The sequence below is a fragment of the Parahaliea maris genome (assembly GCF_008064665.1).
Classification (GTDB): Bacteria; Pseudomonadota; Gammaproteobacteria; order Pseudomonadales; family Halieaceae; genus Parahaliea; species Parahaliea maris.
Window position 1 is genome coordinate 748,072 of sequence record NZ_VRZA01000002.1, and the last position, 115,343, is coordinate 863,414.

Sequence of the window (115,343 nt, forward strand, 5' to 3'; positions counted from 1 at the left end):
TTGGCGGTGCTGTCGGGCTATTTGTACCGCGGGGGGCAAAGCGGCCTGTTTTGTCAATCAGCTGGCAGTCATTGCGGGAGCTCGGCGGGACGGGAAAGGGCAATTGCGGGACCCCGAGCAAACGGGTACATTACCGCGCTCTATTGCCTGCCTCACACCCTGAACGGAGGGGCAGCGAACTGTAAGGAAACCTGTTATGAGCTTGTTTATTGCCAGCGCCCACGCCCAATCCGGCGCGGCTCCCGCCCCTGCCGGGGGCGAAATGTTCCAGATCGTGTTCCTGATCGGACTGTTCGCACTGTTCTACTTCATCGCCATCCGCCCCCAGCGCAAGCGCCAGAAGGAACATGCCGCGATGGTCTCGGCCCTGTCCAAGGGCGATGAAGTCGTCACTTCATCGGGCATCCTCGGCCGTATCTCCGCGCTGGACGACAACTACATCGTGCTCACCGTTGCCGACAAGGTCGACATGAAGTTCCAGCGTGTCCACGTCCACGCGGTGTTGCCCAAGGGCACCCTGAAATCCATTGGTTGAGTGTGCTGGTAGCAGCGTGAGCGTACACCGGTGAGTGCGACCAGCCTCGGGCATCGGTGAAGCGATGACCCTGACTTACCCGAGACGGGTCCAGCTGGCACAAACGCCTACGCCGCTGCAATTCCTGTCGCGGGCGAGCGCGGCCTGGGGTGGAGAACACCGCCTCTGGGTGAAGCGCGATGACCTCACCGGCTCGGTCCTCAGTGGCAACAAGGTACGCAAGCTCGAATTCATCCTCGCCCACGCCCAGGACGAGGGTTATGACACCCTGGTGACCTGTGGCGGCCTGCAGAGCAATCACTGTCGCGCCACCGCCTTTGTCGGGGCCCAGGCGGGCCTGAATGTGCACCTGATCCTGCGCGGCGAAGCCCCGGAGGAAGCCGACGGTAACTACTTTCTCGACCTGCTGGCTGGTGCCAGGGTGGATATCCATCCCCCCAGGCGCTACTTCCGGGAATTGCCGGATCTGTTTGCCAGGGTGCAGGCCGACTACGCGGACGGCGGACACCGGGCGCTCGCCATACCCACTGGCGGCAGCGACGGCATCGGCGCCTGGGGTTATATTGCGGGCGCCGAGGAACTGGGCGCTGACCTGGCTGCCGCGGGTATCGACACCGCCCACGTGGTGTGCGCCTCCGGCTCCGGTGGCACCCAGGCCGGCCTGACCCTGGGGGCCGTTCTGCATCAACTTCCCATGACTGTTTGGGGTGTGAACGTCTGCGATGACGAGCAGTATTTCATCGACAAGGTGCACGAGGACGTCAGCGACTGGCAGCAGCGTGACCCGGCCCTGCCCGTCGTCGAGGTCGAACCCCGTGTGCTCGACGGCTACGTCGGTAGTGGCTATGGAAAGGCGGGCCCGGAGATCTTCGACCTGATCCGCGAGCTTGCCCGGATGGAAGGGTTGGTGCTGGATCCGGTCTACACCGGCAAGGCCTTCTACGGGATGTTGCGTGAAATCGAGGCGGGCCGTTTTGCCGGCTGCCGGGATATCGTGTTCGTCCACACCGGCGGCATCTTCGGCCTTATGGCCCAGCGCCAGGGTTGTTGTTAAGCAGGCGCTTCCCCCTCCTGCCGCCCGCGGCACTCTGTTAGACTTTCCCCATTAGAAATCAGGGGGACCTTATGACCGAAATCATTCAGGCCGTGAACGCGTTTGCGTGGGGGCCGGTCATGCTCGTGCTGTTGCTGGGCACGGGTATTTTTCTCAGCGCGGGTTTGCGCTTTGCCACGGTGCGCAAGATACCGGTCGCCGTCGGGCTGTTGCTCGGCGGGCGCAAGGGCACGGGCGACGGCGATATCTCCCCCTTTGCCGCCCTCATGACCTCCCTTTCCGCCACCATCGGTACCGGCAACATTGCCGGCGTGGCCACCGCCATCGCCCTCGGTGGCCCCGGTGCGCTACTGTGGATGTGGATTACCGCCCTGGTGGGCATGGCCACCAAGTATGCCGAAGCCGTCTGCGCGGTGAAGTTCCGGGAAACGGATTCCGATGGCAACTACAGTGGCGGCCCCATGTACTACATCCGCAACGGTCTCCACCGTCGCTGGCACTGGCTTGGCTATGCCTTTGCCATTTTTGGCAGCCTGGCCGGTTTCGGTATCGCCAACACGGTGCAGTCGAATTCCGTATCCCAGGTGCTGAGCGATTCCTTCGCGGTACCTCCCCTGGCCACCGGGCTGGTGCTCATGGCCCTGGTCGGTGCGGTGGTACTGGGGGGGATTCGCCGGATATCCACCGTGGCCAGCTGGCTGGTGCCTTTTATGGCGCTTAGCTACATCATCATGAGCCTGGTGGTCCTGGTCACGCACATCGACCACATTCCCCACGCCGTTGGCGTCATTGTCGACAGCGCCTTCAACGGCAGCGCGGCGGCCGGCGGGTTCGCCGGGGCCACAGTGATGGCGGCACTGCGTTTCGGGGTGGCCCGGGGTATCTTCTCCAACGAGGCGGGCCTGGGCAGCGCGCCCATCGCCCACGCCGCGGCGCGAACCAACGAGCCGGTAGAGCAGGGCATGATCGCCATGCTGGGAACGTTTATCGACACCCTGATCGTGTGCACCATGACCGGCCTGGTCATCGTGATCATGGAGGTGCTGCCCAGCGGCGAAAGCGGCGCGGTGCTGACGTCCATGGCCTTCGAGGAGGCGTTCCCGGGAGGCGCCTATATTGTCACGATCGGGCTGTGCCTGTTTGCGTTTACCACCATGATTGGCTGGTCGTTCTACGGCGAGCGCTGTGTGGTCTATCTTTTTGGAACCCGCGGAATCCTGCCGTTCCGGCTGGCGTGGGTGGTAGCGATTCCGGTGGGGACCATTATCCAGCTGGACCTCGTATGGCTGATTGCCGATACGCTGAACGCCTTCATGGCGATCCCCAACCTGGTAGCGCTGCTGTTACTGTCGCCGCTGGTGTTCCGGCTCAGCAAGGAATACTTCAGCCGCGAACACAAATGAGCACAGCGTGCTAGCATTCCCCTAACGCAAACGCCATGGAGGGCAGGGGTGTCTCAGAGAGGTAGCGCTACAGGCGTCATCGATTCTGTAGAGGATTGTGTTGATCGCACCCTGGAGAGGGTGGGGCGTAAGGTGGTCATTGCCGCACCGCTGGGCCTCGGCAAGCCGGTGCAGTTGATCAACGCCTTTTACCGACGCGCCGTTGCCGACCCCTCCATCTCCCTGCACATTCTCACAGCGCTGTCGCTCGAGCGCCCGGCGGTTCCCGAGGGGCTGGCGGGGCGCCTCGCCGGCCCTATCGTGGAGAGAATCTACGGCGATTATGAAGAGCTCGCCTACATGGCGCCCCTGCGTGCGCGCCAGTTACCCGGCAATATCCGGGTGAGCGAATTCTACTTTCGCGCCGGGGCCATGAAACGGGTCGTCGACGCCCAGCGACACTATATCTCCAGTAATTACACTCATGTGGCACGCGACCTGGTGGGCCACGGTGTCAACGTGGTTGCGCAGATGGTGGCCCGCCGCGGTGACGCGGTGAGCCTGTCCTGCAATCCCGATCTCACCCGCCATATGGCGGAAATGCTCTCCAGGGCTGGCCGCCCGGTGATCTATCTCGGCCAGGTGCACCCCGAGCTGCCCTTTATGGAGGGTGATGCGTTGGTGGCCCCGGACTTTTTCGACCTGCTGGTCGTCGGCCCCGACTGCAACCGCCGCCTGTTCAGTGCACCCAATACCGCCATTCCCCTGGCGGATTACGCGGCGGCACTCCACGCCAGCAGTCTGGTCGTCGATGGCGGCACCCTGCAGATTGGAATCGGTTCCCTGGGCGATGCCGTTGCCCAGGCCTGCATCCTGCGCCACCGCGAAGGCGAGGTGTACCGGCGGATGCTGGCGGACCTCGACGTTCCGCCAGGCGAGGTCGAGCAGCACCGGGGGCCATTCTCGAAAGGACTGTACGCATCCACCGAGATGTTTGTCAGCGGTATGCTGGCGATGATCGACGCGGGCATTGTCAAACGTCGTGTCTACGACGATCTCCTGTTGCAGGAGGGCATGAACCGTGGGCACATTTCCGAGATCGTGGATGACTCGCTGCTCCAGTGGCTCTACGCAGAGCAGGCCCTGCCACGGGTGCTGGACCAGGCTTCGCTGGACTGGCTGCAGCACTGGGGCATTGTCGGCACCTCGACCCGCCTGCGCGATGGCCAGCTGGTGGGCGCCCACGGTACGCTGGTAAATGACCTGGAGGACACATCGACCCGCCACTCACTGCTGCTGGAAACCCGCGGCCAGCCCCTGCAGCACGGCCACATCGTCCACGCCGGCTTTTTTCTCGGACCGCGCGATTTTTACCGCCGCCTGCGGGAACTGGACGCCGATCAACGTCGCACGCTGTGCATGACCTGGGTGGAGCGGACCAACCAACTGCTGGAGGATGTGCCCCTGTACACCGCCCAGCGTCGCCACGCCCGTTTTATCAATACCGGGATGATGGTCACCCTGTCCGGCGCCGTGGTCTCCGACGCGCTCGAGGATGGCACTGTCATCAGCGGGGTAGGGGGCCAATACAACTTCGTGGCCATGGCCCACGACCTGCCCGATGCGCGCTCGATACTCTGCGTCCGCAGCACCCGGACTGAAGGCGGCGAACCGCGCTCCAATATTGTCCACTTCTATGGCCACACCACCATTCCCCGTCACCTGCGCGATATTGTGGTCACCGAGTACGGGATTGCCGACCTGCGCGGCCAGGACGACCAGGAGGTGATCAAGCGCCTGATCAACGTGGCCGACTCACGCTTCCAGCCCGCGCTGGTAGCGGCGGGGGTGGCCTGCGGCAAACTCGAGCCCGGTTACCAGGTACCCGCCGTCTACCAGCGCAATACCCCCGACCGGCTCGCGCAATGCCTCGAGGGGCACCGGAGCGGGGGTTATCTGCCTGACTATCCTTTTGGCACCGACCTGACAGCTGTCGAGCAGGCGCTCTCCGACAGCTTACAGGCGCTCGACCAGTTGCGCCGGCGGCCGCGCCAACTCATGGCCCTGGCCTGGCGATCCCTGCGCAACCCGCTGCCCGCAGCGGCGGGGCCATTTCTGGCGCGGATGGAGCTCGATCCCGCCGTCGGCTTCAGGGACAACCTTGTGGCGCGACTGCTGGGACAATTGCTCGATGAACGTGGCTGGCTGGCCGATGGGGGTTGAGCTGGTGCGCCCTGGACACTGGGGGTATGCTTGTGGCCATGAATAGACGGGTCGAAAACAAGCTGGTCGTAGCCATTTCATCCCGGGCGCTGTTTGATCTGGCGGCCAGCCACCAGGTCTACGAACAGGAAGGGCTGCAAGCTTACTCCGACTACCAGATAGCCCACGAGGACGAGCCGCTGGAGCCTGGTGAGGCCTTCCCGCTGGTGGAAAAAATGCTGCGTCTCAATGCCATTCTCGGCGGTGAGGCCCAGGTGGAAGTGGTCCTGCTCTCACGTAACAGCGCCGATACCGGGCTGCGGGTGTTCAACTCTATCGAACACTACGGGCTGTCCATCACCCGGGCCGCCTTCTGCGGTGGCGAGAGCCCCTGGCGCTATATCCGCGCCTTTGGCTGCCAACTGTTCCTGTCCAACGAGGCAGAAGACGTACGTCACGCCCTGGACTGCGGTGTTGCCGCGGCCACCCTGGTGTCCTCCCGCGGCGGTGTATCCGACAGCGAGCAGCTGCGCTTCGCTTTCGACGGCGACGCGGTGCTGTTTTCCGACGAGGCCGAGCGGGTGTACAAGAGCGAGGGCCTCGAGGCGTTTACCGCCAGCGAGCAGGCCGCTGCCCACACCCCCCTTGGGGGCGGCCCCTTCAAGCCCTTCCTGGCGGCCTTGCACCAGTTGCAACAGGCGTTCCCGGCCAGTGAGGCGCCCATCCGCACAGCGCTGGTCACCGCGCGCTCGGCCCCGGCCCACGCCCGGGTCATTCGCACCCTGCGGGCCTGGAATATCCGTATCGATGAGTCCATCTTCCTCGGCGGCCTCAACAAGACCGAATTTCTCCGGGCCTACCAGGCGGATGTGTTCTTCGATGACCAGCAGACCCACTGCGTCTCCGCCAGTCCCCACGTGGCCACCGGCCATGTTCCCCATGGGGTAGCCAATGTCTGACGCGGGCGTCTTATGCCAGAACTGCTAGCATCGCGCCCGATTAACTACTATTGTGCATATAGCCCCACGGAATCTTCGCGAGGGCACAGGCAGGTGTTGCGGGTCTTGGGGAGGCGGTCATGAAGTTGCAGCAGCTTCGTTATATCTGGGAGGTCGCCCACCACGACCTCAACGTCTCGGCGACCGCCCAGAGCCTGTATACCTCCCAGCCCGGCATCAGCAAACAGATACGCCTGCTCGAGGATGAGCTCGGGGTCGAGGTGTTTGCTCGCAGCGGCAAACACCTGACGCATGTCACACCTGCCGGCGAGGCCATTCTCAAAGCGGCCGGGGAAGTGCTGCGCAAGGTAGAGAGCATCAAGCAGGTCGCCCAGGAGTACTCCAACGAGAAGAAGGGCAGCCTGTCGATTGCTACTACCCATACCCAGGCCCGCTACGCCCTGCCGGCGACAATCCGCTCATTTATCGAGCGCTACCCGGAGGTGTCCCTGCACATGCACCAGGGCACCCCGATGCAGATTTCCGAAATGGCCGCCGACGGTACGGTCGACTTCGCCATAGCCACTGAGGCCATGGAATTGTTTTCCGACCTGGTGATGATGCCCTGTTATCGCTGGAACCGCTGTGTGCTGGTGCCCCGGGACCACCCCCTGACCCAGGTGTCGGAGCTGGCGCTGGAGGACGTGGCGGCGCATCCCATTGTGACCTATGTGTTCGGTTTCACCGGCCGCTCGAAACTGGATGAGGCCTTTATGGCCAAGGGCCTGGTGCCCAAGGTGGTATTCACCGCCGCCGACGCCGATGTCATCAAAACCTACGTGCGGCTGGGCCTGGGTATCGGGATTGTCGCCCACATGGCCTTTGACGAGAGCGTGGACACCGATCTCGTTGCGCTGGACGCCAGCAAACTCTTCGCCAGCAGCGTGACCCGCATCGGTTGCCGGCGGGGCACCTTCCTGCGCGGCTACATGTACGATTTCATCGAGGACTTCGCCCCCCACCTGACCCGGGAAGTGGTAACCGAGGCATTTTCCCGACACAGCAAGACCGAACTGGAAGAGCTTTTCTCCCACCTCGACCTGCCCGTGTACTGAACCAGATTCTCCCCAGCGAATGCCGGGCCTTGCGCCGGCGCCTCCCAGCCGCTAGTGTCGTGAGTCATAAATTCGCATGTTTCAGAGCACCCAGGCGGCGTTGGCGCAAGGCGCGTTCCGCCGCCAATATCGTCTATATTGGCAAGGGGCGCAACGCGGTGCCAGCGTCGCCTGGGAGCTCCCTTCGGGCGAACCATGCCGGGCCGGTGGCTGCGTTCCAGTTCTTGGCAAGGGCTACGGCCATTGCCTGCGAACTGCGCCTTGCCACCGGCCCGGCATGGCTCGCTGAAATCGTGCGAATTTATGACTCACGACACTAGATTGACGCGTTTTGTTTGCCTGCCCGGAGTGAAACATGGAACTGGCCTGCCTTGACCTGGAAGGGGTGCTTGTCCCCGAAATCTGGATTGCCTTCGCCGAGAAAACCGGCATCGATGAACTGCGAGCCACCACTCGCGACATTCCCGATTACAACGTCTTGATGCGCCAGCGCCTCGGCCTGCTGGACCAGCACGGGCTGAAAATCGACGACATCCAGCAGGTGATCGCCACCCTGGAACCCCTGCCTGGTGCAGTGGAGTTCGTCGACTGGCTGCGCGAGCGCTTCCAGGTCATCATCCTGTCCGACACCTTCTACGAATTCTCCCAGCCGCTGATGCGCCAGCTGGGTTGGCCCACGCTGTTCTGTCATCGCCTGATTACCGACGACAGCGGCCGGGTGGTGGATTACAAGTTGCGCCAGGAGGATCCCAAGCGGATGTCCGTCAAGGCGCTGCACGGCCTGCAGTACCGCGTGATTGCCGCGGGTGACTCCTACAATGACACCACGATGCTGGCGGAGGCCGACGCCGGGATCCTGTTTCACGCCCCCGATAACGTGATCGCGGAGTTCCCCCAGTTCCCTGCGGTGCACACCTACGACGACCTCAAGCAGGCCTTTATTACTGCCAGCGAGCGCGCCCTCAGTCTTTGATGACGGCTACTGCCCCCGGGCCGGGTCCGGGGGCAGAAAATCCCGTTCCAGGCAGCCGAGGAAGCGACCGATCTTGTCCAGGGTTTCCTGGTACTCGGCGTCGCAGACAGAGTCGGCGACAATGCCGCCACCGCCCCAGCAACGAATCTCACCCTCGGCACAGAGCAGGCTGCGAATGGCGATGTTGCTGTCCATTCTGCCGTCGGCGCTGACGTAGAGCAGCGACCCGCAGTAGGCCTGGCGCGCGGTGTTTTCCAGTTCGGCGATGATCTGCATGGCGCGACGCTTCGGGGCACCGGTAATGGAGCCCCCCGGGAACGCGTCCCGTAACAACTCCATGGCGCTTCGTTGCGGTGACAGTTCTCCGCTGATGGCGCTGACCAGGTGGTGAACGGTGGGGTAGCTCTCCACTTCGAACAGGGCGTCCACGCAGACGCTGCCCGGCACGCAATTCTGGCCGAGGTCATTGCGCAGCAGATCCACGATCATCAGGTTTTCAGCCCGATCCTTGGCACTGTTGCGCAGCTCCCGCGCCAGGTCGGCGTCCTCCGCCGGTGTCTGTCCCCGGGGCCTGGTGCCCTTGATCGGGCGGGTTTCCACGTGCCGACCGCGCAGAGAGAGGAAGCGTTCGGGCGACAGGCTGAGCAGGGCGCCGCCATCAAATTCCAGGTAGCCGGAAAAAGGGGCCCCGGCGATTTGTCGCAGTTGACGGTAGGCGGAGAAGGGATCGCCGGTAAAGGGTGCGGCAAAACACTGTGCCAGATTGACCTGGTAGCAGTCACCCGCAGTGATGTAGTCCTGGATGCATTGGAAAGCCTTGTTGTAGTCCTCCCGGGTCATTACCGTCGCAAAGGGCGCCTCCAGGGTGAACGCACCTGCACTTCTCCTTGCACCCGAGCGAATCCGGGCCAGCAAGTCCTGGCGGGTAGTGGCCGGCACCCAGGGCAGGCTGACCAGTGTGCTGCGCTGTAGAAGATGATCCTGTATCACGCACCAGTCGTAAGCGCGCAGTGCGACCAGCGGGGCGGCGGGGGCCTCGCCGTTCCGCGTTGGCGCGATACCGTGGAGCAGATTCCCCGCGTCGTAACTGATGTAGCCCAGCAAACCGCCGCAGAAGGGCAGGTCTCCGTCGGGGGCGCCGATACCCCGGTAGCGTTCCCGGTGAAACCGGATCAGGTCGTCGAAGCAACTTTTTATGGCGGCCTCGGAGGCGATGTTGGCGGGCATACAGGCCGGGCCGTCTGCCGCCGGGTCAGCCACCAGGATGTCGAAGCGGCCACCCTGGGGGGCGCCGTGGCTGCTGTCCAGGAAGGCCGCCCCGGGCAGCTCGCGCAGACTCGCGAACAACTCGCAGGCGTCCCCATAATAAGGGATTTCATCCAGCTTCAGGGCATGTTCAGGCACTGCTTCAACTCCGCCGCGCTGAGGGTGTGCCCCGGCACAATGTTGTCACTGAATATATTCGTCATGGCTCTGTTTGCGGCATAGGTAAAGCGTATTAACTGACCAGTTTAAGCACTTGAATTGCGTCTAAAATGTCAATTTTCCTGTCATCTCGGGAAATTGACTCACCCATACCGCTGAACTACTGTGTTGCACCAACATAGCGGGTGGGCCTGCATCCTATGCCTGCCTATCGCTACGCGCAAATCCCCCACGTCTCGAGGAGCACACAGGCACTCTCCAAGCGGGTGCCGGAACGGCAGCCTCACAGCCTGAAAAGAAGGATTATGACAGCACACGACGATCAAGCACTTATCGCCTCCCTGGAGAACCCCTTTGCCGAACAGAGCGAGGTAGAGTTCAAGGTTCCCGGACAGATTGCCAGCGAACCCGGTCTGTATGAAACAGCCCTGAAGGCTGGCTGGGAATTGCAGCAGCGCCCCTACCAGGCGGCTGGGGTAAAGAGCATCCAGCGCCAGCACCAGAAAAACCGGATGACCGTCTGGGAGCGTATCGAGTTCCTCGCCGATGAAGCGCCCACCGTGCTTTACCAGAACTGGGGCCCCAACCTCGACGGCGCTTCGCTGGTCACTGCACTGATCAAGGTGGGTGGACGCGATATCGCTATCTACGGTCACGACTTTACCGTGCGCGCCGGTTCCATGGACGCCACCAACGGCAAGAAGCTGGCCCGCCTGTTCGAACTGGCCGCCAAGCGCAAGATTCCGCTGGTGGGCCTCAACGATTCGGCCGGCGCCTACATACCCGCCGGGGTCGGCGGACTTGACGGTTACGCGGACGCGTTTACCGCCCTGCGCAAGATTTCCGGCGTGGTGCCGTCCATCATGTGCATGTTCGGCTTCAACGCCGGCGGCGGTTCCTACCTGCCGCGGCAGGGTAGCTTCCTGATCCAGCCCAACGAGACCTTCTTCGGGCTGACTGGCCCCGGCGTGGTGAAATCGGTACTGGGTGAGGACGTCACCCCCGATGAACTCGGCGGCCCGGGCGTACACAGCCAGAGCGGCGTGACCGACTTTGTCGTGCCTGACGAAGTGGCGGCACTGCGCAAGGTGCGCGCGCTGCTGAACTACCTGCCGAGCAACAACAACTCCCTGGCCCCGCACCAGGCGTCCTCGGACCCGGTAACCCGCAAGACCTGGGATATCGACATCCTGCTGAAGAAAGCCTTCAACTCGCCCACCGGGTTTAATACGCCCATCGATATCAGCATCCTGATACAACAGTTGTGCGACCACGGTGACTTCCTGGAGATCCAGCCCGAGCGGGCGCGCAACACGGTCACCGCCCTCGGCCGCATGGGCGGCAACGTGGTGGGTTTTGTGGCCAACAACTCTTCCGTGGCGTCCGGCCAGATCGATATCGCCGCCGCCTACAAGAACGCCCGCTTTATCCGCTTCTGTAACCTGTACAACATCCCCATCATTTTCCTCGAGGACACCACCGGCTTCCTGCCGGGGCGCGAGCAGGAAGCGGGGGGTATCGTGCAGGCCGGGCGCGCCATGCTGGACGCCATTGTCGATCTGCGTACACCGCGCTTCCTCGTGCTGGTGCGCAATGCTTTCGGTGGCGCCTACGCGTCCTATAACAACTACCCGACCGGAGCCGACTTTGTCGTGGCGTTGCCGACCACCCGGGTTGCCGTAATGGGCCCCGCGGGTGTGGAGTATGTTTACAAGGACGAATTGAAGAAAATCCGGGGCTCCGTGGCCGCCAAGGTGGCAGCGGAAACCGAAGCCCAGATACAGGCCGGACTGTCCGCCGACGACGCTCGCGCCACCGCCGAGCAACTGGTGGGCAACTGGGTGAAATCAGAAGAGCAACTGCTCGCCCAGCGCTATGAGCGCGAACTGATGAACCCCAACGAGGCCCTGAGCCTGGGTTCTATTTCCCAGATCGTCATGCCCTCGGACCTGCGCCAGGTATTGGCAGAGCATATGGATTTCTGCCTGCGCCACTACACGCCGGAACCGCTGACATCCGTCCAGCGCGAATTCCATTAAGAGCAACGGCAGGCCAGCCTCCGCAACGAATTAGAACAGAGGAAACACCGTGTCCAACGAGCACTATCTGAGTAACCCCCTGATTCACCGCGACCGGCGCCTGGGGCGCCGTCACATTGCCTGGGTCAATCAGTTCGACTGTACTCACCTGCGGCCGCTGATCATTTGTCGTGGCCCCATACGCAAGGAGGCGATGGACGTCTTCGGTGAAATGGGCATCACCGACTTCGGCATTCTGTTGTCCGAAAAGGATTCCATCGTTTACCAGAACGCGCTGGCGCCGGAATTGCGCAGCATGCCGAATCCGGATCATATCCACCGCGTGCCCGACTACACCGGGGCCAACAAGGAAGAGCGCGACCAGCGCATCGCCCAGATCATCAGCATCGCCAAGGACAATGGCTACAACGCCATTTTTGCCGGTTACGGGTTCATGGCGGAAGACGAGACCATGGTGGCGGCCATGGAGCGCGCCGGGCTGAACTTCATCGGCCCCTGTTCGCGCACCGTGCACGACGCCGGCCTGAAGGACGAGGCAAAGCGTACTGCACTGAAATCCGGCGTATCCGTTACCCCTGGTATTGATAACGGCACCGCCCTGACCCTGCTGAAAAAATACCCGACCATCGCCGACCTGAAAGCGCTCTGCGCAGAGCAGGGCCTGGCGGTCGAAGAGGGCAAGCTGGACAACCCCGAGATCAGCCTCGAAGACAAAGCCGACCTGGTCCTGGCGGCATCCTACGACAAGGGCATCGACCTCTACACCGTGGACGAACTCAGTGCCACGCTCACCGAGGCCGTGGAGAAGATGGCCGCCGACTACCCGGAAAACCGGGTGCGCCTGAAGGCCATCAGCGGCGGTGGCGGTAAAGGCCAGCGTATCCTCGGCATCGGTGAAGCGGCGCGGACCCCGGAAATGGTGCGCGAGATCCTCAACGAGGTGAAGACCACCGGTGTTGGCGACAACAAGAACGTACTGGTGGAACTGAACATCGAGACCACCCGGCACCAGGAAATCCAGGTGATCGGCAACGGCGAGTGGTGCATGACCATGGGCGGCCGCGATTGCTCCCTGCAGATGCACGAACAGAAGCTGCTGGAAGTCTCGGTCACGGTTGAATCCCTGCAGGCCGCCATCAACCAGGCCCAGAAGAGCGGCAACGAAACCGAGTTGCGTGTGCTGAGCCAGGACCTGGTGACCCTGGAGGCGATGGAAAATGAAGCGGCCCGCTTCGGCGCGGCCGTGGGCCTGGACTCGGTATCGACCTTCGAATGTATTGTCGATCGCGACAAGCACTTCTTCATGGAAATGAACACCCGGATCCAGGTGGAGCACCGGGTCACCGAGCTGTGCTACGCGCTCAAGTTCAGCAACCCGGAGAACCCCGACGAATCTTTCGTGGTGGAGTCGCTGGTGGAGGCCATGGTTTTGCTGGCGGCCCACGGCCCGAAACTGCCGCGCCCGGAACGCATCCTGCGCCACAACGACAGCGTGGAGGCCCGCCTCAATGCCACCAACCAGGCCCTGCAACCCAGCGCCGGAGGGGTGATCGAGGCCTGGTCCGACGCCGTCGAAGGTGAAATCCGCGACGACCAGGGCATCAGCCTGCACAACCCGGACACCGACGTGTTCATGAAGTACACCCTGGCGGGTGCCTATGATTCCAACATCGCCCTGCTGCTGACGGTCGGTGAGACGCGCCTGGACACCTACGAGCGTATGGCGGAAGTGATTCGCCAGACCAACATGCGCGGCAAGGACCTGGCCACCAACCTGGAATTCCACTACGGCCTGGTGAACTGGTTTATCGGCCAGAACATCAACGCCCGCCCGACCACCCGCTTTATCGTGCCGTACCTCACCGCGGTTGGTGAATTGAAAGAGCAGGCTAACGGGGTGGAACTCGACTACGCCTGGCGTGAGGTCTGCCGGGCTGCGGTGGCCAGCCATGACGGCGATGCCGCCAAGGCGCTTGCCCAGACCCTCGAGCGCAAGCAGACCCTGCTATTGAGACCCATCCAGTTGCTGCTGGAAGAGCCCCATGTCCTGTCCGGCTGGCTCAGCATCAACCGCGACTGTTACACCATGATCGACGGCCGGATCAGCTGGAACGAAAACCCGGTGGAACTGCTGGCCGATACCTATCATTACCTGAACATGGATTACGTGGCCGGGGCACCTGCGGCCAGCATGATCTGGGATCACGATAATGACGTCCTGCAACAGGCCGTGGATTTCTACGCCGAACTGAACAACCGGGTAGAGGCCGACGACTGGATTGCGCTGCAAACACTGCTCGAAGAGGGCGACGCGCCCAGTGGCTTCACCGACGCCGCATGGCAGGAAGTGCGGGCCGCCCACAAGGGTTTCCAGGCCGGCGCCGAAATCATGGCCCTGCTGCCGGCCATGGCCGAGGCTACCGGTTACTACGAACTCTCCGTCAATTCCGACCTCACTATCCACATCCCCGAGCGCCTGACCGACAGCGAGCTGCAGGAGAAAATGGCGAAGGTGCTGGTGCCGCCGCCGGTGGCGAAGTCGGATGAGATCCTGGCGGAAAGCGGTGGTATGTTCTACGGTCGCGAAACGCCCCAGCATGAGGTCTACGTGAGCGAGGGCGATCACTTCAATGCCGGCGATCCGCTGTACATTGTCGAGGTGATGAAAATGTTCAACAAGGTCTACGCACCCTTTGCCGGAACCATCGAAAAGGTGCTGGTAGAAGACGACGGTGTGATCATCAGCAAGGGCCAGCCCCTGTTCAAGATTACCCCGGATGAGAAAATCGTGGTGCAGACCCCCGAAGAAATTGCCGCTCGCCGCCGCAAGATTACCAGCGGCTTCCTCGAGCAGATTGTGTGAGGCCCATACTATGATTACCGGATTAGACCATATCGCCGTCGCCGTTCCCGACCTGGAAAAGGCCGTGAAACGCTTCCTCGAAGACTTTGGCCTCACCTATGAGGGGACCGAAGACGTGGAGTCAGCGAAAACCTCCACGGCCTTCTTCCCGCTGCCGCCCACCAGCATCGAACTGGTGCACCCGCTGAACGGGGAAGGACCGATCGCCAAGTACCTGGAGAAAAAGGGCGGTGGCCTGCATCACCTGTGCTTCCGCACCGATGATATCCACGCCGATGTGGCGCGCCTCAAGGAGAAGGGCTACCAGTTCCTGGCCGATGCACCGAGCCCGGGCGCCCACGACTGCCTGGTGATCTTCATCCATCCCAAGAGCTGCGACGGCGTGCTGATCGAGCTGAGTCAGCCCCCCGCCGGGCACTGACAAATCCAGTGGCTAGCCCGGCCCTGCTACGGCGGGGCCAGTAACCGGTACCTGGCAACAAGAATTGCTTGCGCTGACCCCGGTGGCAGCGCCTCTCCCGCGAGGACTCGAACATGAGTGACAAAATCTACGACAAAAGCGCCGCATCCCCCGATGCCTGGCGCGATCTTGCCAGCAAGCAGATGCGCGGCAAGTCCCTGGACGACCTGGTCTGGCAGACCCCGGAAGACATTCCGGTAAAACCGCTCTACACGGCCGCTGACACCGAGCAGCTTCAGTACACCGACACCATGCCCGGCCTCTCGCCCTACATTCGCGGCCCCCAGGCCACCATGTACGCCGGGCGCCCCTGGACCATTCGCCAGTACGCCGGGTTCTCCACCGCGGAGGAATCCAACGCCTTTTACCGCAAGGCCCTCGCCGCCGGCGGCCAGGGCGTGTCGGTGGCCTTCGACCTGGCCACCCACCGCGGCTATGACTCAGATCACCCGCGGGTGACTGGCGACGTGGGCAAGGCCGGTGTGGCCATCGACTCCGTCGAGGACATGAAAATCCTGTTCAACGGTATCCCGCTGGACCAGGTGTCGGTCTCCATGACCATGAACGGCGCCGTACTGCCGGTGCTGGCTGGTTACATCGTTGCTGCAGAAGAGCAGGGCGTCAGCCAGGATCAACTCGCAGGTACCATCCAGAACGACATCCTGAAAGAGTTCATGGTCCGCAACACCTACATCTACCCGCCCGCACCGAGCATGAAGATCATCGGCGACATCATCGCTTACTGCTCCGAGCACATGCCGCGTTTCAATACCATCTCTATTTCCGGTTACCACATCCAGGAAGCCGGGGCCAACGCAGCGCTGGAGCTGGCCTATACCCTGGCCGACGGAAAAGAGTACATCCGTACCGCGCTGGCCGCAGGCCTGGACATCGACCAGTTTGCACCGCGACTGTCCTTCTTCTGGGGCATCGGCATGAACTTCTACATGGAGATCGCCAAGATGCGCGCCGCGCGTCTGCTGTGGGCGAAAATCGTCTCCGAGTTCAATCCGCAGAATCCCAAGAGCTCCATGCTGCGGACCCACAGCCAGACCTCCGGCTGGTCCCTCACCGAGCAGGATCCCTACAACAACGTTGTCCGCACCACCATCGAGGCGATGGCCGCGGTGTTCGGCGGCACCCAGTCCCTGCATACCAATGCCCTGGACGAGGCCATTGCCCTGCCCACGGAATTCTCGGCCCGCATCGCCCGTAACACCCAGCTCATCATCCAGGAAGAGAGCGGCATTACCAAGGTGGTTGACCCCTGGGGCGGTTCCTACATGATGGAATCCCTTACCCAGGACATCGCCGACAAGGCCTGGGAGCTGATCGAGGAAGTGGAGCAGGCCGGCGGTATGGCCAAGGCCATTGAAACCGGCATGCCGAAGCTGCGCATCGAAGAGGCCGCCGCCCGCAAGCAGGCCCGTATCGACCGTGGCGACGATGTCATCGTCGGCGTCAACAAGTACAAGCTGGCCGAGGAAGAAGAGGTCGACGTCCTGCAGATCGACAACGAGGCGGTGCGCAAGTCGCAGCTCGATCGCCTGGCGGCCCTGCGTGGTTCGCGGGATGAAGCCGCTGTCGAAGCTATACTGGAGGATATTTACCAGTGCGCGGTGAATGGCGACGGCAACCTGCTGGCCCTGGCAGTGGAAGCTACCCGCCGCCGCGCCACGGTCGGGGAGATATCCTTCGCCATGGAACGTGAGTTCGGTCGCTTCAATGCCCAGGCCCAGACAGTTTCCGGCGTCTACGGCTCCGCCTTCCAGGATGATGAGAACTGGCAGGGTATCAGCCAGGACATCGATGGCTTCGTGGAAAAACACGGCCGCCGTCCGCGTATGCTGGTGTGCAAGATGGGGCAGGACGGCCACGACCGCGGCGCCAAGGTCATTGCCACGGCCTTCGCCGATGTCGGTTTCGATATCGACCTGTCTCCGATGTTCTCCACTCCGGAGGAGGTCGCCCGCCAGGCCATCGAGAATGATGTGCACGTGGTCGGCGCTTCGTCTCTGGCTGCCGGTCACAAGACGCTGGTACCGCAGCTGGTGGAGGAACTGCGCAAGCAGGGGGCCGATGACATCGTGGTCATCGCCGGTGGGGTGATTCCGCGTCAGGACTACGACCACCTTTACCAGGCTGGGGTGAAGTGCATCTTTGGTCCGGGTACCCCGATTCCCCAGTGTGCGCGTGAGGTGCTGGATGCGGTGAATGAGGTGTCGGGCTGAGATCTTCTCGGTTTCTTTGTTGAGGATTCGAGTGTACTACCCGCGCTCCGCTGCCCGGTAAGGGTTTGCCGCGACCGCCAAAAAGCGTACACCGGAGCGCCGGACCGCCATGTGCAGGCTCGACGGCGGACGTCCTGTCCGCCGACGCCGCTGCAAACCCTTACCGGACATCGAAGCGCTGCTTTCGGTGTTCTTTCCGTGATGTGAAGGGCGTAGTGTGGTGTCAAGGCGGTTGACAGCAAGCAGTCCTTGCGCCGCTTTGCTGAGCCCCTGCTCAAACTTTCAGGGAAGCCACTCCCAAGCAGCGCCGTGTGGGCCGTTATCGCCCTCACCGGGCGTCAGCCGCCAGGACGGCGGCTGTCGAGCCTGCACATGGACGTGCGCTTTTTGGCGGTCCGGTGAGGGTGATAACGGCCTGCGCGGTGCGGGTTTAGAGCACAAAAGCCGTCTGGCGTTCCTTGCTGTGCGGCGGCCATGTGCTAACTGCAGGCATCCTAAAACGGCGACAGAACAACAATGCAAAAAGGTATACTCCCCACCCAATGAGCAATATCGAACTGGACAAACTGCTACAGGGCAATCGTCGGGCCCTCGCCAAGGCCATCACCCTGGTCGAGAGCAAGCTCGACCGGCACCGGGAGCAGGCCCAGGACATCCTCGAGCAGCTGTTGCCCCACAGCGGCAACAGCGTTCGCATTGGCATCACCGGTGTACCCGGCGTCGGTAAATCGACCTTCATCGAAGCCTTTGGCCTCTACCTGATTGCCCAGGGCAAACGCGTCGCCGTGCTGGCCGTGGACCCCAGTTCACCCGTGGCCGGCGGTTCCATACTCGGTGACAAAACCCGCATGGAGGAGCTGTCGCGCCAGGAGAATGCCTTCATCCGCCCCTCGCCCTCAGAGGGCGCGCTGGGTGGCGTGGCGCAGAAGACCCGCGAAACCATGCTGCTCTGCGAGGCGGCGGGTTATGACGTGATCCTGGTGGAAACCGTCGGCGTGGGCCAGTCGGAATACCAGGTGGCCGGTATGGTGGACTTCTTCATGGTGCTGATGCTGCCCGGCGGTGGCGACGAATTGCAGGGCATCAAAAAGGGTATCGTCGAACTGGCCGATGCCCTGGTGATCAACAAGGCCGACGGCGAGAGCGAGGTGCTGGCCGGTAAAACCCGCCAGCACTACAATAACGCCATGAATCTCCTGCGCCACACCAGCTTCTGGACGCCCCGGGTCATGACCTGTTCCGCCCTGCAGAACAACAACATCGACTCGGTGTGGGGCATGATCGTGGATTACTACTTCCAGGCGCTGGAAAACGACGCCTTCGCCACCAAGCGCGCGCGCCAGAACCGCCAGTGGATGCACCAGCTGGTCGATGAAATGCTGCACATTGGCCTGGCCCGTCACCCGCGGGTGAGGGAGATCCTGCCGGCCCTGGAGCGCGACGTCGCTGAGGGCAGGGCCACGGCCTACGGTGCGGCCCGGCGCATCATGGACGCTTTCCAGGGCTGATGGAGGGCCGTGCGGATGCGCTTTTTCCCGCTGGAAAAACTGATCAACCTGCACGATCACTATACCCGCCAGTTCAAGATCGACAATCTCCAGCTATTGCTGATCCAGCGAGGTGGGGAGCGCTATCTCATCGAGGCCCGGTGCCCTCACCGGGACCATCCGCTGGAAGTGGCGACCATTGCCAATGGCATCATCCAGTGCGCCCTGCACCAGTATCAGTTCGCGATAGCCGACGGCCGGCTGTTACATGCCACCGAAGAGCCCTGTCGCGGACTGCGTACTTTTGAGCTGGTCTACGAGGGCAACGAGGTGGGCGTCATGGTCGATGACGGGCGCTAGCCGGGATCATCTGCGCAATCTGTTCGCCTTTCGCCGTCGGGGTCAGTAGACTTTCCTCCGTCACGCTATTTCACCTGCGAGAGGAACGCTCATGGCACCCGCTACTGTACATCCCAAAATCGGCAACATGGCCCCGGCATTCAGCCTGCCTGACCAGGATGGCAACAAGGTCAGTCTGAAAGACTTCAAGGGCAAGCAGCCGGTGGTGCTGTTCTTCTACCCCAAGGCGATGACGCCCGGCTGTACCGTGCAGGCCTGCGGTATCCGCGATATCCGCAAAGAGCTGGACAAGCGGGGCGTGGCTGTCTTCGGTGTCAGCCCGGACCCGGTCGTGCGCCTGCCGAAATTCATTGAGAAGCAGAGCCTGAACTTCCCCCTGCTGTCCGACGAGGATCACGCCGTAGCGGAAAAATACGGTTGCTGGGGCATGAAGAAATTCATGGGCAAGGAGTTCATGGGCCTGATCCGCACCAGTTTCATCATCGGCAAGGACGGGCGCCTGCTCAAGGTGATGGACAAGTTCAAGACCAAGACCCACCACGAAGACCTGCTCGCGGAGCTGGATGCCCTCGGCCTGTAGCGACGTCCTGCTGACGCCGTGATTCAGCGGCGTCGGGATCTCCGCGTTCCCCCCTTGGGTGCTGGCCCCCGGCCATTCCCCTGCCTGCTGTTCGCCGGCCCCTGGCCTGGACCTCCCTGCTTCCGGCGCCGGGCGGAGGAGGGGGCCGGCGGTGCGTCCACCTCGACAACCCGGTGCTCACCGGGCGCGAGCTTTTCCAGCGACCAGTCTCCCACCCGGGTTCGTATCAGGCGCAGGGTGGGATAGCCGACAGCGGCCGTCATGCGCCGTACCTGTCGGTTGCGCCCTTCACGGATGGACAGTTCCAGCCAGCTGTCCGCGACCGATTTGCGCTCCCGGATGGGCGGCTGGCGCGGCCACAGCCACTCCGGGGCAGCGATGCGGCGGGCTTTCGCGGGCAGGGTGGGGCCGTCCCTGAGTTCCAGACCCTGCGCCAGGCGCTGTAACGCCCCGTCGTCAACTGTGCCCTCCACCTGTACCACGTAGGTCTTCCAGCGCTTGTGGCGCGGGTTGGCGATGGTCTGCTGCAGGGCGCCGTTGTCGGTGAGCAGCAACAGGCCCTCTGAATCGTAATCGAGGCGCCCGGCGGCGCGGAAACCGGGGGCGCGGAGAAAATCGGCCAGAGTGGGGCGGGGTGCGCCGCCATCGCCATCGTCGGTGAACTGGCTCAGCACCTGGAAGGGTTTGTTGAACAGGATCAGTTGTGGCATACGCTGTGGCGACAGTGGAAGCGGCTGTACAATCGGGAGAACGGGCGGTAAACCTGCTACAATACGCGCCGCTCAGACAAGGGGCTACAAACCGCAAGGATAACCTGTCCCGCTTCTCAATGAACCCTCATCTGCTATGGAGTAAGACCTATGGGCTATAAACATATCCAGGTGCCGGCTACTGGCGAAAAGATCACCGTCAACGACGACAACAGCCTGAACGTCCCCAACAACCCTGTCATCCCCTACATCGAAGGTGACGGTATCGGCGTGGACATCAGCCCGGTCATGATCGATGTGGTCAACGCCGCGATTGAGAAAGCCTACGGCGGTGACAGGAAAATCTCCTGGATGGAAATCTACACCGGTGAAAAGGCCGCCGAACTGTACGACGGCGACTGGTTCCCGGAAGAGACCCTGGAAGCCATCAAGGAATACTCCGTCGCCATCAAGGGCCCGCTGACCACGCCCGTAGGCGGTGGTTTCCGCTCCCTGAACGTGGCCCTGCGGCAGGAGCTGGACCTCTACACCTGCCAGCGCCCGGTACGCTGGTTCGAGGGCGTGCCCTCACCGGTGAAAGACCCGGGCGCCTGTAATATGGTGATCTTCCGCGAGAACTCCGAGGACATCTACGCCGGTATCGAGTACAAGGCCGGCACCGAGGAAGCGCAAAAGGTCGTCGATTTCATCATCAACGAGATGGGCGCCACCAAGATCCGTTTCCCCACCAACGTCGGGATCGGCATCAAGCCGGTGTCGGAAGAGGGCACCAAACGCCTGGTGCGCAAGGCCATCCAGTACGCCATCGACCAGGACCTGGATTCCGTGACCCTGGTGCACAAGGGCAACATCATGAAGTTCACCGAGGGCGCCTTCCGCGACTGGGGCTATGAGCTGGCCCGGGAAGAGTTTGGCGGCCAGCTGCTGGACGGCGGCCCCTGGGTAGCCATCAGCAACCCGAACAACGGCAAGCAGATCGTGATCAAGGATGTTATCGCCGACGCCATGCTGCAGCAGGTACTGACCCGTCCCAAAGAATACAGTGTGGTCGCCACCCTGAACCTCAACGGCGACTACCTGTCCGACGCCCTGGCGGCCCAGGTTGGCGGTATCGGCATCGCGCCCGGCGCCAACCTGTCGGACCAGGTGGCCCTGTTCGAAGCGACCCACGGCACGGCACCCAAGTACGCCGGTCAGGACAAGGTGAACCCGGGTTCCCTGATCCTCTCGGCGGAAATGATGCTGCGGCACATGGGCTGGAACGAGGCGGCGGACCTGATTATCAAGGGGATGAACGGTGCGATCCAGCAGGGTACTGTGACCTACGATTTCGAGCGCCTGATGGACGGTGCGACGCTGGTGAGCTGTTCAGAATTTGGTCAGAAGATGGTCGATAACATGTAAGCCAGCTGCGCCGATTTCACGACGGCGTGACACGGTAGTGCGAAAACCCCGGCTTTGTCCGGGGTTTTTTATTGCCTTGATTTGGCGGATGAAGTCGAGGTTTCGCAACGGGTTTACTTCGTAGACCGGGCGCGACCTGGCGGTGCGTCTCCCCGGACACGCTAGAAGCATGACATGCCCATAAACAGGGGCAGGCTCTCCATGTCGCGCTCCTCAGTCCGGATGCGGCCCAGACCATCCATGGCCGCTGAAGGTCCGGGGAGACGCACCGCCAGTTCACACCCTGCTTGTGAGCGTGGTCGTAGTATGAAAAACAGAGTGTAGCGCTTGCTTATGCGCTTGAGGGAGTGCGTGGGGTGCCCGGAGTCTTTCCGGGACCTTCAGCGGCAAGGATGCCGCTGAGGAGCCCCCATGGACGGGTTCACGGCGTGTCCCGGAAAGACTCCGGGCGCCGCATGCACGGGTTCAGTGCGCCTGCGTAAATGCCCGAGATTTGCAAGATTGCAGGATCATCCGGCGGTTCCGTCCAGATGATCTGAACAAGGTTAACGGGTCCGCTCATCAAGTCGCAAGACGAGCACCCCCCTTGAAATGCAGTATACTGCTCTCAATATCCAGTATTCGGGGTGGCGTTGGTCGCCCGTTGGCAACGGAGAATTACTTGAGAGTGGTAGCGTGATCCACAGTCAGTCATACAGCCAGTGGCGCCTCGCCAAAGAGGGCGAAAAACACGATGGTAGCCTGGCATTGCAGGAGGCCAAGCCGGAACTCAAGCGGCCGCCGCTGTTCAAAGTAGTGTTAATCAACGACGACTACACCCCCATGGAGTTTGTGGTTGAAGTGCTGGAAACCTTTTTCCGCATGAACCGTGAGCAGGCGACCCACGTCATGCTCACCGTCCACACCAAGGGCAAGGGCGTGTGCGGCATCTATACTCGGGATATCGCCGAGACCAAAGCCGCACAGGTCAATCAGTACGCGCGCGAAAACGAACACCCGTTGTTGTGCGAGATCGAGGCATCAGAGGGCTGAGGCCCCGAGGCATCAGAGGGTTTACGCCCGAGGAGTAAGTATGCTGAGCAAGGATCTGGAACAGACGCTGAATGAGGCATTCCGCGGAGCCCGGGCCAAGCGCCACGAGTTCATGACCGTGGAACACCTGCTATTGGCGCTACTGGACAACAACGACGCGATCCGTGTGCTCAAGGCCTGCGGCGCCGATATCGGCGGCCTGCGGGGTGACCTGGTCGAATTTGTCGACGCCACTACCCCCCTTATTCCCGAGGACGAGGAAGAGCGGGACACCCAGCCCACGCTGGGTTTTCAGCGGGTGCTGCAGCGGGCCGTATTCCATGTGCAGTCCTCGGGCAAGAGCGAAGTCACCGGTGCCAACGTGCTGGTGGCCATTTTCTCCGAGCAGGAGAGCCAGGCGGTGTATTTCCTGAAAACCCAGAGCATCGCCCGCCTGGACGTTGTGAATTTCATCACTCACGGAATCTCCAAGGTCGGCAACGACGACGAGGGCGAGGGTATCGAGCCCGGCCAGTCCGCCAGCGAGGAGGGCGCTGATGACGGTGAATCCAGCCCGCTGGACAGCTTTACCACCAATCTCAATGAGGAGGCCGCTGCGGGGCGCATCGACCCGCTGATCGGGCGTATTCCGGAAGTGGAGCGGGTGGCCCAGATTCTCGCCCGCCGGCGCAAGAACAACCCATTGCTGGTCGGTGAGTCCGGTGTCGGCAAGACCGCCATCGCCGAGGGCCTGGCCAAGATGATCGTGGACGGCGACGTGCCGGAAATGCTGCTCAACAGCGTGGTCTACTCCCTCGATCTCGGCTCCCTGCTGGCCGGGACCAAGTACCGGGGCGACTTCGAGAAGCGTTTCAAGGGCCTGCTGGCGGAGTTGAAAAAGCGCGAGGGCGCGATTCTGTTCATCGACGAGATTCACACCATTATCGGTGCCGGCGCGGCTTCGGGCGGGGTCATGGACGCCTCCAACCTGCTCAAGCCCCTGCTGACATCGGGCAAGATGCGCTGCATTGGCTCCACCACCTTCCAGGAATACCGGGGCATCTTCGACAAGGACCGGGCCCTGAGCCGCCGCTTCCAGAAAATCGATGTGCTCGAGCCCAGCGTGGAAGACGCCTACAAGATCCTCAAGGGGCTCAAGACCCGCTTCGAGGAGCACCACGGCCTGCGCTATACCGACAAGGCCCTGCGCACGGCCACCGAGCTGGCTTCACGTTACATCACCGACCGCTTCCTGCCGGACAAGGCCATCGACGTGATCGACGAGGCGGGGGCCTACCAGCAGCTACAGGCGCCCTCCAAGCGCAAGAAAGTCATCGGTGTCGGTGACATCGAGGCCGTGGTGGCCAAGATTGCCCGGATTCCCCCGAAAACCGTCAGCACCGACGACAAGGAAGTTCTGCAGAAGCTCGAGAAAAACCTGCAGATGGTCGTTTTCGGCCAGGACGGGGCTATTTCCAGCCTCGCTACCGCGATCAAGCTGGCCCGGGCGGGGCTGCGCTCCGGTGAAAAACCCATCGGTTCCTTCCTGCTGGCCGGGCCTACGGGCGTGGGCAAGACCGAGGTGACCCGGCAGCTGGCCAAGCAACTGGGCCTGGAGCTGATCCGCTTCGACATGTCCGAGTACATGGAGCGGCACACGGTATCGCGCCTGATCGGTGCGCCCCCGGGCTATGTCGGCTTCGACCAGGGTGGCCTGCTGACCGACGCGGTGACCAAGCACCCCCACGCGGTGGTGCTGCTGGACGAGATCGAGAAGGCCCACCCGGAAGTGTTCAACCTGCTGCTGCAGGTGATGGATCACGGCACCCTGACCGACAACAACGGGCGCAAGGCGGACTTCCGCAACGTGATCCTGGTGATGACCACCAACGCCGGTGCCGAAAGTATCAGCCGCCGCACCATTGGCTTTACCTCACAGGACCACAGCACCGACGGCATGGAAGCGATCAACCGGATGTTTACCCCGGAGTTCCGCAACCGTCTGGACGCGGTGGTGCAGTTCGAACCCCTCGGCGAAGACGTCATTCTCACCGTGGTGGACAAGTTCCTGACGGAACTGCAGGGCCAGTTGGACGAGAAACGTGTCACCCTCAACGTGGATGAAGACGCCCGCCTGTGGCTGGTGGAGAAAGGCTACGACCGCAACATGGGCGCCCGCCCGATGGAGCGGGTGATCCAGGAGCACATCAAGAAGCCGCTGGCGGAACTGGTGTTGTTCGGCGCACTGGCCGGCAACGGCGGTACCGCGCTGGTCAGCCTGGACCGCGCAGCCGACGAGCTGCGGGTGACCGTAGAAGAAGAGGAAGCCGCGCTGGCGGATTCCTGAGGGGGTAGGGGCGGGTAGGGAGCTCCTAGCGCTCCCTGTAGGTGATGCGACCCTTGCTGAGGTCGTAAGGCGTCAGCTCTACGCGCACCTTGTCACCGGTCAGGATACGAATGTAATTCTTGCGCATCTTGCCGGAAATATGAGCGGTCACCACGTGGCCGTTCTCCAGCTGTACGCGGAATGTGGTGTTGGGCAGGGTGTCGATCACCTCGCCTTCCATTTCGATCTGGTCTTCTTTTGCCATGCCCGTGGCGGGTCCTCGAGAAAAAACAGGGGCGCATTTTGCCCTAAACGCAAGGGATGTGCCAGATGATTCTTTGGTGATTTGGGCAGGTTGGCTGCGCTAGAGGCCGCCGGCGGGCTCCATGCGTTGCCAGCGGTTTTCCACGAGCAATTCCAGCGGCTGGTACTCGGCCTTGTAGGCCATTTTCTTGCAGGCCTGAATCCAGTAGCCGAGGTAGAGATACTGCAGCCCCATCTCCCGGGCCTGCTCGATCTGCCACAGGATGGCGTAGCTCCCCAGGCCGCGATGCTGCTCGTCGGGGTCGAAAAAAGTGTAGATGGCCGAGAGGCCGTCGGTCATGACATCGACCACGGCCACACCCAGTAACTTTCGATGCTCATAGAAGCGGTAGTAGCGGGTGCAGTCCCAGGCGTTGTTCAGGAAAGACTCGTACTGCTCGCGGTCCGGCGGGTACATGTCGCCATCGGCATGGCGCTGTTCGATATAGTGCCGATACAGGTTGTAGGCCTGGTCGTCGCGGATATCGAGGGTGCGCTCCACGATCAGGTCCCGGTTGCGACGCAGGCTGCGGCGCTGGCTCCTGCGGGGCTGGAAGTCCTGCACCGGAATCCGCGCGGGTATACAGGCCTTGCAGTGGCTGCAGTGGGGGCGATAGACGTGGTTGCCGCTGCGGCGGAAGCCGAGGGTGGACAGGCTGCTGTACAGGTGCTGGTCGACCTCCTGCCGGGGGTCGATGAACAGGGTGGTGGCCTCCTGCTCGCGCAGGTAGCTACAACTGTGGGGATAGGTGGTATAGACCTTGAGATCCCGCAGAGAAGATGTCACAGCAAATCTCCACAACGACCCGGCAACTGCCAGATGATGGTGCCGGGGTCCATATGCACAGTTTGGGCAAGCTCTCGCTCGAAGTCCAGCCGCGAGATATTGCGTGCTCCCAGGGAGTTCAGATGTTCGCTCTCCACCTGGCAGTCGATCAGGCGGCAGCCGGAGCGGAGCATGATGGCGGTCAGCGCCACAAGGGCAATTTTGGAGGCGTCGGGCACCCGGCTGAACATGGATTCTCCGAAAAAGGCGCCACCCATACTGACCCCATAGAGCCCGCCCACCAAAGCGCCTTCCCGATACACCTCGACCGAGTGGGCGTGGCCGAGGGCGTTGAGTTCGCAGTAGGCCTCGACCATGGAGCCGCCAATCCAGGTGCCACCGTCATCCCGGCGCGGGCCGGCACAGGCCTGCATCACCGCCGCAAAATGGCGGTCGGCAGCGAGTTCAAAGGCGTTTTTGCGCAGGGTCTTGCGCAGGCTGCGGCTGAGGTGCAGTTCGTCGGCAAACAGCACCGAGCGCGGGTCGGGGGTCCACCACAGGACAGGCTCAGGTTCCTGGAACCAGGGGAAGATGCCACGCCGGTAAGCGGCCAGCAGCCGCTCCGGAGTGAGCTCTCCGCCCGCAGCGAGCAGGCCGTTGGGGTAGTCCAGCGCCTCGGAGGTGGGCGGGAAGTCCTCACCCGGGGCGAGGCACTGGAGCCTGGCCACCTCAGTCGTTCAGGTGGTCCAGGTACTTCTCGGCGTCCAGCGCCGCCATGCAACCGAAGCCGGCAGAGGTGACGGCCTGGCGGTAGATGTGGTCGCCCACGTCACCGGCTGCGAACACACCGTCGACACTGGTGGCCGTGGCATTGCCCTCGAGACCGCTGCGGATCTGGATGTAGCCGTCTTTCATGTCCAGCTGCCCGGCAAAGATATCGGTGTTGGGCTTGTGGCCGATGGCGATAAACACACCCGCCAGGTCGAGGTCGGTGGCGCTGTCGTCTTCGGTGGAGCGGATGCGCATGCCGGTCACGCCGCTGTCATCCCCCAGTACTTCGTCCAGGGTGTGGTTCCACATGATCTTGACCTTGCCTTCCTTCTCCCGGGCAAACAGTCGGTCCTGCAGGACCTTCTCGGCGCGCAGGGCGTCGCGACGGTGTACCAGCACGACTTCCGAGGCAATATTGGCCAGGTAGAGGGCTTCCTCCACGGCGGTATTGCCGCCGCCGACCACGGCGACCTTCTGATTGCGGTAGAAAAAACCGTCACAGGTGGCGCAGGCGCTGACGCCCTTGCCCATGAAGGCCTCCTCGCTGGGCAGGCCCAGGTACTGGGCGGAAGCGCCGGTGGCGATGATCAGGGCGTCGCAGGAGTAATTGCTGGTGCCGGTAAGGCGGAAGGGGCGGCTCGACAGGTCCACTTCCTCGATGTGGTCAAACACGACCTGAGTTTCGAAACGCTCAGCGTGTTCCTGCATCTGCTGCATCAGCTGGGGACCCTGCAGGTCGGCGGGGCCGCCGGGCCAGTTTTCCACTTCGGTGGTGGTCGTGAGCTGGCCGCCCTGCTGCATGCCGGTGATCACCACCGGGTTGAGGTTGGCGCGCGCGGCGTAGACCGCGGCTGTGTAACCGGCCGGGCCGGAACCCAGGATAATCAGGGAGTGGTGCTGAACGTCGCTCATTTCGGTCAATTCCTGCGCTCGGGGTTGGTAATTGGGAGGGCGCTGGTTGCGGCGCCTGCTCCGAATATGGGGATGGAGTATGTTAATTTAAAGGGTAGCCGCCGGGGAAGGCGAGGGCGATTCTAAAAATAGAACATAAGCTTCTGAAAAATCTAAGAAAGTGGCAGAATAACGGCAACCTGTCAGGCACCCGGCCTGCGCAGGCCTGTAGGCACTGGTGAACGCGGCGCGTTCCGGCCCACAGCGGTGGAATCTCGACAGCAACGGCGGACGACGTGACAGATACATCCGACACACACAGCTTCCTCGGCCCGCGCCTCCGCGAGGGAGCCTTTATCGGCGTGAGCGCGGTATGCCTCTACCTGCTGCTTGCCCTGGTCACCTACAGCCCCCGGGACCCGGGCTGGTCGGCGACCGGCACCGGCGGCAAGATCGCCAACGCCGGTGGGCCTACCGGGGCCTGGCTCGCCGACGTCGCCTTTTCCCTGGTGGGTTACGCCGCCTACCTGTTTCCCTTGCTGTTGGCCTATCGCGCGGTGATCATTTTGCTGGAACGCCACGATGGGCGCCCCTTCGACTGGGTGACTTTCGGGATACGTGCGCTCGGCCTGGTACTGGTGATGATGGCGGGCACCGCCCTGGCGGCGATGAACGATATCGGCGCTGCGGGTTTGCCCCAGGGCGCCGGGGGCATTCTCGGCCAGGCCATTGGCGATGCTTTTACCGCTGCCTTCAGCGCAATCGGCAGCCGCCTGATCCTGCTGGCGGTGTTTCTGTTCGGGATGACCATCTTCACCGACCTGAGCTGGCTGCGCCTGATGGACAGCCTGGGGGGCTGGACTCTGCGCCTGTGTCGCGGCACGGCGCAGAAAGTGACCGGCTTTATCGATAACGCCCGCGACCGGCGTGCCCGGGAAAAGGCCCTCGAGGCGCGCAAGGTGCAGATCGAAGAGCACGTCAGCGAGTCGAAGAAACGCAAGCCGCCCAAGATCAAACCCCTCAAGGCCAAACCTGAAACATCCGAGCGGGTGGAAAAGGAGAAGCAACAACCGCTGTTCGACGCGCCGGTGACCGGCGAACTGCCGCACCTGGACCTGCTGGATGCCCATGAGCACGACCCCAGTAAGGGTTACTCCAAGGAGGCCCTGGAAGGGCTGTCCAAACTGCTGGAGCTGAAGCTGGCGGATTTTGGCATCAAGGCCGAGGTGGTGGCGGTCTATCCGGGACCGGTGATTACCCGTTTCGAGATCCAGCCGGCGCCGGGCACCAAGGTGTCGCGCATCTCCAACCTGGCCAAGGATCTGGCGCGTTCGCTGGCGGTGATCAGCGTGCGGGTGGTGGAAGTGATCCCCGGCAAGTCGGTGGTGGGTATCGAGATACCCAACGAGGACCGGGAGATTGTCAATTTCCGCGAGGTGCTGTCCTCCAAGGCCTTCGACCAGAGCCGCTCGCCACTCACCCTGGCACTGGGACACGATATTTCCGGCGAGCCCGTGGTCGCCGACCTGGCGAAAATGCCCCACCTGCTGGTGGCCGGTACCACCGGTTCCGGTAAGTCGGTGGGCGTCAACGCCATGCTGATCAGCCTGCTGTACAAGTCCACACCGGCCGAGGTCAGGTTGATCATGGTCGACCCGAAGATGCTGGAACTCTCTGTTTACGATGGCATTCCGCACCTGCTCACGCCGGTGATCACCGACATGAAAGATGCAGCCAACGGCCTGCGCTGGTGTGTGGCGGAAATGGAGCGGCGTTACAAGCTGATGGCGGCGCTCGGAGTGCGCAACCTCGCAGGCTACAACCGCAAGGTGGCGGATGCCATCAAGGCGGGGGCGCCGATTCCCGATCCCCTGTGGAAGCCGGACCCGATCTTCGCCGAAACCGACGAGGAACAAACACCGCCGGGGTTGGAGAAATTGCCTGCGATCGTGGTGGTGATCGACGAGTTCGCCGACATGATGATGATTGTCGGCAAGAAGGTGGAGGAACTGATCGCCCGTATCGCCCAGAAGGCGAGGGCGGCCGGTATCCACCTGATCCTGGCGACCCAGCGCCCCTCGGTGGACGTCATCACCGGCCTGATCAAGGCCAACGTACCCACCCGCATCGCGTTCCAGGTGTCCTCCAAAATCGACTCCCGGACGATCCTCGATCAGGGTGGAGCGGAGCAGTTGCTCGGCCATGGCGATATGCTGTACCTGCCGCCCGGTTCCGGCCTGCCCAACCGGGTTCACGGCGCTTTCGTCTCCGATGAAGAGGTGCACCGGGTAGTGGGGGACTGGAAGAAGCGGGGTGAGCCGGCCTACATTGATGGCCTGCTGGACGAGGGCGGAAGCACACCCGTCACCGCCTCCGAACTCCAGCAAGCGGGGTCTGCGGAAGAGGGCGAGGAAGACGATTCGCTCTACGATGAGGCGGTGCACTATGTAACCCAGAGCCGGCGGGCGTCGATCTCCTCGGTGCAGCGCAAGTTGCGTATCGGCTACAACCGCGCCGCGCGATTGATCGAAGCCATGGAAATGGCCGGTGTCGTTTCGGAGATGGGCAGTAATGGCCAGCGCGAAGTGCTGGCGCCGCCTCCACCGGAGTGAGGGGGCATTTTTTCGCCATGGCGGGAACCTGGCCCGTTCCAGTTCATCCAAGCTCCTGCACGTCGATACTTTCGAAACCTTCAACACGTGCAACGCGTTCACCAATTTCAACACAAGCGACCCGGGAAGCGACCCATGCCCAGAAAATTACTGCCGACGATGGCACTGCTCCTGTTCAGCACTTCCCTGCCTGCGCTGGCCGACGCCACCGATGATTTGCTGCAGCACCTGAACGGACTGGTGTCCCTCACCGGCGAGTTCTCCCAGCAACAGTATCCCGAGGGCAGTACCCAGCCGATCAGTTCGGAAGGTCAATTCAAGCTGTTGCGCCCGGACTATTTTTCCTGGGAGATCACGGCCCCTGACAGCCAGTTGATTATCGCCACGCCCGAGTACATCTGGCAGCACGACCGGGACCTGGAAACTGTCACCCGGCGGCCGGTTGCCGGCAGCGAGAAAAGCAGCCCCCTGCAGGTGCTGGCCGGGGAGGAGGCCGCCCTGCGAGCGGGTTATACGGTTGAGCAGGCCGGCCCGGGGCGATTCCGCCTCACGCCGACAGCCTCGGGAGCCGACTTTCGCCAGTTGGAAGTGGAGTTTGCCGGCAATACCCTGACCGGCATGGAGATACTGGATAACCTCGGCCAGCGGGTGGACGTGGAGTTCAGCCACCTGGTGCGGGACGCGCCCCTGGGCAAGTCCGACTTCGACTTTACCCCACCGAAGGGCGCAGACCTCTTCTATTACGACGAGTAACGCATGCCCAGCGATCTTTTTGCCTCCGCTGACGCCGGCTACCAGCCCCTGGCGGCCCGCCTCAGGCCCACCGGTCTTGACGATTACGCCGGCCAGTCGCACCTGTTGGGGGCCGGAAAACCCCTGCGGCAGGCCATCGATCGCAAGCAGTTGCACTCCATGGTGTTCTGGGGTCCTCCCGGAGTCGGAAAAACAACCCTGGCGCGGATTGTCGCCGGCAATGCCGACGCGCACTTTATCCAGATTTCAGCCGTGCTTTCCGGGGTCAAGGAAATCCGTGAGGCCATCGCCCTGGCGCGCCAGAACAAGGGCAGCGGGCGGGATACCGTGTTGTTCGTGGATGAGGTGCATCGCTTCAACAAGTCCCAGCAGGACGCTTTCCTGCCCCACGTGGAAGACGGCACCATCATCTTTATCGGGGCGACGACAGAGAATCCTTCCTTTGAACTCAACAACGCCCTGCTGTCCCGGGCCAGGGTGTACAAGCTGCGCGGTTTGGAGCCGGAGGACCTGCTGGAGGTACTCCACCGCGGGCTCGCCGAACTCGGCCAGGGGCTTGCTGCCAGCGATCACTGCCTGTCTCTCATCGCCGACGCCGCAGACGGCGACGCCCGAAGGGCGCTCAACCTGCTTGAGCTGGCAGCAGACCTGGCGGGGGAAACCGGTGCGCAGGTTCGGGAGATCACCGGGCAGACGCTGGAGGAGGTATTACAGGCGTCGTTGCGCCGTTTCGACAAGGGCGGCGACCTGTTCTACGACCAGATCAGTGCGTTACACAAGGCCGTCCGTGGCAGCGCACCAGACGCTGCGCTGTATTGGTTTTGCCGCATGCTCGACGGTGGCTGCGACCCCCTCTACATCGCTCGCAGGGTGGTGCGGATGGCAAGCGAGGATATCGGTAATGCCGACCCTCGCGCCCTGACCCTGTGCCTGGACGCCTGGCAGGTGCAGGAGCGCCTGGGTAGTCCGGAGGGAGAGTTAGCCATCGCCCAGGCCATCACCTATCTGGCCAGTGCCCCCAAGAGCAACGCAGTGTACACGGCGTACAAGGCGGCCCGCGCCGACGTCGAAGCCTCGCCGAGTCACGAGGTACCGCTGCATTTGCGCAACGCGCCGACCCAGCTTATGAAGCAGGAGGGGCACGGTGCCGAGTACCGCTATGCCCACGACGAACCGGAAGCCTATGCGGCGGGCGAGAACTACTTTCCCGAACCGCTAAAGGAGCGGCGCTACTATGAGCCGGTGGATCGCGGCCTGGAGCAAAAAATCCGCGCCAAGCTGGATTACCTGCGGACCCTGGATCGCGACAGCGGGATACGGCGTTACTGATGCTGCAAAGCGCCGGTGTTATTCGCCGCCTGAGGCCTTTACACTGAAGCCATGAAATACCTCGTCTTTATAGCCCTTGGTGGCGCCGGTGGTGCTGTCTCCCGTTACCTGTTGTCCAACTGGGTGCACAGCCTGTGGGAGGGGCGTTGGCCGTTGGGTACGCTGCTGGTCAACACGCTCGGGTCTCTGACCATCGGCCTGCTTTTCGTGCTGATCGAGCGGCAGGTTGTGCATCCGGACTGGCGCGGTGTTTTGATGGTGGGCTTTCTTGGGGCATTTACCACCTTTTCCACATTTTCACTGGAAACCATCACCCTGCTGGAGGCGGGCGAGTATTTTCACGCCTTCGGTTATGTGCTGGTGAGTGTGGTTGCCTGTGTTCTTGCTGCCGGCGTGGGAATCTGGCTGATGCGATCCCTGGCGTGAGTTAATTGTTGAACGCTGGGCTGAAAAGGTAATCGGGTCCGCCGCGGTGAAATGGCGGACCCAATCGAGTCAAACGCGGTATTTTTCCAGTTTTCCCTGGCTTTTTAATTCGGCAAATACTTTCGGTGCACGGCCCACGCCTGCCCAGGTATGTTCTGTGCCAGCTTTATCGACCAGCCGGTATTTGATCGCCCGTTTACGAGCCTTGCGTTTACGGGGTTTGGCTGCTGCTTCGTCCGTCAGGTCGGATAAATCCAGGCCTGCTTCCTGCATCTGTAAAAGGATTGATGCCTTCATGGCTTCTTTTTCCTGCTCTTCCTGTAGCAGGGCTTCTTCTTCAATCTTCTTCTCCTCAATCAGTAATCCAAGCTGATCGTAGGCCTTTTCCAGGTCGGAAACACTCGCTTTTTTAACCGCTGATTTAAGGCGGCGATTATGGGTAAGGATATTGAGAAAATCTTTCATATTTTCGGGTTTTCCTCTTTCGGGTATTTACACAATTAAATATGCGTTCCCTGCATGCAAGGGAAAATAAACTGAAAAGTGTTTCGGCTCAACAATGCTGCATTATTTTTTTTAACCCGGTCACATTTGTCTGTTGAATACATATGTGCAATTTCGCCGTCTTTTTTAAGAAGCCATTTTTTTATATCGATGAATATCTGTTTTAAGAAAAACTGCCATCAGGAGTCGGTAGTTTTCATGATGCGGCATGTGAGGTGGCCAGAAGCACTGCGCGGGCGGCGCAAAACCAGTACAATACGCCGCGCAATTTGAGTCATTCGGGACAGACACACAATGCTGGATATCAAAGCGGTTCGACAGGATCCTGAGGCAGTCGCACAGGCCCTGTCCAAGCGCGGCTATACATTTGACGTAGCGCAATTCACGGCCCTCGATGCCCGCCGCAAGCAGGCGGATGTCGACAGCCAGGCACTGCTGGCGGAGCGCAAAAGCGCGTCGAAAAAAATCGGCCAACTGATTGGCCAGGGTATGAGCGTCGACGAGGCCAAGGCCCAGGTCAACGAAACCCTGGAAAAGATTGCCGGGCAGCTCGACCAGTTGACCGAGCAGGCGCGCAGCGTGCAGGTTGAGATCGACGAGTTACTGCTGGGTACGCCCAACCTGCCCGCCCCGGAAGTTCCCGAGGGCGCCAGTGAGGAAGACAACGCCGAGGTGGCACGCTGGGGCGAGCCGCCCGCTTTTGATTTCACTCCCCGGGATCACGTCGAAATCGGCGAGGGCCTGGGTCAACTGGATGCGGAAACCGCCGGTAAAATCACTGGCTCCCGTTTTACCGTCATGTACGGAGAGCTCGCCCGCCTGCACCGGGCCCTGATCCAGTTCATGCTGAACCTGCACACCGGGGACCACGGCTACCGCGAGATTTATGTACCGTATATTGTCAATCGCGAGTCCCTGAAAGGCACAGGGCAGCTGCCCAAGTTCGAAGAGGACCTGTTCAAGCTGCACGCGGACCAGGAGTACTACCTGATTCCAACCGCAGAGGTGCCGGTGACCAATGTCGCTCGCGATCGTATTTTCGAGGCGGCGGAACTCGGTGACAGCGGTCTGCGCTTTGCCTGTCACAGCCCCTGTTTTCGCAGCGAGGCCGGCAGTTACGGTCGCGATACCCGGGGCATGATTCGCCAGCACCAGTTCGAGAAAGTCGAACTGGTGCAACTGGTGCGCCCTGAAGCCTCCGACGCCGCGCTGGAGGAACTGACCGGTCACGCCGAGGCGGTACTGCAGGCACTGGGCCTGGCTTACCGGAAGGTGATTCTCTGCGGTGGGGATATCGGTTTTTCCGCCCGCAAGACCTACGACCTGGAAGTGTGGCTCCCCGGGCAGAGCGCCTATCGGGAGATCTCCAGCTGCAGTAATTTCGGCGACTTCCAGGCCCGCAGAATGCAGGCACGCTGGCGCAATCCCGAAACCGGCAAACCGGAACTGCTACACACACTCAATGGCTCCGGCCTTGCGGTGGGCAGGACGCTGGTGGCTGTGCTGGAGAATTTCCAGAATGAGGATGGCACGGTGACTGTTCCCGAGGCTCTGCGGCCCTACATGGGCGGCACCGAAGTGCTGGGCGCCTGAGTGGAATATCTGCCCGTCTGCCTGCGCTTGCGCGGCGCGCCGGTGCTGCTGGTCGGTGGAGGCACGGTGGCCACTCGCAAGGCGCGGTTGTTGCTCAGAGCCGGTGCCCGGCTCACCGTTGTGGCACCAGAAGCCAGCGCCGAATTGCAGGAACTGTTGCAGGACGCAGGCGGCGAGTGGCGGGCGGATGCCTATGCCGGCCCGGCCGATCTCGCCGATCAGTCGCTGGTGGTGGCGGCAACACCTGACGCCGCCACCAATCGCGCGGTATCAGAACATGCTCACGTGGCCGGTATCCCGGTCAATGTGGTCGATTCGCCCGAACTCTGCAGCTTTATTTTTCCCGCGGTGATCGACCGTGATCCGCTGCTGATCGCGGTCAGCTCCAGCGGCCGCAGTCCAGTACTCGCCCGCCTGGTTCGACGCAAGATCGAGGCCCTGATACCCGCGGCCTACGGCGGCCTGGCCGAGTTTGCCGGCCGCTGGCGGGACCGGGTGCGCGATGCGCTGCCCGAGGAAGGGGCCAGGCGGCTGTTCTGGGAGCAGGCGGTGGAAGGGAGTATCGGTGAGCTGGTACTCGCTGGCCGGGAGACGGACGCCGCAGGGCGGATGGAACAACGGCTGGCCGACAGCACCGACCTGCACCGGGGAGAAGTCTACTTGCTGGGGGCAGGGCCCGGTGACCCCGACCTGCTCACCTTCAAGGCTGTGCGCCTGCTGCAAAGCGCCGACGTGGTGCTCTACGACCGCCTGGTTGCCCCGGCCATCGTGGATATGGCACGTCGCGACGCCGAGCGCATTTACGTGGGCAAGGCGCGCGCCGCTCACGCGGTGCCCCAGCAGGACATCAACCAGCTACTGCTCAGCCTGGCCCAGGCGGGTAAACGGGTGGTCCGCTTGAAGGGCGGTGATCCCTTTATCTTCGGCCGCGGTGGTGAGGAAATTGCCCTGCTGGCAAGCCATGGCATACCGTTCCAGGTAGTGCCCGGCATTACCGCGGCGAGTGGCGCAGCCTGCTACGCCGGTATTCCGCTGACCCATCGTGATCACGCCCAGTCTGTGCGGTTTGTGGCTGGCTACCTGAAGGGGGACCGGGTCGAGCACGACTGGAGCCAGTTCACCTCCGAGACCGAAACCCTCGTGTTCTACATGGGCCTGGTCGGGCTGCCGGTGATCTGTCGTGAACTCCAGGCGGCGGGGCGCCCGGCAGACACCCCAGTGGCGCTGATCGAGCGCGGTACGATGGAAGGCCAGCGGGTACTGACCGGAACGCTTGCCACCATGGACGACATCGTCGCCCGGGAAAAGCCCCGTGCCCCCACGCTGATCATCGTTGGCAGCGTGGTGACACTGCACAAGGACCTCGCCTGGTTCGGTGCCCGGGAGGATTGAGTGACTCACTCTGCCGGATTCGGTGGGGCTATAGCGGGTTGGACTCCAGGTGTATCGGGGCACCAGCTTTCCCCCCCCCGCGGTGCCGGGGAAGGTCAGTGGCGTTTCCCAGGAGCTAGTCGACCTGCTCCTTGGGTGGGTTCGGGGTATGGGCAGCAAAGCGCCGCTCCTGCAGCAGCAGGGCATCCACCAGGATATTGCCCGCTTCGGTAAGCAGCACGTCGTGGTCCTCTGCCGCTTCGTCCTCGGCGGTTGCCAATTGCTCTTCGCCCTGTGCGGCGCTGGAATTCTCGACGTTGCCGGTATCTTCTTCCGCCAGGTCTTCAGTGACCTCTTCTTCCTCGTCCAGTGAGGTCAGCAACTCCTCGCCCAACGCGGCCCGGCGTTTGTTCTCGATGGCCAGGGCTTTCTCGTCCTGCTGGTCGACCAGTGCACGCCGTGCTGATTCGTTCAGGGGCAGGCTCTTGATCTCGCGGCTCGCTTCAGCCAGCTCCACCTGGTCTTCGAGGAATACGAAGTCGGGGTTGTGCAGGCTGCGCTCCTGGAACAGGCGCGTCACCTCGGGTACCAGGTCATCGATATCCTGGTAGCGGCGGTGGCGAACGGGATTGATCTTGTCCCAGTTGAGGGCGTGATCCAGGGCGCTCTCGCCGATCTCCTCGTGGTCATACAGAGCCGGAAAAGTGACGTCAGGGACCACCCCGCGGTGCTGGGTGCTGTCACCGGAAATCCGGTAGAACTTGCTCTCGGTGAGTTTCAGCTGACCCTCGGGCAGCGGGATCAGGGTCTGCACCGTGCCCTTGCCGAAGGAGCGGTCGCCAACGATGATGCCGCGCTGGTAGTCCTGGATGGCGCCGGCAAAGATTTCCGAGGCCGAGGCGGACAGGCGGTTGATCAATACCACCATGGGGCCCTCGTAATAGGGACCGCGCAGGCGTTTGCCATCGCGCCACACGCGACGTGAGGAGTGGCGAATCTGTACCGTGGGGCCGTACTCGATGAACAGGCCGGTCAGTTCGTTGGCTTCCTGCAGCGAGCCGCCACCGTTATTGCGCAGGTCGATGACCACGCCGTCGACGTGATCTTCATTCTGCAGTTCGTCCAGCAGCTTGCGCACGTCCCGGGTGGTCGACTTGTAGTCCTTTTCACCCCGGCGCATGGCGTCGAAGTCGATGTAAAAGGCGGGAATGTCGATCACGCCCACTTTCATCACCTTGTCGCCGTTGGGCACTTCCAGCACTTTCTTCTGGGCGGACTGCTCCTCCAGCTTCACCTTGTTGCGCACGATGGTGACGACCTTGCGCTCGCCGGTCTTGGCCGCCTTGCTGGCCATCACCTGGAGCCGCACGGTGGAGCCCTTGGGTCCGCGAATCAGTTCGACCACCTCGTCGAGGCGCCAGCCGATGACATCCTCGAACTCGCCGTCCTCTCCCTGTGCCACACCGACGATGCGGTCGGAAGGCTGCAGTTCACCCTGCTTGTCTGCAGGTCCGGCAGGCACCAGGCGCACCACTTTGGTGTACTCGTCCTCCAATTGCAGCACCGCGCCGATTCCCTCCAGGGAAAGGCTCATGTTGATGTTGAAATTCTCGGAGCGACGCGGCGAGAGATAATTGGTGTGAGGGTCGTATAGTTCGGTGAGCGCGTTGGCGTAAATCTGGAACACGTCCTGGTTGTTGTACTGCTTCACCCGCTTGAGCTGATTGTTGTAGCGCTTCTCGAGGGTTTCGGCGATCTCTTCCTGGGGCTTGTCAGCCATACGCAGGCTCAGCACCTGGTTCTTGAGGTGACGGCGCCAGCGGTCGTCGAGCTCCGCCTGATCGGCGGCCCAGGGCCGTTCCTTGCCGTCAAGCAGGTAATCCTCCTCGACATCAAAATCCATGGTGGCGACAGCGGAGGGCAGGGTGTCCACCACGTTTTCGAGGCGCTGCTCAAGCCGTTGCTGGAAGCGGTTGAAAATATTGAAGCCGGCATCGAGCCGACCCTTGTGGAGGTCGTCATCCATCACGGTCCGGTAGCGCTCGAATTCAGCCAGGTCGGCGGCAGTGAAGAACATCCGCCCGCTATCAAGGCTGTTGATGTAGTTGTCGAGGTGCTGGGACGAAAGCTCGTCGTCGTAGCGCAGCTTGGCGTAGTGCCGCTCCTCCAGCTGCTCGATCATATCGACCATGGTCTCTCGCTGGGCATCGGAGTATTCGATGGTGGCGAGTGCATGACCGGCGCTACCCACAAGCAGCAGACCGCTGGCGATGGTGGTGGTCAGGCCGCGGCGGGCCAGCCTCAGCAGAGCGGTGGGATTATTCAAAACAGCAGTACCTCATTTACTTATAGTTCGGCCACGTATGACCGGGCGTCACTAAAGTGTAATCCTTCGGCACCGTGGGTCAAATGCCACGGCAGCAGTTTCGTTTAGAGTCGTTCCCGGTGCGAAAGTTCGGTATCGCGGTATGAGGGTGTTTCAGTGGCCCTGCCACAGCAACAGTTCCGGCTGGGCCGGAGTGAACAGCAGGGTGTCAGCGGGGGCGGCCCACAGTGGCTGGGCGCGGTTGGTCTGGCTGCTGTCCACGTCCATCAGCAGGGAGTCGTGCAGGTACAGGCGCTGCTCCGGCGGCGCCGGCAGGGTGAAGTAGAGCCAGCTGGCATCGTAGGCGAGGTCCATCCCGACCAGTTCGTCGGGGTGCAAGGTTTGCCCGGACTCACTGCGCAGGAAGAAATGCTCCGCCAGGTAGGCCAGCACGAGGGTGCGTACCTCCGGGGTGTCCACCAGTACCACGGCCTCGCCACTGCGCCAGGTCAGGGCCGTTTCCAGGTCCTCGGGCAGCACCCGCAGCGCGACCTCGAGGGTGGCGCCGTCAGCGGCCCAGTCGATCTCGGCGAAGCTGGTGTGCCAGGGGTGGGGCCAGGCGGGAACCGCTACCAGGGCGAGCCACAATCCCCAGATCAGGGCAGTGCGGCCAGCGCGCTGGCGGCTGGCCGCGGGCGGGAACGCGTCCCCGATCACAGGATGGGCTGCTCCCACTGTTCCTTGTTGCCGCGGCGCATCGGGTTGGGGTCTTCCTTCTCCTTGAACAGCTGGAAGCGGCTGGTCTTCGGCTTGCGCGGCCAGGCGTTGTTGGCAGCGTCCGCGTCCGCCGTGCTGCGGTAGGGGTCGAACTCGATTCCGGTAATTTCCTTCCCGGTGATGAACAGCTTGGTCACCTGTTCGGCATTCCGGCGCCAGATTTCCGCGGGGATCTGCAGCTCTTCCACCTTGCCGTCAGCGTAGGTGATGCGCAGGGGCAGGGGCGTCACCAGCCCGCCGATGTTGCTGAAGGTCACGGTATAGAAATTTTTGTCCGCGTTGAGCAGGGCTTTTTCCCGGTCGGTGAGGGACTGCTGCAGCTGTTCGAACTGGGCGTAATCCCAGGGCGTCACGCTGAACTCATCGCTTTCGGTGTAGAAGTCCCGCAGCTTGGGGTAACGCTGTACGAGGGTTTCTGCGTCGGCGTTACGCTGCTCGCTGAGCGTGGGTTCGAGCTTGTCCTTTTCGGCCTTTTGCCAGGGCTTTTCGACGTCCGGGTCCCGTGTATCGAGCTGGTACAGCGCGATATTGTCCACGGCCACGTCGACATACTCCGTGCCGTAGAACCAGCCGCGCCAGAACCAGTCGAGATCCACCGCCGAGGCGTCTTCCATGGTGCGGAAGAAGTCCGCCGGGGTGGGGCGCTTGAACTTCCAGCGGCGGGCGTACTCCTGGAACGCGTAGTCGAACAGGTCGCGGCCCATGATCGACTCCCGCAGGATGTTCAGGGCGGTGGCCGGTTTGGCGTAGGCGTTGTTGCCGAACTGGTAGATGGATTCCGAGTTGGTCATGATCGGCGTCTGTGGCGCGCTGATCATGTACTCCACGATTTTCTCGGGCTCACCCCGGCGGGAGGGGTATTCCTCTTCCCAGGCCTGTTCGGTAATGAACTGGAGGAAGGTGTTCAGGCCCTCGTCCATCCAGGTCCACTGGCGCTCGTCCGAGTTGACGACCATGGGGAAGTAATTGTGGCCGACCTCGTGAATGATCACCGAGATCAGGCCGTACTTGCTGCGCTCCCAGGTCTTGTCCTCGGGCTTCTGGCGCACGTCCCAGTAGGTGCCGTCCTTGTAGGGGCGGGGCTTGTTGAAGGAGATCATCGGATACTCCATGCCGCCCACGGGCCCGTTCACGGAAATCGCGGTGGGGTAGGGGTATTCGAAGGTGTAGCGGGAGTACACGTCGATGGTGTGGGCAATCGACGGGGTGGAGTACTGGCTCCACAGGGGCTCCGCCTCATTCGGGTAAAAGGACATGGCCAGGACTTCCCGGGAGCCGCTGGGTGCCATGCGCGCATCCCAGATGAACTTGCGCGAGCTGGCGAAGGCAAAGTCGCGAACGTTCTCGGCCCGGAAGCGCCAGGTTTTGGCGACCGACGTACGGCTGCCCTCGTTCTTTTTCGCTTCTTCCGGCGTTACCACGAAACGCTGCTCGGTGGACTCCTGTGCCGCCTCGTAGCGGGACAGCTGCTTCTTGCTCAGGACTTCCTTCGGATTCTGCAGCACGCCGGTCGCCGCCACGATGTGGTCTGCGGGCACGGTAATGGCAACATCGAAGGTGCCCAGTTCCAAGGTGAATTCTCCGTTGCCGAGGAACTGCTTGTTCTGCCAGCCCTGGTAGTCGGTATAGGCCGCCATGCGCGGATACCACTGGGCAATTTCATAGAGGTAGTTCTCGTCCTCCTCGAAGTACTCGTAACCGCCCCGGGCGCCGGTTTCAGTGGCATCAATGATGTTGTGTTCCCAGTCCACGCTGAACACGAATTGTTCGCCGGCCGCCAGCGGCTGGGGCAGCTCCACCCGCAGCATGGTCTTGTTGATGGTGTGTTCCAGGGCATCGCCGCCTTCGCTGCGCACGGCTTTGATATCGACACCGCCGTCGAATTCGCTGCGGGTGAGCAGGTTGGCCAGGGAGCCGTAGGGGAAGTGGGCGAAATCCGGCGCCGTTCTGCTGAGCATGTCGTCGGAGTCCGGACGGAAACGGTTCTGGTCCAGCTGCAGCCACAGGTAGCGCAGGGTGTGGGGGCTCTGGTTGTAGTAGGTGATGGTCTCGCTGCCGAGAATACGCTGGCCGCGGTCGTCCAGGGTCACGTCAATCCGGTAGTCGGCCCGCTGTTGCCAGTAGGTGGGGCCGGGGGCCCCGCTGGCGAGGCGCGTTTCGGTCGGGGTGTCCAGCAGGTACTCCAGCTGGGCAAACTTTTCGGGTCCAGTGGCTGGTGAGGTGGCTGCGGCGACCGTTCCGGAAGCCAGTGTGAACAGTGATAACACCAAAAAATCGATAAATTTCAATCGCATACTGAACTCTTTGCAAGTATTTTGGAGGTATAAGGGCGAGGCACCTTATCACTGTAAGACGTATAACCCGGGAAATGCCTCAAGCCGACAGCGCCCCTGGGGGCCTACCAGGCCAGTTTTTCGTCCCGCACGAACAGCATGTCCATGACGATTTCCGGGTTCCAGGTTTTCAGGGCGTGTTCGCTCGCCCGGCGAATGGCATCCAGTTCAGCCACCGTGCGGATGGAGAAGGCCTCGGCGACCACCACGTGGACCAGCAGGTAGGTGTTGCGGCCGCGCTTGGTGACGCGCAGCTCAACGTGGTCGTATTCCACTTCCCCAAGGGTATCCAGCAGGCGCTGTTCTATGTCCTCCACCACCGGTTGTGGGGGGGCCATGTTGACGATCTCCTTCAGGCTGTCCCGCAGGATACCGAGGGGAATGGGCAAGGCGAACAGGACGATGGCGATGAGCAGCACCGGGTCTACCAGCGGCGCCCATTCCGCCCAGGGTGAGTGCTCCAGGTACCAGGCGCCGAGGAACCCGAGCAGAACCGCCCCGCTCAGCATGCCGTCGACGAACCAGGTGCGCGATTCCACCTCGACCAGGTCGGAGCGGTGCTGGCGACTGACCCGGTACATCAGTGCCGCCACGGTAAAGCAACCAACCGTCGCCAGTGCGCCGTAGAGCACCGCCAGGCCGTAGGCCGCTTCGGTGCCACCCGCCAGCAGGCGTTTCACCGCCTCGGTCAGGGCGTAGACGCAGGCCACCAGGATAAACAGGGATTTGAACAGGTTGAGGGTGGGCTCCATGGCGGTGTAGCCGAAGTGGAACTTGTCGTCGTCTGGCCGCTCGGCCAGTTTGGCTACCCGCAATGTCAGCAGGGCCACGCAGAAGGCGATGAGCGAATAGATGCCGTCGAACAGGATGGCATCGGAATTGGTCAACAGGGCAAAGCCGAGGGCGAGAACGACAAAAAACACCACGCCGTAGAGGGCGAAGGTCAGTGCCCGCTGCTCGTGGTGTACATGGGATTTTCCGGTCACTGTGATTCCTCCCTGAACTCCCGGCGCATTCTACCTTCGGCCGCTACCGCCGTGGTATTCCCCCTCGGGGTAGGCGCCCGGCCTGTATCCGGACGCTCAGGTGGCACCGTGCCCCTTGAGCTCGTTGGTTACGGGTGTAACAATCAGCGCCCCTGATACGACTGGAGCTAGACAATGGCCCGACTTTCCACAGCACTCCTGGGCGCTGTATGCCTTGCCACCCTGAGTGGCCAGGCCTCCGCCGCACCGGCACTGTCCCTGGACACCATGAAAAATGTCACTCGCGAACTGTCTTCGGATGCCTTCGAAGGACGCGCCCCGGGCTCGGCGGGCGAGGAAAAGACCATGGCCCTGTTGCAGAAGGAATTCAGCGCGGCCGGCCTGCAACCCGGCAACGGCGACAGCTGGTTCCAGGATGTGCCGCTGGTGCAGATCACCGCTGAGAACGTCAGCAACCTGACCGTCAGCGGCGGCAAGGAAAACCTGAGTTTCGCCTACGGTCCGGATATGGTCGTTGGCACCTACCGGGTGACGCCGAACATCGACGTCGCCAATAGCGAGGTGGTGTTCGTGGGTTACGGCATCAATGCCCCGGAGAAGGGGTGGAACGACTACGCCGGCATCGATGTAAAGGGCAAGACGGTGATCATCCTGGTCAACGACCCCGACTATGAGACCGAGGGCCTGGAAGGTCCCTTCAATGGCCGCGCGATGACCTACTACGGCCGTTGGACCTACAAGTATGAAGAGGCCGCCCGCCAGGGTGCCGCCGCCGCGCTCATCGTTCACGACACCATGCCCGCCGCCTACGGCTGGAATGTGGTGGAGTCCTCCTGGAGCGGGCCGCAACACGTGGCGGATGCCGACAACGGCCACATGGATGCCACCAAGGTCAACGGCTGGCTGCAACTGGAGGCCGCGCGGAAAATCCTGGCCAGCGCCGGCCAGGATCTCGATACCCTCACCGCGTCCGCCAAGCGGCCCGGCTTCAAGGCGGTCGACCTTGGCCTGAAGGCTTCCCTCAGCTTCGACAACGACATCGAGAAACAGTCATCGAAAAACGTGGTCGGCATTCTGCCCGGCAGCAAGCGCCCCGACGAATACGTACTCTACACCGCTCACTGGGATCACCTGGGGCGCTGCGGTGCCGATGAAACCGGTGATGACATCTGCAATGGCGCGATTGATAACGCCACCGGCACCGCCGCCCTGGTTGCGCTGGCCCAGGCCCACGCCGCGGCTGGCCCTGCCGAGCGCACACTCGTTTTCCTGGCGGTCACCGCCGAAGAATCCGGCCTGCTGGGCTCGGAATCCTATGCGGCCAACCCGATTTTCCCGCTGGCGCAAACGGTGGGCGGTGTGAACATGGACGCCTTCAGCATGGCGGGCCCGGCCAAAGACGTGATCGTCATCGGCAAGGGCAAGTCGGAACTGGACGCCTACCTGGAGCGTGCCCTGAAGGAAGAGGGCCGGGTGGCCACCACGGAACCGACCCCGGAAAAAGGCTACTACTACCGCTCCGATCACTTCAGCTTCGCCAAGCGCGGTGTTCCGATGATTTACTTCGAGGGTGGTGAAGACCTGGTGGAAGGCGGTCATGCCGCGGGCCGGGCAACGGCTGAGGACTATACCGTCCACCGGTATCACGGTCCCAAGGACGAGTTCAACGAGGACTGGGACTGGCGCGGTACCATGGCGGATCTCAAGCTGTACTACCGCATCGGGCGTGAACTGGCTGGCACCAGCGCGTGGCCCAACTGGGTCGATGGCGACGAGTTTCGCGCCATCCGCGACGCCAGCCGTTCAGCGGCCGACTAGGCCGCAAACTCCACGCCGGGTGATCGCAGCGGCGTTCTCCCGGCTGGCTTACGCAGCCGCTGGCACGATTATGCCAGTGAGAGCAGGGCGGCAAGCAGCAACTGGTTGTCGTAGTAGGGCTTGCTCTTTTTGCTCACCAGTTTGATATCCAGCACCTCCACACCCAATTCCTCCAGTAACGACAGTGACAGGGTCGAGGGATATTGCCCCTGACCGCTATCCAGCAGCACGTAATCCAGCAGGCGTCGGTTGGCCCACGATTTGGGCACACCGCGGCGCAGCCGTTTGACAAGCGAACCGAGCAGGGCGTCCAGGCTCATACCCAACTGCTCCGGGTCTACCCCGAGATTGGGGATGTACACCTTGGGACAGTCGTTGGCACCAATAGCCCGGCCGACACCGGTCGGCAGCAGGTTGGCGTGCAGGCTGCTGAAGAACGAGCCCGGCGGGTAACAGATCAGGTCGGCACTGCCGATCAGCTTGCGTACCTTTTTTTCGAGGGGAACGTCCAGCGGTTCCGGTTGTTCTGCAGAGCGACACAGAAAGACATCCTCGATAGGCGCGGTGAGTGGCGCCACCTCCTTGCCGGTGAGCAGGTGCTGGCCTATCACTTCGCTGCCGTCCGCCAGGGTAGCGCCCAGGTTGAGGCTTTCATTGACAATGGGCCTCACCGTGCCGCGCACGCTGACCAGCTTCGAATACAGGAAAATGGTGAGGTCCAGGTCGCGCCGGTTGCGCAGGTAACCGCCCGCCAGTATCAGGTTGCCGATGCTGGCGCCGCGCAATTCAAAGCCCCGCGGCATCTGGTCACTGAAGTGGCCGAGTTGGTGGCAGATCAGCTGGCGCATGGGATTGGGGATGTCGGCTACCAGCTCTGAGCGCCCGCTGACCATCTCTCGCAGTGTCCGCCGCAGGGTTTTCCGGGTGGCATCGCATGGCAGTCGGAAGTTGAACAGCTGGTAGACCTCCGGGTTGCCCAGCACCGACTCATCGGCCAGTGCCATGAGCCGGCTGCGAATGTCACCGATAGCGGGCATATCGAAGGCCTGGCGCAATTGCGCCGAGCTGCCTCCGGAATCGAAGGGCGTTACCAGGTGGACGGAGTTATGGGTGTAATCCTTGAGCAGGCGGCTGAGCCCGTTAAGCGCCGAGCCACCGCTGAAAAACAGCAGGCGCGGCCCCAGTTCGGGAATCTTCCTGAACCGGCTGATACGAATCGGGTCCGGTACTTCGATCGTTCGGGTGACTCGTATCCGGGCCATGAACTGCTCCGCATGAGGGCGAGGGTGGAAGAGCGCGTAGCGTCTATGCTATACGTGTTGAGTGACTCGAGTCATGTCCGTTCTGTTTCCGTGAGGCTGTCATTGCCGCAATTCTTGCCCGACATACGCAACGCCGTTCGCGCGCTGGTCGTTAACCAGGGAAGCCTTCTGATGCTGGAAAAATGGGACGATACCCGGGGGCGTCGGTTCGCGCTGCCCGGGGGTGCCCAGGACCCGGGCGAGCCTCTTCTCGATGCGCTCCAGCGAGAGTGCGAGGAAGAAATCGGCACCTCGGTGGAGGTCGACGACCTGGTGTTCTGTTGCGACTACTTCAAGCAGCGAGGGGATTCACCACCCACCCGGCGCCACGTGGTGGAATTCGTTTTCAGCTGTCATGTCCCCGCGGGCTACGAGCCGGCCAATGGCTATCGTCCGGACAAACACCAGGTCGGGGTGCGCTGGGTACCGCTGACGCAATTGGCGGACCTGGTGCTGATTCCCGAGTATGTGGCTGAGCTGCTGGCATCGGGAAACATCGGGGACCCGCTTTACGCGGGCTTGCACCATGGCCGCTGACCTGCCGCGAGAGAGTACCGAGAACCTGCGCTTCCTCGTCGTGGAAGTGGAATCCCAGATCAGCAACCTCAAGGCCTTCATCGACAATCCCACGCCGTTCCTGGCGCGCCGCATTGCCGACCGCGGTGGCTACACCGCGAACCTCGCCCTGCGTATCCAGAACAGTTGTGCTGCACGGCTCTCCGAGGGGGTTCCGGTAGCGGGTGAACAGCTGGCGCTTCGGAGCCTGTCCTTCATAGCCACTCAGCTCGAACGCATCAGTGAATGCTGCCGCGACGCGCTGGAACAGCTTCCGCCCCTGGAGAACATTGCCGACACCAACCGCAGCGCGCTGCTGTCGCAGTTGCGACGGGTTCGTCGCGGCCTCAGGGACCTGGAAACCGCCGCACTGCGCCGCGATACCCAGCTCGCCCTGGCGATCGGACGCCTGGATCACAAGCTGGAGCGGGACTACAACATGCTGCGAGACCAGTTGACCGGGCAGTTGCGCGACGGCGGCCCCCCCGAGGACCTGGTGTCCGCGCTGTTTGCGGCACACACCGTGAGGCAGATGGGGTCGTCACTGCTGCGTATCAGCGAATCGATCATCTCCGCCAACCTTGGCCAGCCGATCAACTTCGAGCGGTTCCAGTCGCTGCAGGCTGCCGTCGACGATCTGTCCGGTATCCGGTCATTGCGCGTTGCCCCGGTCGCCCAGACGCGCTCCGGCAGCGCCATTGCCGGACTATCCGATGCCCGCAGCGCGGACAGTGATTACCTGGCAATCTACAAGGACGGCCAGCGGGGCAAGCTGAAGGAAGAGAAGCAGGGCGTCAAAAGCTGGCATGCTATCTATCCCGGGTTGGCGCCGAGAATACTGTCCTATCGCAAACGCGGCGAATCCGCGTCACTATTGATCGAGCACCTGCCGGGGCTGACCTTCGATAAACTGTTGCTGAACGAGAGCGAAAACACCGTGGGTAACGGCTTGCGCCTGCTCGGTAGAACCCTGCGTTCAGTGTGGAAGGAAACTCGCGGCGAGCGTCCGGTCAATGCTGGCTTTATGCGCCAGCTGGAGCAACGGTTACCCGATGTCTACAAGATTCACCCGGAATTTGACCAGGGTGCCAGCCGCCTTTGCGAGCTGGAAGTCCCGGCTTTTCGCGAACTCGTCCTGCGGGCGGGGCGCCGCGAGCGCAAGGTGAATGCCCCCTTCTCGGTCTATATTCACGGCGACTTCAATGTCGACAATATTATCTATGACCCGCTCGAGCGCCGCATCAATTTTATCGACCTGCACCGCTCGCGTTACATGGATTACGTGCAGGATGTGTCGGTGTTCATGGTGTCGAACTATCGCCTGCAGATTCTCGACGCGCCCGTAAGGCAGCGGCTGATGGGAGCCTCGTTAACGCTCTACAACATGGCGGCCCGGTTCGCGAAAAAGCAGGACGACGAAACCTTCGAGTGGCGACTCGCGCTGGGTCTGGCCCGCTCATTCGCGTCCTCGACGCGCTTTATTCTGGACAAATCGATGGCGCGCCGTATGCTGCTGCGCTCACGCTACCTCCTGGAACTGGCGCTGGCTACCGAGAAGGGTGCCGAAGCGGGGTTCCGCCTTCCCATCAAGGAGATATTCATTGACTAGTCCGAGGATCGGTGTGGTCGGCATACCGGGCAAGTGGTCCACGGAAGTGCTGGCCGATGCGCTCGAGGCGCGCACGGGGTTTCGCCAGGTTATCGACATGGGGACTGTTGTTGCCGACCTGACTGGACCGGCTTTATTCTGCGATGGCACCGAGTTGAACACCCTGGACGCCATTGTGGTAAAGAAGATCAGTGGTGAGTACAGCGCCCACACCCTCGACCGGCTGGAACTGTTGCGCCTGCTGGAGCGACAGGGCGTCCGGGTGTTCAGCCCGGCCGAGAGCATGCTGCGCCTGATCGATCGGCTGAGCTGCACGGTGACCCTGCGCAATGCGGAGATTCCGATGCCCGAAACCCTGATCACCGAATGCACCGATCAGGCACTGGCGGCGGTCCGCGCTTTTGGCAGTGCCGTCTTCAAACCACTCTATTCAACCAAGGCCCGCGGCATGCGCCTGCTGTCCGCCGATGAAGCAAAAGCCAAACTGAAAAAGCACATCGCCGACTTTCATCGCGACAACCCGGTCATGTACATCCAGCGCAAGCTGGAGCTGTCAGGGCGAGACCTCGGACTGGTCTATCTCGGGGGCCAGTATCTTGGTGCCTATGCCCGGGTGGCCGGCGGCAGTGCCTGGGACACGACCATTCACAGCGGGGGCAAGTACGCGCCCTTCGACGCGGGGCCGGAGCTGATCGAACTCGGGCGCCGGGCCCAGGCGCCATTTGGCCTGGATTTCACCACGGTGGATATCGCCGAAACCGGTAGTGGGCCGGTGGTGTTCGAAGTGTCGGCTTTCGGTGGTTTTCGCGGTGCCCGGGAGGGGGCCGGTATTGATGCGGCCGGAGCGTACGCGGATTACGTGCTGAAGAAGGTCGCAGGGCCGTGACGTCTGTCGCCGAACTCGCCACCGGGTTACTGGAGGGAGCCTCACTCGCTGACACCAGCGTTACCCTGTCGATCGACGGCTGGTTGCTGCGGATTCGCTCCGACAGCCCGGCACTGCTGGACCGCCTGCGAGGCTACTTTTCCCACCTGCTGTGCAGCACCAATGACGCCGACGGGGTGGTCGAAGTCATCGCCCTGGAGCGCGCGGCCCTCGAACTGGACGCTCCCCCCTTCGAACTCGACCTGGCGGACTGGTCCAGGGAAGCGGGTAAAAGCGGGCGCAAGGACAGCTACGCTGACCTCGCTGACGGCCGGGTTCTCCGCAAAGTGCGAACCGGTATGGTCTTTCTCCAGAGCCAGACCGTTCGCCTGGCAGTGGGGCCGTGCCTGGCGAACGACAACCAGGTGATCAATTTCGTCATCAGCCAGTACATGAACGAGCTTCAGCATCGGGACTGGCTGATCTGTCACGCCGCCGGCCTTGTCGGGCCGGGCGGTGCTCTCGGGCTGGCCGGATTCTCCGGCGGCGGCAAGTCCACCCTGATGTTGCACCTGATGGAGCGTCCCCTGCGGTTCCTCAGCAATGACCGCCTGTTTATACAGCGCGTGGGAGGCGCGGTGGAGGCCGCCGGGGTGCCCAAACAGCCGCGAGTGAATCCCGGAACCTTGCTCAACAACCCGCGCTTGCGCTCCATCATGCCGGCCGCGCGCCAGGCGGCCTGTGAGGCGCTGCCAGCGGCGCAATTGTGGGAACTCGAGGAGAAATACGACGTCCCGGTGCCTGAGCTCTACGGCCCGGACCGGACCGCCACTCGCGCACCGCTGGCCGCCTTCCTGTTACTGAACTGGAACCGCAGCAGCCCTGATCCGACCCAAATCCGGCCGGTTGACCTGGCGGCCCGACGCGACCTGTTACCGGCCATCATGAAGTCACCCGGTCCTTTTTACTGGCAGGTGGGTGGCGACTTTCTGCGCGACGGGATGGCGCTGGACGAGGATCGTTACCTGGCAGTGCTGGAGGGAGTACCGGTGTATGAGGCTTCCGGGGCTGTGGATTTTGCGTTAGCAGTCGCTACCTGCCAGCGCTGGCTGGGAAGCTGATCCATGCCCCGCCTGTACGCTGCACTCGTGCGCCACGGCGACTACCATCAACTCGCGGATACGCCGAGTGCGCATCAGCCCTTCGCCCTGACCGACGCCGGGTACCGGGAAGCGGAAGTCGAAGCGAGCCGCTTTGCCCGGCAATTGCAGGGTGAGAACTGGGTATTGGCGGACGAACTGCATACTTCGACGCTGTTGCGCGCCTGGCAAACCGCGCGCATCTACGCTCAGGCCCTGGCCTTGGGTGAGGGGCCCGGGTTGACCACCGTCGAATTCGGCGCCCTGGCCGAACGCTGTGTGGGCGCCGCGGCAAACCTCAGTCTCGGGCAGATTGCGGAGGTCATCGCCAGCGACCCGCGGTACGAGGCGCTGCCGCCTGACTGGAAATCCGACAGCGATTTCTGCCTGCCATTCCTCGGGGCGGAATCCCTGTGGCAGGCCGGGGAGCGGGTCGCGGCCCATATCCGGGCGGCCATGCAAGGCCTGGCCGCCTCCGCCACCCGGGACAGCCTGCAACTGTTTGTCGGCCACGGTGCAGCCTTCCGCCACGCGGCGGCCCTGTTGGGCGCTCTGCCTCGGGACCAGGTGGCCGCGGTCAGCATGTACCACGCCCGGCCGGTCATCCTCGAGTGGCGGGCGCAGGGCCCCTGGCGCCATGTGGCGGGAGACTGGAAACCCCGGGGCCGCCGGCTCGATTGAGGTGGCGTCACATCGCTGTAACCTGGTGGACATAATATGGCCATATAAAAGGGGTAGCGACTTCACCGGAGCCTTGCATGGCCGTCACGACGTTGGAACAACACCTCCCGCAGGTCCGGGAAACCCACTGGACCCGGCACACCATGCCGGAGGTGGCTGAGCCCTGGCTGCACGGCCGGGAGAAATCGGTGGCGACCGATTGCAACACGCCGACCGCCCTGTCGGAAGTGCTGGCGACGGCCTGCCGGGGCACTGCATTGCGGGGGCCGAAACGGACGGTGCTGTTCGTCTCGGATGCTCATGCCGACGCCCAGGCTTTTACCGCCTCTCTGGCCGCCAGTGGCGGTGTTCGCCAGACCGGCCCCGGGGCGCGGGATTTCGTGCTCACGGCGCAGGGACGCAAGAGCGTGTTTGTGATCGGCGGCGACTGTCTCGACAAGGGCCCCAGCAATCTCGAACTACTGCGCACCATCGCCTATCTCAAGGGGCTGGGTGCACGGGTCAAACTACTGGCCGGCAATCACGATATGCGCTTGTTGATGGGCCTGCGCTGCCTCGAGCAGCGCGGCAGCCCCCTGACCGACCATATGTTCGTGCGCATGGGAAGCAAGGTCATTCCGCTCCTGCACGAGGTTTTTGTCGAACATGTACAGGACGAACCCGACAGCCTCAATAGTGTGCCGGATGAGGACGAGTGCCGTCGCGTCCTGTTTCCCGCCGACGACTGGTACGAGGCCTTTCCGCGCCTGGCGAAGCCCCACCTGTCCACTGCCGCCATCGACAAGGAGGTGCGGCGGGTACGGAGCAAGGTTCGCGATTTCGAGCAACAGTGCGCCGATGCCGGGATGACCCTGCGCCAGGTCTATGCCACGGCCCGGCGCTGCCAGCGCCTGTTCATGCGCAAGCGTGGTGAATTCGGCTGGTTCTTTGGCGATATGCAACTCGCGTGGCGCAGTGGCTCCTTCCTGTTCGTCCATGCCGGCCTCGACGATGAGATCGCCGGCCTGATCCGGCGTCGTGGTGTTGCCGAGGTAAACCGGCAGTTTCGCAAGACCGCCTCCCGCAACCTGTTCCAGTTTTACTTCGGCCCCCTGGCAAATACCCTGCGCACCAAATACCGGCGGGAAGACCTGCCGCTGACCGGGCGCGGCGTGGCACATGCCTACCGAAGCGGCGTGCATTTCGTGGTTCACGGGCACCGCAGCCGGCAGCAGGGGCAGCGTCTGGCGCTGCGATCCGGTATGCTCCACCTGGAGGGAGACATCACCCTCGATCGCAATTCGCGCCGGCAACTGGGGCTGCCCGGTTACGGCGCTGGTGCGACGATTATCCGCCCGGATGGACGCGTGGTAGGCGTCAGCGCGGATTATCCGCGCGCCAAGGTATTCGAGCCCGCCGCCTACCTGGATAACAGGACGTATTTCTACTATGACCCAAAGCCGCAAGAGTTTTCGTCACGAATCCCTGCAGGACGCTGACAGCATTCAGGAAATGCTCGATGCCATCGCCCGCGGGCTGGCAAAGGGAAAGCTCAGTTTCAGTGACGATGACGGTCAGGTTCAACTCAAGCCGTCCGGGCTGCTGAACTTCCGCGTGTCCGCCACCGAGGAAGAGGGAGAACATCGCCTCAGCCTCAGGATAAGCTGGCAGCCCGACGGCCAGCAGATCGAACACAAACCGCTGCAGGTCAAATAGGCCTCTATACCCGCCCCCGGCCCGGCGCTGCAGTACAGCTATTCAGGCGCAGCACCTCCCGCACCTCCGTCTGTCCCCTAACCACCTTTCAGTTCAACTATCTGGCAATGGCGCATTGCCGGTGTGGTGTACGCTTGCCGGTATTTACCCAACAGCAAAGAGGAAGATTACATGCAGCGGTTTGCGAACAGGACTGCGCTGGTGACCGGTGCGGGAAGTGGCATCGGCGCCATCGTGGCACGAGCCCTGGCTGCCCAGGGCGCCAGGGTCGCGGTCGTCGACGTCACTGCCGCCGGGCAGGCGACGGCCGATGCCATCTGCGAAGCGGGCGGTGAGGCCCTGTACCTGCAGTGCGACGTGCAGGACAGTGGCGCCGTTGAAAACACTGTGGCGGCCACGGTCGCGCGCTTGGGCAGCCTCGATATCGCCGTCAACAACGCCGCGATAGATCCGGAAACGGCGCCAGAAGCCGAGTGGGACGAGTCAGTGATGGAGCGGGTCTTCGCAATCAACGTCCAGGGCATCTTCCTGTGCCTGAAACACGAAATTGCCCACATGGTGGAGCAGGGCAGCGGCGCGATCGTCAATATGGCCTCCGCTGCGGGCCTGGTGGGCGTGATGAACAAGCCGGCCTATACCGCCAGCAAACACGCGGTGCTCGGACTCACCAAGGCGTCTGCTCTACAGTACGCAGCTCGGGGGGTGCGGATCAATGCGGTATGTCCCGGCGCGGTGGACACCCCCATGCTGGCCGACAACCTGCCACCCGGTGTCGACAAGACACTGATTGGTGCCAATCACCCCATCAATCGTCTCGCTACGCCCGAGGAGGTCGCCGAGGCCATCCTCTGGCTGTGTTCGGATGCCGCCAGTTACGTGGTGGGTCATGCCCTGACCGTCGACGGCGGCCTGACCATTCAATAGGAGAACTGCCATGCAGGATCTGGATTTCAGTGGCAAAGTGGTGGTGGTCACCGGTGGTGGCGCCGGTATCGGACGGGCGATTGCCGAAGCGTTCGCGCGGCGAGGGGCGTCTCTGGCGGTAGCGGAGATCGACCGCGAACGCTGCGACAGTGTGCGGCAGGTACTGAGCTCGAGTGGAGGAGAGGTACTGGTCAGCTGCCGTGACGTCACCCGGCGCGATGAGGTGGACGCGTTTATGGCGGAGGTGGCGGAGCGCTTCGCCGGCATCGACGTGCTGGTGAATAACGTCGGCGACTTCCTCGGTGTCATCAAGCCCTTCGAGTTCTGCGACGACGATGAGCTGGACCGGCTCTACCAGTGCAATCTCAATTCCATCTTCCGGGTAACCCGGGCGGCCATTCCACTACTGCGGGCGCGGGGCAAGGGCGGCAGTATCCTGGCGATTTCCTCGATCGAGGCCTTCCGCGGCATTCCCAATTGCGTGGCCTACAGCGCCTTCAAGCACGCTATTACCGGTTTCGTGCGCAGCCTGTCACTGGAGCTCGGCCCGGCGGGTCTCCGGGTCAATGCCATCGCGCCGGAAACCACGGAAACCGCCCAGGTCCGACCTTCCGAGCTCATCGCCGAGGAGCACCAGGCCCATATACGGCGCTGGATTCCACTGGAGCGTTTCGGCAAACCGGAGGATGCGGCGGGTTGCGCCCTGTTCCTGGCCTCGGAACTGTCGGGTTGGGTGACCGGGACCACGATCAACCTGGACGGCGGTGCGCTGGCGGCTGCCGGCTGGTACCGGGACCCCAATGAGCTGTGGACCAATGTGCCGGTGGTGACGGGTAACGGTTTCAATTTTTAGGCATAAAAAACCCCGCCAGGGGCGGGGTTCAGGGTGCAGGGGGCAGGGTGAGTCGTGCTTGCGCAGCTCACCCGAACTGCTGGCCTCGGATCAGGTTCCCTCGGCGCCCGCTGTCAGGTCGTTCATCACCTGGTCGAGGTTGAACGAAGCGGGGCGCTGGCGAGGGGGGAAGTCCTTGAAGGAGCCGACCATCTCTCCGGCGATCGACTGGGCGGCGGGGCCGGCCCACTGCATGATGGCTTCCATCCACTCGTAGTAGCTGTTGGCGTTGTGCTGGGCCCGCTCGAAGGGGTCCATGCGCAGGTCGAAGAACAGCGGCACCCGCAGGTCGACGAAGGGCTCCGCCCAGACCTGCATCTTGTTGGCGCGCTGCTCCTTGAACACCGCTTTCCAGCGGTCGTAGCGCATGGCGACCAGGCCGCCATCGTCGCTCCAGTAATAGAACTCGCGCCGCGGCCAATCGGCTTCGCTGCCACCGGTCAGGTGCGGCAGCAGGTTATAGCCATCCAGGTGGACCTTGTAGCGCTTGCCGCCGGCGCGGAAGCCACTCAGCAATTTCTCTTTCACCTCGGGTTCACCGGCTGCTGCCATCAGGGTGGGGACCCAGTCGGTATGCGACGCGATGTCGTTGCTGACGGAGTCGGGCGCGATCTTGCCCGGCCAGCGAATCACCAAGGGCACCCGGTAGCCGCCTTCCCAGTTGGTGTTTTTCTCACCGCGGAAGGGGGTGATACCGCCGTCGGGCCACATGTTGAAGTGGGGGCCGTTGTCGGTGGAGTAGATGACGATGGTGTTGTCGGCGATACCCAGTTCGTCGATCTTGTCGAGCAGGGTACCCACGTCGTTGTCGTGCTGCAGCATGCCGTCGGCGTAGAAGTTCAGGCCGGATTTGCCCGCCCACTTGTCGGGCACGTGGGTGACGTAGTGCATACGGCTGGAGTTCATCCACAGGAAGAACGGCTGGTCGCCCGCGGCCTTGCGCTCCATCCAGTCGATGGCGGCGGTCAGGAACTCCTCGTCCACGGTTTCCATGCGCTTGGTGTCCAGCGGGCCGGTGTCCTCGACGCGACCGTCCTCGTAGCTATGCAGCACACCGCGCGGGCCGAACTTCTTGCGGAACTCGGGATTCTTGGGGTACTGGGGGTGCTCAGGGGCTTCCTCCGCATTCAGGTGGTAGAGGTTGCCAAAGAACTCCTCGAAGCCGTGTGCAGTGGGCAGGAACTCGTCCTTGTCACCCAGGTGATTCTTGCCGAACTGGCCGCTGACATAGCCCTGGGCCTTCAGCAGTTCCGCCAGGGTGGGGTCTTCCGCCTGGATGCCCAGGTCGGAGCCCGGAAGGCCGACCTTGGTCAGGCCGGTGCGCACCGGCATCTGCCCGGTGATAAATGCGGCGCGGCCGGCAGTGCAGGACTGCTCGGCGTAGTAGTCAGTGAATCGCATGCCTTCGTTGGCGAGACGGTCGATGTTGGGGGTCTTGTATCCCATCATGCCGTCGTTGTTATAACTCAGGTTCCAGTAGCCAATATCATCGCCAAAGATGACCACGATATTGGGTCGCTCTGCGGCGGTTGCGAGGGCACTGAAGATAATAAGGGCTAGCGGAACCAGCCGTCGGAAGGGGTTGTACATCATGGAGATCTCCTGGATGACAGAGCGTCGGGAAGGGAGCCCCCCCTTGCGGAGAGGAGCCTCCATGATTATAGAAGTGACTGGCCAAACGACAAGAAATGACGGCCAGTTTGTGCGCGGCATCCCAGTATGGGATGCCGGCTGGCAGGTGACAGGAGAAAGCCGGAGGTGGGGCTCAGGGAGCCGGCGGCAGCACCTTGCCCGGGTTGAGGATGTTGCGCGGGTCCAGGGCGCCCTTGAGGGTGCGCATCAGGGCCAGTTCCTCGGCACCCCGGGAGATACCGATCCAGGGCTGTTTCTCCAGGCCAATGCCGTGTTCGGCGGAAACCGACCCTTTAAAGGCCGCCAGCGGGGCATAGACGATGCGTTCCACCACCGGGCGCAGCGCAGTTCCCTGGTCGTGGGGTACCTGGACAATAACGTGCAGGTTGCCGTCCCCGAGGTGCCCGAAAACCAGCAGGTGGTGCCCGGGTACCTGCTCCGCCAGCGCGGTGCGCAAGCCGGCAACGTACCCTTCCATCTCTGCGATCGGGAGGGAGACATCGAAAACGACCGGATAACCGTCCCTGAACACCTGTTCCACATCATCCCGCAGCCCCCAGAAGCGCTCGCAGTCCGATTCCGACTGGGACAGGGCGCCATCTACTACCAGGCCTGCCTCCATCGCGGATTCAAGGGCGGCAGCAAAGCGATCACTGTCGCCCTCCGGATCGGCGCCCTGGCTCTCGAGCAGCACGTAGTAGGGGTAGTCCTGGGCGATGGGCGGGCGGCCGGCGGCGGGCTCGGTTGTCACGAGACGGTAAAAATCCTGCCACATGACTTCATAGGCGGAGAGGGTGCCGCCCAGGTCCCGGTCCATGCGCTTGAGCAGGGCGGTGACGCTGGCAAAGTCCTCCAGCCCCAGCAGGGCCATGTTGCGGGTGGTGGGGGCCTCCCACAGGCGCAGGTTGAGGCGGGTGATCACACCCAGGGTGCCCTCGGAGCCAATGAACAACTGTTTGAGATCGTAGCCGGCGTTGTTCTTGATCAGGTTGTTGAGGGAGGAGACCACGGTGCCGTCGGCCAGCACCGCTTCCAGCCCCAGCACCATGTTGCGCATCATGCCGTAGCGGATCACCCGGTTGCCGCCCGCATTGGTCGCCGCGTTGCCTCCCACCGTAGCGGAGCCCCTGGCGCCGAGGTCAAGGGGGAAGATCAGGCCCTCGGCCTCAACCGCCTCCTGCAGTGTCTGCAGCACCACGCCGGACTGGACCGTGGCGCAGCGCTGGCGCGAATCGATCGCCTCAATCCGGTTCATGCGTTCCATCGACAGCATCAGCGTGTCCGCCGAGCCATCGGCGCCGTGCACCAGCCCGGTCAGGCCGCCCACCGGGACTACGGCAACATTGTGGGCGTTGCACCACCCCAGGACTGCGGCCACCTCGGCGGTCGAGGCGGGGCGGGCCAGCGCGGCACCCTGCAGGTTGTCCGGGCGCATGGCGCCGGCGGAGCGGGTGGCGACATCGGCGGCATCCAGTACAGCCGTCTCGCCAATCAGGGCCCGCAGTTCTTTAACCATATCCATTGTTATGTTCCTCTGTGAGATTGAGGCCGCGCCGGGCGACCCGCCAGGCGGACTACACATGCGGCCTGGCTGGTCTCCATAACCCCGCGGTCAAACCCGCTGTTACATAGTAGAAGGTGTTGGGGGCAGGGGAAACCGGAACGGCCACGCGGGCAGAACGCCTACTGGCAGGTGTCCACACGCTGTCATCGATAATCTTTTGGAGTATGATGCCGGGAAACGGGCGCCACCGTCGCCTTGGCGACAATTGCCGGCTAGCGAATGACAATCGACCCAACGCAACAGAACTGGATTCACGGACTCCCGGACCCTATCAGGGACGAAGTCCTGGCCTGTATGCATGAGCGGGACTACGCGCCGGGCGATATGATTTACCGGACGGGAGAACCGGGCCACGAGCTGTACCAGATACTTCGTGGCAATGTCCGGATCTTCACCATCAGTGAAGAGGGGCGTGAGCTCCTGTACGAAATGTTCCCTGAGGGGGCCTGTTTCGGAGAGTCGAGCCTGATCGACGAGGGGCCGCGGCCGCATATGACCCAGGCGGTGGGGGATGTTCGCCTGCGGGTGCTTTCCCGCGACGATTTCGAGATGCTGTGGCGCCGGTACCCGGAAGTCTCCATGGCCGTCGCGCGGCTGCAGACCTACCGGGCGCGGCGCCTGTACGGAGTTTACGAGCATGTCAGCCTCAATGCCCTGTCGCGGCGCATGGCCGACAGGCTCAGCGTTCTGGCTGCCACGGTCGGCGAGGTCCGGGAGGACGGTATCTATTTTCGTCTGCGGATCACCCAGGAGGATATCGGCAGCCTGGTGGTCGGATCCCGGCAATCGGTGAACAAAATTCTCAAACAGTGGCAGCAGGACAACGTAATCGACCTGGCCTATGGCTCACTGGTCATTCGCGACCTCGCCACCCTGCAGCGCCTGGCCACGGCCTGATCCTTGCTGCGCCTCCCCGGCGGGCATCTACACTGTCTTCACCATCCACGCTATTGCTTCGCGGTCACTTCACGGCCTTTACACTATCGCGTGGATGACAAACTTTTCTGTTGGCGGGACCTATACTGCGGTCCTGCAGTCTGTGAATAACTACAAAGGAAGCTCGCATGAACGGTGCCGAAAGCCTGATCCAGACCCTGGTCGACAGCGGTGTGGACGTCTGTTTCACCAATCCCGGAACATCCGAGATGCACTTTGTTGCCGCCCTCGACGAAATTGAGGGCATGCGCTGTGTCCTGTGCCTGTTTGAAGGCGTAGTCAGCGGTGCCGCGCTCGGTTACGCGGCGATGGCGGAGAAGCCCGCTTCGACCCTGTTGCACCTCGGTCCCGGGCTCGGCAACGCCCTGGCCAACATCCACAATGCCAAGAAGGGCAACCTGCCGATGGTTAATATCGTCGGCGACCACGCGACCTACCACCTCGAGTACGACGCTCCCCTGACCTCGGACATCGCCGGGATCGCCGGAACCGTTTCCCATTGGGTACACAGTTCGGCAACGCCGGCCGACATCGCCCGCGACGCAGCGGAAGCTGTGCAACAGGCGGGTATTGGCCAGATCGCTACCCTGATTCTGCCGGCTGACGTTTCCTGGGGTGACAACCCTGAGGGTGCCGCTCCGGCCCCGGCCCCGGCCACCCCGGCTGCGGTAGCGGCTGACAAGCTGAATGAGGCCGCCGCCTTGCTCCGTGCCGACAAAGACACCGTCATCATGGTGGGCGGGCGCAACCTGACCCGGGAGCGCGGCCTGCAACTGGGTCGCCTCGCCGAGGCGACCGGAGCCAGGGTCCTCACCGAGACCTTCCCCAGTCGCGTTCGGCGCGGCGCCGGTACCGCGCAAATCGAGCGTCTGCCGTATCTCGCCGAACTGGCCATCGAAGAACTGAAATCCACCGAGCAGTTGCTGCTGATTGGCTGCGCCAGCCCGGTGTCCTTCTTTGCCTATCCCAATGTGCCCAGCGTACTGGAGCCGGAAGGTTGCACCGTGTTCCCCCTGGCCGGCCCCAACGACGACATCGATGCGGCGATCGAGGCCCTGCTGGGCGAATTCGACGCAACTGGCCGGGAGGTGGCCGTGCGGCCGCTGGAGGTGCCTCCCGCACCGACCGGGGCACTGGATGCCAACGCCGCGGCCCAGGCACTGGCCCACCATCTGCCCGAGGATGCCATCGTGGTCGACGAGGGTGTGACGACCGGCCTGGCCTGTTTCCCGTTTACCGCCAATGGCCGCTCTCACGACTGGCTGAACCTGCCGGGTGGGTCCATTGGTTTTGGTCTGCCGGCTGCCGTAGGTGCCGCCATTGCCTGTCCGGAGCGCAAGGTCATCTGCCTGGAGGGTGACGGCAGCGCCATGTACACCGTGCAATCCCTGTGGACCATGGCCAGGGAAAACCTGGATATCACCGTGCTCCTGTTCAACAACCGCAAGTACAGCATCCTCGAGCTCGAATTTGCCCGCACCGGCGCCCGCGGGGGCAAGCCGGGACCCAAGGCCGCCAGCTCGCTGGATATCGGCAGCCCCAACATGGACTTCGCCAGCATGGCTCGCGGTATGGGCATGGAGGCTATTGTGGCGACCACCGCCGATGAGTTCAGTGACGCCCTGGCCACCGCCATGGCCTTCAAGGGGCCATTCCTGATCGATGCCAGGGTTCCGCCGCTGCAACTGGGATAGGCCAGCGGAATCCCGGAGCCGATAAAATTCTGAGGTACAGGATAACAACATGAGCGACAAGCCAAACACCTCCCGCCCCCCTTATCGTTCCAACGTGATGAAAAACGGGCCGATCAAGGCCGCCGCCCGCGCCATGTTGCGCGGGCTGGGTCTCGACGATGAGGATATCGCCCAGCCCTTCGTTGGCGTGGTCTCCAGTCACGGTGAGATGAGTCCCTGTAATATGCGCCTGTCCGAGGTTGCGGAACAGGCCCGCTGGGGCATTTATCGCGAGGGTGGTACCCCGCGGGAATTCAATACCATTTCCGTCTCTGACGGCCTGGTGAATGGCCACACGGGCATGCACTTTTCCCTGATGTCGCGGGAACTGATTGCCGACAGTATCGAGATCGTCATGCGGGCGCACCAGTATGACGGGCTGATGTGTATCGGTGCCTGCGACAAGAATTTTCCCGGCATGATGATGGCGCTGACCCGTCTGAATGTGCCGGGCGCTTTCCTCAACGGCGGGCCAGCCCTGCCGGGACGCTACAAGGATGCACCGGCAGACGTCAAAACCGTGGGTGAATACACCGGCAAGCTCATCGCCAGACAGACCACCGAAGATGAACTGGAAGATGTTTCACGGGCCGCCTGGCCTGCATCCGGTTGCTGCGCCGGCCAGTTCACGGCCAATACCATGGGCATGATTGCCGAGGTACTCGGCTTTGCGCCGCTGGGTTCCAGCACCATTCCCTCGGTGCACTCCCAACGCCGGGCCATGGCCCGCAGCGCAGGACGGAAGCTGATGAGCGCGGTACAGGCGAACTTTCCGCTGCCCCGCGACCTGGTTACCCGTAAAAGCCTCGAGAATGCCTGTGCAGCAGTGGCGGCCACCGGCGGCTCCACCAACTCCGTGCTGCATATCCCGGCCATCGCCAACGAGGCGGGTATCGAGTTTACCGTTGAGGATGTCGCGGCTGTGTTTGAGCGCACGCCGCTGATCACCCACCTGAGCCCCTCCGGCCCCTACCTGTACGCCGACCTGCACGAAGCCGGCGGTGTGCCGGTCATCCTCAAGCAACTGCTCAAGGGTGGCTACCTGCACGGCGACTGCCTGACCCTTGAGGGTACAACGCTGGACCAGGCGCTCGCCGATGCGCCGGAAGCGGATGGCAAGGTGGTCGAGGCCATCGAGCATCCCCGAACCCCCCACGGCGGGCTGCAAATTCTCAAGGGCAACCTGGCGACGGATGGCGCGGTGATCAAGTCCGCCGGACTGGATACCCGGCACTTCAGTGGGCCGGCCCGGGTGTTTGAGTCGGAGGAGCAGTGCCTGCAGGCGCTGCTGGCCAACCAGATCGAGGACGGTGAGGTGGTCGTCATCCGCAACGAGGGCCCCGTGGGCGGCCCGGGTATGCGTGAAATGGTGACCGTCACCGCGCTGCTGTATGGCATGGGCAAAGGGGAGAGCGTGGCCATGGTGACGGACGGACGCTTCTCCGGCGCTTCCCGTGGCCTCTGTGTCGGCTATGTCACACCGGAAGCCGCCAAAGGTGGCCTGATTGGCCTGGTGGAGAATGGCGATACCATCACCATCGATCTGGAAACCCAGTCGCTGCACCTGGAGGTGGACGACGGCACGCTGCAAGCGCGCGAGGCTAGCCCGCGCCCGCAGGATGCCAGTGGCAAGGCCTACATCGCCGCTGCCGGCTACGCCCAGAAGTACATCGCCAGCGTTGGACCCGCCACTCGCGGCGCCGTCACTCACTCGGGCAATGTTGACTGGCGGAATGAGGCCGAGGCTGCGCCAGGCTCAGGAAAATAACCCGGCGCGAACATCGATACGGTAAGGAATTCAGCAATGTCCGACGTAAAAATCACCCTGGCGGGCCCGCTGCCACCAGCACTGCGGCAAGGTATTGAACAGCTGGGCCAGGTGACGGTGGCAGGTACCGACGCCGATGCCCTGACGGGGAGTAGTGTCTATGTGGCCACTCCGATGAACCCGATCGATGCCGCAGTAATCGAGGGTCTGCCGGACAGTGTCCGGCTCATCGCCAGTATCGGCGTAGGCACCGACCACATCGATATCGACGCCGCGACCGCGCGCTCGATCATGGTCAGCAACACCCCCGTGGTCACCGAAGACACCGCCGACCTGACCTTTACCCTGCTGTTGGCAACCTGTCGCCGGCTGACGCGCTGTGAGCAGCTGCTCAGGGACGACGACTGGATGGGTGCCCAGCAGGTACTCGGTCACCGGGTTCACGGCAAGACCCTCGGCATCGTCGGTTTCGGCGATATCGGGCAGGCCGTGGCTCGCCGAGCAGCCGGATTCAATATGAAGGTGATCTACCACGGTCCACGTCGCAAGCCCGAGGCGGAAGCCGCACTGGGCGCTGAATACTGCGAAAGCCTGGAGGCGCTGTTGGCGCAAAGCGACATCGTTTCCTTGAACTGCCCGTTGACCAGCGACACCCGGCACCTGATCAACGCAGCCTCACTGGCATCGATCAAAGCGGGAGCAGTGTTGATCAATACCGGTCGCGGCGCCCTGGTCCACGAGCAGGCGCTGGTTGACGCCCTGGCAGCGGGCCAGCTGGGAGCGGCCGGTCTCGATGTGTTCGAGTTTGAGCCGGAGGTAACGCCTGCGCTCAAGGCGTTCGACAATGTCACGTTGCTGCCTCACATCGGCAGTGCCACCGGCGAGTGCCGGATGGATATGGCCCTGCGCCTGATTGGCAACATTAAAACTTTCATCAGCAGCGGTGCGCCCGCTGACCTCTGTAACCCGGTTGGCCTCTAAACCACGATATAACAGCGATATAACAACGGAGTCAGGTAATGAGTATCTATGACGTCATTCCAGTAACCGCGGAAGATCATCGACGCAGGGCCCGCCGCCGCCTGCCGCGATTTCTGTTTGACTACATTGAGGGTGGTGCCAACGACGAACTGACCCTGGCGGCCAATAGCCGCGATTTCCAGCAACTGCAGTTTCGTCAGCGTGTGATGCGAGATGTGTCCACCGTCGATACCGCCTGCGAACTGCTGGGTTTTCAGTCCTCGGCACCCATGGTGATCGCCCCGGTCGGGATGACCGGTATGTACGCCCGGCGCGGTGAGGTCCAGGCAGCACGGGCCGCGAAGGCAGCCGGGCTACCGTTTACGCTGTCCACCATGAGCATCTGTCCGCTGGAGGAAGTGCAGGCCGCCACCCAGACGCCGTTCTGGTTCCAGCTTTACATGATACGCGACCGCGAGTTTGTGCAGCGGCTGTTGCAACGCGCCAAGGCGGCGGGTTGCACCACCCTGGTGTTTACCGTTGACCTGCCATTGCCCGGTATGCGCCTGCGCGATTTTCGCAATGGCATGCTCGGCGGGGGGCTTCCCGGCAAACTCAGCCAGCTCGCCCAGTTGGTGAGCAGCCCGCTGTGGGCCCTGGATGTCGGCATCAAGGGCAAGCCTCACAACTTCGGCAACCTCAAGGAAAAGATTGCCGACCCCGACGACCTGGACCTCTACAAGGCTTTCATTGATTCCCAGTTCGATCCCAGCTGTACCTGGGACGATATTCGCTGGCTCCGCGACCAGTGGCAGGGCAAGTTGCTGGTGAAGGGCGTTCAGGAAGTGGACGACGCCCGGGCGGCGGTGGACGCAGGTGCCGACGCGGTGCTGGTTTCCAACCACGGCGCACGACAGCTCGATTCGGTGGCCTCGTCCATCTCCAAGCTACCGGCGGTCGTGGCTGCTGTAGGTAGTGAGGTGGAGGTTTACGTCGATGGCGGCGTGCGCAGCGGCCTCGATGTCGTCAAGGCAAGGTGTCTGGGCGCCACCGGCGTCTTTCTCGGCAGGGCCTGGGTCTATGCCCTGGCATCGCGAGGGCAGCAGGGCGTCGAACAGCTTCTCGGTCTGTTCCAGAAGGAAATCGCCACCGCGATGGCGCTCATGGGTGTCAACCAGCTGGATGATCTCAATCCAGAGCTGTTGGAAACCGCGATATCCAGGGGAAACCCGGGATGACCAGTGCCTTTACGCTTCTGCATCCCAACGACGATGTACTGATTGCGCTGCGTGATATTTCCGCTGGCGCTGAAGTGACGCCCGGGGTGGTAGCGTCCTCGGACATCACGGCGGGTCACAAACTCGCGCGCAAGCCCGTCGCAGCCGGCGAACCGGTGCATCGCTACAACCAGATTATCGGTACGGCCAGCGCAGACATCGCCGTGGGTGACCACGTTCACACCCACAACATGGCGATGGCTGAATTCGAGCGCGACTACAACATGTGCGGCAATGCACAGCCGACCGACTACGTCGCTACGCCGCGGACCTTTATGGGTATCCGTCGCCCGGACGGCCGGGTCGCCACCCGCAACTACATCGGCGTCATCGCCAGTGTGAATTGCTCTGCGACCGCGGCGAAACAGGTGGCCGAACAGTTCAAGGGTCGCCTCGACGACTACCCCAACGTGGATGGCGTGGTCGCCCTGACCCACAAGAGCGGCTGCGGCCTGGACGCCCCACTGGAGGGGTTCAAACTGTTCAAGCGGGCGCTAGCGGGATACGTGAAACATCCGAATTTCGCCCACATTGTGGTGATCGGTCTCGGCTGCGAAATCACCAATCTCGGCGATATTCTCGATGGCTGGCCCGGTGACTCACTCTCGATTCAGGAGGTGGGCGGAACGCCGGCCACGGTCGCCGAAGCGGTCCGTCGCATCGAAGCGGTGCTGCCGGAAGCCAATCGGGTGGAGCGGGAGCCGATTCCCCTGGGCGAGCTGAAACTGGCGATGCAGTGTGGTGGATCCGATGGACATTCCGGTATCAGCTGCAATCCGGCCCTGGGTTACGCCGTCGATCTGCTGGTGCGCCATGGCGGCACTGCGATTCTCTCGGAAACCACCGAGTGTTACGGCGCCGAGCATGTCCTGACCGCGCGGGCCGCAAGTCCGGAAGTGGGCCAGAAACTGGTCGAGCGGATCAAGTGGTGGGAAGCGTTTACCGCCGGCCGTGGCCTGGTGATCAACAACAACCCGTCGCCGGGTAACAAAGCCGGCGGGCTCACCACGATTATCGAAAAATCCCTCGGATCCATTGCCAAGGGCGGCACGACCAATCTCAATGAGGTCTACGAGTACGCCGAACCGGTCGCGGCGGGCAAGGGTCTGGTGTTTATGGATGCGCCGTCCTTCGACCCGGTGGGCGCTACCGCCCAGGTGGCGGGTGGCGCCACGGTGATGGTGTTTACCACGGGGCGCGGCTCGGCCTTTGGCTGCAAGCCAACGCCCTCCATCAAACTCATCGATAACACCCGCATGTTCGAATTGATGCCGGATGATATCGATATCAATACCGGTACGATTCTGGAAGGGCGGGAAACCGTAGAACAGAGCGGTGAACAGATCTTCGAGCGTATCATCGCGGTGGCTTCCGGGGAAATGACCAAGAGTGAACTGCTGGGTTACGGCGAGGAAGAGTTTTGCCCCTGGGATCTCGGCGTCATGCTGTGATCCCGGGCGGGCTCAATACCGGCCGTGCCGTATCCCGGTGCGCGAATGATTACGGCATGCCCCTACCGCTGAATCGGTGACGGCAGTCGTGCAAGAACATAAAAATGGAATAATCTGAATGAGCTTCGAAACACTCATCGGCTACCTGGGCCTGCTGGGCGGCCTGGTCCTGCTGATATGGCTGGCCCTGCGGGGTATCAACATTATTCTGGCAGCCTTGCTCAGCTCTGCGCTGGTCATCCTGACCAACGGCCTGCCCATCGCCGCCGGGCTGAGCGAGTACTTTGCCTTTGGTGGCCTCGGCGCCTTCACCTTCGCCGGCAAATTCTTCCTGCTGTTCGCCACCGGGGCCATGTTCGGCCGGGTCATGGGAGAGAGTCACGCCGCTTCCAGTATCGCCCTGGCGCTGGTGCGCCAGCTCGGCGCGCAACGGGTGCTGTGGATTACGGTGCTCGCCTCTACGTTGCTGACCTACGGCGGGGTAGTGGTGTTTGTGGTGATTTTTGCCATGTACCCACTCGGGCTGAAGCTGTTGCAAAAGGCTGATGTCCCCAAGCGCCTGTTTTGTGCGGCGCTCGCTTTGGGTTCGGGGACGTACACGCTGACCGCGCTGCCGGGCACGCCCTCCATTCACAACGTGATTTCTTCCGTTTCCCTGGGTACCGACCTGTTCGCCGGCGCGTGGCTGGGTATCCTCGGAGGTTCGCTGATGTTTGCCCTGGGCATGTGGTACCTGGAGCGTGAAAGGTCCCTGGCGGCCGCACGAGGGGAGGGCTTCGAACCCGGGCCTGGCGACCACAGCCTGGCTTCTGACCCGGGGGAAGACAGCTATCCTTCCTGGCCACTGGCACTGCTGCCCCCGGTGCTGGTCCTGGCCACGATTCTGCTCCCGCGCCTGGTGACCATCGTGCTGGGAGAGTCGGCCCAGGACATTGACCTGCTGGCCTTTGCCAACAGCCAGCCCGTGGTCTGGCCGAGCCTGGCTCTGGTGGGCGGGACGCTGCTCTGTGTGGTGCTGTTCCCGACGCTTCGCAGCAGGGCCCTGCACTGCATCGGCGAGGGCACCCAGGACTCCATCATGCCGTTGATCAACACGGCTGCGGTTATTGGCTTCGGCGGAGTGGTCACCCATACCGAGGGCTTTCAGCAGTTCGTGCAGTTGATGCTGGAGGCCCCGTTGCCGCCGCTGCTGTCCATGTTTACGTCGATCAGCATGATCTCGGCCATCACCGGTTCTGCCTCCGGGGGATTGCAGATTTTCATGACGACCATGGCCCAGGGCTATCTCGATATGGGCATTGCGCCCGGGACCCTGCACCGCCTCGCCACCATGGCCGCCGGGGGCTTTGACTCGCTGCCCCACTGCGGGGCGGTCGTGGCGATGTTGACCATCACCGGGCTCAGCCACAAGCAGGCCTACCGGGATGTCGGCATGGTGACCGTGGTTATCCCGGTGCTCGCAACCCTGGTCTGCATTGGCCTGGCGGCGGTACTGGGCTGAGTTCGCGCTAGCTGCGACGCACGATCTCCTCCATGGGTTTGCGCTGGCGCGGGCCCTGGTCGCGCTGGAGATAAGCTTCCGGCAGGTCCGGGGTGTCGCCGGCGTAGCCTATCGCGAGGGCCGTGAGGGCCTCCTGGGTCGCTCCCAGGTTGAAGTCGCTGTGGGCTTTTTCTGGCTCGATTCCGATCATCTGGTGTACCACCAGGCCCCGCGCCGTGGCTTCCACGGTCAGGAACGCTGACGCGGCCCCGAGATCGTGGGGGGCCGCCTTGTTGGGCTTGCCATTGTGCTCGAAGGCGGTTTCCATGATGCCCAGGGCCAGTACCGGGGCGTGCTGCGCCCAGGGCTGGTTACCCTCGACCAGTACCTCAAGAATAGCCTGCCACAGGGACGGGTTTTCCTCCCGCACACCAAGGATGTAGCGCCACGGCTGGGCATTGTAGGAAGACATGGCCCAGCGAGCGGCCTCGAACAGGGCCTCGACGTCCTCGGTGGCGACACTGCGGGCCGGGTCAAACTGGTAGGGGCTGCGACGTTCCCGGAACAGGGGAAGGATGTTGATCTCGCTCATTGGGTACTCCTTGTCTGTGCGGTGAAGTTTGCTTGATGTTACGTGGAGCCCAGCGCCGCTGCCTCTGCTACCACACCCTGCAGGTAGAGCCTGGCATTGGTTCTGAGCATGTCGCCGATGGACGTGGCACGGCTGAACTCGTTAAATGCCCGCTGGTTCTGCAGCAGGCTGAGGCCGTGGGCCATCGACCAGAAGGCCAGGGCGATATCCTCTGGCGGGAGGTGATGGATATCGTTGAGCCTGCACCAATCGCCCAGGGCGTCGATAAAAAATCGCAGGCCCCTGATTCGCCGGGTGAAACTCTCCTGGCTGGTCAGTTCGGTGCCGAGGCTGCCCCACATCAGTTCGTAGAAGGCCTGGTGCCGCTGCAGAAAGTCCAGGTAGGTGAGTCCCAGGGCCACCAGGCAGTCCTCGGTGCCGGGTGCGTAGCGGGCGGCGCTGCGCTCGACCTCGCAGTTCAGGGCATAGTAGGCGAGGTCGGTGACGGCTTCGAGTAATTCATTGCGGTCGCGAAAGTGGCGATAGGGTGCGGCAGTACTCACACCGAGCCGCCGGGCCGCCGCCGCAAGGGAGAACGCCATCAGGCCTTCTTCCTCGATGAGCTCGGCCGCGGCGATAATCAGGGCGTGCTGCAGGTCCCCGTGGTGGTAGCGTGTGCTGGCACTATTGCCGGTATTGGTGCTGCGCTCGCTGGCCAAGGATCGCCCCCCGTCAGGCAATGAGTCTGGTATGCGGGCAGTGTGTCTCAGGCAGTGGCTCGGTGCAATGGCGTTTGGGGGCACGATAGTGCTAGTGTACTGCCCCCGCCGGGGGAGCGGACGCCGCAGCGCCCGGCTTCCGGTCACGCCACGGCAACCAGGCAAGGAAAAGAGCATGACTCAACGCAGTTACCGTCTCGTGGGCATCTGCCCGGACCAGGTCGGCATCGTCGCCCGTATCGCCAGTTTTATCGCTGCGAAAGGCGGTTCCATCATCGGCGCCAGCCAGTACGAAGATACCGAGACCCGCCTGTTTTACATGCGTTATGTGGTAGATGCCGACAGTCTCAACATGGACGCTGACGCATTTCGCGCCGCCTTCGACCCGGTGGCCCGCGAGTTGCAAATGGAATGGCGTCTGACGGAATCGGCAAAACCCAAGCGTGTGGTCCTCATGGTAAGCCGACTCGATCACTGCCTGGCGGACCTGCTGCACCTGTGGCGCAGCGGCGACCTGTTTTTCGAACCGGCCTGCGTTATCTCCAATCACGACGACCTGCGTGAACTGGTAGAGTGGCACGGTGTTACCTACCATCATGTGCCCGTACCCAGGGAGGACGCAGGCAAGCAGGCGGCTTTCGAACAGACCTCAGCCCTGATCCGTGCGGCCGAACCCGATACGATAGTGCTCGCCCGCTATATGCAGATCCTGCCGCCCTGGCTGTGTTCGGAGTATGCCGGCCGGATCATCAATATCCACCACAGTTTCCTGCCGTCCTTCATCGGGGCCAGACCCTACCACCAGGCCTTCCACCGGGGCGTCAAGCTGACCGGAGCCACCTGCCACTATGTCACCGAGGAGCTCGATGCGGGCCCCATCATCGAGCAGGACGTTATCCGTATCCGCCACCACGACACCGTGGAAGAACTGGTGCGCCTCGGCAAGGACGTGGAGAAAACCGTGCTGGCCCGCGGCCTGCGCTACCACCTTGAGGACCGGGTGCTGGTGCAGGGCAACAAGACCGTGGTGTTCTCCTGAGGCGCGATCAGCACATCACGCTGCCGCCATCCACATGATAGGCCTGGCCGTTGATCCACTGGCCATCGTCCGATAACAGCATGGCCACCACGGCGGCGATATCGTCCGGGTGGCCGAGGCGAGTGTGCGGTGTACCAGCCAGGGCCATCTTCTCGAACTCGCGCGGTATCCGGCCACTGCTGCGCATTTCGTCGGTAATGGTCAGTCCGGGAGAGACGCAGTTTGCCCGGATACCCTCCCGGCCCCAGCGACTGGCGACGTGCCGCATGAGTGCGTTGATACCGCTCTTGGTTACTGCGTAGGCAGGCCGCGTGGGCTCCGCCGCCTCCGCGGCGCCGGAACTGGTGTAGACCACGGCGCCGCCCCTCACCAGCAGATGTGGCAGCACGGCGCGGGTGGCGAGGAAATGACCGCGCAGGTTGACCGCCAGGGTGCGGTCGAATACGGCGAGGTCCTCGCTCAGGGCGTCGCTGTCCTCGTGAATGATCCTCATGTCCGCCGCATTGATATGGGCGCCGTCCAGCCGTCCGAGCTGGGTCAGCGCCTCGTCGATGACCTGGTTGACCGAACCCTCATCAGCGATATCGAAGGGCAGGGCGAAGGCCCGGCCACCGGCTGCAATGACTTCCTCTGCGACGGCTGCGGCGGCCTCGAGGTTGATGTCGGCGAGGCAGACATGGGCGCCTTCCTGTGCCAGCCGGCGGGCCGTGGAGGCGCCAATGCCGGTGCCGGCGCCGAGGACAATGATGGCCTTATCGTGGAGTCGTGCTGCGTACGGCATGCGAATCTTCCCTGTTATGGATGAGCCTGCATGCAATATGAGGGGGGAGGTCGGCGCAGGGAAGTGCGCCGGGGGAAAACGCGGGGAGTGGTTTGAATAGTCTCCCCGCGGACGCTCAGATGCGCTCGATAATGATGGCCGGGGCCATGCCGCCGGCAGCGCACATGGTGACCAGCCCAAACTGCTGATCCCGGCGCTCCAGTTCGTCGAGCACGGTGCCAATCAGGATGGAGCCGGTAGCACCAATCGGATGACCCAGAGCCATCGCGCCACCATTGACGTTGACCTTGTCGCGATCCAGGTCCAGGTCACGGATAAACTTCTCCGCGACCACGGCAAAGGCCTCGTTGATCTCGAACAGGTCGATGTCGGCCAGCGACAGGCCGGCCTTTTTCAGCACTTTGCGCGCCGCGGGTACCGGCGCATTGAGCATCAGGGTAGGGGAGTCGCCCATGTTGGCCATGGCCACGATGCGGGCCCGGGGCTTCATGCCGTGGGCACGGGCGTAGTCCGGTGATGCCAACAGCAGTGCCGCCGCACCGTCCACGACGCCGGAAGAGTTACCGGCGTGGTGAACGTGGTTGATTTTCAGGTCGGGGTAGACCTGGCCCACCAGGGCGCGGAAGGTGGTGCCCGCCTCGTCGAGCGGGTAATCGGCCATGGCCTCGAAAGCCGGCTTGAGCCCGGCGAGACTCTCCAGGGTGGTGCCGGGGCGGGGGAACTCCTCCCGGTCCAGGGCCAGGCTGCCATCGGGTTTGTAAACCGGCACCAGGCTCTTGGCGAAGTGGCCGTTTTCAATGGCGAAGGCGGCGCGGTTCTGGGATTCTACCGCCAGCTGGTCCACTGCTTCCCGGTCGATGCCTTCCAGGGTGGCGATCGCGTCGGCGCACACGCCCTGGTGGGGCTGTGGGTGACGCTCCCGCAGGCGCAGGTTGTCGCTGTCGATGAAGGGCGACTGGCCCGCCGCCTGGCTATAGCTGGACATCATTTCACAGCCGCCGCCGATCACCAGGTCCTCCATGCCGGACATGATGGACGCTGCCGCCAGATTCACCGCGGTAATGCCTGAGCCGCAAAAGCGGTCCAGGGTCACACCGGAGGAGCGCACGTCGTAGCCCGCGTCCAGGGCCGCCATGCGGGCGAGGTCGCCACCCTGCTGACCGCGCTGGGCACTGGTGCCAAAAATGATATCGTCCACCTCCGCGGTGTCGAGCTGGTTGCGTTCTGCCAGGACTTTGAGGACTGCCGCCCCCAAGTGCTGGGGATGTTCGTCCGCCAGTGCTCCCTTGCCTTTTTTACCAATGCCGCGAGGGGTGCGGCAGGCGTCGATAATCCATGCTTCAGACATAACAGTACTCCTCCGTCGGGCGGCCTAGCGGCCTTTCCATTGCGGTGCGCGCTTCTCGGCAAAGGCAGTCGCGCCCTCGATAGCGTCCTCACTGGTAAAGACCGGCTGTACGATTTTCTGCTGTTCGGCAAACATCACGTCGCTGGTCCAGTCCTTGGCGTTGGCAATGACTTTTTTGCTGGCCGCGACGGCCATGGGGCCATTGGCGGCAATGCGTGCAGCCAGCTCCAGGGCGGCCTCCAGGGCGGTTCCGGATGCGACCACCCGGTTGACCAGGCCCAGTTCGTAGGCGCGGGACGCATCGATGAAGTCACCGGTCAGGGCCAACTCCATGGCAATGTGTTCGGGAATCTGCTTCGGTAGCTTGACCAGCCCGCCCGCCGCGGCAGCGAGACCGCGCTTGACCTCCGGGATCCCGAACCGGGCGTCGTCAGCGGCGACAATAAGATCGCAGGTGATGGCCACCTCAAAGCCTCCGGCCAGGGCGAAGCCCTCGACCGCGGCAATCAGCGGTTTGGCGGCGATGTATTCACACATCCCGGCAAAACCTTTTCCCTTCACCATGGGGTTTTCTCCGGCGACGAAGGCCTTGAGGTCCATGCCCGAGCAGAAGGTACCGCCGGCGCCGGTGATCAGCCCTACGCGTAACTCCGGGTTGCTCTCGAGCTCGTCAATGGCCGCTGCAATACCTTCAGCCACTGCCAGGTTGACAGCGTTTTTCGCCTGCGGGCGATTCAGGGTGATGATCAGGACGCCGTCCTGGACCTGGGTGAGTACGGGGGTATCAGACATGGTGGATCTCCAGCGGAATGAATGATTTTATCGTCTGAATGGTAACCTACGCGGCCCTGCGCCAGCCAGCTAACCCTATTGCGAGGGTAGGGCGAATCGTTTCGACCACTCTCCACCCCCGCCGCGTCCTGCGGGCTATCCCTGCCATTGTACCGAAGCATTGTCCCCCCTTGTCCGGAGCGGCCCCGAGGATGTTTGCATAATAGTCTTATAGATATATCATTAAGTATAATTGGGGCAGTTTTTAGGCCGTTCCATGCAACGAAACCCATTACCTGGCACACGAACATGATACGGTCAGTAAGCCGCGCACTGGACATCCTTGAACTACTCAATCGGCGAGATAGCATTACCGCCCTGGAACTTGCCCGAGAACTTGCGGCGCCGAGGGCGACGATCTACCGAATTCTGGAAACGCTTGTCGCCAAGGGATTCATCTATCAACATGAATCGGACAACCAGTTTCGCCTCGCACAGGGAGTGACAAGCCTGAGTCGCGGTTATACCTGTGAATTGCAACTGGCGAGTGTTGCCAAGCCGCTGATGAAGGGCCTGACAGAGCGCCTGGCGTGGCCCCTATCGCTAGCGGTCATCTCCGGCAGCGATCTTGTTGTTATCGAAAACACAGACCGGTTCAGTCCGCTGGCAGTCGAGAAATTCAACGTCGGCCACCGAATGCCCGTGCTGCGGACCGCATCCGGGCTCTGTCTCCTGGCCTTCAGCGATGCAAAGCGGCGAGCAGAGACCTTGAGCCTGGTTGGACAAGCATCAGACAACGCTGACAATGTTCTGCAAAGCAGGTTGCATACCATTCGAGAGCGAGGGTTCGCCCGACAGCAGAGATCCCGGGGGCGGGTAAAAATCACGGCCGTATCGGTGCCTGTGAGCGGGGAGGAAGGCCGCAAACGGGCTGCATTGACGCTGCGTTTTACAGAACCCGCTGTATCCAGGGAAATCCTTGAAAAGGCCATCATTCCGGCCATGCTACACACCGCTGCGGAAATATCGGCTGAGTCCGGTGCTGTGACCTGATAGCCGCGGTTTCACGGAACGAAAACGGGGCCATCGGGCCCCGTTCTCATGCCAGTGTGGCAAAAGTCTGTTTCAGAAGGCGTAGCGGACGTCCACAGACCAGGTTCGGGGCATGTTTGGAATCCCGGTCGGCCGGATGACATTCAGCCCTTTGACGTACACGTCTTCCTCGAGCAGGTTTTTACCCGTGAGTGCAGCGCGCCACTGGCCATTGGCTGTCTCATAGAACAACCCGGCGTCCATCAGGGTGGCCGCTTCGGCTTTGACCGCCGGGGCGTTGACGATGTCGTTGTAGTAGTCGCTGCGGTAAGACACGTGACCCATGAGGCCCCAATGACCGGAACCGCCGGCGATTTCATTGCTGTATTCAAAGCCCATGTTGGCCGTCACTTCGGAAACCCGGTTCATCCGGAAGTCCTTGCTGATGACAGAACCGCTATCGATGTTGCTGTATTCGTCCCATTGCCGGGTGAATGCGGCCGTCAATTCCAGATTGTCCGTAGGCAGGAAGACGAATTCAGCCTCCAGACCGATCAGCCGTGCATCGGCGATATTGCGAATGGTTGTGGAGCCGCTGGCGGAGGTGTTAAGCCCCTGGAGGTCGGAGAAGTCGTTCAGGAACAGGTTTACGTTCGCCCTCAGGAGGCCGTCCATCAGGTCGGATTTCACGCCGAACTCGTAGGCCCAGACGGTCTCGGGTCCAAAGCCGGTCGCCAGTGCTTCCGGGTTGAGTGAAGCCAGCCCGTTAAAGCTGCCGGCCCTGAATCCCCGTGAGATGCTGAGGAACGAGAATACGTCCTCGCTCAGCTGGTAGTCGACCACGAACCTCGGTGTAATGGCGTCGCCGGTATTACTGCTCGCCAACGGTACTGCAACCGTGATATCACCAGCGGTCGCCATGGCGCCATCCAGCGTTTTCTCATCGTCGGTCCAGCGTATGCCGGCAGTGAGGGACAGGCGATCGTCGATCGCGTAGGTGCCTTCGGCAAAGACCGCGTAACTCTCGGTGTCGATATCGAGAACAGTGGGCGCGCGCTGGGAGTAGAAGACCACGTCGGAAATCGTCTGGTAAGCCTCTTCCTGAAAGAGGGAAGCGCCGACAATCCAGTCCAGTGACGATCCAAAGGCCGTCCCGCTCAGGTGAAACTCCTGGTTCCAGTCTTCCACTTCACTGGCAATGGTGCGGTTGAGGAGCCCGACGCCGGTGAGGTCAAATGCAGACGACTCATCGAGGTCGTGGTAGCCGGTGATGGACCTGAGTGTGACGCCACTGTCGAACTCGTAAGACAGGTCAGCAGACACGCGCAGTTGCTCGTTGCTGCCGAAAGTGTCGAACGGGGAGTGCACATCGCGGAAGTCCCCGGTGGTCGACTTCAGGCTGTCGGGATCGCGTTCCACGGCCTCCCCACCATCGTTTTCCTCTTCAGACGCGGCGACGGAGAGGGTGCCAGACAAGGGACCGGCGGTTTGTAGAGCGAGCTTGCCATTCAGTGCCCAGACCTCACGATTGCCGCGATCTTCGTCCAAGGCGGTGTTTTCATACCAGTCCCCGCTTTCGCGGTAGAGCCCGGAAACCGAGGCAGCCAGAACATCTTCCAGCACCGGAAACTGGATATAGCCCCGGGTGTTGAAGGCGTCAAAGCTACCGAAGCCGCCGGCAATGTTGCCGGCCAGAGAGCCGTCGGGGGACTTGGTAACGTATTTAATGGCGCCGGTCATGGAATTGCGGCCGTACAGTGTCCCCTGTGGCCCACGTAGCACCTCTACCCGCTGCAGCTCCAGTGCCTCTATGTTTGCGACACTCAAACGCGACATATAGACATCGTCGATATACACACCGACGCCGGATTCAGAGGTGATGATGGCCCCGCTCTGGTCCCCCGCGCCGCGGAGATAGAGGTCGACCTTCCCGGGGGCGCCAACGCCCTGCTGAATAGTGAGCGACGGGACGAATTTCTCCAGTTCGCTTGCCTCCACGATCTGGAATTTTTCCAGCGCCGATTCTCCAAAGGCCGAGATGGTGACGGGAGTGGACTGCATATTCGTCTCCCGTCGTTGGGAGGTCACTACGACTTCCTCAATGGCACGTTCTGTACCGCTCTGGGCGACGGCAACCTGGCTTGCAGTGAGCGAAGCGAAAATGGCGTTGCCGATCAACAGAGATGTTAAGGTCGTTGTTTTGTGAGATTGCACTATATGTTTCCCCTTTGGTGCGAGCGGTGTGGATAGAAATTGCGGGAAAACATACCATCGAAAGAAATCGCCAATGACGGCTTTTTCAAACCTGTCTCAATAGTGGGCGTCGCCAACTCAGTACTCGACTTTGGATCGCACTGCGTTAACGTAGAACGCCCCGGTGTCGGGGCGATCCAGTACACGCTGTGGCAACCCCATGATTCGGAAGGACCCTCAATGTCAGTAGAACGCACTGCATCAATGCCTGGATCAGCGTCGTCGGTGCAGGAGTTCAGGCGCGGATACCGGCCCCTGATCGCTTCTATGGTGGGGGCCGGTTGCGGCATCTCGTCCGTGTGCTTCTACACCAACAGTGTGTTCGTTGCCGCTATCGACAGCGATATGCCGTGGTCAAGAGGGGAAATCCAGGTCGGGATCAGCATCATGATCCTGGCTGCGGTGTTTACCGCCCCGCTGGTCGGAGGGCTGATCGACCGTTTCGGTGCCAGGGCGGTTGCTCTCACTTCGGTGCCGCTGTTTGCCCTGAGCCTCGTCGGCCTTTCCTTTACCAGCGACCAGTTGTGGACCTTCTACGCCGGGTGGGTGGTGATGTCTGTCCTGGCAGCGGGTACGCTTCCCATTACCTGGACGAAGGTGGTGAACGAGTGGTTTGACCAGTCCCGGGGATTGGCGTTGGGGCTGACCCTGATGGGCACAGGAATCGCAGCAGCGATTGCGCCGGGTTATGCAGCCTGGCTAATCGAGCAGTTCGGCTGGCGCAGCGCCTATGCCTGGCTCGGCGTCACTATTTTTGCCATTGCTTTCGCCCCCATCTTTTTTCTTTTCTTTGAATCTGGCAGGGTGCCCGCAGTCAATGAAGACCCGTTGACACCGCCAGAGGAGGCGTCCGGTCACTCGGGGCTGAGCCTTGGGACGGCGCTGCGCGGATACCGGCTGTGGGCACTCTGTATTGCCCTGCTGTGCGTTGCTGTCGGTATCTCCGGCGTCATCACGAACCTGGTGCCCATCCTCACCGACCGGGGCCTGAGCGTTGTCGATGCGGCCCGGTACGCCGGTCTCGTCGGTGTCAGCGTCATTGTCGGGCGATTACTGGCGGGATTCCTCATGGACCGCATCTGGGCACCTGCGGTGGCAGCGTTGTTCCTGGGCATGCCGCTGTTAGCGGCCATTCTGCTCAAATTGCCAGTCATCAATGAGTCGCAAATCATCTGCGCGGCCCTCATTATCGGTCTCGCAGCGGGCGCTGAACTCGATATCATGGCGTTTCTCATCAGCCGCTACTTTGGCCTCGCCCACTACGGTGCGCTGTACGGCTTCCTTTACGTCTTTTTCTCGATTGGCGCCGGCTGCGCCCCGATGCTCTTCGGCTGGGCTTACGACGCCTCGGGTAACTATGACCTGACGCTGACCGGCGTTGCCGTGCTGTCGATCACAGGGGCGGCGCTCATCCTCGCCCTGGGCAGATATCCAGGGGCTACCACTCGCCCCGCCGAAAGCGCTTGAGCGAGCCGCCCGAGGCACGCGTCTCAGGCCCCAAAACGGAGGAATGCTGGCGCGATCATCAGCAGTTGGTTATCTGGCTGCGACCGCCATGGGGCCATCCGGCAGCCAGCTAGCTGAAATGCGGGGTTTGTCCGGTGGCCGGGTGGCATTTTTGCGAGACTTCCCAGGGAGGATTTTGCTCATGCTGGCTCATGTTATAGTTGCCGCCAAAAAATAGAGAGGACCACAGCTTTGTAGGGGAGCATCCATGCCAACAATGCAAAAAGCACCGCGGCGTAAACGGGATCCGCAGTCCACCCGTATTGCCATTCTCGAGGCCGCCAAGACGGTACTGGCAAAAGACGGTTCAGAGGGCCTGAGTGTGTCGAGCGTGGCACAACTGGCGGGGGTCAACCGGGGCACTGCCTACCAGCACTTCAACGCCAAGGAAGAACTGGTGCGCGCTACCCTGGAGTGGGTCAGTCAGCAATTGCTGGTCGCGGTTTTCGAGGACGGTGGCCTGGGCGGCGAGGGCGCGAGTTCTCGGCCCGACATCGACCTGGCCCACCTCCCGGGAGTGATCAACGGAATGGCGGAGTTCAACCTGCGGCTCTCCCTGTATGCGGTCGAGAACCCCGAGATCGGGCGCATCTGGCTCTATGATGTACTGTCCCGACAGAATCCCCGCGAGGACGTTTTCTACAAGCGCTTCGAGCAGTCCATGCAGAACTTTGCCGACAGTGATGCCAGCGAAAAGGACATCGACGTGCAGGCTCTGGCCGTGCTCATGCTGACCGGATATTTCCTCTGGCCGGTGTGGGTGGAGTCTCACGCCAAGAGTAAAAAAGCCCGGCAAAAAATGGCCGAGCGGTACGCGGCGGAGGTCCTGCGGGTGTCCATGCATGGTGTTATCCATGCCGACGGTTACGCTATTCTGCAGTCCTTCCTGGAGAAAAACCTGAACAAATCCTGACAGACTCAGCCGCGCCCGCCCCCGGCGAGGGAGAGGCCCTCACCACGACTGCTGACTGAATCGCATTAGCCATTGATCACAAGGAGTATTTTCCCCATGTTTTCCGCCATCCTGATCGACAAGAACGACGAAGGCCAGACCGTGGCCGTGACTGAGCTCGACGAGGCTCAATTGCCCGAGGGCGATGTCACTATCGACGTGGAATATTCCACGATGAACTTCAAGGACGGCCTGGCCATCACTGGCAGTTCTCCTGTCGTTCGCAAATTTCCCATGGTGCCGGGCATCGATCTGGCGGGCGTGGTCACAGAGAGTTCACACAGTGACTGGCAAGCCGGCGACCGGGTGGTGCTCAACGGCTGGGGTGTCGGTGAAACCCACTGGGGCGGCCTTGCCCAGAAAGCCCGCCTGAACGGCGACTGGCTGGTCGCCCTGCCGGAAGCCTTCAACAGCCGCCAGGCCATGGCCATTGGTACCGCCGGCTACACGGCCAGTCTCTGCGTGGAGGCACTGGTGCAGCACGGGGTGAAACCGGAACAGGGTGAGGTGCTGGTGACCGGTGCCACCGGGGGAGTGGGCAGCGTCGCCATTGCACTCCTGAAAGCTGCCGGGTTCACAGTGGTTGCCGCTACTGGCAAGGCCTTCGAGGAACCTTACCTGAAGTCCCTCGGGGCCGCCGCTATCATCGACCGGGCGGAGCTGGCCGAGCGCGGCAAGCCCCTGCAGAAAGAACGCTGGGCCGGGGTTGTGGATGCCCTGGGCAGCCAGACCCTGGCCAATGCCTGCGCCCAGACCCGTTACGGCGGCGCTGTCGCCGCCTGTGGCCTGGCCCAGGGCGCGGACCTGCCGGCAACGGTGATGCCATTCATTCTACGCGGCGTGGCCCTGCTCGGTATCGACAGCGTGATGGCGCCGAAAGCGCCGCGCGTCGCCGCCTGGGAGCGCCTGGCCAGGAATCTCGACCCTGCGTCACTGGATGTGATCGCCAGGGAAATTACGCTCGCCGATGCCATCGGCACCGCCACCGAATTGATGGAAGGCACCCTGCGCGGCCGCGTGGTGATCGACGTCAACCGGTAATTCACTCGCACAGGGCGGCACCCTGTTTTACAGCGTGGTGCCCCGTGCGTCTGGCTGACCGACCCGGCCCGGATCTACCGTAATAATGTCGACGGGCTCATCAACCAGCCCTCGACGTCCAGTGCGGTCCACTGGCGGGCCTGCGGCCGTAAACCTGTCCGTGCCGCTCCGCTCCCCGGGTGAAATCGACTGCAACCGGCGCCCGTTTTCCGGTACAATGTCGCGCCTTCCAAAAACTACAAAGTAGGAACCGCGCACAGATCCTGCAGCGTTTGCCTCCCCAGGACTTGTTCGCAGATCCCTGAACAACAGGCTCAGCGGGGTGACCCAAGGTCGCCTTAATCGAGTATTGCCGGTCCTATCGGCCATCTACTATTTGGGAAAAGAATGACGACATCAACTCAGAAGATTATCTACACCATTACCGATGAAGCACCTGCGCTGGCGACCCACTCCCTGTTGCCGATCATCCGCTCCTTTGCCGCCGCTGCCGGCATCGAAGTTGACACCAGTGACATTTCGGTCGCGGCTCGTGTCCTCGCCGCTTTCCCCGAGCGCCTGAGTGAAGAGCAGCGGGTTCCGGATGCTCTTGCCGAGCTGGGCGAGCTGACCCAGAGCCCCGACGCCAACATCATCAAGCTCCCCAACATCAGCGCCTCAGTACCCCAGCTGCGGGCTGCCATCGCGGAGCTGCAGTCCCAGGGATACGACGTGCCGGAGTACGTGGAAGACCCTAAAACCGACGAAGACAAAGAGAACAAGGCCCGCTACAGCAAAATCCTTGGCAGCGCGGTCAACCCGGTTCTGCGGGAAGGCAACTCCGACCGCCGCGCCCCCGCTGCGGTGAAAGCCTTCGTTCGCAAGTATCCGCACTCCATGGGTGCATGGAGCAAGGCGTCCCAGTCCCACGCCGACTACATGAAAGGCGGCGATTTCTTCTCCAGCGAGCAGTCCATCACCATGCCCGAGGCCGGCGCCGTACGCATCGAGTTCGTGGGCAAGGACGGTAGCGTGGAAGTCCGGAAAGAGCTGGCGCTGCAGAAGGGCGAAGTACTCGACAGCATGTTCATGAGCGCCAATAAGCTGCGCGACTTCTTCGAAGGCACCCTGAACGATTGCAAGGCGACCGGCGTGATGTGGTCCCTGCACGTGAAGGCGACCATGATGAAAATCTCCCACCCGATCGTGTTCGGCCACGCTGTGACGGTCTACTACAAAGACCTGTTCGACAAGTGGGGCGAGACTTTCGACCAGATCGGTGTGAACCCGAATAACGGCCTGTCCAGCGTCTACGACAAGATCAAGCAGCTGCCTGAGTCCCAGCAGGAAGAGATCCTGCAGGACATCCACGACTGCTACGCCGAGCGTCCGGAAATGGCCATGGTCGATTCCGTCAAGGGCATCACCAACCTGCACGTGCCCAGCGACGTGATCGTGGACGCCTCCATGCCGGCGATGATCCGTAACTCCGGCCAGATGTGGGGCCGCGATGGCAAGCAGAAGGACACCAAGGCAGTGATGCCGGAGTCCACCTACGCCCGCATTTACCAGGAAGTGATCAACTTCTGCAAAACCAACGGCGCCTTCGACCCGACCACCATGGGCACCATCCCCAATGTCGGCCTGATGGCCCAGAAAGCCGAAGAGTACGGATCTCACGACAAGACCTTCGAAATGACCGCCGACGGCACCATGCGCGTTGTCGATGCCGCCAGCGGTGATGTGCTGATGCAGCACGATGTGGAAGAGGGTGACATCTGGCGCGCCTGCCAGACCAAGGATGCCCCCATCCGCGACTGGGTCAAGCTGGCCGTCACCCGGGCCCGCAACTCCGATACTCCGGCCATCTTCTGGCTGGACCCGGAGCGCGCCCACGACATGCAGCTGAAAGCCAAGGTTGAGGAATATCTGATCGACCACGACCTGGCGGGCCTCGACATCCGCATCATGGGCTACAACAACGCGATCCGCGAATCCATGGAGCGCGCCATCCGCGGCCAGGATACCATCTCCGTCACCGGTAACGTGCTGCGGGACTACCTGACCGACCTGTTCCCGATCATGGAGCTGGGCACCTCTGCCAAGATGCTGTCGATCGTGCCCCTGATGGCCGGTGGCGGCATGTACGAAACCGGCGCCGGCGGCTCTGCGCCGAAACACGTACAACAGCTGGTCGAAGAGAACCACCTGCGTTGGGACTCCCTCGGTGAGTTCCTGGCTCTGGCGGCCTCTCTTGAAGACATGGGTATGAAGTACGACAACCCGAGTGCCCGGCTCCTGGGGCAGGCGCTGGACAAGGCGACCGGCCACATCCTGGAAAACAACAAGTCACCGTCCCGCAAGGTCGGTGAACTGGACAACCGGGGCAGCCACTTCTACCTCGCGATGTACTGGGCGCAGGAACTCGCCAGCCAGTCGGACAATCCGGCCCTGGCGGACGTGTTCAAGCCGCTGGCGGAGCAGATGGCAGCCAATGAGCAGAAGATTGTCGATGAGCTGAACGCGGTTCAGGGCGCGCCTGTCGATATCGGCGGCTACTACCACGCCGACCCGGCCAAGGCTTCGGTCGCGATGCGTCCGAGCGCTACGCTGAACGGTCTGCTGGACTCGCTGTCGGTTTAATCGACATCGGCTGGCTTGCCTGCCGAGCGTAATGAAAAACCGGCCTCTTAGGGGGCCGGTTTTTTTTCAAAAGGTGAAAATACTCAGTCCCGCCGCAGCCGATCCGAAATGGCGATGGGAGTAGGGTAATTCAGCACCACAATATACGACGATGCCAACAGCGTAATGATGGTCGTCGCCTGGATCAGCAGAGAGGCGCTCTGGCCAATCAACCCGTTGGCGATGGCGACATAGGCAATCAACAGCGAGAACTCACTGGCCTGCCCGAGCCGAAAGCCCAGGTCCCAGGCCAGTACCCGCTTCTCACTCATCCCCTTGAGCAGAAAGCGGTAGACCACCGGCTTGATCCCGAGGACCAGCGCCGAAAGCAGGAGCGCTGGCACCAGGACACTGCCCAGCAGGGCCAGCTCGAAGCGGGCCCCGACCGAGAAGAAAAACAGGATCAGGAAAAAATCCCGCAGCGGTTTCAGGTTGACCGCAATGTACTGGGAGATCGGGCTGGTGGCGATAGTGATGCCGGCCAGGAAGGCGCCTATCTCGGCAGACAGGCCCATCAGCTCTGCCACCTCGGCCACACCCAGGCACCAGCCCAGGGCCACCAGGAAAATGTACTCGTGGAAGCGGTCAAAGCGGGTGATCAGTTTCAACAGGACGAAGCGCACCAGCAGCCAGGCGCCTGCACCAAGCAGCGGCAGGGCCAGGAAGGGCAGGAGGATTTCCCACAACATGGCCTCTTCGCTGGCGTCGCCACCGGCGGTGCCAAGGAGCATCAGGGTGATGATCGCGAGCAAGTCCTGCAGCAGCAGCAGGCCGATCATGAGCTCGCCAATGTGGCGATGGTGGAGGATGGTGGTTGGCAGGAGTTTGATACCAATGATGGTTGAGGAAAACATCATGGCCGCGCCAATCACCAGTGACTCCAGCATTCCGAAACCGAAGAGGTAGGCCACGGAAAAGCCCATCAGGGCAAAGATGGCGGAACTGGCAAGCCCTACCACGGTGGACTTGCGCAGGGTGGCGAACAGCGCACTGGGCTGCATGTCCAGCCCCAGCAGGAACAGCAGGAAAATAATACCGACATGGCCGATATCAGACAGCAGCTTGAGGTCGGTCACCATCGACAGGCCATAGGGGCCGATCGCCGCGCCCAGGGCGATATAGGCAATGATCAGCGGCTGACGGGTGTACAGCGCTATCGACGCAAACACCGCTGCGCCGGTAAAAATCAGGAAAAATGAAAAGGTGATGCTGCCGCCGTCCATACCACTGCCTTCCCCATGGGCCTGCGGCTAGTGTACTGGACGGCTGGAGGCGGGGACAGGGACTGCCCCCGGGATTTTGCTACAACGCGGCCTCAGGCGCGCCGGCGAAACAGCGGCAGGGGCTGGTCGATGGCGGCCTGGTAGTGCTCGCTGAAGTCGCCAAGGCTGGCCACGGCCTCTTCCAGTTGGGACTCGTCGGCGAGCTGGAACGCGTCGAAACCACAGCGGCTGAGGTAGTGGAGCTGGTCGCGGATAAAGCCGCCCACTGCGCGCAACTCGCCGCGGTAGCCGCGCTCGCGCAATTCCCGGGCATAGGAGAAACCTCGGCCATCGGTGAACACCGGGAAGTTGACGGCGACCAGGGCCAGTTCATCGAGATGGGGTAGGAGGGCCTCCACGCCATCGCCGGGCTCCAGTTGCACCGCGCTGTCCTGTTTGTCGCCCAGGGCTTCCCATTGGCTCAGGGTGGCGATACTGCCTGGCCCCGCCGCGTCGGCGTCGGGGTTTGCGGCCTGCCACTGCTCGTCGCTGAGAACGGCACCGTTTTTAATCAGCCTTGGCATAGACGCGCTCCTTGAAGGGATCGATGCCCACACGGCGGTAGGTGTCGAGGAAGGTTTCTTCCTCGCCGCGCAGGTCGACATAGGTGTTGAGAATTTTTGCCATCACATCGGGCATGTCTTCCTGCTTGAACGACGGGCCCAGGATCTTGCCGAGAGAGGCGTCTTTCGCCTGGCTGCCGCCCAGGGAGACTTGGTAGAACTCCTGGCCTTTCTTGTCCACCCCGAGAATGCCGATATGGCCGATATGGTGGTGACCACAGGCGTTCATGCAGCCGCTGATATTGAGCTCCAGCGGCCCGAGGTCGTAGACGTAGTCCATGTCGTCGAAGCGGGCCTGGATGGCCTCTGCGACGGGGATGGACTTGGCGTTGGCCAGCGAGCAGTAATCGCCGCCGGGGCAGCAGATCACGTCCGTCAGGTAGCCGATGTTAGCGGTAGCGAGCCCCGCCTTCTGCAGGCTCTGCCACAGGGGGTAGAGGTCCTGCTGGCGCACATCAGCCAATACCATGTTCTGCTGGTGGGTACTGCGTATCTCACCGAAGCTGTACTGGTCGGCCAGATCGGCCAGCAGTTCCAGCTGGACGTCGGTGATATCACCCGGTGCCTGGCCGGTCTGTTTCAGGGAGACTGTGACCGCCTGGTAGCCGGGTACCCGGTGCGCCACCGTGTTGCGCTTGAGCCAGTTACCGAAGATCGGCTCAGCTGTTGCCTGCGCCTGCAGGGCGGATTCGCTGGCCGCTCCGTCAATGGTCCCGTAGGCAGGGTCGGTGAAGAAGCTTTTTGCGCGGGCAATTTCTTCCCCGGTCAGGGTGCTGGGGCCATCCTTCAGGGCTGCCCATTCTTTCTCGACGGCTTCGCGGAAGGCCTCGATACCCATGGCCTTGACCAGGATCTTGATGCGCGCCTTGAACTTGTTGTCGCGACGCCCGTGCTGGTTGTACACCCGCAAAATCGCTTCGAGGTAGGTCAGCAGGTGTTGTTTATCCAGCCATTCGTTGACCACCGAGCCGATGACGGGGGTGCGACCCAGGCCGCCGCCGGCAAGGACCTTGAAGCCGATCTCGCCGCTGGCATTGGGCACCAGTTCGATACCGATATCGTGGGCGTGAATGGCGGCGCGGTCCTCTTCCGATGCGCACACGGCGATCTTGAACTTGCGCGGCAGGAAGGCAAATTCCGGGTGGAATGTGCTCCACTGGCGAATGATTTCACAGTAGGGGCGGGGGTCTTCCAGTTCATCCCGGGCGACCCCGGCGAACTGGTCGGTAGTGGTATTGCGAATGCAGTTGCCGCTGGTCTGGACCGCGTGCATCTGCACGCTGGCCAGTTCCTCGAGGATGTCCGGCACCTCTTCCAGCAACGGCCAGTTGAGCTGGATATTCTGGCGGGTGCTGATATGGGCGTAGCCCTTGTCGTACTGACGGGTGATGTGGGCTACCTTGCGCAGCTGCTTCGAATTGAGCAGGCCATAGGGCACGGCGATGCGCATCATGGGCGCCAGGCGCTGTACGTACAGCCCGTTCTGCAGGCGCAGGGGCAGGAACTGCTCCTCAGTGATCTTGCCAGCGAGATAGCGCTGGGTCTGGTCGCGGAACTGCGCGACGCGCTCATCGATGATGCGCTGGTCGTATTCGTCGTAAACGTACATCAGGTGGGTCCTGTCCCCGCTGGCTGGTTCGCGTAGGGGCGCTACCATACCAGAAAAGTTTGTGGGTTAAATATGCCTTCTTTTCATAAGGTTAGAACCGGCGAGAGAGGTCCCCTGGGGCTTCGTGCCGGGGCCGCTTCCCAACGGTCGATGCATTGCTATAATGGCCGCTCGAGTCTGTCTGACCGAGTCTGTTTCTGGCCATTAATAAGGAGTCACAATGTCAGGTCCTTCCCAGCAATCCGACGGCAGCGCCGACGCCATCGCCGCTACCGCCATTATCAGCATTGTCGTATTCAGCCTGTACCTCTGGCTCGGTGGCATGCCTCACTGAAGTCCCGCTGCCCGGCGCCGGCCCCTGTCAGTGGCCGGCGTTTTTCAGCACCATCTGCACAACAAAGAACACGGTACCGATAAACAGCAGGGTGAAAATGATCCCCGCCGCCACAAAAATACCGAGCCGGCCCTGCTTGAAGTCGCGCTCGCGATTGCGGCTACTCTGAACCCCGAACCCCGCGGCAAATACCGAACTGATCACCTGCCAGGGGCTCAGTTTTTCCTTTTTCTGCTGCTCGTCGTCCATCGTGTCCTCTCTCAGGCGTTGAGGTTTGGCGCCAGCCAGCGCGCCATCTCGCTTTCGTCCACTCCCTTGCGCTCCGCAATGCTTTGCACCTGGTCGCGACCGATTTTGCCCACCGCGAAGTAACGTGAATCGGGGTGAGAAAAGTACCAGCCGCTGACGGAGCTGGCGGGGAGCATGGCGAAGCTCTCCGACAGTTCGACCCCGGTGTTGGCGGTCGCGTCCAGCAGGCGGAACAGGGTGTCCTTCTCCGTGTGGTCGGGGCAGGCGGGATAGCCGGGAGCCGGCCGGATGCCACGATAGCGCTCGCGGATCAGCGCTTCATTATCCAGCGCTTCGTCGGGCTGGTAGCCCCAGAGTTCGGTGCGCACCCGGCGATGCATGTACTCCGCCAGGGCTTCCGCCAACCGGTCTGCCAGCGCCCGCAACAGGATGCTGTTGTAATCGTCGTGAGCCTCGTTGTAGGCCTGCACCCGCTCGGCTACACCGTGGCCCGTGGTCACGCAGAATCCACCGACATAGTCCGCGCAGCCGCTGTCCTCAGGGGCAATGTAATCTGACAGGCAGAAGTTGGCCTCGCCACTGGGCTTTTCCATCTGCTGGCGCAGGTGGTGGAGGGTGTCCAGTTCCTCCTGCCGTGACTCGTCCTTGTACAGCACGATATCGTCGCCGCGGCGCTGGGCGGGCCAGAAGCCGATGGCGGCACGGGCGTCCAGCCACTTTTCCTCGATGATGCGGCCCAGCATGGCCTGGGCGTCGGCAAACAGGTCCCGCGCCTGGGCGCCGACCTTGTCGTCCTCGAGGATGGCGGGGTACTTGCCGGCCAGTTCCCAGGAAATGAAGAACGGGGTCCAGTCGATAACCTCGACAAGCGCCTCGATCGGCACATCGAACACCCGGGTGCCGGTGAAGGTGGGCGTCGGCGGGGTGTAGTTGTCCCAGTCGAGCTGCGGCGCATTGGCGGCAGCTTCCGCGTAGGGCAGGGTGCGGGTGCGGGGCTGGCGGTTCGCCACCCGCTCGCGCACGGTGTCGTACTCTTCTTTCAGCGCGGCGACGTATTTCGCCTTGCCGTCGCCGAGCAATTGTGTGGCCACCGACACGCTGCGCGACGCGTCGGGTACGTACACGACCTGGTCATTTTTGTAATGCGGTTCGATCTTCACCGCCGTGTGGGCCTTGGAGGTCGTGGCACCGCCGATCATCAGCGGGACCTGGAAGCCCTCGCGCTGCATTTCGCTGGCGACATGAACCATCTCGTCCAGCGACGGCGTGATCAGGCCAGACAGGCCAATCAGGTCGACGTTTTCTTCCTTCGCGACACGCAGGATCTCCTCGCAGTGCACCATCACCCCGAGGTCGATGACCTCGAAGTTGTTGCACTGCAGGACCACACCGACGATGTTCTTGCCGATGTCGTGTACGTCACCCTTGACCGTGGCCATGAGGATCTTGCCGTTGCTCTGGTTACCGTCGGATTTCTCGGCTTCGATGTAGGGCTGCAGATAGGCCACCGCCTGCTTCATCACCCGGGCACTCTTCACCACCTGGGGCAGGAACATCTTGCCATCGCCGAACAGGTCGCCGACCACGTTCATGCCGTCCATCAGCGGCCCTTCGATCACCTCGATAGGGCGGTCGAACGCCTGCCGGGCTTCCTCGGCATCTTCGATGATGTAGGTATTGATGCCTTTCACCAGCGCGTATTCAATCCGCTTGGCGACGGGCTCCTCGCGCCAGCTCAGGTCTTCCTTGCGCGCACCACCGCCACCGCTGTCGCGATATCTCTCGGCCAGGTCCAGCAGGCGTTCGGTGCCGTCCTCCCGGCGGTTGAGGATGACGTCCTCCACCGCATCCCGCAGTTCCGGGGGCAGTTCGTCGTAGACCGCCAGCTGGCCGGCGTTGACGATACCCATGTCCATACCGGCGCGAATCGCGTGAAACAGGAAGACCGAGTGAATCGCCTCGCGCACCGCGTTGTTCCCGCGGAAGGAGAACGACACATTGGAAACGCCGCCGGACACCAGTGCGCCGGGCAGGTTTTCCTTGATAAAGCGGGTACCCTCGATGAAATCGACGGCGTAGTTGTTGTGTTCCTCGATGCCCGTGGCCACCGCAAAGATGTTGGGGTCGAAGATGATGTCGTTCGGGTTGAAGCCGACGTCATTGACCAGCAGGTCGTAGCTGCGCCGGCAGATCTGCTTGCGGCGCTCGAGGTTGTCGGCCTGACCGTCCTCGTCGAAGGCCATCACCACCACCGCAGCGCCGTAGCGACGGCACAGGCGGGCCTGTTCCAGGAACTCGGCTTCCCCGGCCTTGAGGCTGATGGAGTTCACCACCGGTTTGCCCTGGATGCACTTGAGGCCGGCCTCTATCACCTCCCACTTGGAGGAGTCCACCATGATCGGGACCCGGGAGATGTCCGGCTCGGAGGCCACCAGGTTGAGGAAGGTCACCATGGCTTCCTCGGCATCCAGCATGCCTTCGTCCATGTTGATGTCGATGACCTGGGCGCCGTCTTCCACCTGGGTGCGTGCGACGTTCAGTGCCGTCTCGTAGTCACCTTCCAGAATCAGGCGCTTGAAGGCGGCGGAACCGGTGACGTTGCAGCGCTCGCCCACGTTCACGAACAGGCTGTCGGCGGTGATGTTGAAGGGCTCCAGGCCCGACAGGCGACAGGCCGCCGCCGGGTGCGGCAGGGGGCGGGGCGCCAGGCCATCGACGGCCTTGGCGATTGCCGCGATATGGCCCGGTGTGGTGCCGCAACAGCCACCCGCCAGGTTGAGCATGCCGCGCTCCGCAAAGCCGCGGAAATCCTCGAACATGTCCTCCGGGGTTTCATCGTATTCGCCGAAGGCATTGGGCAGGCCGGCGTTGAGGTGGGCGCTGAAGTAGCATTCCGCCGCACTCGAAAGTTCTTCAAGAAATGGGCGTATCTCTTTGAATCGACGGCCACAATTGCTTCCGACAATCAAGGGGTTAGCGTGGGCAATGGCATTCCAGAAGGCCTCCGGGCTCTGTCCGGAAAGCACCCGGCCGCTGGTGTCGGGGAAGGTCACCGAAATCATCAGCGGCAGCTCGACGCCCAGTTCCTCTAACACCCCCTGCACCGCGAAAATCGCCGCCTTGGCATTCAGGGTGTCGAAGATGGTTTCGATCATCAGCAGATCGACCCCGCCCTCGATCAGGCCCCGGGTGGCCTCGCTGTAGTCGCGCACCAGTTCATCGAAGCGGATGTTGCGGGCGCCCGGGTCGTTGACATCCGGTGAGATGGAGGCGGTCCGCGGGGTCGGGCCAAGCACGCCCGCTACGTAGCGGGGCTTGTCGGGGGTTTCCGCGGTCATTTCATCGGCCACTTCCCGGGCGATGCGGGCGCCGGCCAGGTTCAGTTCAACCGCCAGTGCGCCGAGGTCGTAATCGCCCTGGGCCACGGCGGTGCTGTTGAAGGTGTTGGTCTCGATGATGTCGGCGCCGGCATCGAGGAATTCCCGGTGCAGGCGCTTGATAACCCCCGGCTGTGTCAGCGACAGCAGGTCGTTATTGCCCTTGAGGTCACCGGCGTGGTCGGCAAAGCGCTCGCCCCGGTAGTCCGCCTCGGTCAAGCCCTGCGCCTGAATCATGGTACCCATAGCGCCGTCCAGCACCAGAATACGCTCGTTCAGGGCCCGCTCGATGGCGGAGGGGGAGGGCTTGTCAGTGGGCATCGTTCCGTCCTGCTGTCTCTGTCGTTGTTAACCCGCGCCGGCTGCCTTGCGGCCAGCGGGCGCGTATTCTATCAGAACCACCGTGGCAAGGCCGTTCAAATTCAAAGACTTCTCGAAGATAGCTAGAGAGAGTGCTAGAATACCTGACCGTTTTACTCGGAATCACGTTTTACCGGAACCGAACACGCTATGGTCACCATCACCGAATCTGCCCAGGACTACCTCGCCGAGCTGCTCTCCAAGCAGGAAGACGCCCTCGGCGTCAGGGTTTTCATCAACCAGCCCGGCACCCCCCGGGCGGAAACCTGCATTGCCTACTGCCGTGACGGCGATGTGGAGGAGGGTGACGAACAGCACCCCTTCGAGAAGTTCACTGCCTGGTTCGACGGCCGCAGCCTGCCCTACCTGGAAGATGCCCTGGTGGACTACGCCAAGGACCGCATGGGCGGCCAGCTCACGATCAAGGCCCCCAACGCGAAGCTGCCTCGTGTCGACGAGAACAGTCCCCTCGAGGACCGCATCAATTATGTGCTGTACAACGAGGTGAACCCGGCTCTGGCAGCCCACGGTGGTGAGGTGAGCCTGGTGGAGGTCACTGAGGACAATTACGCGATCCTGAAATTCGGCGGTGGCTGCCAGGGTTGTGGCATGGTGGACCAGACGTTGAAAGGCGGTGTCGAGAAGACGCTGCTGGAGCAGTTGCCGATGCTGGCGGGTGTGCGGGATATGACCGACCACACTGATCGGTCGAACGCGTATATGTGATCGGTGAGTTCAATCAGGCTACCGCGAACACAGGTTATAGCTCTTCTGTTGAGCGCTTAAGTAGCTTTCATCTAACTGCTTTAACACGATTCATGCTCAGTGGCGGCTTGGAATGCCGGTGGCCCTTCCGCGAACCGCCAAAAAGCAGACGTCCATGTCAGGCTTCTATGCGCACATCCATGTGCGCATAGATTCGCTACAGGGCCACCGACATTCCAACCCTTCAGTTCCGCCTGAGACGATATTCCCGGCCACCGGGCAAACCCGTTAGCAACTTGTTTGTCTCTACAAAACGCTCTGGGCTGTTCGCCGCGCAGATTTCCTGATTCGAGGGGGAGGTGGGCCGGGCTTAATAGCCAGGTCCGAAGGCTTGGTGCCCCGATAGTCCCGGAGCAAATCTAGGCGTCCATGGACGGACGCCTAGAAGCCTGACATGGATGTCCGCTTTTTGGCGGTTTGCGGAGGGACTATCGGGGCAGCGAGCCGCCACCCCGCCTGCTACAACGCTCCAGCTAACGAGTAAGGAGCAAAAGAAGCACGCATCAAATAGCGTGTGAGTCGCAAAGTACTAGGAATTACGCCCCGGCAACACGTCCTTCAACTTCGCCCGCATATCCCGCAGCGTATTCGCCGTCGTATCCCAGTCAATACAGCCATCGGTTACCGACACACCGTATTCCAGGTCTGCCAGGTTCTCCGGGATCGACTGGTTGCCCGCCTTCAGATTGCTCTCGATCATCAGGCCGACAATAGAGCGGTTGCCCTCCAGAATCTGGTGAGTCACATCCTCGACCACCAGCGGCTGCAGTTCAGGCTGCTTGTTCGAGTTGGCGTGAGAGCAGTCCACCATGATATTGCGCGGCAGCTTTGCCTTCTCCAGCGCATCCTCACACAACTTGATGTGCACCGAATCGTAGTTCGGGCCGGCGCTGCCGCCGCGCAGGACCACGTGGCCGTAGCGGTTGCCCTTGGTGGTGTACACCGACACCTGGCCCTCGTGGTTGATGCCGAGGAAGCGGTGAGGCTTGGCCGCAGAGTTGAGGGCATTGGTGGCCACGGTCAGGCCGCCGTCGGTGCCATTTTTGAAGCCGACGGCGCAGGACAGGCCGCTGGCCATCTCGCGGTGGGTCTGGGATTCAGTGGTGCGGGCGCCGATGGCGGACCAGCTGATCGCGTCCTGCAGGTATTGCGGGGAGATCGGGTCCAGGGCCTCGGTGGAGGTCGGCAGCCCCAGTTCCAGGATGTCCAGCAACAGCTTGCGGCCGATTTGCAGCCCTTCCTCGATTTTGAAGGAGTCGTCGAGGTAGGGGTCGTTGATCAGGCCCTTCCAACCAACCGTGGTGCGCGGCTTCTCGAAGTACACCCGCATCACGATATACAGGGTATCAGACAGCTCTTCCGTCAGTTCCCGCAGGCGGCGGGCATAGTCCATGGCCGCTTCGGTGTCGTGGATGGAGCAGGGGCCCACCACCACGAACAGGCGCGGGTCCTTGCGATCGAGAATATCCCAGATAGCCTGGCGGCTGCTGGTGACGGTGTCGTGGGCGTTGTCACTGAGCGGCAGGGAATTCTTCAGCTGCTCCGGCGTGACCAGCACATCCTGGGATGCGACATTGATATTGTGTACGGCCGTATTGCTCATTACTGCTTACCTGCTAGAGTGTGTGCCTCTCGCGCCGGGACCGTGGCTTGCAGGATGGGTACATCAGGTGAGCCATTCGCCCGAAGGAGGGCGCGACATTCTATAGCAGGCTGCGGTTTTTGGGTAGGATGCCCCGGAATCCACCCGCTCAAGTCCGCCCCTTCATGGAGGAACACCGTTGGCGCCCGAAACGACCGGCTCCCGCTACGACCTCACACCACTGCTGCCCTGGATCGAACAGGGCTTTACTCTGCTCACCCCGAACCTGCGCCTGGCCCGGCGCATCAAGGCCGAATGGGACCAGCGGCAGCAGGCCGCAGGACTGCGGGCCTGGCAGCCCCTGCCGGTGCACTCCCTCGAGGGCTGGCTGCAGTCCTTGTGGCAGCAACGCTGTAACGCTGAACCGGTGCTGCGCCGCATCCTCCTCGACGGCGGTGCCGCACTGGCGCTCTGGCAGCAGATCATCGACGAGGACCAGCGTCGGACCGGCTATCACCTGCTGCGAACCGACGCGGCGGCCCGCCAGGCCCAGCAGGCACGGGACAATCTGCTGCGCTGGGAGGTCGCGCCCAATGGTACCGCTGCCGCGGAGTTTGCGCTGGACGCCGATTGCTCCGCCTACCTGCGCTGGCACGTTGCCTTCGACAAGGCCCTGGCAAAGGGCGGCTTCGCGACGGCGCTGGATGTCATCGGCCTGTTGGCCGCCACACCCGCGGCCGGCCACGCGGACAGGAAAGCCCTGTTGGTTGCATTCGAAGAGGTGCCGCCACTGCTGTCGTCAGCACTGTCCGCCCATTGCGTAGTGGTTGAAGAGTTGCCACCGCCCCCTCCCGGGGCTGCCCGTCACGCCATTGCCTATCCGGATCGCAAGAGCGAGCTGACCGCCATTGCCCGCTGGGTGAAGTCCACCTTCGATGGTGACCCCCGGGCCAGCATCGGCGTGGTGCTGGATGATATGCGGGGGGACCGCCAGCGTCTGGAATACCTGCTGCGACGGGAATTCGGCTGTCTCGATACCGACTACGGAACCCTTCCCGTCAACTTTTCCACCGGTTGGGCATTGGCGGAGGTACCGGTAGTGCGGGATGCGCTGGCCGCACTCGAAGCCGGGGGCCGGCAAGTACCACTCGAGAGCGCACTGGCGCTGCTGCGCTCACCGTTTCTGCAGTTGCCGGATCGACACAGCCCGCTGGCACTCGATTTCATTCGCAAACTCCACGACCACGGGCGCGAACAGGTGGACGGCGGCGCCCTGCGCTCGCTGGCGGCGGACCTGCGACTCGGAGAGATGCTGCTGGAAATCTCCACCTGGCGGGAGCTGCACGAGGCCGCGGCGCCCTCGGTGTGGGCCGAGCGCTTTCACGCCCAACTGGCCCTGTGGGGCTGGCCCGGCGAGCGCAGCCTGGATTCGCTGGAATATCAGCAGGTAGAGCAGTGGCATGGGCTGCTGGAGCAACTGATGGCCTACGATGCGGTGTGCCCGTCGCTGGACCAGTCCGGCGCGCTCAACCTGTTGCGACGCTGCGCCCAGGATGCGAGTTTCCAGCCGCGTACCGCCGACAGTCGGGTGCAGGTGCTGGGCCCGCTGGAGGCGGCCGGGCTGCAATTCGACCACCTCTGGCTCTGCGGCCTGCAGGCCAGCCAGTGGCCGGCTCCGGCCAGGCCCAACCCCTTTATCCCGGTCGCCCTGCAGCGGCGGCTTGGCATGCCCCACGCCAGCGCCGAGCGGGAGTGGAGCTACGCCCGCAACCTGTTGAGCCAGTACCGCAGCCATTGCCGGATGCTCCACGCCAGCTATAGCCAGAGCGTGGACGGCGCGCCGGAATTGCCCAGCGCCCTGCTGGATGACTTTGCGTGGGAGGATCGCTCAGTGACCGCCGGGCCGCCTGCCAACTGGCAGCGCCAGTGGCAGGCGCGCGACATCGAAGAGTGTGAGGATCAACTCGCCCCTGCGGTCGACGCGGCGGAGCTCGCGACCATTCGCGGCGGCAGTGCCCTGGTCGAGGACCAGTCCCACTGTCCATTCCGGGCTTTTGCCCGGCGCCGACTCCGGTTGCAGCCTCTCTCGGAACCCTCCCTGGCGCTGAACGCCGCCGAACGGGGTAACCTGTTACACCGGGCCCTGCATATTATCTGGGAGGAACTGGAGAACGCCGCCAACCTGGCAGCACTGGATGCGAACGCCCAACAGCAGCTGGTTGCAGCGGCCGTGAGCAGTGCCTTCGAGACTCTCAAGACCGCCCGACGGGTCGCCGTGGGGCACGCCTGTATCGAGCAGGAATCCCGGCACCTTGCGGTAGTACTGCAGCAATGGCTTGCGGTAGAGCGCCAGCGAGAGGATTTTGTGGTGGTGGCCCGGGAGCAGCGTGTCGATCTCGATCTCGGAGCGCTGCCACTGCACCTGCAGGTGGACCGGATTGACCGCAGCGCCGGTGCGGAGGGTGTCACCATCATCGACTACAAGTCCGGCAACTGTGAACCGCGCAGCTGGCTGGGGGAGCGTCCGGCATTGCCACAGCTGCCCCTGTACAGCCTGGCCAGCGAGTCCCCGGTGGAGGCCCTGGCCTTCGCCCAGGTGCGGGCGCGCAAATGCACCTACAAGGGGCTCGGTGCGCGGGCGGTGGCGCCGGGCGTCAACACCGATATCGCCAGGGCCACCCGCGGCAAGGAGGAGGTCGATGCCTGGGAAGACCTGCTCGCGGCCTGGCGCAATAATCTACAAGACCTCGCCGACAGTTTTATCCGGGGTAGGGCAGAAGTAGACCCGCTCAACGCCAACAGTTGTACCTGGTGCGGCCTGCAGGCCCTGTGCCGGGTGGAGGTTGATCATAGCGCGCCGGCTTCGGCAGATGAGGAGGGCGCATCGTGACGGTTATCGATGCCCGTGAGCGGGAAACCGCCCTCGACCCGCTGTCCAGTTTCTGTGTCAGCGCCCCGGCGGGTTCCGGCAAGACAGAATTACTGATTCAGCGCTTCCTCGCCCTGCTGGCCCGGGTGGAGCGTCCGGAGCAGGTGCTGGCCATTACCTTCACCCGCAAGGCCGCCGCCGAGATGCGCGAGCGCGTATTGCAGGCCCTCAACGACGCGGCGGCACAAACGCCCATCACCAGTGCGCATCAGCAGCGGACCCGGGAACTGGCGCTGGCTGCGCTGGAACGCGATGCCGCGGGGCACTGGGAGTTGATGGCCAACTCGGCCCGGCTCAGTATTCGCACGATAGACGGTTTCTGCAGCGGGCTCACCCGGCAAATGCCGGTGCTCAGTAGCTTTGGCGCCCAGGTGAGCGCGGTGGATGACGCCGGCCCACTCTACGCCGAGGCCGTGGCGGCGCTGTTCGCCATGCTCGAAACCTCACACCCCGTGGTGGAAGACCTGCGGCCCCTGATGCTGCATTTTGACAACCACTGGGACCGGCTCAGTGACCTGTTGCAGAGCCTGCTGGCCCGCCGGGAGCAGTGGCTGACCTATCTCGGGGTCAGGGCCGACCCGGCCGCAGCGGAACAACTGTTGCACCAACTGCTGCAGGCGGTGGTCGAGGACGCGCTGGCGGCCTTGCATCAGCGTATGGGCAGCTTTGTCGGTGAGCTCTATGAGCTGCAGTGTTTTGCCGCATCCCAGCTGGGTGATAAAGAACCGGCAGGCGCCGCGGGGACCCGGCTCGAGGACCTGCCGCTGTGGCAGGGCCTGCGCAAACTGCTGCTGACTGCCGATGGCAAGCAGTGGCGCAAGCGGGTGGACAAGCGCAACGGCTTCCCCAGCGGCAGCGGGCAGGCAGCGGAGATGAAGGCGCGGATACAGGGTGTGCTGGAGGCCCTGGCCGAAGACGACAGCCTGCGCGAAGCCCTGCTCGACGTCGCCCTGATGCCCACCCCGGGAGAGGACAGCGACAGCTGGCGACTGGTGGTGCACCTCACCCATGTCCTGCCGGTGCTCGCCGCTCAGTTGATCCTGGTGTTCCAGCAACACGGTCAGGTGGATCACACCCAGGTGGCGCAATCGGCGCTGCAGGCGCTGGGAGACGACGACGCCCCCACCGACCTCGCCCTGCGCCTGGACTACCGTATCGAGCACATCCTGGTGGACGAATTCCAGGACACCGCCATCAACCAGTACAGGTTACTGCAGCGCCTGACCCGGGGCTGGGCCGAACACAACGCCGCCACCCCGGAGCGGCCGCGCACGTTTCTCATCGTCGGCGATGGTATGCAGTCAATCTATGGTTTTCGGGATGCCAATGTGGGCCTGTTCCTGCAGGCCCGGGACCACGGCTTCAACGGGGTCCTGCCGCAATACCTGGAGTTGCGCGCCAACTTCCGCTCCGAGGAAGGCATCGTTCGCTGGGTCAACGACACCTTCGCCGAGGTGTTCCCGTCAGAAGACAACATCAGCCGCGGCGAAGTGAGTTTCAGTGAGGCCCACGCGGTAAAGCCTGCCGGGCAGGCAGAAGCGGTGAGCGTCGCAGTATTTCACGGAGACGCTGCCGCTGCGGCCGAAGTCGAGTTTGTCTGCGAGAGCGTCGCTGCCGCACTGGCTGCGGACGGCGAGGGCAGTATCGCCGTGCTGGGGCGCAGCCGCCCACAACTGCAGGCCTTTGTCAGCGGCCTGCGGGAGCGGGGCATCGCCTTTGCCGCCCAGGATATGGATCGCCTGTCCCGGTCGCCCGTGATTCTCGACCTGATGAGCCTGGTGCGGGCGCTGGCCAATCGCGCCGATCGCGTCGCCTGGGCGGCCCTGCTGCGCAGTCCGCTTTGTGGCCTGGCGCTGTCCGACCTGCATGCATTGCTGCGCGCCGATGTAGTCGACGAACACGCGGACCTTCTCGCCTGCGCCGTAGCCGGCGCTCAATCGGAGGCGCTGTCAGCGACGGCAAGAGGCTTGCTGGAGCGCTTCAGCGGCGCCCTGTTGTGGGCCGAGTCCCAACGCGACCGCCTGTCCCAGCGAGCCTGGGTCGAACTGCTCTGGCTGCGGTTGGGTGGGCCTGCCACAGTGAGCGCCGCCCAGACCCTCAGCGATGCCGAGCGATTTTTTGAACTGCTGGAACAGGGCGAACTGGAGGGCAGGGTTCTCGATGTCCGCTGGTTGGCAACCCAACTGGACCGATTGTATGCCGATGCCGGCGGTGCCGACGCCCGCGTCCAGATCATGACCCTGCACAAGGCCAAGGGTCTGGAGTTCGATCACGTGTTTATACCCGCCCTTGGCCGCGGTACCGCAGGTGATGACCGGGCCCTGTTCCTCTGGGACGAAGTCAGCACAGCTGGAGGCGACAGCGGTTTCCTGCTGGCGGCGGACGATCACAGCGAAAGCGGGGAGCCCGGCCTGTACAATTACCTGGCCAGCCAGCGCAAGCGCAAGCGCCTGCTGGAAAATACCCGTCTGTTGTACGTGGGCGCCACCCGGGCCGTTCAGCGCCTGGTGCTCACGGCCACCCTGAATGAGGACAGCCGGAGCGGCGGGGTCAAACCGCCCGGCAGCCAGAGCCTGCTGGCCGCCATCTGGCCTGCGGTGGCTGACCAGGCCCAGGTAATCGAGGCAACCAGCGCCGGGAACGAAACCAGTAACGAACAGCCAATGCTGCCGAATCTGCGGCGACTGCGCGCACTGCCCGCTGGCGCCCCGGCGGTCACCCGGCCACCCCAGCCCCCAGGCGCCAATGTGCCACTGGCAGCGCGTAACCAACTCGACCGCTACGTGGGGACTGTCATTCACCAGAATCTCGAGCAGCTGGCCAGCCAATCGCCGCTGCCGGCGGGCCCGGGAGGCGAGCAGGAAGCTTTCAGTCGCTGGGCGCTTGCCAGCCTGGGCCTGCAGGGTCCTGCCCTGGAGAAGGGGATTGAGCGAGTGCTGTCAGCGCTGGTAACCACGCTCGCCGACGACAGTGCTGGCCGCTGGTTATTACGCAGCGATCACCGGGCCAGCGCCTGTGAACTGCCCCTGACCCGGGTGGACGGGGAGGGCGAGATTCGCGACATTGTCATCGATCGCAGTTTCATCGATGCGCAGTCCGGCGAGCGCTGGATCGTGGATTACAAATCCAGCGTTCCTGGCCCCGGGATGAGTGCAGAGCAGTTTTACCAGGAGGAGGCAGAACGCTACCTGGAGCAGCTCTCCGGTTACCGGGAAGCGCTCACCAGTCTGGGGCCTGAACCGGTCCGCTGCGCCCTCTATTTCACTGCGCTGGGCAAATTGATGGAGCTCGAGGCAGGCCGCTGAGCTCAGTTCGTGTCGAACCGGGCAATGACATCGTCGGCAAAGCGACGGATGCCATCCTGTTTGAGCTGCAGGTCCTCGGTCTCACCGTGATAGAAGGCCCAGGGCATGGTGAGAATGTGGGTCACACCGGCGTCCTGCAGGCGGCGGTAACCGTCCACGTCCCAGGCGTCGGACGGGGTTGCCATCACTTCGAAGGGTTCGTTGTCGCGCCCGGCCTCCCGTCGCCAGGCCTTGATCCTGCCGATACAGTCGATGATTTCGTCCGAGGTCTGCAGGTCGGTGACCCAGCCGTCGGCCAGCCGGGCGGCGCGACGCATGGCGGGGTCGGAGATGCCGCCAATCCAGATGGGGATACGCGCCGACGGCGCCGGATTCATTTCCAGTCGCTCGAAGTCGTAGTGCTGGCCGTGGTACTCCACCATTTCCCCGGTCCACAACAGGCGCATGATCTCCAGCATCTCATCGGTGCGTTTGCCCCGGCTGCGGAAGTCCTGCTGTAACAGGGCGAACTCGTCCTGGGACCAACCGACGCCGAACGCCGGAATCACCCGGTTATTGCTGATAATCGCCGCGGTACTGATTGCCTTCGCGACCAGGAAGGGGTTGCGCATCGGCAACACGAAAATGTTGTTGGTAAAGCACAGGCGTTCAGTAATGGCGGCCAGGGCGCCGATGGTAACCCAGGGATCGGGCCAGTCGGTGAAGGGTTGCCAGCGGCGGCTGCCGTCCTCGGTATAGGGGTAGGGATTGTTGATCTGCTCCGGATTCACCACGTGGTCGGAAAATGACATGGCGTACCAGCCGCACTGATCCGCCACCGGGGCGAGGGCGGTCAGGTGGGCAACGGTACTGAATGAGGTCGACAGGACAAACTTCACGGATTTCGCTCCCTTTGTTTTTGTAGCGTGCTTTTATAGCTCGCTTTTAGAGCTGTTCACTGGGTACTGCAGCCGCTACTGTAATACCTCCGCCTGTCACCCGGACCATTCAGCCCATGCTCTACTACCGGCAACGCGCCATTGACCAAATTGTCATACTCACCGGTGCCGGAATTTCTGCCGCATCGGGACTTTCCACCTTCCGCGACGCTGATGGACTCTGGGAAAATCACGACCCCATGGATATCGCCACACCGGAGGCCTTTGCCCGTGATCCGGACCTGGTCTACCGCTTCTACAATGCCCGGCGCCAGCAACTGGAAGAGGTACAGGCCAACAGCGCCCACTGTGCACTCGCGCGGCTGCAGCAGGCGCTGGGCGACAAGGTCTTCCTGGTCACCCAGAACGTGGACGACCTCCACGAGCGCGGTGGCAGCGAGCAGGTCTGCCACATGCACGGCGAATTGCGTTCCATGCTGTGCCAGCACTGCGGGCAGCGGCAGCCGGCCCCGCCCATTTTCGACGCCAGCACAGCGTGCCCTCATTGCGGGAAGAGCGGCGGGCTGCGACCCGACATCGTGTGGTTCGGGGAGATGCCCCATCACATGGACAGTATCGAGGCCCATCTGCACGGCTGCGATCTCTTTGTTGCCGTAGGTACCTCCGGGGCCGTTTATCCCGCTGCCGGATTCGTTCAGCTGGCCCGGGCTACGGGGGCGACTACCGTGGAGGTCAACCGTGAATTCAGTGACGTCGCCGGCTACTTTCACCACCACTACACCGGCTGTGCCACCGATCAACTGGGCCTGCTGGTGGATGAACTGCTGGCGGCGAGGGTGGGGTGACGCCGACGCGCCAGGACTGCGGAGCTAGCTGGTACGAGGGCTGCTGGCCAGCCACACGGTAAAGCGCTGGTCGCTGCCCAGTATTTTCACTGCGGCAAAACTGCGCAGCAGGGCCGGTTTGTAGCGCAGGTGCCGGTTGGCCACCAGGCACAACTGACCGGCGCTCCCAAGATGCCGGGCGGCGTGGGCTAACAGGCGGCGGCCGGCGTAATCGTCCACCGTGTGTTGCAGGTGGAAAGGTGGGTTGCAGAGCACCAGGTCGGCTTGCTCTCCGAAATAGTCACGCAGGCCGTCGCCATGGTGGAACTCCGCGTCCTCGACTCGGTGCGGAAGCAGGCGGCGGAGGTTGTCCCGTGTCGAGGCTACGGCCATGGCCGATTCATCGCAGAACAGGACCCGGTCGGCCAACCCGGACGACAGGGCGGCAAGGCCCAGCACGCCGTTGCCGCAGGCCAGGTCAGTCACCCGCTGCACATGTTCGAGGCTGGACAGGGTCTCCAGTAGCAGGGCGCTGCCACCATCGAGCCGATCGCGGCTGAACACATTGGGCAGGGCGCGCAGTTCGCCACCCAGGGGCTGGCAGAAATAGCTGCTCCACGGGTCCGGTGCTTGCACACTCGCTGAACCTGCTCCACTGGCTGTCGCGGTGAACAGGCGCGCCTTGCGCTGGCCGCGGTGCCGCTCGGTGGGGCCAAGGTAGCGTTCCATCAGTCCGGCGGTGTGGGGAGAGAGGTGTTTGTCCATTCCCGCCACCAGCACCGGGGTGCCCGCGGGCATACATGCAGCAAGCCGGGCCAGCTGGAATTCAAAGAAAGCGAGTTGTTTCGGGACCCGCATCACCACCAGATTTGCTACGGGGGCATCGTCGGTACTCCAGTACAGCGTTGGCAGTGGCCGCCCGTTGTGCTGGCAGTTCTCTTCAAGTGCCAGTCTGCTCATGGCGGAGTCGGTCCACACTGCCGAGGCGGCGAGGGACAGGGCGAGGGCACCGTGATCGTCGTTGACCACCAGCACCCCGTCAGGGGGCGACTCACCATAGCGTTCGGCAACGGCCTCCAGCAACAGGCTGTCAGCGCTGCACCAGGCCTGCAGAGTCTCCTTAGGCCGAGCCGGGTAGCGTCTCAGCTCCGGTTCACCGAAGGGGGTAGAAAAGCGGGTGTCAGCCGCACTCATCCACGTTCATCCGCTCTCGTCGCTGAGATAGAGGGTCAGTTGCTGGCCGGGTTGCAGGTAGGCGCCTGGATCGAGCGAGTTCCAGCTGATGATGTCGGCGATGGAGACCTTGAAGCGCCCGGCAATCCGGTACAGGGAATCGCCCTGGCGAACCCGGTAGTCATGGCTGCGCGGAGTGGCCCCACCCCGCAGCGCCAGGCTGCCGGCCCACTGGTTGCCGCGGGGTATCAGGAGGGTGTCACCGGCGCGGATCAGGTTGCCGCGGACCTTGTTCACTTCCCGCAGCAGGCCGACTTCGGTATTGAACTTACGTGCAATCCGGATAAGGCTGTCGCCGCGCTCGATGCGATAGTGCTGCCACTGGACCCGGTCCTCGTCGCCCAGCTCGGCGACGCCGGCGGCAAAACGGGGCGCGGCTTCCGGGGGCAGCAGCAGCTCCTGGAGCTGGTTGGGCGCAGTAGCCCAGCGCAGCTGCCCCGGGTTCAGTGCCCGCAGCAGGCTTTCATCAACGCCAGCCAACTCGGCAGCTCGAGACAGCTCGATCTGGCCCCCGGTATCCGCCACCACAAAGGCGGGGTCGTTAGGCAGGGAGGGCAGGGTAACGTCGTAGCGTTCCGGGTCGCTGATGATCGAGCTGAGAGCGAGCAGCTTGGGCACGTACTGGCGGGTTTCCCGCGGCAGGCTCAGCGACCAGTAGTCTGTGGGTTTGCCCTGGGACTGGTTGCGGCTGATGGCGCGGCTGACCCGGCCCTTGCCGGAGTTGTAAGCCGCCAGGGCCAGTAGCCAGTCGCCGTCAAAATCCGCCTGCAGTGACTCCAGGTAGTCCAGGGCCACTTCGGTGGAGGCGCGCACATCCTTGCGCCCGTCATACCACCAGTTACTGGTGAGGCCCAGGTGCCGGCCGGTGGCCGGCATGATCTGCCACAGCCCCACGGCGTGATCCGGTGAACGGGCAAAGGGGTCCATGGTGCTCTCTACCAGGGGTAGCAGGGCGATCTCCGCAGGCATGCCCCGGGCCTCGACCTCCCCCGCGATGTAGTAGAGATACAGGGCCGAACGCTCGGTCACCACGTCGAGGTAGGTGTCCTGCCGGAGAAAGGATTCCCTGGCCTGGGTGACCTGGGAATTCTCGGGGTGCTCCCAGCTGAACTGATCGCCCAGGCGCAGCCACAGGTCGGTGACCGGCTCCTCCACTGGCGGCGCGACGTCGGGGGCCTTGCCTCGCTTGGCCAGGCTGGGCTTTTTCTTCTTGGCCGGGGGGGTTACCTGCTGTTCCGGGGGCGTGCCACCCTTGCCGGCAACGGTTTCCGGTGGCAGCGTCTGACAGCCAGCCGCCAGGGCCAAGCTACAAACTACCGCAGATAGTCTTGGTATCGTATTGAAATTCAAATGTTTTCTACTTTTCTAGAAGTTGTCTTTCCAGGCTCGCACTGTCGCAAAAACCGCCGCGGGGGCGGTTTCTTCCAGGCGTCCCTGCCGGCGCAGGGATTCCTGCAGGCCTGCGCTTTCACAGCGCATAAAGGGATTCGTGGACAGCTCGGTCCGCAGTTCCGAGGGAACCGTAGGGACTCCCGCCTCGCGGCTGGCTTCAGCCGCCTGTTGCCGCTCCAGCAGGGCCTGGTTATCCGGTTCGACGGCGCGGGCGAAGGCCAGGTTGGCCAGGGTGTATTCGTGGGCGCAGTACACCAGGGTAGCTGCCGGCAGGGAAGCCAGGCGCTGCAGGGATGCGTGCATCATCTCCGGGGTGCCCTCGAACAAGCGGCCGCAGCCTCCGGCGAACAGGGTGTCACCGCAGAACAGCACCGGCTGGCCCGTGGCCTCGCCGTCGTGAAAATAGGCAATGTGGTCCAGGGTGTGTCCGGGCACTTCGAGCACCCGGAAGGGTGCGCCCAGCACGGTGATTTCGTCGCCCGCACCGAGGCGCCGGGTGATCTGTTCAACCGTGGGGTTACGCGGTCCCCAGACCGGGATGTCGCGCCCGGCGAGCAGCGCCGGCAGCCCACCCACGTGATCAAAGTGGTGGTGGGTGATGAGAATTCCCGCCAGGGTAAGTCCGCGTTCGGCCAGCACTTGCTGTACCGGGGCGGCGTCACCGGGGTCTACCACGACGGCTTCGGAGCCGTTGTCGAGGAGCCAGATGTAATTGTCGTTGAACGCCGGGATGGGCGAAATTGAAAGCATGGTGCACCGTTCAATTGAGCTGAAAATCCAGTACTATGGACGCACTGTACGCACCCCGCCGGGGCCTCATGCGCCAGGCTTATGACCGCGCATCGGGGAAAGAGTTTAACGAGATTTTGACTGAACTGGAAACCTGGTACCGGACGCCCAAGGGGCAGTACCTGCTGGCGTGCCTCGAGGCGAGGCTGGCAGGCGAGCTGGACACTGCTTTTGGCTACCACCTCGCCCAGGTGGCCGTGACCGGCTGCCACCCGCTGTTCGACAGCAGCCCCATACGCCACCGGATTTACATCGCCAGCGAGGAAGGACCCAGTGTCGGGCTGCGGGCAGACGCCGATGAACTGCCCCTGGCCAGTGACAGCGTCGATGTGCTGATTGCCTTTCACAGCCTGGAATTCTGTGACAACCCGCATCAGGCGCTGCGCGAGATGCACCGGGTACTGACGCCCCAGGGGCACCTGTTTATCGTGGGCTTCAATCCGGTCAGCCTGCCGGGGCTGGGCATGGCGATTCGGGCCCGCAGTGGCTCCCCCCTGTGGCGCAGCCGCCGCAGCCTGACGACCTGGCGCCTGAACGACTGGCTCAGCCTGCTGGGGCTGGAGGTGGAAAACGTCCAGCACTGCTATGCCCTGGCCCCGCTGGGAAAGGGCCGCCTGCGTGACACCATCGAACGTTGCAATGCCTGGAGCACCCGTCACGGACTCCCGGTTGGCGGCGTCTACGTCGTGCACGCAATGAAGCAGGTGGCCGGGCAGGTGCGCCCGCTGCAGCGTGCTCGCAGTGCCCGTCTTATCGACCTCGCCGTACCGAAACCCGCACCGACGCCGCGTCCCGCCGCCACACCGAGATCCAAAGGAGACACCGCTGCTTGAAAGCTGTAGAAATTTTTACCGACGGCGCCTGCCGGGGAAACCCGGGGCCCGGCGGCTGGGGCGCCTTGTTGCGCTTCCAGGGACGTGAGAAAGAACTCTATGGCGGTGAACCCGCCACCACCAACAACCGGATGGAACTCACTGCTGCCATCGAGGGCCTGCGGGCACTCAAGGAGCCCTGTACCGTCACCCTCACCACGGACTCCGTCTATGTACGCGACGGCATCACCAAGTGGCTGGCGAACTGGAAGGCCAAAAACTGGAAGACTGCGGCGCGCAAACCAGTGAAAAACGAAGACCTGTGGCGAGACCTGGACGAGCAGAACCAGCGTCACCAGGTCAAATGGCACTGGGTGAAGGGGCACAGTGGCCACCGGGAGAACGAGATAGCCGACCAACTGGCCAATCGCGGCATTGACGAGATGAAAGCATGAGACAAATCGTACTGGATACCGAGACCACCGGCCTGGAAGCCAGCCAGGGTCACCGGATTATCGAAATCGGCTGCGTGGAACTGGTGAACCGGCGCCTGACCGGCAACCACTACCACCAGTACATCAACCCCGAACGGGAAGTGGACCAGGGCGCAATCGAAGTCCACGGCATTACCAACGAGTTCCTCAAGGACAAGCCGGTCTTCGCGCGGATTGCAGAGGAATTCATGGAGTTCGTCACCGGTGCGGAGCTGGTGATCCACAACGCGGCCTTCGATATCGGCTTCCTCAACGCCGAGTTGCAGCGCCTCGACGGCAGCCTGCCGGATGTCGATACGGTCTGTACCGTGGTCGACAGCCTCACCATGGCGCGCAAGAAACACCCCGGCCAGCGCAACACCCTGGACGCCCTGTGTACCCGCTACATGGTAGACAACTCCCAGCGGGACCTGCACGGCGCATTGCTCGATGCCGAAATCCTGGCGGACGTGTACCTGGCCATGACCGGCGGGCAAACCACCTTTGCCCTGTCAGACCAGGACGGCGATGGCGAAGGCGGTGGCCGTAGCGGCGAGGGTATTCGACGCCTGGCAAGCGGGCGCCAGCCATTGCCGGTTACCGGGGTGAGCGAGGCCGAAATCGCCGCGCACGAAGCGCAACTGGAAGCGATTGCCGCCAGCAGTGGCGGTAAGGTGTTGTGGCGGGAACTTTACGGCTGAGGTAGCGGGCCACGATAACTTGCGGGCCCGCCTCAATCCGGTTCAGATAAACAGCGCTACGCAGGCGAAACCGACACCGCCCAGCACCAGGGTGTAGGGCGCCGCCATGACCACCATGCGGCCGTAGGACAAGCGGATCAGCGGAGCCAGGGCCGAGGTCAGCAGGAACAGGAAGGCCGCCTGACCGTTCGGGGTCGCCACGCTGGGCAGGTTGGTGCCGGTATTAATGGCTACCGCCAGGTGGTCGAACTCTTCACGGGTGATGGTGCCGGCATCCAGCGCCGCTTTCACTTCGTTAATGTAGACCGTGGCCACGAACACGTTGTCGCTGATCATCGACAGAATGCCATTGGCCAGGAAGAACATGGGCGGACGGATGCCCGCATCCATGGCCAGCACAGCGTCGATGACCGGTGTGAACAGGTGCTGTTCGTGGATCACGGCGACAATGGCAAAGAACACCACCAGCAGGGCGGTGAAGGGCAGGGCCTCCTCGAAGGCGTGCCCCAGCTGGTGCTCGTCGATGATGCCGTTGAAGGCCGTGAGCAGCACAATCACCATCAGGCCGATCAGGCCCACGGCGGCCCAGTGGAAGGCCAGGGCCACCACCAGTAGCACGGCCACCAGGCTCTGTACCAGCAGGCGCGCATTCATGCGGGAATTGCGGTGTGCCTCCTCGCTGCGCTGGAATTCCTCCAGTACATGGCGAACGTTGGCGGGCAACTTGGCGCCGTAGCCGAATTTTCCGGTCATCTCCAGCACCACACAGGTAGCAAGACCGCACACCAGTACCGGCATGGTCACCGGCGCCATGATGGCGACAAAGTGGCCGAAGCTCCAGCCGGCCACCGTGGCAATCAGCAGGTTCTGGGGCTCGCCCACCAGGGTGCAGACACCCCCCAGGGCGGTACCCACGGCGCCGTGCATCAGCAGGCTGCGCAGGAAGGCGCGGAAGTCCTCGAGATCCTCGCGGCTGTGCTCCTGCACGGACTGGTCGTCGGCGTGGTCGTGGTCGTCGTGGTGCATCTGCTTGCCCGAGGCCACTTTGTGGTACACCGCGTAGAAGCCCACGCCGACGCTGATCAGCACTGCGGTCACCGTCAGCGCATCGAGGAAGGCGGACAGGAACGCAGCGACAAAGGAAAACATCAGCGACAGGGCGACCTTGGATTTCACCCGCAGCAGGATCTTGGTGAACACAAAGAGCAGGAGCTCTTTCATGAAATAGATGCCGGCCACCATGAACATCAGGAGCAGGATGACCTCGAAGTTGGCCAGGGCCTCATGGTACACCGACTCCGGTGACGCCATGCCTAGGATCACGGCCTCGATGGCCAGCAGACCGCCGGGTTGCAGGGGATAGCAGCGCAGGGCCAGTGCCAGGGTGAAGATGAACTCGCCGATCAGTATCCAGCCCGTGACAAAGGGACCCAGGACATACAGGAACAGGGGATTCAGTACCAGGAAGGCGACGATGGTTTTCTTATACCACTCGGGGGAGGGCCCGAGAAAATTCTTCCAAAGGGCGGAGGTTACCGACTCAGTCATAACGCGCTTACAGCCATACCAGGAATTTCAGCGAAGCATTCTACGTTAATAATTGACAAGGAGAACAGCTTTACCGGGCCAGTTGCCCCTGATATAAGTGAGCGACCTTGCCCGGTCCGGAGTGGGGGCATACCATAGCCGGTCCATTGAATTGCAGATAATACCGGGCCCGCATGTTTCGACTGGACAACCAGCCCCCCGAGCGCCGCGAAGGCGCACTTCTCATTGTATTCCAGGAAGGTGAGCTACTCAGCGACCTGCGCTCGCCGCTGGCCTGCCTGCTGGCCGAGGAAGACCTGCACAGCTTTCGCTGGATCGTGCTGCGGGAACAGTTCCTGGGGTACTGGGAGGACCGCCCCTGTTACGCCGTTGAGATCGACAGCGCCCATGCGCTGGACCCGATGCGGTTTCAGCGCGGCAACCTCTACAGTATTCTGGGTCGGGTAGAGGATCCACTATTTGCCCTGGCCGGCCGCGCTGCCCAGCTGCTCGATTGGGAACGCGACCACCAGTTCTGTGGCCGTTGTGGTCGCCCGATGGAGCTGGACACCGCGGAGCGCGCCATGCGTTGCCGCCCCTGCCGCATCATCAACTACCCGCGCATCTCGCCCTGCATCATTGTGCTGGTCACCCGGGGGGAGGAGTTGCTGCTGGCTCGAAACGCGAATTTTCCTCGTCCCATGTACAGCACCCTGGCCGGGTTTATCGAGGCGGGAGAAACCGCGGAAGATACCCTGGTGCGTGAAGTGAAGGAGGAGGTGGGTGTGGACGTAGACAATCTGCGTTACTTCCGCTCCCAGAGCTGGCCCTTTCCGGGGCAGTTGATGCTCGGATTTTTTGCCGACTATACCGGTGGCGACATTGTCTGCGACCCCACTGAAATCGCCGATGCCCGCTGGTTCCATTACCGTGAACTGCCCCAGGTACCGCCGCCGAGCTCGGTGGCGGGGCAGTTGATTCAGCACTACGTCAATTCCTTTAACTGATATTTACAGGCGGAAAACACCTTGGAATTTGTTTCGCAATACGGCCTCTTTCTCGCCCAGTCGGTCACTGTGGTCATCGCTATTCTCATCGTGGTCGGGGGCGTAATCGCCCTCGGCCAGCGCCAGCGGACCGAGCGCGACGGCCATATCGAGGTACGCCACCTCAACGAGCGCTACCGCCGCATGGGCGAGGCACTGCATGAGGCCGTCGCCGACAAACACGCGGTAAAGGCGGAGCACAAGGCGGAAAAGAAAGCGGAAAAGGCCCGGGACAAGGCCGCTAAAAAGGCGGCAAAGCAGGGCAAAGAGGGCGATAACAAAGACGACAAGCCGCGCCTGTACTGCCTGCATTTCCACGGCGACCTCAAGGCCAGTGCCACCGAACACCTGCGCGAGGAAATCTCCACGGTGCTGTCACAGGTGCGGGACAATGATGCCGTCCTGCTGCGCCTGGAGAGCCCCGGCGGCATGGTGCACGGCTACGGCCTCGCCGCCAGCCAGCTGGAGCGAATCCGGGCAGCCGGTGTCGAGTTGACCGTCGCGGTGGACAAGGTTGCCGCCAGCGGAGGCTACATGATGGCCTGTGTGGCCAGCCGTATCATCGCGGCGCCTTTCGCCGTGATCGGTTCGATCGGCGTGCTCGCCCAGTTGCCCAATTTCCATCGCCTGCTGAAAAAGCACGATGTCGATTTCGAGCTGCTCACTGCCGGTGAGTTCAAGCGCACCTTGACCTTGTTTGGCGAAAATACCGACAAGGGCAGGGAGAAATTCCAGGAGGAACTGGAAATTACCCACCAGCTGTTCAAGGATTTCATCCGCCAGCAGCGCCCGTCCCTGGATGTCGACAAGGTTGCCACCGGCGAAGTGTGGTACGGGCGCAACGCGCTGGAGGAGGGCCTGATCGACGCCCTGCAGACCAGCGATGACTTCGTGCAGGAACACCTCAAGGACTGGGACGTGTACGAGGTGCGTTACGTGCAGCGCAAGCACTGGCAGGAGAAACTCGGTGTTGCCGCCGAGGGCGCGGTGGAACGCAGCCTGCTGCGCTGGCTCCAGCGCAGCAGTGGCCCCCATTACTGAGCGGTAGTCTCCACCGGATTGCCGAGGTAACGGTTGTAATCGAACAGGCCGTTGTAGATCGGGTCGGCACTGAGATGGCGCTGATGGAAGCTGTCGCTTACACGCCAGAACCAGGGGGCGTTGCGCGCCACGCTGTAGCGATGGCGCAGCACCTCCCAGTCTTCGGCGGTCTCCAGTGCGGCGATATCCTCGGCAAACAGCGGTAGTTGTTTTTCATGTACCTCGAAAAACAGGTTGGGGTGGTCACCGACGAAGCCCTGAACCACGGTGAGTTTGTCTTCCCCGGGCAGGCGCCTGGATTCTTCGAGAAAGGGCAGGGCGATGTTGGAGTAACCGGAATCCCGCAGCAGGGTGAACGCATGCTCTCCTGACCCGCCAATCACATTCAGGAAACTTACCTGGGGCATGAAGCGGTTGTGCTTGCCGGCGGCCGCCACCAGGCTGTCCAGGGCCTCACTCACCGGCTTGGCGACCTTGTCATGGTAGTCGTAACGCTCGGCGCTGGCCTGGTGGATGTGCTGACGCATCCAGCCGAGAAATTCGGCTTTGGGGTCGTTGCTGGAAAAGTGCAGGTCCGACGGCCGCTCGCTCATCAGTTCGCTGTCGGCAAAGGCGTGACTGCGGGCAAATCCCGGGGCATCCCGGTACCAGAACTCGCGCAGTTTCTTGCGCTCCTCGGGGGGCAGGAACATCAGGAAGTTAAGCTCACCCTCCATCCGCAGGAAATCCATGTACAGGCGGGTTTCCAGCTGGTGAGCCACGGCGCCATACACGTCAAAGCCCGCCACCAGCAGGTAGTGGATCCGCTCCAGTAACGCATAGCTGATGACCCAGGCCGTTTTCGGAGTTTCCCCGACAAAGCCCTTCACCACCGTGGCGGTATCGAAATGGCGAAAGATGGTCAGGGCGGCGTTGGGATTCTTGCCGTCGCCGTCCCACAGCACATCCATGTCGATGTTACGGTCGTCGCGATTCAGCTGTTCCGCCAGGAACTCGACTTTGGCCTTCTGGTAGCGGTCGTGGGACTTGGCGTAGCTGCGCCAGGTGACCAGGTCGACCACCGTGCCGGTGGCGCTGACGGGGAGGCGCAGGTTGTCACTCTCGCGGGCGAGAAAGGCGCCATCGGACTCGGGCGAGATTGACTCCGGGTCCATGAACATGACCCAGAAGCGGTCTTCGATCACGTTCAGGGCAATCTGCCCCCGGCAGACCGGGCCCTTGATAAAGTTCATGATGGTGAATTCGGCCTCTTCCAGCAGAAAGCGGTAGCGCGAACGCACGGGAATCGCCACAAAGCTCTTGAAGGGATTGGCGGCCACCTGCTGCTTGTAGCCCGGGAGTTCCGGCACGGTGTAATCGGGCTCGAGAAAGTTCTGCCGGTACCACTCGCGGCGCTCCTCGTCGAAGCGATAGGCGAGGTGGCTCTTGCCGAGCGGGGTAATGGGCATGCGCTGCAGGCGGTAGTAGACGCGCTTCACGCCGGGGTCGTCGTAGGGACGGCGAGTACTGATCAGGTCGATCGGTTCACCGGGAGGCGTCGCCGAGCGCACCAGGCGGAACCACACCGGCTCGTCGCTGGCCTGCAGGAAGAGAGTGGCCAGAAACAGGTGTTCATAGAGGTAGCGCCCCATCAGGCGCTCCTTGTTGCTGTCGCCGTTGAGGAAACTCTCCCAGGCGTCGAACTGCGCCTGCAGGGGCGGGGCCAGATCCGCTTGCGGCACGGGAGGGGCGCCTGACTCCAGCCAGCGAATCATGGCCTGGTGTTCATCGGGCTGGAGCCCCGGCAAACCAAAGGGCATTCCCCACAGGGGATAATCCTGCGCGTAGCTGTCGAAATCCTCCTGCCGGGTACACTGCTGCTCGCGGTAGAGCGAAAAATCAAAACTGTTGTCGACGGGCCCGCGAGGGGCGAGCGGGTGGGCCTGCTTCAATTCCAGCATCCGGTACAGAACGCCGTCTTCAGGGTTGTCGTCGTCAACGACGGGATAAAAGCCTTTCTTGCGCCAGCGCTTCACCGAGCGGGCGTCATCGAACAGTCGCGTAAGATTGGCTGTCATGAGGCGGGCGCCATCGTATACCAGGTCCTGGCTGGCTCCCCGCGCCAGCCCCTGGCTGGCCTCCAGCTTGAGCTGGCACGGAGCGTCGTAACAGCCGTGGCAGACCATACAGCGGTTTTGCAGAATGTCATGGGCAGCGCTGGCGGTGTCCTCTAATGCAGCGCGCGCACCCGGCGCAGCGAGGCTTGCGAAGCCCAACAGCAACAGACCGAGAAGGGGGAAAAAGTACCGCCGGGTTTGCTCAGTTTTTCTCGTCCTGCTCACATTTGCCTCTTACAATAATGGCTCGATTGACCAGGGCATCCTGATCGCCTGTGTCGTCTGCCAGCACCGCCGCCCCGACATCCCGTTCAGTGGAGCTGCAGGCTGTCTCTTCCTCGCCGGTTAGCACAGTGAGTGCCGCCACAATGACCAGTACTGCAACAAAAGCGACAGCAGACAGCAGCAAGGGCTTGATCATGGCAAGGTATACCCGTGGTCAGTACAGTGAGCGATCATAGCACGTGCCATTGGCCAGGCTGGCAGCTGGACACAAACGGGGTAGAGGAGGAACATCCACCGTGAACATGGCCAACGCAATCTATACGTTTGACCTGCTGGGCGTTGCCGTTTTCGCCATCAGTGGCGCGCTGGCCGCTGCGGAACGGCGCATGGATATACTGACCTTCATACTCTTTGGCACCATTACCGGCATTGGCGGTGGTACGCTGCGAGACCTGCTGTTGAATACCGACCGGGTGTTCTGGATACATGACCCGAGCTATATCTGGGTCTGTATCGGGGCCTCCGTCGCCACCTGGTTTTTCGCCCACCACTTCGACTCCCGCCGCCGCGTGCTGTTGTGGGCCGACGCCCTGGGGCTCGCGTTATTCTGTGTCCTCGGCACCCAGAAAGCCCTGGCCTGGGATGCGCCGGCCATCGTGGCCATTGGCATGGGCATGATGACCGCCAGTTTCGGCTCGCTTATTCGCGACAGCCTGCTCAACCGCCCACCGGTGCTGCTGGGCCCGGAAATCTATGTCACCGCAGCCTTGCTGGGGGCCGCCAGTTTCACCTTGTTGCAGCAGTTTCCCGAGACCGCCACGCTGGCGTTGCCCCTGAGCATGACGGCGGCCTTCGCCCTGCGGGCAGGCGCTCTCCTGTTCGACCTGCGCCTGCCGAAGTACCGCGCCGGGCAGGAGTGAGCGGGCGCACTCGCCAGGCCTGCCCGGTGTGCTGATTAGCCTTCACCCGGTTATCGCGGTGGCAGTCTGGCGCAAGTAGTGTCACTCTTTGCAGCCCGCCAACCCAGGGAGTGGAGCGACCAGCCATGGACACCTTTGACAGCATTCACCAGCGCGCTATTGAACTCAAGGGTGGCAAAGCCGCGCTCGGTCGCCTGATGCCGGAAGTGAAAAGTCCACGCCAGCTGGCCCGCAGCAAGGATCACCGCTGGCTGGCACAAATGGCCCGCTGTATCTTCCAGGCCGGCTTTGTCTGGCGCGTTGTCGACAATAAATGGGAGGGCTTCGAGGAAGTTTTCTTCGGCTTTCCCCCTGAAAAAATTGTCATGCTCAGCCCTGAGCAGATCGACCGTTTTGCGAGCAACCCCCTGATCATCCGCAACCGGCAGAAGGTGGTCAGTGTCCAGCGCAATGCGCGTTTCGTGATGGATGTGGCCAGGGAAGAGGGCAGCTTTGGCCGTTTCGTGGCTCGCTGGCCCGATGAGGACCTGGTGGGCCTGTTCCAGTTGTTCCGCAAGCGCGGTGATCGGCTTGGTGGCATGACAGGTCAGCGGGTGTTGCGCAACATGGGACGCGACACCTTCATCGTCACCGGCGACGTCGTCCGCTGCCTGCGCGGAGCGGGCCTGGAAATTGCCCCCAATCCCACCAGCCAGCGTGATCTTGGCCGTATCCAGAACGCCTTCAACGACTGGCACCAGGAAAGCGGCTTGCCCTACAGTCACATCAGCCGAATTTGCGCCTGTGCGATGGGTGATTGATTATCGCCACAAAAGTCTAAAAATAGACATTATCCGATTTTTGGTCTATATATAGATAAATAGTTGGCTAATAGCGGTATAAATATGAACCAAGTAGCGCCAGCGCGCTCCGATCAGGAGGTTGTCACCCACGCCCTGCTGGAGGCGGGTAGCTACCTCGGGCTGACGCTCTCCGAACTGGCAATGATTGTCGGGGTCAGTACGGCGTCCATGAAAAACTATTCCCGGGGCACGGCGGTGCTCTCCAGCGCCAAGGCAGTGGAGCTGGCATTGGGTCTGGTACGGGTCTACCGCTCGCTGTACGCGATCGTCGGTGGTAACCGGGAGCAGATGCAGCACTGGATGGAGACCGCCAACAGCCACCTGCGCGGCGAGCCACCTGCACAACTGGTGCAAAGCTATGAGGGCCTGGCCCTGGTCAATCACTACCTCGATGGTATGCGCGGCCGGCTGTGATGGACCCGAGATTACTGCGGGTCGGTACCGCCAGTGGCCACATCTGGCGGATTGTCGAATACCAGGAGGAGGCCGCCACCCGCAACATCACCCGCTCCGCAGCGGAACAGGACCGGCTGGAACAACTGCTGGACGCTCACAAGCCGTCCTACCCACCTGCCACAGATCACCTTCACTGGATTCTCAAAGCGCCGTTTCGCTACCCGCCCCTGCGCCACGGCTCCCGCTTTGGCCTGGCCACCGAGATGGGGATCCTCTACGGCGCACGAGAACGAAATACGGCGATGGTGGAGTCTGCGGTGTACCTCTGGCTGTTTCAGCAGGGGCTTCAGGATCTCGGGCCGCTGGAGGTGATCAAGGACGGACGCTGTGCCCTGCACTTTGCCGTCAATCATCAACGCGTCGCCGACCTTACCACGCCCGATGTGCGGGAGTGGTGGGACCGCATCTCCGACCCGGCCGACTACCATTTCTCGCAACAACTGGGGTCTTCCCTCAGGGAGTCGGGCAGCGGCATGATCTGGTTTCGGTCCGCCCGTTGGGCGCAGGGTGTGAACTGCGCTGTACTCGACCCGGCGGCGATAGCGGCGAACACAGTGCCCGTGCAAAGCCAGTGGAGTCTGCGAATCGATACCACCACCTGCTGGTGGGGGCGCCCGGGCGGCGAGCGTTTCGAAATCCAGTACAGCGAGGTGGCAGACCAGGCGGGACGTATCCCGCACCCGGCGCTGGCTGCGTGAACAAGGACTTTTGTCAGGCGTTGAGCCTGTTACACTGGCGTTTTTGCTCAACCCCGCACCCGCGGTATCTGGAGAGGGTATGCTGAGATTAACCTGCCTCGCGTTGTTATGCTGTGTCAGCGTATCCGCGAACGCGCAGACAAGAGTGTTCAAGTGCAAGGGCGAGCAGGGGCAGATGATTTTTAGCCAGCAACCCTGCGGCGAGAACGCCGAGGAAACCACCGTTCGCCCTCCCGATACCAGCACCGGCCCCAGCGCTGCAGACAAAGCCACCTGGCGGCGAATAGCCGAGTCGAATGAAGTCCGGGAGTTGCGCCGGGAGATTTCACGTTACGAGGTGCGTATCAGGGACCTGGAAGAAGCACGGGACATGGATATGCAGCGCCTGCGCGATTCAGGGGGTACCGGCAATACCCCCCCTGGCCAGACGTATGAAGAGGGGCTGCAGCCGCAACTGGACGCCCTGGCTGCCGGCTACCAGCGGCGTATCGATGCCGAGCAGAAGAGGATCGACGAAATCGAATCCAGAATCAGCACATTGACGAAAGACCAGTAGCGCGGAGCCGGAGGTCTTCTGACAACGCCCGCGCTGTTGACTCAGTGCGCTTCACGACAGCCGATACCGCACCGGCATGGAGCGCAAGCCCCCCACGAATATCGCCTTGATCCACTCGGGATCCCCGGCAAATTCCATCTGCTGAAGGCGGGGTAGCAGTTCGCGAAAAAAGCAGCGTAACTCCAGTGCCGCCAGGTGCTGCCCGAGACACATGTGAGAACCGTATCCAAAGGCCAGCTGGGTTTTAGGGTCACGCTGGAGGTCGAGACGATTGGGCTGCTCGAATACCTCGGGGTCGCGATTGGCCGCGGGATACCACAGGGCCACATGGTCACCCGCACGGATCACCTTGCCGTGCAGTTCGGTGTCTTCAGTTGCAGTGCGCACCATGTGGCGGACAGGTGACACCCAGCGGATAACTTCCCTGGCCGCACTGTCATCCAGCGCCGGGTTGTCACGCCACAGGGTCCACTGGTCGGGGTGCTCCAACAGTGCCTTCATGCCGCCGCCAATCGCCGCAGAGGTGGTGTCGTGTCCGGCGCTGGCGGTGATGATGAAATAGCTTGCCTGGTCGAGCATGTTCATGGGCTCGCCATCCACTTCGGCGTTGGCCAGCACCGTAGCGAGGTCATCCCTGGGGTTGCGTTTGCGGTCTTCGATCACCTCGGCAAAGTAGGCGCCGAACTCGTTGAGCACTTCCAGGCCGGCTGTTTCCGAATCGCCGCGCTGC

At 62.6% G+C, this 115,343-nt stretch carries 95 protein-coding genes (1 of these 95 running past the window's edge); 61 read left to right on the forward strand and 34 right to left on the reverse strand.

The features are described 5' to 3' along the window. Positions 1–196: 196 nt before the first annotated feature. The 7 genes from yajC to thrH all read left to right on the forward strand — a co-directional run bounded on the left by yajC (position 197) and on the right by thrH (position 8,199). Positions 197–535, forward strand: a complete 339-nt coding sequence (yajC, locus tag FV139_RS07685) for a preprotein translocase subunit YajC (protein WP_148067724.1) — start codon at positions 197–199, stop codon at positions 533–535. A gap of 34 nt (positions 536–569) precedes the next feature. After that, the gene (locus FV139_RS07690) at positions 570–1,589 is read left to right on the forward strand and encodes a 1-aminocyclopropane-1-carboxylate deaminase/D-cysteine desulfhydrase (RefSeq protein ID WP_328592274.1); all 1,020 of its coding nucleotides are present in this window, start codon (positions 570–572) and stop codon (positions 1,587–1,589) included. A 71-nt stretch (positions 1,590–1,660) separates the two neighbouring features. Then, on the forward strand, positions 1,661–2,992 hold the full coding sequence (locus tag FV139_RS07695; protein WP_148067726.1) for an alanine/glycine:cation symporter family protein: 1,332 nt from the start codon (positions 1,661–1,663) through the stop codon (positions 2,990–2,992). 48 nt (positions 2,993–3,040) lie between these two features. Continuing rightward, positions 3,041–5,194, forward strand: coding sequence for an acetyl-CoA hydrolase/transferase C-terminal domain-containing protein (locus FV139_RS07700; RefSeq protein ID WP_148067728.1), 2,154 nt, complete (start codon positions 3,041–3,043; stop codon positions 5,192–5,194). Positions 5,195–5,232: 38 nt separating this feature from the next. Next, the gene (locus FV139_RS07705; RefSeq protein WP_148067730.1) at positions 5,233–6,132 is read left to right on the forward strand and encodes a 5'-nucleotidase; all 900 of its coding nucleotides are present in this window, start codon (positions 5,233–5,235) and stop codon (positions 6,130–6,132) included. 119 nt (positions 6,133–6,251) lie between these two features. After that, positions 6,252–7,226 carry an HTH-type transcriptional regulator CysB gene (cysB, locus tag FV139_RS07710; protein WP_148067732.1) on the forward strand — a complete coding sequence of 325 codons (975 nt, stop codon included), beginning with the start codon at positions 6,252–6,254 and terminating at the stop codon, positions 7,224–7,226. A 355-nt stretch (positions 7,227–7,581) separates the two neighbouring features. Then, positions 7,582–8,199: a bifunctional phosphoserine phosphatase/homoserine phosphotransferase ThrH gene (gene thrH, locus FV139_RS07715; RefSeq protein WP_148067734.1), complete on the forward strand. Its 618-nt coding sequence runs from the start codon at positions 7,582–7,584 to the stop codon at positions 8,197–8,199. 6 nt (positions 8,200–8,205) lie between these two features. Here thrH and pabB read toward each other — a convergent pair whose 3' ends face one another. Beyond that, a complete protein-coding gene (pabB, locus tag FV139_RS07720; RefSeq protein ID WP_213004051.1) occupies positions 8,206–9,603 on the reverse strand; it encodes an aminodeoxychorismate synthase component I in 1,398 nt (465 codons plus the stop codon). A 326-nt stretch (positions 9,604–9,929) separates the two neighbouring features. Here pabB and FV139_RS07725 point away from each other — a divergent pair, with 326 nt between their 5' ends. The 7 genes from FV139_RS07725 (at position 9,930) to bcp (ending at position 19,644) form a co-directional block, all read left to right on the forward strand. Then, positions 9,930–11,663: an acyl-CoA carboxylase subunit beta gene (locus FV139_RS07725; RefSeq protein WP_148067736.1), complete on the forward strand. Its 1,734-nt coding sequence runs from the start codon at positions 9,930–9,932 to the stop codon at positions 11,661–11,663. A 49-nt stretch (positions 11,664–11,712) separates the two neighbouring features. After that, positions 11,713–14,526, forward strand: a complete 2,814-nt coding sequence (locus tag FV139_RS07730) for an ATP-binding protein (protein WP_148067738.1) — start codon at positions 11,713–11,715, stop codon at positions 14,524–14,526. A 10-nt stretch (positions 14,527–14,536) separates the two neighbouring features. After that, the gene (gene mce / locus FV139_RS07735; RefSeq protein ID WP_148067740.1) at positions 14,537–14,947 is read left to right on the forward strand and encodes a methylmalonyl-CoA epimerase; all 411 of its coding nucleotides are present in this window, start codon (positions 14,537–14,539) and stop codon (positions 14,945–14,947) included. Between the two features lie 113 nt (positions 14,948–15,060). After that, positions 15,061–17,217 carry a methylmalonyl-CoA mutase gene (gene scpA, locus FV139_RS07740; protein WP_148067742.1) on the forward strand — a complete coding sequence of 719 codons (2,157 nt, stop codon included), beginning with the start codon at positions 15,061–15,063 and terminating at the stop codon, positions 17,215–17,217. Between the two features lie 542 nt (positions 17,218–17,759). Further along, complete coding sequence (gene meaB, locus FV139_RS07745) at positions 17,760–18,725, forward strand: methylmalonyl Co-A mutase-associated GTPase MeaB (protein ID WP_148067744.1); 966 nt, start codon at positions 17,760–17,762, stop codon at positions 18,723–18,725. Positions 18,726–18,740: 15 nt separating this feature from the next. Continuing rightward, positions 18,741–19,064, forward strand: a complete 324-nt coding sequence (locus FV139_RS07750) for a Rieske (2Fe-2S) protein (protein WP_148067746.1) — start codon at positions 18,741–18,743, stop codon at positions 19,062–19,064. A gap of 91 nt (positions 19,065–19,155) precedes the next feature. Then, entirely contained in the window at positions 19,156–19,644 is a 489-nt protein-coding gene (gene bcp / locus FV139_RS07755; protein ID WP_148067748.1) for a thioredoxin-dependent thiol peroxidase, read from the forward strand. 23 nt (positions 19,645–19,667) lie between these two features. Here the strand turns inward: bcp and FV139_RS07760 are convergent, their stop codons facing one another. After that, complete coding sequence (locus tag FV139_RS07760) at positions 19,668–20,354, reverse strand: pseudouridine synthase (protein ID WP_148067750.1); 687 nt, start codon at positions 20,352–20,354, stop codon at positions 19,668–19,670. A 150-nt stretch (positions 20,355–20,504) separates the two neighbouring features. Between FV139_RS07760 and icd the strand changes: the two genes are divergently transcribed. From icd to clpA, 3 genes are all read left to right on the forward strand, one after another. After that, entirely contained in the window at positions 20,505–21,758 is a 1,254-nt protein-coding gene (gene icd / locus FV139_RS07765) for an NADP-dependent isocitrate dehydrogenase (protein ID WP_148067752.1), read from the forward strand. A gap of 675 nt (positions 21,759–22,433) precedes the next feature. Continuing rightward, a complete protein-coding gene (gene clpS / locus FV139_RS07770) occupies positions 22,434–22,790 on the forward strand; it encodes an ATP-dependent Clp protease adapter ClpS (protein ID WP_235898578.1) in 357 nt (118 codons plus the stop codon). Between the two features lie 40 nt (positions 22,791–22,830). After that, the gene (gene clpA / locus FV139_RS07775; protein ID WP_148067756.1) at positions 22,831–25,116 is read left to right on the forward strand and encodes an ATP-dependent Clp protease ATP-binding subunit ClpA; all 2,286 of its coding nucleotides are present in this window, start codon (positions 22,831–22,833) and stop codon (positions 25,114–25,116) included. Between the two features lie 25 nt (positions 25,117–25,141). On the opposite strand, the gene infA is transcribed toward clpA, so the two are convergent. The 4 genes from infA to trxB all read right to left on the reverse strand — a co-directional run bounded on the left by infA (position 25,142) and on the right by trxB (position 27,847). Next, positions 25,142–25,360 carry a translation initiation factor IF-1 gene (gene infA / locus FV139_RS07780; protein WP_148063084.1) on the reverse strand — a complete coding sequence of 73 codons (219 nt, stop codon included), beginning with the start codon at positions 25,358–25,360 and terminating at the stop codon, positions 25,142–25,144. A 99-nt stretch (positions 25,361–25,459) separates the two neighbouring features. Then, the gene (locus FV139_RS07785; protein WP_148067758.1) at positions 25,460–26,185 is read right to left on the reverse strand and encodes an arginyltransferase; all 726 of its coding nucleotides are present in this window, start codon (positions 26,183–26,185) and stop codon (positions 25,460–25,462) included. Then, the gene (gene aat, locus FV139_RS07790) at positions 26,182–26,892 is read right to left on the reverse strand and encodes a leucyl/phenylalanyl-tRNA--protein transferase (RefSeq protein ID WP_148067760.1); all 711 of its coding nucleotides are present in this window, start codon (positions 26,890–26,892) and stop codon (positions 26,182–26,184) included. Before aat ends, FV139_RS07785 begins: the two co-directional genes overlap by 4 nt. Position 26,893: 1 nt before the next feature. Continuing rightward, positions 26,894–27,847 (reverse strand): thioredoxin-disulfide reductase, encoded by a 954-nt coding sequence (gene trxB / locus FV139_RS07795; RefSeq protein WP_148067762.1) that lies wholly within the window; start codon positions 27,845–27,847, stop codon positions 26,894–26,896. 275 nt (positions 27,848–28,122) lie between these two features. Between trxB and FV139_RS07800 the strand changes: the two genes are divergently transcribed. From FV139_RS07800 to crcB, 4 genes are all read left to right on the forward strand, one after another. After that, positions 28,123–30,438, forward strand: coding sequence for a DNA translocase FtsK (locus FV139_RS07800; RefSeq protein ID WP_148067764.1), 2,316 nt, complete (start codon positions 28,123–28,125; stop codon positions 30,436–30,438). A gap of 135 nt (positions 30,439–30,573) precedes the next feature. Beyond that, a complete protein-coding gene (gene lolA / locus FV139_RS07805) occupies positions 30,574–31,191 on the forward strand; it encodes an outer membrane lipoprotein chaperone LolA (protein WP_148067766.1) in 618 nt (205 codons plus the stop codon). A gap of 3 nt (positions 31,192–31,194) precedes the next feature. Further along, on the forward strand, positions 31,195–32,520 hold the full coding sequence (locus FV139_RS07810; RefSeq protein ID WP_148067768.1) for a replication-associated recombination protein A: 1,326 nt from the start codon (positions 31,195–31,197) through the stop codon (positions 32,518–32,520). Positions 32,521–32,571: 51 nt separating this feature from the next. Continuing rightward, positions 32,572–32,946, forward strand: coding sequence for a fluoride efflux transporter CrcB (crcB, locus tag FV139_RS07815; protein ID WP_148067770.1), 375 nt, complete (start codon positions 32,572–32,574; stop codon positions 32,944–32,946). Positions 32,947–33,015: 69 nt separating this feature from the next. Here the strand turns inward: crcB and FV139_RS07820 are convergent, their stop codons facing one another. Further along, positions 33,016–33,411: an H-NS family histone-like protein gene (locus FV139_RS07820; protein ID WP_148067771.1), complete on the reverse strand. Its 396-nt coding sequence runs from the start codon at positions 33,409–33,411 to the stop codon at positions 33,016–33,018. 333 nt (positions 33,412–33,744) lie between these two features. On the opposite strand from FV139_RS07820, the gene serS reads away from it, so the two are divergent. Further along, positions 33,745–35,043, forward strand: coding sequence for a serine--tRNA ligase (serS, locus tag FV139_RS07825; protein ID WP_148067773.1), 1,299 nt, complete (start codon positions 33,745–33,747; stop codon positions 35,041–35,043). Further along, on the forward strand, positions 35,044–36,435 hold the full coding sequence (gene cysG, locus FV139_RS07830) for a siroheme synthase CysG (protein ID WP_148067775.1): 1,392 nt from the start codon (positions 35,044–35,046) through the stop codon (positions 36,433–36,435). A 115-nt stretch (positions 36,436–36,550) separates the two neighbouring features. On the opposite strand, the gene FV139_RS07835 is transcribed toward cysG, so the two are convergent. The 4 genes from FV139_RS07835 to FV139_RS07850 all read right to left on the reverse strand — a co-directional run bounded on the left by FV139_RS07835 (position 36,551) and on the right by FV139_RS07850 (position 42,815). Beyond that, positions 36,551–38,740 carry a carboxy terminal-processing peptidase gene (locus FV139_RS07835; protein ID WP_235898579.1) on the reverse strand — a complete coding sequence of 730 codons (2,190 nt, stop codon included), beginning with the start codon at positions 38,738–38,740 and terminating at the stop codon, positions 36,551–36,553. 153 nt (positions 38,741–38,893) lie between these two features. Next, on the reverse strand, positions 38,894–39,436 hold the full coding sequence (locus FV139_RS07840; RefSeq protein ID WP_148067777.1) for a DUF6702 family protein: 543 nt from the start codon (positions 39,434–39,436) through the stop codon (positions 38,894–38,896). Continuing rightward, entirely contained in the window at positions 39,433–41,790 is a 2,358-nt protein-coding gene (locus FV139_RS07845; RefSeq protein WP_148067779.1) for a M1 family metallopeptidase, read from the reverse strand. Before FV139_RS07845 ends, FV139_RS07840 begins: the two co-directional genes overlap by 4 nt. Before the next feature lie 104 nt (positions 41,791–41,894). After that, on the reverse strand, positions 41,895–42,815 hold the full coding sequence (locus FV139_RS07850; protein WP_148067781.1) for a cation diffusion facilitator family transporter: 921 nt from the start codon (positions 42,813–42,815) through the stop codon (positions 41,895–41,897). A gap of 174 nt (positions 42,816–42,989) precedes the next feature. Between FV139_RS07850 and FV139_RS07855 the strand changes: the two genes are divergently transcribed. Continuing rightward, positions 42,990–44,633, forward strand: a complete 1,644-nt coding sequence (locus FV139_RS07855) for a M28 family metallopeptidase (protein WP_148067783.1) — start codon at positions 42,990–42,992, stop codon at positions 44,631–44,633. A 68-nt stretch (positions 44,634–44,701) separates the two neighbouring features. Here FV139_RS07855 and FV139_RS07860 read toward each other — a convergent pair whose 3' ends face one another. Then, positions 44,702–45,895: a GAK system CofD-like protein gene (locus FV139_RS07860; protein ID WP_148067785.1), complete on the reverse strand. Its 1,194-nt coding sequence runs from the start codon at positions 45,893–45,895 to the stop codon at positions 44,702–44,704. A gap of 45 nt (positions 45,896–45,940) precedes the next feature. On the opposite strand from FV139_RS07860, the gene FV139_RS07865 reads away from it, so the two are divergent. The 9 genes from FV139_RS07865 (at position 45,941) to FV139_RS07905 (ending at position 54,255) form a co-directional block, all read left to right on the forward strand. Then, complete coding sequence (locus FV139_RS07865; protein ID WP_268939936.1) at positions 45,941–46,471, forward strand: NUDIX domain-containing protein; 531 nt, start codon at positions 45,941–45,943, stop codon at positions 46,469–46,471. Next, the gene (locus FV139_RS07870; protein ID WP_148067789.1) at positions 46,461–48,098 is read left to right on the forward strand and encodes a phosphotransferase; all 1,638 of its coding nucleotides are present in this window, start codon (positions 46,461–46,463) and stop codon (positions 48,096–48,098) included. The genes FV139_RS07865 and FV139_RS07870 overlap by 11 nt, the downstream gene beginning before the upstream one ends. Then, the gene (locus FV139_RS07875) at positions 48,091–48,984 is read left to right on the forward strand and encodes a GAK system ATP-grasp enzyme (RefSeq protein ID WP_148067791.1); all 894 of its coding nucleotides are present in this window, start codon (positions 48,091–48,093) and stop codon (positions 48,982–48,984) included. Before FV139_RS07870 ends, FV139_RS07875 begins: the two co-directional genes overlap by 8 nt. Further along, the gene (locus FV139_RS07880; RefSeq protein ID WP_148067793.1) at positions 48,981–50,084 is read left to right on the forward strand and encodes an HprK-related kinase B; all 1,104 of its coding nucleotides are present in this window, start codon (positions 48,981–48,983) and stop codon (positions 50,082–50,084) included. The genes FV139_RS07875 and FV139_RS07880 overlap by 4 nt, the downstream gene beginning before the upstream one ends. A gap of 3 nt (positions 50,085–50,087) precedes the next feature. After that, positions 50,088–50,783: a histidine phosphatase family protein gene (locus tag FV139_RS07885; RefSeq protein WP_148067794.1), complete on the forward strand. Its 696-nt coding sequence runs from the start codon at positions 50,088–50,090 to the stop codon at positions 50,781–50,783. 77 nt (positions 50,784–50,860) lie between these two features. Beyond that, the gene (locus tag FV139_RS07890) at positions 50,861–52,261 is read left to right on the forward strand and encodes a metallophosphoesterase family protein (protein ID WP_148067796.1); all 1,401 of its coding nucleotides are present in this window, start codon (positions 50,861–50,863) and stop codon (positions 52,259–52,261) included. Then, a complete protein-coding gene (locus tag FV139_RS07895) occupies positions 52,212–52,478 on the forward strand; it encodes an amphi-Trp domain-containing protein (protein WP_148067798.1) in 267 nt (88 codons plus the stop codon). Before FV139_RS07890 ends, FV139_RS07895 begins: the two co-directional genes overlap by 50 nt. Before the next feature lie 171 nt (positions 52,479–52,649). Then, a complete protein-coding gene (locus FV139_RS07900) occupies positions 52,650–53,402 on the forward strand; it encodes an SDR family NAD(P)-dependent oxidoreductase (protein ID WP_148067800.1) in 753 nt (250 codons plus the stop codon). A gap of 10 nt (positions 53,403–53,412) precedes the next feature. After that, complete coding sequence (locus FV139_RS07905; protein ID WP_148067802.1) at positions 53,413–54,255, forward strand: SDR family NAD(P)-dependent oxidoreductase; 843 nt, start codon at positions 53,413–53,415, stop codon at positions 54,253–54,255. Positions 54,256–54,345: 90 nt separating this feature from the next. Here FV139_RS07905 and FV139_RS07910 read toward each other — a convergent pair whose 3' ends face one another. Both FV139_RS07910 and FV139_RS07915 read right to left on the reverse strand, forming a co-directional pair. Next, a complete protein-coding gene (locus FV139_RS07910) occupies positions 54,346–55,887 on the reverse strand; it encodes an arylsulfatase (protein WP_148067804.1) in 1,542 nt (513 codons plus the stop codon). Positions 55,888–56,059: 172 nt separating this feature from the next. Beyond that, positions 56,060–57,448 (reverse strand): FAD-binding oxidoreductase, encoded by a 1,389-nt coding sequence (locus tag FV139_RS07915; protein WP_213004052.1) that lies wholly within the window; start codon positions 57,446–57,448, stop codon positions 56,060–56,062. A 261-nt stretch (positions 57,449–57,709) separates the two neighbouring features. Between FV139_RS07915 and FV139_RS07920 the strand changes: the two genes are divergently transcribed. From FV139_RS07920 to FV139_RS07950, 7 genes are all read left to right on the forward strand, one after another. Next, positions 57,710–58,387, forward strand: coding sequence for a Crp/Fnr family transcriptional regulator (locus tag FV139_RS07920; protein WP_148067806.1), 678 nt, complete (start codon positions 57,710–57,712; stop codon positions 58,385–58,387). A 167-nt stretch (positions 58,388–58,554) separates the two neighbouring features. Further along, positions 58,555–60,120, forward strand: a complete 1,566-nt coding sequence (locus FV139_RS07925; RefSeq protein WP_148067808.1) for an acetolactate synthase large subunit — start codon at positions 58,555–58,557, stop codon at positions 60,118–60,120. A gap of 49 nt (positions 60,121–60,169) precedes the next feature. After that, a complete protein-coding gene (locus FV139_RS07930) occupies positions 60,170–61,927 on the forward strand; it encodes a dihydroxy-acid dehydratase (RefSeq protein ID WP_148067810.1) in 1,758 nt (585 codons plus the stop codon). Positions 61,928–61,963: 36 nt separating this feature from the next. After that, entirely contained in the window at positions 61,964–62,908 is a 945-nt protein-coding gene (locus FV139_RS07935) for a 2-hydroxyacid dehydrogenase (RefSeq protein ID WP_148067811.1), read from the forward strand. Between the two features lie 38 nt (positions 62,909–62,946). Next, positions 62,947–64,125, forward strand: a complete 1,179-nt coding sequence (locus FV139_RS07940) for an L-lactate dehydrogenase (protein WP_148067812.1) — start codon at positions 62,947–62,949, stop codon at positions 64,123–64,125. After that, positions 64,122–65,615: a UxaA family hydrolase gene (locus FV139_RS07945; protein WP_148067814.1), complete on the forward strand. Its 1,494-nt coding sequence runs from the start codon at positions 64,122–64,124 to the stop codon at positions 65,613–65,615. Before FV139_RS07940 ends, FV139_RS07945 begins: the two co-directional genes overlap by 4 nt. A 118-nt stretch (positions 65,616–65,733) precedes the next feature. Continuing rightward, positions 65,734–67,116, forward strand: coding sequence for a GntP family permease (locus FV139_RS07950; RefSeq protein ID WP_148067816.1), 1,383 nt, complete (start codon positions 65,734–65,736; stop codon positions 67,114–67,116). Positions 67,117–67,123: 7 nt separating this feature from the next. On the opposite strand, the gene FV139_RS07955 is transcribed toward FV139_RS07950, so the two are convergent. Continuing rightward, positions 67,124–67,687, reverse strand: a complete 564-nt coding sequence (locus FV139_RS07955) for a nitroreductase family protein (RefSeq protein ID WP_148067818.1) — start codon at positions 67,685–67,687, stop codon at positions 67,124–67,126. Between the two features lie 38 nt (positions 67,688–67,725). Continuing rightward, a complete protein-coding gene (locus FV139_RS07960) occupies positions 67,726–68,385 on the reverse strand; it encodes a TetR/AcrR family transcriptional regulator (protein WP_187276447.1) in 660 nt (219 codons plus the stop codon). 175 nt (positions 68,386–68,560) lie between these two features. Between FV139_RS07960 and purU the strand changes: the two genes are divergently transcribed. After that, positions 68,561–69,424 (forward strand): formyltetrahydrofolate deformylase, encoded by an 864-nt coding sequence (gene purU / locus FV139_RS07965; protein ID WP_148067822.1) that lies wholly within the window; start codon positions 68,561–68,563, stop codon positions 69,422–69,424. 7 nt (positions 69,425–69,431) lie between these two features. Here the strand turns inward: purU and FV139_RS07970 are convergent, their stop codons facing one another. The 3 genes from FV139_RS07970 to FV139_RS07980 form a co-directional block, all read right to left on the reverse strand. After that, positions 69,432–70,205, reverse strand: a complete 774-nt coding sequence (locus FV139_RS07970; protein ID WP_148067824.1) for an SDR family NAD(P)-dependent oxidoreductase — start codon at positions 70,203–70,205, stop codon at positions 69,432–69,434. Positions 70,206–70,320: 115 nt separating this feature from the next. Then, positions 70,321–71,553 carry an acetyl-CoA C-acetyltransferase gene (locus FV139_RS07975; protein ID WP_148067826.1) on the reverse strand — a complete coding sequence of 411 codons (1,233 nt, stop codon included), beginning with the start codon at positions 71,551–71,553 and terminating at the stop codon, positions 70,321–70,323. Positions 71,554–71,577: 24 nt separating this feature from the next. Then, entirely contained in the window at positions 71,578–72,345 is a 768-nt protein-coding gene (locus FV139_RS07980; RefSeq protein WP_148067828.1) for a crotonase/enoyl-CoA hydratase family protein, read from the reverse strand. Between the two features lie 288 nt (positions 72,346–72,633). Between FV139_RS07980 and FV139_RS07985 the strand changes: the two genes are divergently transcribed. Then, positions 72,634–73,377 carry an IclR family transcriptional regulator domain-containing protein gene (locus tag FV139_RS07985; RefSeq protein ID WP_148067830.1) on the forward strand — a complete coding sequence of 248 codons (744 nt, stop codon included), beginning with the start codon at positions 72,634–72,636 and terminating at the stop codon, positions 73,375–73,377. 72 nt (positions 73,378–73,449) lie between these two features. On the opposite strand, the gene FV139_RS07990 is transcribed toward FV139_RS07985, so the two are convergent. Beyond that, entirely contained in the window at positions 73,450–75,417 is a 1,968-nt protein-coding gene (locus FV139_RS07990; protein ID WP_148067832.1) for a TonB-dependent receptor, read from the reverse strand. A 372-nt stretch (positions 75,418–75,789) separates the two neighbouring features. Between FV139_RS07990 and FV139_RS07995 the strand changes: the two genes are divergently transcribed. The 4 genes from FV139_RS07995 to FV139_RS08010 all read left to right on the forward strand — a co-directional run bounded on the left by FV139_RS07995 (position 75,790) and on the right by FV139_RS08010 (position 81,730). Then, positions 75,790–77,076 carry an MFS transporter gene (locus FV139_RS07995; RefSeq protein WP_148067834.1) on the forward strand — a complete coding sequence of 429 codons (1,287 nt, stop codon included), beginning with the start codon at positions 75,790–75,792 and terminating at the stop codon, positions 77,074–77,076. A 247-nt stretch (positions 77,077–77,323) separates the two neighbouring features. Next, entirely contained in the window at positions 77,324–78,028 is a 705-nt protein-coding gene (locus tag FV139_RS08000; RefSeq protein WP_148067836.1) for a TetR/AcrR family transcriptional regulator, read from the forward strand. A 96-nt stretch (positions 78,029–78,124) separates the two neighbouring features. Beyond that, positions 78,125–79,108, forward strand: coding sequence for an acrylyl-CoA reductase (NADPH) (gene acuI, locus FV139_RS08005; RefSeq protein ID WP_148067838.1), 984 nt, complete (start codon positions 78,125–78,127; stop codon positions 79,106–79,108). Between the two features lie 387 nt (positions 79,109–79,495). Continuing rightward, positions 79,496–81,730: an NADP-dependent isocitrate dehydrogenase gene (locus FV139_RS08010; protein ID WP_148067839.1), complete on the forward strand. Its 2,235-nt coding sequence runs from the start codon at positions 79,496–79,498 to the stop codon at positions 81,728–81,730. Positions 81,731–81,813: 83 nt separating this feature from the next. On the opposite strand, the gene FV139_RS08015 is transcribed toward FV139_RS08010, so the two are convergent. From FV139_RS08015 to FV139_RS08025, 3 genes are all read right to left on the reverse strand, one after another. Further along, positions 81,814–82,992 (reverse strand): cation:proton antiporter domain-containing protein, encoded by a 1,179-nt coding sequence (locus FV139_RS08015; protein ID WP_148067841.1) that lies wholly within the window; start codon positions 82,990–82,992, stop codon positions 81,814–81,816. Positions 82,993–83,084: 92 nt separating this feature from the next. Further along, a complete protein-coding gene (locus FV139_RS08020) occupies positions 83,085–83,555 on the reverse strand; it encodes a DUF934 domain-containing protein (protein WP_148067843.1) in 471 nt (156 codons plus the stop codon). Beyond that, positions 83,539–85,203, reverse strand: coding sequence for a nitrite/sulfite reductase (locus FV139_RS08025; protein WP_148067844.1), 1,665 nt, complete (start codon positions 85,201–85,203; stop codon positions 83,539–83,541). The genes FV139_RS08020 and FV139_RS08025 overlap by 17 nt, the downstream gene beginning before the upstream one ends. Positions 85,204–85,423: 220 nt before the next feature. Between FV139_RS08025 and FV139_RS21125 the strand changes: the two genes are divergently transcribed. Next, the gene (locus FV139_RS21125) at positions 85,424–85,537 is read left to right on the forward strand and encodes a methionine synthase (RefSeq protein ID WP_213004053.1); all 114 of its coding nucleotides are present in this window, start codon (positions 85,424–85,426) and stop codon (positions 85,535–85,537) included. 27 nt (positions 85,538–85,564) lie between these two features. Here the strand turns inward: FV139_RS21125 and FV139_RS08030 are convergent, their stop codons facing one another. Together FV139_RS08030 and metH are read right to left on the reverse strand one after the other, a co-directional pair. After that, a complete protein-coding gene (locus FV139_RS08030; RefSeq protein WP_148067846.1) occupies positions 85,565–85,786 on the reverse strand; it encodes a DUF2970 domain-containing protein in 222 nt (73 codons plus the stop codon). 11 nt (positions 85,787–85,797) lie between these two features. Further along, the gene (gene metH, locus FV139_RS08035) at positions 85,798–89,484 is read right to left on the reverse strand and encodes a methionine synthase (RefSeq protein WP_148067848.1); all 3,687 of its coding nucleotides are present in this window, start codon (positions 89,482–89,484) and stop codon (positions 85,798–85,800) included. 189 nt (positions 89,485–89,673) lie between these two features. Here metH and nfuA point away from each other — a divergent pair, with 189 nt between their 5' ends. Further along, on the forward strand, positions 89,674–90,249 hold the full coding sequence (nfuA, locus tag FV139_RS08040; RefSeq protein WP_148067850.1) for a Fe-S biogenesis protein NfuA: 576 nt from the start codon (positions 89,674–89,676) through the stop codon (positions 90,247–90,249). A 568-nt stretch (positions 90,250–90,817) separates the two neighbouring features. Here nfuA and FV139_RS08045 read toward each other — a convergent pair. Next, the gene (locus tag FV139_RS08045) at positions 90,818–91,891 is read right to left on the reverse strand and encodes a 3-deoxy-7-phosphoheptulonate synthase (protein ID WP_148067852.1); all 1,074 of its coding nucleotides are present in this window, start codon (positions 91,889–91,891) and stop codon (positions 90,818–90,820) included. Positions 91,892–92,069: 178 nt separating this feature from the next. On the opposite strand from FV139_RS08045, the gene FV139_RS08050 reads away from it, so the two are divergent. Beyond that, on the forward strand, positions 92,070–94,760 hold the full coding sequence (locus FV139_RS08050; protein WP_148067854.1) for a PD-(D/E)XK nuclease family protein: 2,691 nt from the start codon (positions 92,070–92,072) through the stop codon (positions 94,758–94,760). Beyond that, on the forward strand, positions 94,757–98,104 hold the full coding sequence (locus FV139_RS08055; protein ID WP_148067856.1) for a UvrD-helicase domain-containing protein: 3,348 nt from the start codon (positions 94,757–94,759) through the stop codon (positions 98,102–98,104). Before FV139_RS08050 ends, FV139_RS08055 begins: the two co-directional genes overlap by 4 nt. 2 nt (positions 98,105–98,106) lie before the next feature. On the opposite strand, the gene FV139_RS08060 is transcribed toward FV139_RS08055, so the two are convergent. Then, positions 98,107–98,982 (reverse strand): LLM class F420-dependent oxidoreductase, encoded by an 876-nt coding sequence (locus tag FV139_RS08060; RefSeq protein ID WP_148067858.1) that lies wholly within the window; start codon positions 98,980–98,982, stop codon positions 98,107–98,109. A 116-nt stretch (positions 98,983–99,098) separates the two neighbouring features. Between FV139_RS08060 and FV139_RS08065 the strand changes: the two genes are divergently transcribed. Beyond that, the gene (locus FV139_RS08065) at positions 99,099–99,827 is read left to right on the forward strand and encodes an NAD-dependent deacylase (RefSeq protein ID WP_148067860.1); all 729 of its coding nucleotides are present in this window, start codon (positions 99,099–99,101) and stop codon (positions 99,825–99,827) included. A gap of 24 nt (positions 99,828–99,851) precedes the next feature. On the opposite strand, the gene FV139_RS08070 is transcribed toward FV139_RS08065, so the two are convergent. Genes FV139_RS08070 through gloB form a run of 3 tightly spaced genes read right to left on the reverse strand, consistent with a single transcriptional unit; the run spans position 99,852 to position 103,181 of the window. Continuing rightward, complete coding sequence (locus FV139_RS08070; protein WP_148067862.1) at positions 99,852–101,000, reverse strand: class I SAM-dependent methyltransferase; 1,149 nt, start codon at positions 100,998–101,000, stop codon at positions 99,852–99,854. Between the two features lie 6 nt (positions 101,001–101,006). Beyond that, positions 101,007–102,344, reverse strand: a complete 1,338-nt coding sequence (locus FV139_RS08075; RefSeq protein WP_235898581.1) for a LysM peptidoglycan-binding domain-containing protein — start codon at positions 102,342–102,344, stop codon at positions 101,007–101,009. 60 nt (positions 102,345–102,404) lie between these two features. Next, the gene (gloB, locus tag FV139_RS08080; protein WP_148067864.1) at positions 102,405–103,181 is read right to left on the reverse strand and encodes a hydroxyacylglutathione hydrolase; all 777 of its coding nucleotides are present in this window, start codon (positions 103,179–103,181) and stop codon (positions 102,405–102,407) included. Positions 103,182–103,297: 116 nt separating this feature from the next. On the opposite strand from gloB, the gene FV139_RS08085 reads away from it, so the two are divergent. Genes FV139_RS08085 through dnaQ form a run of 3 tightly spaced genes read left to right on the forward strand, consistent with a single transcriptional unit; the run spans position 103,298 to position 105,206 of the window. Next, the gene (locus FV139_RS08085) at positions 103,298–104,053 is read left to right on the forward strand and encodes a class I SAM-dependent methyltransferase (protein ID WP_187276448.1); all 756 of its coding nucleotides are present in this window, start codon (positions 103,298–103,300) and stop codon (positions 104,051–104,053) included. Continuing rightward, positions 104,050–104,487, forward strand: a complete 438-nt coding sequence (gene rnhA / locus FV139_RS08090) for a ribonuclease HI (RefSeq protein WP_148067867.1) — start codon at positions 104,050–104,052, stop codon at positions 104,485–104,487. The genes FV139_RS08085 and rnhA overlap by 4 nt, the downstream gene beginning before the upstream one ends. Beyond that, the gene (gene dnaQ, locus FV139_RS08095; protein WP_148067869.1) at positions 104,484–105,206 is read left to right on the forward strand and encodes a DNA polymerase III subunit epsilon; all 723 of its coding nucleotides are present in this window, start codon (positions 104,484–104,486) and stop codon (positions 105,204–105,206) included. Before rnhA ends, dnaQ begins: the two co-directional genes overlap by 4 nt. A 42-nt stretch (positions 105,207–105,248) precedes the next feature. On the opposite strand, the gene nhaB is transcribed toward dnaQ, so the two are convergent. Then, the gene (gene nhaB / locus FV139_RS08100; protein WP_148067871.1) at positions 105,249–106,754 is read right to left on the reverse strand and encodes a sodium/proton antiporter NhaB; all 1,506 of its coding nucleotides are present in this window, start codon (positions 106,752–106,754) and stop codon (positions 105,249–105,251) included. Positions 106,755–106,927: 173 nt separating this feature from the next. On the opposite strand from nhaB, the gene nudC reads away from it, so the two are divergent. Both nudC and sohB read left to right on the forward strand, forming a co-directional pair. Beyond that, positions 106,928–107,740 (forward strand): NAD(+) diphosphatase, encoded by an 813-nt coding sequence (gene nudC / locus FV139_RS08105; RefSeq protein ID WP_148067873.1) that lies wholly within the window; start codon positions 106,928–106,930, stop codon positions 107,738–107,740. Between the two features lie 21 nt (positions 107,741–107,761). Next, on the forward strand, positions 107,762–108,820 hold the full coding sequence (gene sohB / locus FV139_RS08110; protein WP_148067875.1) for a protease SohB: 1,059 nt from the start codon (positions 107,762–107,764) through the stop codon (positions 108,818–108,820). Here the strand turns inward: sohB and FV139_RS08115 are convergent. Next, entirely contained in the window at positions 108,814–111,141 is a 2,328-nt protein-coding gene (locus tag FV139_RS08115; protein WP_235898582.1) for a fatty acid cis/trans isomerase, read from the reverse strand. The two genes, sohB and FV139_RS08115, sit on opposite strands and share 7 nt — an antisense overlap. Beyond that, the gene (locus FV139_RS08120) at positions 111,119–111,337 is read right to left on the reverse strand and encodes a hypothetical protein (RefSeq protein WP_148067877.1); all 219 of its coding nucleotides are present in this window, start codon (positions 111,335–111,337) and stop codon (positions 111,119–111,121) included. The genes FV139_RS08115 and FV139_RS08120 overlap by 23 nt, the downstream gene beginning before the upstream one ends. A 106-nt stretch (positions 111,338–111,443) precedes the next feature. On the opposite strand from FV139_RS08120, the gene FV139_RS08125 reads away from it, so the two are divergent. From FV139_RS08125 to FV139_RS08145, 5 genes are all read left to right on the forward strand, one after another. After that, a complete protein-coding gene (locus FV139_RS08125; protein ID WP_148067991.1) occupies positions 111,444–112,061 on the forward strand; it encodes a trimeric intracellular cation channel family protein in 618 nt (205 codons plus the stop codon). A 125-nt stretch (positions 112,062–112,186) separates the two neighbouring features. Then, positions 112,187–112,861, forward strand: coding sequence for a DNA-3-methyladenine glycosylase I (locus FV139_RS08130; RefSeq protein ID WP_148067879.1), 675 nt, complete (start codon positions 112,187–112,189; stop codon positions 112,859–112,861). Between the two features lie 84 nt (positions 112,862–112,945). Next, positions 112,946–113,317: an MbcA/ParS/Xre antitoxin family protein gene (locus FV139_RS08135; protein ID WP_235898583.1), complete on the forward strand. Its 372-nt coding sequence runs from the start codon at positions 112,946–112,948 to the stop codon at positions 113,315–113,317. Continuing rightward, entirely contained in the window at positions 113,317–114,057 is a 741-nt protein-coding gene (locus FV139_RS08140) for an RES family NAD+ phosphorylase (RefSeq protein ID WP_148067881.1), read from the forward strand. The genes FV139_RS08135 and FV139_RS08140 overlap by 1 nt, the downstream gene beginning before the upstream one ends. A 79-nt stretch (positions 114,058–114,136) precedes the next feature. Continuing rightward, positions 114,137–114,613: a DUF4124 domain-containing protein gene (locus FV139_RS08145; RefSeq protein WP_148067883.1), complete on the forward strand. Its 477-nt coding sequence runs from the start codon at positions 114,137–114,139 to the stop codon at positions 114,611–114,613. 51 nt (positions 114,614–114,664) lie between these two features. Here FV139_RS08145 and FV139_RS08150 read toward each other — a convergent pair whose 3' ends face one another. Then, positions 114,665–115,343: the 3' portion of a cytochrome P450 gene (locus FV139_RS08150; protein WP_235898584.1), read on the reverse strand. It continues 584 nt past the right edge of the window; 679 of the gene's 1,263 nt are visible here — the last part of the coding sequence; its start codon lies off the right edge, out of view — the gene reads right to left on this strand; the stop codon is at positions 114,665–114,667.

What these genes read in the sequence shown, in the direction of transcription:
- purU (WP_148067822.1), top strand. Translation starts at nt 68,561, where the DNA reads ATGACTCAACGCAGTTACCGTCTCGTGGGCATCTGCCCGGACCAGGTC.
- meaB (WP_148067744.1), top strand. Translation starts at nt 17,760, where the DNA reads ATGAGCAATATCGAACTGGACAAACTGCTACAGGGCAATCGTCGGGCC.
- FV139_RS08030 (WP_148067846.1), bottom strand. Translation starts at nt 85,786, where the DNA reads ATGGACGACGAGCAGCAGAAAAAGGAAAAACTGAGCCCCTGGCAGGTG.
- FV139_RS07885 (WP_148067794.1), top strand. Translation starts at nt 50,088, where the DNA reads ATGCCCCGCCTGTACGCTGCACTCGTGCGCCACGGCGACTACCATCAA.
- FV139_RS07980 (WP_148067828.1), bottom strand. Translation starts at nt 72,345, where the DNA reads ATGTCTGATACCCCCGTACTCACCCAGGTCCAGGACGGCGTCCTGATC.
- FV139_RS07895 (WP_148067798.1), top strand. Translation starts at nt 52,212, where the DNA reads ATGACCCAAAGCCGCAAGAGTTTTCGTCACGAATCCCTGCAGGACGCT.
- FV139_RS07915 (WP_213004052.1), bottom strand. Translation starts at nt 57,448, where the DNA reads ATGGATATGGTTAAAGAACTGCGGGCCCTGATTGGCGAGACGGCTGTA.
- dnaQ (WP_148067869.1), top strand. Translation starts at nt 104,484, where the DNA reads ATGAGACAAATCGTACTGGATACCGAGACCACCGGCCTGGAAGCCAGC.
- serS (WP_148067773.1), top strand. Translation starts at nt 33,745, where the DNA reads ATGCTGGATATCAAAGCGGTTCGACAGGATCCTGAGGCAGTCGCACAG.
- FV139_RS07820 (WP_148067771.1), bottom strand. Translation starts at nt 33,411, where the DNA reads ATGAAAGATTTTCTCAATATCCTTACCCATAATCGCCGCCTTAAATCA.
- FV139_RS07995 (WP_148067834.1), top strand. Translation starts at nt 75,790, where the DNA reads ATGTCAGTAGAACGCACTGCATCAATGCCTGGATCAGCGTCGTCGGTG.
- lolA (WP_148067766.1), top strand. Translation starts at nt 30,574, where the DNA reads ATGCCCAGAAAATTACTGCCGACGATGGCACTGCTCCTGTTCAGCACT.
- FV139_RS07845 (WP_148067779.1), bottom strand. Translation starts at nt 41,790, where the DNA reads ATGCGATTGAAATTTATCGATTTTTTGGTGTTATCACTGTTCACACTG.
- FV139_RS08025 (WP_148067844.1), bottom strand. Translation starts at nt 85,203, where the DNA reads ATGTACGTTTACGACGAATACGACCAGCGCATCATCGATGAGCGCGTC.
- FV139_RS07930 (WP_148067810.1), top strand. Translation starts at nt 60,170, where the DNA reads ATGAGCGACAAGCCAAACACCTCCCGCCCCCCTTATCGTTCCAACGTG.
- crcB (WP_148067770.1), top strand. Translation starts at nt 32,572, where the DNA reads ATGAAATACCTCGTCTTTATAGCCCTTGGTGGCGCCGGTGGTGCTGTC.
- FV139_RS07750 (WP_148067746.1), top strand. Translation starts at nt 18,741, where the DNA reads ATGCGCTTTTTCCCGCTGGAAAAACTGATCAACCTGCACGATCACTAT.
- FV139_RS07865 (WP_268939936.1), top strand. Translation starts at nt 45,941, where the DNA reads ATGCTATACGTGTTGAGTGACTCGAGTCATGTCCGTTCTGTTTCCGTG.
- FV139_RS07855 (WP_148067783.1), top strand. Translation starts at nt 42,990, where the DNA reads ATGGCCCGACTTTCCACAGCACTCCTGGGCGCTGTATGCCTTGCCACC.
- icd (WP_148067752.1), top strand. Translation starts at nt 20,505, where the DNA reads ATGGGCTATAAACATATCCAGGTGCCGGCTACTGGCGAAAAGATCACC.
- FV139_RS07950 (WP_148067816.1), top strand. Translation starts at nt 65,734, where the DNA reads ATGAGCTTCGAAACACTCATCGGCTACCTGGGCCTGCTGGGCGGCCTG.
- nhaB (WP_148067871.1), bottom strand. Translation starts at nt 106,754, where the DNA reads ATGACTGAGTCGGTAACCTCCGCCCTTTGGAAGAATTTTCTCGGGCCC.
- cysB (WP_148067732.1), top strand. Translation starts at nt 6,252, where the DNA reads ATGAAGTTGCAGCAGCTTCGTTATATCTGGGAGGTCGCCCACCACGAC.
- FV139_RS07925 (WP_148067808.1), top strand. Translation starts at nt 58,555, where the DNA reads ATGAACGGTGCCGAAAGCCTGATCCAGACCCTGGTCGACAGCGGTGTG.
- acuI (WP_148067838.1), top strand. Translation starts at nt 78,125, where the DNA reads ATGTTTTCCGCCATCCTGATCGACAAGAACGACGAAGGCCAGACCGTG.
- FV139_RS07705 (WP_148067730.1), top strand. Translation starts at nt 5,233, where the DNA reads ATGAATAGACGGGTCGAAAACAAGCTGGTCGTAGCCATTTCATCCCGG.
- FV139_RS08130 (WP_148067879.1), top strand. Translation starts at nt 112,187, where the DNA reads ATGGACACCTTTGACAGCATTCACCAGCGCGCTATTGAACTCAAGGGT.
- FV139_RS07970 (WP_148067824.1), bottom strand. Translation starts at nt 70,205, where the DNA reads ATGCCGTACGCAGCACGACTCCACGATAAGGCCATCATTGTCCTCGGC.
- FV139_RS07905 (WP_148067802.1), top strand. Translation starts at nt 53,413, where the DNA reads ATGCAGGATCTGGATTTCAGTGGCAAAGTGGTGGTGGTCACCGGTGGT.
- bcp (WP_148067748.1), top strand. Translation starts at nt 19,156, where the DNA reads ATGGCACCCGCTACTGTACATCCCAAAATCGGCAACATGGCCCCGGCA.
- FV139_RS07760 (WP_148067750.1), bottom strand. Translation starts at nt 20,354, where the DNA reads ATGCCACAACTGATCCTGTTCAACAAACCCTTCCAGGTGCTGAGCCAG.
- yajC (WP_148067724.1), top strand. Translation starts at nt 197, where the DNA reads ATGAGCTTGTTTATTGCCAGCGCCCACGCCCAATCCGGCGCGGCTCCC.
- FV139_RS07810 (WP_148067768.1), top strand. Translation starts at nt 31,195, where the DNA reads ATGCCCAGCGATCTTTTTGCCTCCGCTGACGCCGGCTACCAGCCCCTG.
- FV139_RS08135 (WP_235898583.1), top strand. Translation starts at nt 112,946, where the DNA reads ATGAACCAAGTAGCGCCAGCGCGCTCCGATCAGGAGGTTGTCACCCAC.
- FV139_RS07920 (WP_148067806.1), top strand. Translation starts at nt 57,710, where the DNA reads ATGACAATCGACCCAACGCAACAGAACTGGATTCACGGACTCCCGGAC.
- FV139_RS08010 (WP_148067839.1), top strand. Translation starts at nt 79,496, where the DNA reads ATGACGACATCAACTCAGAAGATTATCTACACCATTACCGATGAAGCA.
- FV139_RS07975 (WP_148067826.1), bottom strand. Translation starts at nt 71,553, where the DNA reads ATGTCTGAAGCATGGATTATCGACGCCTGCCGCACCCCTCGCGGCATT.
- FV139_RS07725 (WP_148067736.1), top strand. Translation starts at nt 9,930, where the DNA reads ATGACAGCACACGACGATCAAGCACTTATCGCCTCCCTGGAGAACCCC.
- FV139_RS08125 (WP_148067991.1), top strand. Translation starts at nt 111,444, where the DNA reads ATGGCCAACGCAATCTATACGTTTGACCTGCTGGGCGTTGCCGTTTTC.
- FV139_RS08020 (WP_148067843.1), bottom strand. Translation starts at nt 83,555, where the DNA reads ATGCCAAGGCTGATTAAAAACGGTGCCGTTCTCAGCGACGAGCAGTGG.
- FV139_RS08015 (WP_148067841.1), bottom strand. Translation starts at nt 82,992, where the DNA reads ATGGACGGCGGCAGCATCACCTTTTCATTTTTCCTGATTTTTACCGGC.
- clpA (WP_148067756.1), top strand. Translation starts at nt 22,831, where the DNA reads ATGCTGAGCAAGGATCTGGAACAGACGCTGAATGAGGCATTCCGCGGA.
- trxB (WP_148067762.1), bottom strand. Translation starts at nt 27,847, where the DNA reads ATGAGCGACGTTCAGCACCACTCCCTGATTATCCTGGGTTCCGGCCCG.
- FV139_RS07940 (WP_148067812.1), top strand. Translation starts at nt 62,947, where the DNA reads ATGAGTATCTATGACGTCATTCCAGTAACCGCGGAAGATCATCGACGC.
- FV139_RS07990 (WP_148067832.1), bottom strand. Translation starts at nt 75,417, where the DNA reads ATGCAGTCCACTCCCGTCACCATCTCGGCCTTTGGAGAATCGGCGCTG.
- FV139_RS08000 (WP_148067836.1), top strand. Translation starts at nt 77,324, where the DNA reads ATGCCAACAATGCAAAAAGCACCGCGGCGTAAACGGGATCCGCAGTCC.
- FV139_RS07890 (WP_148067796.1), top strand. Translation starts at nt 50,861, where the DNA reads ATGGCCGTCACGACGTTGGAACAACACCTCCCGCAGGTCCGGGAAACC.
- FV139_RS07935 (WP_148067811.1), top strand. Translation starts at nt 61,964, where the DNA reads ATGTCCGACGTAAAAATCACCCTGGCGGGCCCGCTGCCACCAGCACTG.
- FV139_RS07900 (WP_148067800.1), top strand. Translation starts at nt 52,650, where the DNA reads ATGCAGCGGTTTGCGAACAGGACTGCGCTGGTGACCGGTGCGGGAAGT.
- scpA (WP_148067742.1), top strand. Translation starts at nt 15,061, where the DNA reads ATGAGTGACAAAATCTACGACAAAAGCGCCGCATCCCCCGATGCCTGG.
- FV139_RS07985 (WP_148067830.1), top strand. Translation starts at nt 72,634, where the DNA reads ATGATACGGTCAGTAAGCCGCGCACTGGACATCCTTGAACTACTCAAT.
- gloB (WP_148067864.1), bottom strand. Translation starts at nt 103,181, where the DNA reads ATGCTTTCAATTTCGCCCATCCCGGCGTTCAACGACAATTACATCTGG.
- nfuA (WP_148067850.1), top strand. Translation starts at nt 89,674, where the DNA reads ATGGTCACCATCACCGAATCTGCCCAGGACTACCTCGCCGAGCTGCTC.
- FV139_RS08140 (WP_148067881.1), top strand. Translation starts at nt 113,317, where the DNA reads ATGGACCCGAGATTACTGCGGGTCGGTACCGCCAGTGGCCACATCTGG.
- FV139_RS08145 (WP_148067883.1), top strand. Translation starts at nt 114,137, where the DNA reads ATGCTGAGATTAACCTGCCTCGCGTTGTTATGCTGTGTCAGCGTATCC.
- FV139_RS08070 (WP_148067862.1), bottom strand. Translation starts at nt 101,000, where the DNA reads ATGAGTGCGGCTGACACCCGCTTTTCTACCCCCTTCGGTGAACCGGAG.
- nudC (WP_148067873.1), top strand. Translation starts at nt 106,928, where the DNA reads ATGTTTCGACTGGACAACCAGCCCCCCGAGCGCCGCGAAGGCGCACTT.
- FV139_RS08120 (WP_148067877.1), bottom strand. Translation starts at nt 111,337, where the DNA reads ATGATCAAGCCCTTGCTGCTGTCTGCTGTCGCTTTTGTTGCAGTACTG.
- FV139_RS21125 (WP_213004053.1), top strand. Translation starts at nt 85,424, where the DNA reads ATGTCAGGTCCTTCCCAGCAATCCGACGGCAGCGCCGACGCCATCGCC.
- FV139_RS07955 (WP_148067818.1), bottom strand. Translation starts at nt 67,687, where the DNA reads ATGAGCGAGATCAACATCCTTCCCCTGTTCCGGGAACGTCGCAGCCCC.
- FV139_RS08045 (WP_148067852.1), bottom strand. Translation starts at nt 91,891, where the DNA reads ATGAGCAATACGGCCGTACACAATATCAATGTCGCATCCCAGGATGTG.
- infA (WP_148063084.1), bottom strand. Translation starts at nt 25,360, where the DNA reads ATGGCAAAAGAAGACCAGATCGAAATGGAAGGCGAGGTGATCGACACC.
- metH (WP_148067848.1), bottom strand. Translation starts at nt 89,484, where the DNA reads ATGCCCACTGACAAGCCCTCCCCCTCCGCCATCGAGCGGGCCCTGAAC.
- FV139_RS08065 (WP_148067860.1), top strand. Translation starts at nt 99,099, where the DNA reads ATGCTCTACTACCGGCAACGCGCCATTGACCAAATTGTCATACTCACC.
- FV139_RS07695 (WP_148067726.1), top strand. Translation starts at nt 1,661, where the DNA reads ATGACCGAAATCATTCAGGCCGTGAACGCGTTTGCGTGGGGGCCGGTC.
- thrH (WP_148067734.1), top strand. Translation starts at nt 7,582, where the DNA reads ATGGAACTGGCCTGCCTTGACCTGGAAGGGGTGCTTGTCCCCGAAATC.
- mce (WP_148067740.1), top strand. Translation starts at nt 14,537, where the DNA reads ATGATTACCGGATTAGACCATATCGCCGTCGCCGTTCCCGACCTGGAA.
- FV139_RS07910 (WP_148067804.1), bottom strand. Translation starts at nt 55,887, where the DNA reads ATGATGTACAACCCCTTCCGACGGCTGGTTCCGCTAGCCCTTATTATC.
- FV139_RS07945 (WP_148067814.1), top strand. Translation starts at nt 64,122, where the DNA reads ATGACCAGTGCCTTTACGCTTCTGCATCCCAACGACGATGTACTGATT.
- FV139_RS07860 (WP_148067785.1), bottom strand. Translation starts at nt 45,895, where the DNA reads ATGGCCCGGATACGAGTCACCCGAACGATCGAAGTACCGGACCCGATT.
- FV139_RS07870 (WP_148067789.1), top strand. Translation starts at nt 46,461, where the DNA reads ATGGCCGCTGACCTGCCGCGAGAGAGTACCGAGAACCTGCGCTTCCTC.